The sequence below is a fragment of the Thalassoglobus sp. genome (assembly GCF_048270125.1).
In the GTDB taxonomy this organism is placed as follows: Bacteria; Planctomycetota; Planctomycetia; order Planctomycetales; family Planctomycetaceae; genus Thalassoglobus.
Genome location: NZ_JBLWTN010000001.1, coordinates 1 through 115,343, shown reverse-complemented (window position 1 = coordinate 115,343; position 115,343 = coordinate 1). Strand labels below are relative to the sequence as shown.

The 115,343-nt window shown below is 50.1% G+C and carries 79 protein-coding genes and 1 CRISPR repeat array (1 of these 80 running past the window's edge); of the genes, 42 read left to right on the top strand and 37 right to left on the bottom strand.

Annotated elements, in window-relative coordinates; translation table 11 throughout:
* On the bottom strand, positions 1–956 hold the start of the coding sequence (locus ACN0YR_RS00395) for a DUF1549 domain-containing protein (RefSeq protein WP_417847220.1). Its footprint begins 1,504 nt before the window's first position; the window shows 956 of its 2,460 coding nt (coding positions 1–956); its start codon is at positions 954–956; its stop codon lies beyond the left edge, outside the window.
* A gap of 348 nt (positions 957–1,304) precedes the next feature.
* On the opposite strand from ACN0YR_RS00395, the gene ACN0YR_RS00390 reads away from it, so the two are divergent.
* The gene (locus ACN0YR_RS00390; protein ID WP_417847219.1) at positions 1,305–2,807 is read left to right on the top strand and encodes a hypothetical protein; all 1,503 of its coding nucleotides are present in this window, start codon (positions 1,305–1,307) and stop codon (positions 2,805–2,807) included.
* A gap of 74 nt (positions 2,808–2,881) precedes the next feature.
* On the opposite strand, the gene ACN0YR_RS00385 is transcribed toward ACN0YR_RS00390, so the two are convergent.
* A complete protein-coding gene (locus tag ACN0YR_RS00385) occupies positions 2,882–4,132 on the bottom strand; it encodes an FG-GAP repeat domain-containing protein (protein ID WP_417847218.1) in 1,251 nt (416 codons plus the stop codon).
* A gap of 71 nt (positions 4,133–4,203) precedes the next feature.
* Positions 4,204–4,692: an MEKHLA domain-containing protein gene (locus ACN0YR_RS00380; protein ID WP_417847217.1), complete on the bottom strand. Its 489-nt coding sequence runs from the start codon at positions 4,690–4,692 to the stop codon at positions 4,204–4,206.
* A 208-nt stretch (positions 4,693–4,900) separates the two neighbouring features.
* Here ACN0YR_RS00380 and ACN0YR_RS00375 point away from each other — a divergent pair, with 208 nt between their 5' ends.
* The 7 genes from ACN0YR_RS00375 (at position 4,901) to ACN0YR_RS00345 (ending at position 11,937) form a co-directional block, all read left to right on the top strand.
* Positions 4,901–5,380 carry a DUF1499 domain-containing protein gene (locus ACN0YR_RS00375; protein ID WP_417847216.1) on the top strand — a complete coding sequence of 160 codons (480 nt, stop codon included), beginning with the start codon at positions 4,901–4,903 and terminating at the stop codon, positions 5,378–5,380.
* A 236-nt stretch (positions 5,381–5,616) separates the two neighbouring features.
* Positions 5,617–7,143 carry a phenylalanine--tRNA ligase subunit alpha gene (locus ACN0YR_RS00370; RefSeq protein ID WP_417847215.1) on the top strand — a complete coding sequence of 509 codons (1,527 nt, stop codon included), beginning with the start codon at positions 5,617–5,619 and terminating at the stop codon, positions 7,141–7,143.
* 131 nt (positions 7,144–7,274) lie between these two features.
* Complete coding sequence (locus ACN0YR_RS00365) at positions 7,275–7,853, top strand: hypothetical protein (RefSeq protein WP_417847214.1); 579 nt, start codon at positions 7,275–7,277, stop codon at positions 7,851–7,853.
* A 163-nt stretch (positions 7,854–8,016) separates the two neighbouring features.
* The gene (locus ACN0YR_RS00360; RefSeq protein ID WP_417847213.1) at positions 8,017–8,466 is read left to right on the top strand and encodes a GNAT family N-acetyltransferase; all 450 of its coding nucleotides are present in this window, start codon (positions 8,017–8,019) and stop codon (positions 8,464–8,466) included.
* A 198-nt stretch (positions 8,467–8,664) separates the two neighbouring features.
* Positions 8,665–9,360 carry a hypothetical protein gene (locus ACN0YR_RS00355; protein WP_417847212.1) on the top strand — a complete coding sequence of 232 codons (696 nt, stop codon included), beginning with the start codon at positions 8,665–8,667 and terminating at the stop codon, positions 9,358–9,360.
* A 263-nt stretch (positions 9,361–9,623) separates the two neighbouring features.
* Positions 9,624–11,513, top strand: coding sequence for a tRNA uridine-5-carboxymethylaminomethyl(34) synthesis enzyme MnmG (mnmG, locus tag ACN0YR_RS00350; protein WP_417847211.1), 1,890 nt, complete (start codon positions 9,624–9,626; stop codon positions 11,511–11,513).
* 55 nt (positions 11,514–11,568) lie between these two features.
* Entirely contained in the window at positions 11,569–11,937 is a 369-nt protein-coding gene (locus tag ACN0YR_RS00345; RefSeq protein ID WP_417847210.1) for a cupin domain-containing protein, read from the top strand.
* Positions 11,938–12,268: 331 nt separating this feature from the next.
* Here ACN0YR_RS00345 and uvrB read toward each other — a convergent pair whose 3' ends face one another.
* Complete coding sequence (gene uvrB, locus ACN0YR_RS00340; protein ID WP_417847209.1) at positions 12,269–14,371, bottom strand: excinuclease ABC subunit UvrB; 2,103 nt, start codon at positions 14,369–14,371, stop codon at positions 12,269–12,271.
* A gap of 87 nt (positions 14,372–14,458) precedes the next feature.
* Here uvrB and ACN0YR_RS00335 point away from each other — a divergent pair, with 87 nt between their 5' ends.
* The gene (locus tag ACN0YR_RS00335; protein WP_417847208.1) at positions 14,459–15,529 is read left to right on the top strand and encodes a hypothetical protein; all 1,071 of its coding nucleotides are present in this window, start codon (positions 14,459–14,461) and stop codon (positions 15,527–15,529) included.
* Positions 15,530–15,722: 193 nt separating this feature from the next.
* Here ACN0YR_RS00335 and ACN0YR_RS00330 read toward each other — a convergent pair whose 3' ends face one another.
* Entirely contained in the window at positions 15,723–19,676 is a 3,954-nt protein-coding gene (locus ACN0YR_RS00330) for a PQQ-binding-like beta-propeller repeat protein (protein ID WP_417847207.1), read from the bottom strand.
* Between the two features lie 254 nt (positions 19,677–19,930).
* Here ACN0YR_RS00330 and ACN0YR_RS00325 point away from each other — a divergent pair, with 254 nt between their 5' ends.
* The 8 genes from ACN0YR_RS00325 to ACN0YR_RS00290 all read left to right on the top strand — a co-directional run bounded on the left by ACN0YR_RS00325 (position 19,931) and on the right by ACN0YR_RS00290 (position 30,419).
* The gene (locus ACN0YR_RS00325; protein WP_417847206.1) at positions 19,931–21,163 is read left to right on the top strand and encodes a hypothetical protein; all 1,233 of its coding nucleotides are present in this window, start codon (positions 19,931–19,933) and stop codon (positions 21,161–21,163) included.
* A gap of 56 nt (positions 21,164–21,219) precedes the next feature.
* Positions 21,220–22,575, top strand: coding sequence for an ABC transporter permease (locus tag ACN0YR_RS00320; protein ID WP_417847205.1), 1,356 nt, complete (start codon positions 21,220–21,222; stop codon positions 22,573–22,575).
* Positions 22,576–22,648: 73 nt separating this feature from the next.
* Positions 22,649–23,332, top strand: a complete 684-nt coding sequence (locus ACN0YR_RS00315) for an ABC transporter ATP-binding protein (protein ID WP_417847204.1) — start codon at positions 22,649–22,651, stop codon at positions 23,330–23,332.
* 356 nt (positions 23,333–23,688) lie between these two features.
* Positions 23,689–25,365: a molybdate ABC transporter substrate-binding protein gene (modA, locus tag ACN0YR_RS00310; RefSeq protein ID WP_417847203.1), complete on the top strand. Its 1,677-nt coding sequence runs from the start codon at positions 23,689–23,691 to the stop codon at positions 25,363–25,365.
* On the top strand, positions 25,362–26,285 hold the full coding sequence (locus ACN0YR_RS00305; protein WP_417847202.1) for an ABC transporter permease: 924 nt from the start codon (positions 25,362–25,364) through the stop codon (positions 26,283–26,285). Before modA ends, ACN0YR_RS00305 begins: the two co-directional genes overlap by 4 nt.
* 226 nt (positions 26,286–26,511) lie before the next feature.
* Positions 26,512–27,162: an ATP-binding cassette domain-containing protein gene (locus tag ACN0YR_RS00300; protein WP_417847201.1), complete on the top strand. Its 651-nt coding sequence runs from the start codon at positions 26,512–26,514 to the stop codon at positions 27,160–27,162.
* Between the two features lie 197 nt (positions 27,163–27,359).
* A complete protein-coding gene (locus ACN0YR_RS00295; RefSeq protein WP_417847200.1) occupies positions 27,360–28,283 on the top strand; it encodes a DUF58 domain-containing protein in 924 nt (307 codons plus the stop codon).
* 15 nt (positions 28,284–28,298) lie between these two features.
* Positions 28,299–30,419, top strand: coding sequence for a BatA domain-containing protein (locus ACN0YR_RS00290; protein ID WP_417847199.1), 2,121 nt, complete (start codon positions 28,299–28,301; stop codon positions 30,417–30,419).
* Positions 30,420–30,495: 76 nt separating this feature from the next.
* On the opposite strand, the gene ACN0YR_RS00285 is transcribed toward ACN0YR_RS00290, so the two are convergent.
* From ACN0YR_RS00285 to ACN0YR_RS00275, 3 genes are all read right to left on the bottom strand, one after another.
* On the bottom strand, positions 30,496–32,412 hold the full coding sequence (locus tag ACN0YR_RS00285) for a vWA domain-containing protein (RefSeq protein WP_417847198.1): 1,917 nt from the start codon (positions 32,410–32,412) through the stop codon (positions 30,496–30,498).
* A 239-nt stretch (positions 32,413–32,651) separates the two neighbouring features.
* Entirely contained in the window at positions 32,652–33,416 is a 765-nt protein-coding gene (locus ACN0YR_RS00280; protein ID WP_417847197.1) for an SDR family oxidoreductase, read from the bottom strand.
* Between the two features lie 336 nt (positions 33,417–33,752).
* The gene (locus ACN0YR_RS00275) at positions 33,753–36,335 is read right to left on the bottom strand and encodes an MMPL family transporter (protein WP_417847196.1); all 2,583 of its coding nucleotides are present in this window, start codon (positions 36,333–36,335) and stop codon (positions 33,753–33,755) included.
* A gap of 313 nt (positions 36,336–36,648) precedes the next feature.
* On the opposite strand from ACN0YR_RS00275, the gene ACN0YR_RS00270 reads away from it, so the two are divergent.
* Together ACN0YR_RS00270 and moaA are read left to right on the top strand one after the other, a co-directional pair.
* The gene (locus tag ACN0YR_RS00270; RefSeq protein WP_417847195.1) at positions 36,649–36,978 is read left to right on the top strand and encodes a DUF971 domain-containing protein; all 330 of its coding nucleotides are present in this window, start codon (positions 36,649–36,651) and stop codon (positions 36,976–36,978) included.
* The gene (gene moaA, locus ACN0YR_RS00265; RefSeq protein ID WP_417847194.1) at positions 36,975–37,979 is read left to right on the top strand and encodes a GTP 3',8-cyclase MoaA; all 1,005 of its coding nucleotides are present in this window, start codon (positions 36,975–36,977) and stop codon (positions 37,977–37,979) included. Before ACN0YR_RS00270 ends, moaA begins: the two co-directional genes overlap by 4 nt.
* Before the next feature lie 42 nt (positions 37,980–38,021).
* On the opposite strand, the gene ACN0YR_RS00260 is transcribed toward moaA, so the two are convergent.
* Together ACN0YR_RS00260 and ACN0YR_RS00255 are read right to left on the bottom strand one after the other, a co-directional pair.
* Positions 38,022–38,696, bottom strand: a complete 675-nt coding sequence (locus ACN0YR_RS00260) for a ubiquitin-conjugating enzyme E2 (RefSeq protein WP_417847193.1) — start codon at positions 38,694–38,696, stop codon at positions 38,022–38,024.
* A gap of 194 nt (positions 38,697–38,890) precedes the next feature.
* A complete protein-coding gene (locus ACN0YR_RS00255; RefSeq protein ID WP_417847192.1) occupies positions 38,891–39,850 on the bottom strand; it encodes a TIM barrel protein in 960 nt (319 codons plus the stop codon).
* Positions 39,851–40,144: 294 nt separating this feature from the next.
* Between ACN0YR_RS00255 and ACN0YR_RS00250 the strand changes: the two genes are divergently transcribed.
* Positions 40,145–42,034, top strand: coding sequence for a sulfatase-like hydrolase/transferase (locus ACN0YR_RS00250; protein ID WP_417847191.1), 1,890 nt, complete (start codon positions 40,145–40,147; stop codon positions 42,032–42,034).
* Positions 42,035–42,091: 57 nt separating this feature from the next.
* Here ACN0YR_RS00250 and ACN0YR_RS00245 read toward each other — a convergent pair whose 3' ends face one another.
* Positions 42,092–42,550 (bottom strand): thiol-disulfide oxidoreductase DCC family protein, encoded by a 459-nt coding sequence (locus ACN0YR_RS00245; RefSeq protein WP_417847190.1) that lies wholly within the window; start codon positions 42,548–42,550, stop codon positions 42,092–42,094.
* A 457-nt stretch (positions 42,551–43,007) separates the two neighbouring features.
* Between ACN0YR_RS00245 and ACN0YR_RS00240 the strand changes: the two genes are divergently transcribed.
* The 4 genes from ACN0YR_RS00240 to ACN0YR_RS00225 all read left to right on the top strand — a co-directional run bounded on the left by ACN0YR_RS00240 (position 43,008) and on the right by ACN0YR_RS00225 (position 48,141).
* Positions 43,008–44,057 (top strand): vWA domain-containing protein, encoded by a 1,050-nt coding sequence (locus ACN0YR_RS00240; protein ID WP_417847189.1) that lies wholly within the window; start codon positions 43,008–43,010, stop codon positions 44,055–44,057.
* 78 nt (positions 44,058–44,135) lie between these two features.
* Complete coding sequence (locus ACN0YR_RS00235; RefSeq protein ID WP_417847188.1) at positions 44,136–45,344, top strand: SGNH/GDSL hydrolase family protein; 1,209 nt, start codon at positions 44,136–44,138, stop codon at positions 45,342–45,344.
* Positions 45,345–45,348: 4 nt separating this feature from the next.
* Positions 45,349–46,218, top strand: coding sequence for a hypothetical protein (locus ACN0YR_RS00230; protein WP_417847187.1), 870 nt, complete (start codon positions 45,349–45,351; stop codon positions 46,216–46,218).
* A gap of 75 nt (positions 46,219–46,293) precedes the next feature.
* Complete coding sequence (locus ACN0YR_RS00225; RefSeq protein WP_417847186.1) at positions 46,294–48,141, top strand: hypothetical protein; 1,848 nt, start codon at positions 46,294–46,296, stop codon at positions 48,139–48,141.
* A 39-nt stretch (positions 48,142–48,180) separates the two neighbouring features.
* On the opposite strand, the gene ACN0YR_RS00220 is transcribed toward ACN0YR_RS00225, so the two are convergent.
* Positions 48,181–48,492, bottom strand: a complete 312-nt coding sequence (locus ACN0YR_RS00220; RefSeq protein ID WP_417847185.1) for a hypothetical protein — start codon at positions 48,490–48,492, stop codon at positions 48,181–48,183.
* A gap of 317 nt (positions 48,493–48,809) precedes the next feature.
* Here ACN0YR_RS00220 and ACN0YR_RS00215 point away from each other — a divergent pair, with 317 nt between their 5' ends.
* The 9 genes from ACN0YR_RS00215 (at position 48,810) to ACN0YR_RS00175 (ending at position 65,059) form a co-directional block, all read left to right on the top strand.
* Positions 48,810–49,808 (top strand): AAA family ATPase, encoded by a 999-nt coding sequence (locus tag ACN0YR_RS00215; RefSeq protein WP_417847184.1) that lies wholly within the window; start codon positions 48,810–48,812, stop codon positions 49,806–49,808.
* Positions 49,809–50,090: 282 nt separating this feature from the next.
* The gene (locus ACN0YR_RS00210; RefSeq protein ID WP_417847183.1) at positions 50,091–51,002 is read left to right on the top strand and encodes a DUF58 domain-containing protein; all 912 of its coding nucleotides are present in this window, start codon (positions 50,091–50,093) and stop codon (positions 51,000–51,002) included.
* 86 nt (positions 51,003–51,088) lie between these two features.
* Positions 51,089–53,197, top strand: a complete 2,109-nt coding sequence (locus ACN0YR_RS00205; RefSeq protein ID WP_417847182.1) for a vWA domain-containing protein — start codon at positions 51,089–51,091, stop codon at positions 53,195–53,197.
* Between the two features lie 71 nt (positions 53,198–53,268).
* A complete protein-coding gene (locus ACN0YR_RS00200; protein ID WP_417847181.1) occupies positions 53,269–55,590 on the top strand; it encodes a hypothetical protein in 2,322 nt (773 codons plus the stop codon).
* A gap of 113 nt (positions 55,591–55,703) precedes the next feature.
* Complete coding sequence (locus tag ACN0YR_RS00195; RefSeq protein ID WP_417847180.1) at positions 55,704–58,610, top strand: hypothetical protein; 2,907 nt, start codon at positions 55,704–55,706, stop codon at positions 58,608–58,610.
* A gap of 59 nt (positions 58,611–58,669) precedes the next feature.
* Positions 58,670–59,410, top strand: a complete 741-nt coding sequence (locus ACN0YR_RS00190) for a DUF4159 domain-containing protein (protein ID WP_417847179.1) — start codon at positions 58,670–58,672, stop codon at positions 59,408–59,410.
* Positions 59,394–60,725, top strand: a complete 1,332-nt coding sequence (locus ACN0YR_RS00185; protein WP_417847178.1) for a multiheme c-type cytochrome — start codon at positions 59,394–59,396, stop codon at positions 60,723–60,725. Before ACN0YR_RS00190 ends, ACN0YR_RS00185 begins: the two co-directional genes overlap by 17 nt.
* Entirely contained in the window at positions 60,718–64,041 is a 3,324-nt protein-coding gene (locus tag ACN0YR_RS00180; protein WP_417847177.1) for a HEAT repeat domain-containing protein, read from the top strand. The genes ACN0YR_RS00185 and ACN0YR_RS00180 overlap by 8 nt, the downstream gene beginning before the upstream one ends.
* A gap of 73 nt (positions 64,042–64,114) precedes the next feature.
* Positions 64,115–65,059 carry an SIMPL domain-containing protein gene (locus tag ACN0YR_RS00175; RefSeq protein WP_417847176.1) on the top strand — a complete coding sequence of 315 codons (945 nt, stop codon included), beginning with the start codon at positions 64,115–64,117 and terminating at the stop codon, positions 65,057–65,059.
* Positions 65,060–65,400: 341 nt separating this feature from the next.
* On the opposite strand, the gene ACN0YR_RS00170 is transcribed toward ACN0YR_RS00175, so the two are convergent.
* From ACN0YR_RS00170 to ACN0YR_RS00155, 4 genes are all read right to left on the bottom strand, one after another.
* Entirely contained in the window at positions 65,401–66,525 is a 1,125-nt protein-coding gene (locus tag ACN0YR_RS00170) for an aldose epimerase family protein (RefSeq protein ID WP_417847175.1), read from the bottom strand.
* 334 nt (positions 66,526–66,859) lie between these two features.
* The gene (locus ACN0YR_RS00165) at positions 66,860–67,504 is read right to left on the bottom strand and encodes a hypothetical protein (protein ID WP_417847174.1); all 645 of its coding nucleotides are present in this window, start codon (positions 67,502–67,504) and stop codon (positions 66,860–66,862) included.
* Between the two features lie 60 nt (positions 67,505–67,564).
* Entirely contained in the window at positions 67,565–68,449 is an 885-nt protein-coding gene (locus tag ACN0YR_RS00160; RefSeq protein ID WP_417847173.1) for a hypothetical protein, read from the bottom strand.
* Between the two features lie 562 nt (positions 68,450–69,011).
* Entirely contained in the window at positions 69,012–70,412 is a 1,401-nt protein-coding gene (locus ACN0YR_RS00155) for a trypsin-like peptidase domain-containing protein (protein WP_417847172.1), read from the bottom strand.
* Between the two features lie 281 nt (positions 70,413–70,693).
* Here ACN0YR_RS00155 and ACN0YR_RS00150 point away from each other — a divergent pair, with 281 nt between their 5' ends.
* Positions 70,694–70,972, top strand: coding sequence for a tetratricopeptide repeat protein (locus tag ACN0YR_RS00150; protein ID WP_417847171.1), 279 nt, complete (start codon positions 70,694–70,696; stop codon positions 70,970–70,972).
* 432 nt (positions 70,973–71,404) lie between these two features.
* Here the strand turns inward: ACN0YR_RS00150 and ACN0YR_RS00145 are convergent, their stop codons facing one another.
* The 3 genes from ACN0YR_RS00145 to ACN0YR_RS00135 form a co-directional block, all read right to left on the bottom strand.
* On the bottom strand, positions 71,405–72,436 hold the full coding sequence (locus ACN0YR_RS00145; RefSeq protein WP_417847170.1) for an ATP-binding protein: 1,032 nt from the start codon (positions 72,434–72,436) through the stop codon (positions 71,405–71,407).
* A gap of 204 nt (positions 72,437–72,640) precedes the next feature.
* Entirely contained in the window at positions 72,641–73,096 is a 456-nt protein-coding gene (locus tag ACN0YR_RS00140; RefSeq protein WP_417847169.1) for a glycine cleavage system protein H, read from the bottom strand.
* A gap of 812 nt (positions 73,097–73,908) precedes the next feature.
* Positions 73,909–74,106: a hypothetical protein gene (locus tag ACN0YR_RS00135; protein ID WP_417847168.1), complete on the bottom strand. Its 198-nt coding sequence runs from the start codon at positions 74,104–74,106 to the stop codon at positions 73,909–73,911.
* Positions 74,107–74,320: 214 nt separating this feature from the next.
* On the opposite strand from ACN0YR_RS00135, the gene ACN0YR_RS00130 reads away from it, so the two are divergent.
* Both ACN0YR_RS00130 and ACN0YR_RS00125 read left to right on the top strand, forming a co-directional pair.
* Positions 74,321–75,724: a putative collagen-binding domain-containing protein gene (locus tag ACN0YR_RS00130; protein ID WP_417847167.1), complete on the top strand. Its 1,404-nt coding sequence runs from the start codon at positions 74,321–74,323 to the stop codon at positions 75,722–75,724.
* A 92-nt stretch (positions 75,725–75,816) separates the two neighbouring features.
* A complete protein-coding gene (locus ACN0YR_RS00125; protein WP_417847166.1) occupies positions 75,817–77,268 on the top strand; it encodes a cellulase family glycosylhydrolase in 1,452 nt (483 codons plus the stop codon).
* 51 nt (positions 77,269–77,319) lie between these two features.
* On the opposite strand, the gene ACN0YR_RS00120 is transcribed toward ACN0YR_RS00125, so the two are convergent.
* The 6 genes from ACN0YR_RS00120 to ACN0YR_RS00095 all read right to left on the bottom strand — a co-directional run bounded on the left by ACN0YR_RS00120 (position 77,320) and on the right by ACN0YR_RS00095 (position 87,325).
* Positions 77,320–79,458, bottom strand: a complete 2,139-nt coding sequence (locus tag ACN0YR_RS00120; RefSeq protein WP_417847165.1) for an FAD-dependent oxidoreductase — start codon at positions 79,456–79,458, stop codon at positions 77,320–77,322.
* A 107-nt stretch (positions 79,459–79,565) separates the two neighbouring features.
* Positions 79,566–81,026, bottom strand: coding sequence for a sulfatase-like hydrolase/transferase (locus ACN0YR_RS00115; RefSeq protein WP_417847164.1), 1,461 nt, complete (start codon positions 81,024–81,026; stop codon positions 79,566–79,568).
* A 189-nt stretch (positions 81,027–81,215) separates the two neighbouring features.
* A complete protein-coding gene (locus tag ACN0YR_RS00110; RefSeq protein WP_417847163.1) occupies positions 81,216–82,484 on the bottom strand; it encodes an NPCBM/NEW2 domain-containing protein in 1,269 nt (422 codons plus the stop codon).
* Between the two features lie 242 nt (positions 82,485–82,726).
* The gene (locus ACN0YR_RS00105) at positions 82,727–82,906 is read right to left on the bottom strand and encodes a hypothetical protein (RefSeq protein ID WP_417847162.1); all 180 of its coding nucleotides are present in this window, start codon (positions 82,904–82,906) and stop codon (positions 82,727–82,729) included.
* Positions 82,907–83,015: 109 nt separating this feature from the next.
* Complete coding sequence (locus ACN0YR_RS00100) at positions 83,016–84,443, bottom strand: sulfatase (RefSeq protein WP_417847161.1); 1,428 nt, start codon at positions 84,441–84,443, stop codon at positions 83,016–83,018.
* A 1,106-nt stretch (positions 84,444–85,549) separates the two neighbouring features.
* Positions 85,550–87,325: a sulfatase gene (locus tag ACN0YR_RS00095; protein ID WP_417847160.1), complete on the bottom strand. Its 1,776-nt coding sequence runs from the start codon at positions 87,323–87,325 to the stop codon at positions 85,550–85,552.
* A gap of 268 nt (positions 87,326–87,593) precedes the next feature.
* Between ACN0YR_RS00095 and ACN0YR_RS00090 the strand changes: the two genes are divergently transcribed.
* Positions 87,594–87,806 carry a hypothetical protein gene (locus tag ACN0YR_RS00090; RefSeq protein ID WP_417847159.1) on the top strand — a complete coding sequence of 71 codons (213 nt, stop codon included), beginning with the start codon at positions 87,594–87,596 and terminating at the stop codon, positions 87,804–87,806.
* A 468-nt stretch (positions 87,807–88,274) separates the two neighbouring features.
* Here the strand turns inward: ACN0YR_RS00090 and ACN0YR_RS00085 are convergent, their stop codons facing one another.
* The 3 genes from ACN0YR_RS00085 to ACN0YR_RS00075 form a co-directional block, all read right to left on the bottom strand.
* On the bottom strand, positions 88,275–90,602 hold the full coding sequence (locus tag ACN0YR_RS00085) for a WD40 repeat domain-containing protein (protein ID WP_417847158.1): 2,328 nt from the start codon (positions 90,600–90,602) through the stop codon (positions 88,275–88,277).
* 728 nt (positions 90,603–91,330) lie between these two features.
* Positions 91,331–91,576, bottom strand: a complete 246-nt coding sequence (locus tag ACN0YR_RS00080; RefSeq protein ID WP_417847157.1) for a hypothetical protein — start codon at positions 91,574–91,576, stop codon at positions 91,331–91,333.
* A gap of 146 nt (positions 91,577–91,722) precedes the next feature.
* The gene (locus ACN0YR_RS00075) at positions 91,723–92,256 is read right to left on the bottom strand and encodes an ECF-type sigma factor (protein WP_417847156.1); all 534 of its coding nucleotides are present in this window, start codon (positions 92,254–92,256) and stop codon (positions 91,723–91,725) included.
* 499 nt (positions 92,257–92,755) lie between these two features.
* Here ACN0YR_RS00075 and ACN0YR_RS00070 point away from each other — a divergent pair, with 499 nt between their 5' ends.
* The 3 genes from ACN0YR_RS00070 to ACN0YR_RS00060 all read left to right on the top strand — a co-directional run bounded on the left by ACN0YR_RS00070 (position 92,756) and on the right by ACN0YR_RS00060 (position 97,880).
* The gene (locus ACN0YR_RS00070; protein ID WP_417847155.1) at positions 92,756–95,689 is read left to right on the top strand and encodes a protein kinase domain-containing protein; all 2,934 of its coding nucleotides are present in this window, start codon (positions 92,756–92,758) and stop codon (positions 95,687–95,689) included.
* A 75-nt stretch (positions 95,690–95,764) separates the two neighbouring features.
* Entirely contained in the window at positions 95,765–97,321 is a 1,557-nt protein-coding gene (locus tag ACN0YR_RS00065) for a hypothetical protein (protein WP_417847154.1), read from the top strand.
* Between the two features lie 127 nt (positions 97,322–97,448).
* Positions 97,449–97,880, top strand: a complete 432-nt coding sequence (locus ACN0YR_RS00060) for an NADAR family protein (protein WP_417847153.1) — start codon at positions 97,449–97,451, stop codon at positions 97,878–97,880.
* 196 nt (positions 97,881–98,076) lie between these two features.
* Positions 98,077–100,667: a CRISPR direct-repeat array (repeat unit 37 nt; unit sequence GCTTCAATGAGGCCGCTCTTTTTTAGAGCGGAAGACC).
* Between the two features lie 176 nt (positions 100,668–100,843).
* Here the strand turns inward: ACN0YR_RS00060 and cas2 are convergent.
* The 6 genes from cas2 to cas3u all read right to left on the bottom strand — a co-directional run bounded on the left by cas2 (position 100,844) and on the right by cas3u (position 110,432).
* On the bottom strand, positions 100,844–101,137 hold the full coding sequence (gene cas2, locus ACN0YR_RS00055) for a CRISPR-associated endonuclease Cas2 (RefSeq protein ID WP_417847152.1): 294 nt from the start codon (positions 101,135–101,137) through the stop codon (positions 100,844–100,846).
* Between the two features lie 63 nt (positions 101,138–101,200).
* A complete protein-coding gene (gene cas1 / locus ACN0YR_RS00050; protein WP_417847151.1) occupies positions 101,201–103,009 on the bottom strand; it encodes a CRISPR-associated endonuclease Cas1 in 1,809 nt (602 codons plus the stop codon).
* 327 nt (positions 103,010–103,336) lie between these two features.
* Positions 103,337–105,514 carry a type I-U CRISPR-associated protein Csb2 gene (gene csb2, locus ACN0YR_RS00045; RefSeq protein ID WP_417847150.1) on the bottom strand — a complete coding sequence of 726 codons (2,178 nt, stop codon included), beginning with the start codon at positions 105,512–105,514 and terminating at the stop codon, positions 103,337–103,339.
* The gene (cas7u, locus tag ACN0YR_RS00040; RefSeq protein WP_417847149.1) at positions 105,511–106,707 is read right to left on the bottom strand and encodes a type I-U CRISPR-associated RAMP protein Csb1/Cas7u; all 1,197 of its coding nucleotides are present in this window, start codon (positions 106,705–106,707) and stop codon (positions 105,511–105,513) included. The genes csb2 and cas7u overlap by 4 nt, the downstream gene beginning before the upstream one ends.
* A complete protein-coding gene (cas8c, locus tag ACN0YR_RS00035; protein ID WP_417847148.1) occupies positions 106,700–107,596 on the bottom strand; it encodes a type I-U CRISPR-associated protein Cas8c in 897 nt (298 codons plus the stop codon). Before cas8c ends, cas7u begins: the two co-directional genes overlap by 8 nt.
* Positions 107,589–110,432, bottom strand: a complete 2,844-nt coding sequence (cas3u, locus tag ACN0YR_RS00030; protein WP_417847147.1) for a type I-U CRISPR-associated helicase/endonuclease Cas3 — start codon at positions 110,430–110,432, stop codon at positions 107,589–107,591. Before cas3u ends, cas8c begins: the two co-directional genes overlap by 8 nt.
* A gap of 77 nt (positions 110,433–110,509) precedes the next feature.
* Here cas3u and ACN0YR_RS00025 point away from each other — a divergent pair, with 77 nt between their 5' ends.
* Together ACN0YR_RS00025 and ACN0YR_RS00020 are read left to right on the top strand one after the other, a co-directional pair.
* Entirely contained in the window at positions 110,510–110,716 is a 207-nt protein-coding gene (locus tag ACN0YR_RS00025) for a hypothetical protein (RefSeq protein WP_417847146.1), read from the top strand.
* Positions 110,717–111,952: 1,236 nt separating this feature from the next.
* The gene (locus ACN0YR_RS00020) at positions 111,953–113,398 is read left to right on the top strand and encodes a neutral/alkaline non-lysosomal ceramidase N-terminal domain-containing protein (RefSeq protein ID WP_417847145.1); all 1,446 of its coding nucleotides are present in this window, start codon (positions 111,953–111,955) and stop codon (positions 113,396–113,398) included.
* Here the strand turns inward: ACN0YR_RS00020 and ACN0YR_RS00015 are convergent.
* From ACN0YR_RS00015 to ACN0YR_RS00005, 3 genes are all read right to left on the bottom strand, one after another.
* Positions 113,395–113,733, bottom strand: coding sequence for a hypothetical protein (locus ACN0YR_RS00015; RefSeq protein ID WP_417847144.1), 339 nt, complete (start codon positions 113,731–113,733; stop codon positions 113,395–113,397). The genes ACN0YR_RS00020 and ACN0YR_RS00015 overlap by 4 nt on opposite strands.
* A 73-nt stretch (positions 113,734–113,806) precedes the next feature.
* The gene (locus ACN0YR_RS00010) at positions 113,807–114,055 is read right to left on the bottom strand and encodes a hypothetical protein (protein ID WP_417847143.1); all 249 of its coding nucleotides are present in this window, start codon (positions 114,053–114,055) and stop codon (positions 113,807–113,809) included.
* 175 nt (positions 114,056–114,230) lie between these two features.
* The gene (locus ACN0YR_RS00005) at positions 114,231–115,169 is read right to left on the bottom strand and encodes a hypothetical protein (RefSeq protein WP_417847142.1); all 939 of its coding nucleotides are present in this window, start codon (positions 115,167–115,169) and stop codon (positions 114,231–114,233) included.
* Positions 115,170–115,343: the final 174 nt, after the last annotated feature.

Below are 115,343 nucleotides of genomic sequence, written 5' to 3'. Positions count from 1 at the left end.
GTTATTCGACAGATCGTCACATGCTCCAGATAGCGAACCAGAATGGCTGCCTCGCCGGGAAGAGTGTTAGCCTGAACAAGTCCCGACAAACTGACTTCGGTGAGAGATTCAGCATTCGATTCATACTCCGCTTCGCTCGTCACGCAGCGACGTCGCCCCGAAGCATCAATAGCTGTCACCCGAATTTGCTGAGATTCTCCAGCAAGCAAGGTTTGTTGAGTCGGCTCAATCTCGATTCCAACAATCTGACTGTCGTTGTCAGCTTCGGTTTCAAATTTCCCTCCTTCAGAAATCCATCGTAATAAACGTCGGTCTCGATCACTCTCCGGATCAATTTTCTGCCCACCACCATGTGGAGTCCGTGCCGATCCTTTCAGAAATAACAGGCTCTGCTCAGGGCGAGTCAGTGAAATCCTGCGACCTCGACTCGCCAATGCAATCGCCTGATAGTCGGCATTCGCATCGAATCCGAAAATGCTCAACTGAAACCCATTTTGCCCCTCAGCTTTTCCATGACATCCGCCGGAATTGCAACTTGCTTTCGTCAGGATCGGGATGATTTCGTTCTGAAAAGAAACAGGCCGTGGGGAGGCCAAGCTCTTGATCTCAAGCGGGACTGAATATTTTTGATGCTGATCACTTACCACAAGTTCGCCGCGACCATTCATCACAGGGCGAACCAGCCCGCTTTCACTCACAGTCGCGAGACCTGCCGGGACAATTTCATAACTGACGTTGCGAGTTAAATCATGCGACTTCACTTTTGAGACGATATTGGTCACCAGAACCTGTTGAGAAGCCTCTGGAGTTTCCAACACGATCTGTTCAGGGTGAATCTGCACCTCCGCCGATGCATCTCGTTGCTCAATACTATTGAGCAAGACGACCATGAAGCACAAGAACGATCTCTGGAAAATTGGAGGGATCATTTGCAGGTGAGGCAGGAGGAAGGACACAACATTTCACATTCAACTCATCAGCGAATTCTAATGGATTCATCGGAATGGAATCTACTCATCTTTCAGTAAACAGTAATTTAATGAGCCTTTGTGCTGCTTGACGAATTCAAACGACAAGTCAAAACACCATCCTGGGATGAAGAAGATCTATTTCATCACTGAAAAAAGTACGCATTCTTATCTGAATTCTGGCACGTCGAGTGTCAGAGGCTCCCAACGAAGTGGAAGTCCTCCCGCCACTTCCCGCCTGCTTCAAACAGACCCATATATTGAATATCACTCTCCTCCAACCTCGTTGAGTGACCTGCTTGACGCTGTGGATCTTGCCTGCTTACAAAAGTTGGAATGAATCGTGTTCGAAACATCCTGAAATCGACTTCAACGGTTGAATCAAAGCGGATAACTCCTGCCCTCTTTCGTGGTGGGTTCGTCCTGATTCTGGCGTTGCCGTTGCTTCTGACAGCCTCGCTGACGCCCCGCGGAGTTCCCATCCCCCATGTCTTACAATTTTTGTTCTACCTATTCAGTCTGATTGGACTGATCTTGCTAGCGGGTTACGCGACGTTTGAATTCATTGGCACACGTACAAGCGGCGCGACCGCTCTCATTGCGTTAACGGGAATCTCTCCTGGGGAATGGTGTTTGGCGAACACAGCTGAAGTGTGGCGTACGTTTCTAATGATCTGGGTCGTGCGGCTTCCGTTTCTGGCATGGCTGGTAACGATGGGCAATTTGAACGGGTGGGCTGTGCTACATATGGAGATACTCTATCTGGCACTGTTTGCGTGGCTTTCTTCACTGGGGCTAATTCTTGGATCTGGAAGTGTTGCCAAAGGAATCACTTTTGGTGTGGTCTGGGGCGGCTACATACTCTGGGAAGTCATTTCCAACCTGGGGATCTTATTTCAGGCAATCGCAGCATATAACGGGGCACAACTCATCCCCAGTCTGGATGGTCTTATTCAAGGGCTGATCCACTTGTCAGTTTTCCGCAAAGTTTTAGCTTTAGTCACAGGTGGATTTCGCCCTGACGACCTCGTGCTTCAAACAGCTGTATTGTCGACTTTCACAGGCTATTGTTTGTGGTCATACTCCCGGACGATTTTTTCTGAGATTGGTGCGACAACTCTTGGAATTGATGGTGAAACTGCAGCTGAGTCACCGGTTAAGCAAAAGAGAATGCCAAGGTGCTGGCCCGATGCTCTCGCCTGGCAAGCGTGCTACTACCACCAAAACGGCATGACCACGATCAAAGGTCGAGCCTTCGCGTACGTCCTCTTTATTGCTGCAATTCTGGTGATGAACTACTTCGGACTTTCAGTCATTGAGTATGGATTTTACTTGTGTGCCGGCGCAGGATTGATAATGTCGCCGATCATGGCAGCCAACCTCTCCCTAGCTCATGAAGTGAAGGAGCAAACGCTTCCCTCGCTGTCGATGGCATGTTCAGATCCGATTGAGATCTACAAAGGCTGGCAACGATCTTGGAGACGCACGGCAATTCCAGATCTTCTTTTACTTCCGGGAGTTCTCGCTGCGATCTCCTGGTCATCACCGCTTTTTGGATATTATGTCGCCACCGGAATCATTGGGATCGCCTGCATTGGACCAACTCTCTTCGTTTCCAGCTTTCTGTCAGCATGGAACTGGACGAACATCTTCCGCCTTGCAGGTTCTTTCTTGGTAGTTGGATTCATTGCCGGATTAGGAGCTCTTATCGGCTGGGCGATTAGCTGGTTCCTGCTGCCGATCGTCGCTCTCCCATTGCTGTACGCATTCGGTCAATGGGTTCTTTACCAGCACTTGCCGAAAGTTTTCGATCCGCTTCTTGGGTCACAAAAGTCATAGCACGCCGGACGCCTCTTGTCCGAATCGGTGCGCGTGAAGAAACGGTTCTCTCCAAAAAACTCAGAGGCCCGAAGCTATTCTTCAAGTTCATTCAGAAACACAAACGCGCCCAACTTCGAGGCGGTCAGAACATCGGGTTTGCCATCCTGGTTGAGATCCTTGACCATGATTTGCGTGCCGACCCCGGATTTGTTGTCGATGAGGTGGGGCAGGAAAGTCGGCTTTCCATTGCGAGTCGTCGCTTCAAACCAGTAGACAACCGGAGTTCCCATCGGTTCGACGTCACCTTTCGGACCGTGCGCCCAAACACGTTTGCCGACGATAATGTCTTTGCGTCCATCACCATTGAGATCATGGATTTCCAGAGCATGTGGCTGCGAGAAGGCAACGCCATACTGCTTTTCTTCCTCGCGTGTTCCCATCAACTGATGGTTCAGAAAAATGGTGTCTCCAAGCTTGGTAACTGTTGAAGTGTCGTCACTGGGTGCTTGAATCTGTTCGAACCAAGAGAGGCCCCATTCATGGGCATGGAGGGACGAGACGAGATCGGCATCCCCATCGTTATCGATATCGTCAACAAAAATTTGTGCTCCACCACGTGATCCGGTTAAACTTCCGGGGTGAAAAGCCCAAACTGACCTGAACGGTTCTGACTCAGGTTGCTCGTACCAACCATCGTTCAGGATAATGTCTATCCTGCCGTCTGAGTTGATATCTCCCACTCCCTGCCCGTGGTAAAATTGAGGCCAGTCTTGCTGATGACCAACGCCATAAAACTTCCAGGGCAGTTTCGGATCGCTCTCGTCTGGTGAAATGAATCCCCATTCGTTTTCCCAGTGTGCAAGGAGTTCCGGGCGACCGTCTCCATTTACGTCAACCAATGTCGGAGACTCTCCTTTGACGCGCTCGAAAGCGAAATGTTTCTTCCAAGGTCTATTTGACTTCGCTGGATTTTCGTACCAAAACGCCTGGTGCAAATGGACTCGCCCCAAAACGAGAATGTCCAGCCATCCATCTCCGCTCCAGTCATGCAGGAATGTGAACATACTGTTCGAAGGCGAAGCCTCTGGTGGCAACGGAACCGCTTTGTAGAACTCGTGCGACTCCTTGAAGTCCGGTCCTGCGTACCAAAAAGGACCGCAAACAACATCTACCTCTCCATCGTTGTTGATGTCGCCCGCGTTGATCCCGTCGGCATAGTAGATATTCGTGAGTGTTTGTTTTTTGAACTTCGCAGGGGAAGTCTCCTCAGCATATGCAGGGACGCATGCAGGGACACAATGGAGACTCAGAGCGAGAATGGCTACCGGGAGCTTTAAGGACATGGGGAATTTGCTCCGTTCCGGTGTTGAAAGATCGTGACATGTGAATTTGACATTGCCGCTCAGCGATTGATCTATTCGCCTTCTTCTAACATTCTCCACTCAGAGAATGTCGCAGCTTGCCCCTGATAATTGTTTTTGAAGTCAATCAGATTCCAGACTGTGGCCTTGGCGATGAAGAATCGTTTTCCGGTGCTACTGATACGGATGCCGGAATAGTCATCGACGTAGCCATTATTGGTCGTCCGTTTAAGGAGTTGTTTACGTTCGTCACGATGGACTGGCTCAGCTGTCATACGGGAAGGTGTCGCGCAGAGCGTTTTGATGTCCATTTCCCACAGTTCAAGAGCGGTGGCGTTTCCGTAATTTAAAGTTGGATCAGGCCGTTTATCGTGCGAGACCACGACAAATGGAGCTTCGAAAAGTCGCTGCGCCTGCTGCTCTGCACTTCCTTCGCGGGAGATCAATTCTTCACCTAGATATTTCTGATACGAGTCCAGCATCAATTGAGTATGCTGAATCCAGTTTCGTTTGAGCCAGGGGCGGTCGACGTTGATAGACATGGGGCGTAAAATTGGTTTCGTTTTTTGCGTCACGTTTGTATGGTGTCGCAGTCGTTGATGAATTTGAAATGAGAACCAGTCCGCAAACTTGTGGAATGGACGCTTTTCTCAGTGTTTGGGAGAGCGAATTCAGATTACAGGAACTGGTCTAAATACTTTTGACGACTTTCTTTCATCCCCATGCTGACTTCAAGCGATTGAGCAGGAAATGTTAAAAAAGAATAGGCTACTGCGCCTGACCATCGTTGCCATTATCGCCCCCATTTGCACTCTCGCAGGGTTCAGTTTGATGTCCAAAGCTCCGACGAATCTGGGTGTCCAAGATGGAAAGTTGGCTTCCTGCCCGAATTCTCCGAATTGCGTGAGCACTCAAGAGAAAGACCCGTCTCAGAAAATGGAACCGATCCCTTTTGAAGGAGATGCCGCCAACGCTATCGCCAAGATTAAGGAGGCACTCACCAAGCTTCCTCGCACAAAAATTGTTGAGGAGAAGGAACATTATCTTCGTGCAGAATGTGCAAGCTTGATCTTTCGCTTCGTGGATGACGTCGAGTTTTATGTCGACACGGAGGCTCATTTGATTCACTTTCGCTCCGCTGCTCGCGTTGGCCGATCCGATATGGGTGTCAATCGGGACAGAATGCAGAAAATCCGGGGTGAGGTGACGGGCTCGCTGACCAAAGATTGAAACCGAGGCCCTTTCAATCCTTGACCCGCCGCCGGGCCTGTCCAGCAGCGCAAGTGCGAAGAGGCGAGATTGAACACGAGGCTCGATTTTGTGGCGATCGAGGAGAATCGCCCTCGGGATTGGCTTGGCATACCTGTAGTTTCATCATCGGAATCAGATTGCTACGATTCGCAGCTGAGAAATATGAATTTCCGCGCACTGTCGTCCCAAAACCTTGGCACCCAAACGCATTAAACATGTCTGATCCGATTCAACTTGATGAATTCTCACACTCGGTCTGGGAGAAGCTGGCGTCGATTCCGCAAATCGAGGTCAACGAACTGGCTACGGAATTGAAGACTGACCAGTCCAAAGTCCTTGTCGTGGCACAGGAAGCTGTTGAAGGCGGATTTCTCGTCATTCAAGAAGAAAACTTTGATGAGTTGATTCCAGCTGCTGAAGCCATTCAGCTCATTAATGATGGCCTCGCAGAACGAAAAGCACTGACCTTGCTTACAGATGCCGGTGGAGAAATGGCGACCGGCGACTTCGCCAAAGCTGCCGGGCAAGCGAAGATTGCAGTCAACGACGTTTTCCGCTGGGGAAAGGCGCGCGGCTGGATTGATCGGGACAAACAAGGCGTTCGCATCACCGACGCGGGAAAATCAGCTGCAAATGGAGAACAGGATGCCGACGAGAAAGCACTCCTGAAAGCAGATGGGAAAGCGATTCAGCTCTCACAGGTTGATGAAGCAGATCGCGTGAAACAACTGCTGGGTAAACGTGGCGATCTTGCGAAGATCAAAAGCCGTGTGCGCCGTCTTCTTTCAATGACGGATCAGGGGCGAGAGTTATTCAAGTCGGGAATTTCGGTTAAAAAAGAGAGAAATCTGCTGACGCCAGACGATCTCCGGAGTGGCGACTGGAAAGAGATCACGTTGCGTCCCTATGACGTCACTCTTCCTGCCGAAGAGATTCAACCTGCAAAAGTCCATCCACTCCGAAAAATCATCGAGCAGACTCGTCGAGCCTATCTGGAGATGGGATTCACCGAAGTCGCTTCGCCGATGGTCGAGTCCTCGTTCTGGAACTTTGACGCCCTGTTTCAGCCGCAGGACCATCCGGCTCGTGATATGCAGGACACCTTTTATATGGCCGAGCCTGCAACGACGAACTTGCCAGAGGACGCGGATCTAGTCGATCGTGTTCGTAGAGCACATGAAGATGGTGGTGACACCGGTTCAGAGGGCTGGGGATACAAATGGTCCCCTGAGATCTCCAAGCAAGTCGTACTTCGGACGCATACGACAGCTTCCACGATTCGGGCTCTCACCAAGCATCCAGAACCACCCTTGAAAACGTTTTGCGTGGGCTGGGTCTGTCGTAACGAAACGATGAGTTACAAGCACCTGCCCGTCTTTCATCAAGTCGACGGGATCGTCATCGATGAGAATGCGTCTTTGGCATCACTTTTGGGAACGTTGGAAACGTTCTACAAAAAAATGGGCTTCAAACAGGTGAAGTTCAAGCCCGCTTTCTACCCTTACACCGAACCTAGCGTCGACGTCGTTGTCTACCTCGAAAGCCGTGGCAAGTGGATTGAAATGGGAGGCTCCGGGATCTTCCGCCCTGAAGTCACCGAACCACTCGGCTGCAAGCATCCTGTCATGGCCTGGGGCCTGGGCATGGAACGTCTTGCAATGATCCGCTACGGACTCTCAGATATTCGCGAATTGTATCAGGGACGAATTGAAGCGCTCAGTGAAATGGCGATGCACCAGTAATCGCAATAGTTTTTGAATAGGATGTACACGTCCTGCCTCGTGGCGAGCAATCTATGAAGTCAACAAGGTGAGCTTCGCAAGCACGACCAGCATTAGAAGTTACACTGGAACAAATTTGAGGAGCGATCGGGATGGCGGACGAGCCTATGGATCATAAACCTCCAACTCCCACGGGCTCTGCCTGGCAGGTCACGAAGCTGATTTGCTGCGGTGTTGTCTCCATGAGCGTACTCGCCTGCGTCATAGTTGCAGTCATCAGAAGCACCGGGCTCACTGAAGTGCGAGTCACGGCACTCAGCGAAGAAGACGAACCCCGGGATCACAACATCCCTCTCTTCAAAAAATCCGATGCACTTCCCGATTACGAAATCATTATCATCCTGAACCAAGGAGGCAAAGTCCGCCTGGGAGCCAAACCGAATACTTCAGCTGTCAATGGCTTGACATGGAAGCTCAGCAAGCCAGTTTCACTTGCTGAGATCTCAGGTCTGCAACTGCAGGATCAGGACAAACTGGTTTCAGATGCGATCACAGAAGTTCAGGTTGAGAGCGAGTCGGTGACCAGTGGAAATTACAGATTTGATTTTACAACGAAACGATCCTTTGGAATTGGCATTGTCTCTTTTCTCGAAACGCCTGTGGGAATGGCGATTTGCGGTGCGTTTGCAATCGCTGTCATGTTGATTATCTGTAGTGCATTTCTCATTTAGAGCAATTTGCTCTCCCGTGTGCCCGCGATGAACGCGTTTCATTAATAAGTTACTGTTTGCCACAAGGCAGATCCTGTACACCAATTCGAAAGTTGCTTTAGTGATGGCCAATATTTTGGTCCTTGATTTCGTCCCTTCCTCACTCTCAGTCTGAGTTCCCGCCGTGTCCGACCCAAATTCTTCTTCCAATGCTTCAATTCACTCGGTCATTGTACGAGCGGCGACGAGCAGCGACTTAAACCACATCGACGCGTTCCTGACGGACTTTGTTTCAGCCGGGAGGATTCTGCCACGTACGATTGACGAACTCGAACTCCTGATCCCGACCGGGTTTGTTGCGGAGGTGCAGGATCAAATCGTCGGATTTGTGGCTCTGGAAATCTACTCACGTAAATTGGCAGAGATCCGCTCTTTGTGCGTCCGTCCCATCATGCAGGGACAAGGCGTAGGAAAAGAATTAATTCAGGCCTGCCTTCAACTCGCCAAGGAACGAAACGTCTTTGAAGTCATGGCGATCACATCGACTGACAAATTCTTTCTGAATTGCGGATTCGACTTCACGCTTCCTGGTGAAAAGAAAGCCCTTTTCATGCAAATGCGTGACGAACCTTGATCTGAACGTTCCCAGCCAAGCGATTCAGTGGGGCCATTTCACCTCGAGTTCCCGGGAGGATTCGACCAAAGCTTTCGACAGAGATTGGACGTAAATTTCGACAAAAGGGAGAAACTTGCTATCTTTTCCAGCTTTTGTTAGAGCTAATAAGAGATGCGGGACCAATGTCATCACTCACTTTTAATGAGGACCCTGATTGTGCAACGCCTAATTGTCTTGTCACTTCTCGGAATGTCAGTTCTGACTCAGTCTGCCTGGGCTCAACAGAATCAAGGACCTGCAACTGTAACACCACAACAGCCTCCGACTGTCGAAGGAACAATTTCGGAGATCAAAACGATGGGACGAGGGAAGGTTCTTGTCGTTGCAAATGATGAAGGTGAGACGATTGAAATCCCTCTCACGAATAGAATGCCTATTGACATTAAAGGGACCGGAGATCAAGGGTTCGTTCGAGTCGGAGCTTTTATTGGCGGCAAAGGTGTCCTGACAAACAAAGCGATCTTCATCAGTGAGATTAACGTCCTCCTGCCGGGAAAAGGCCCAAAGCCCCCACGTGGAAAAATTGGCAAAGCACCGCGGCAAGCAGGGGGAAACATGAACACGTTTCAGGTGATGGGGACCATTCAAGCGATGGAGCCGAATCCCGATTACCCAGATTACACAATGCTGGCTCTGGATGTGCCGGGAAAGCCACCAGTCATTAATTTAGAAAAAAACTACACTGTCAAAGTGATGTCAAATGATTTGAGCCTGATCGAAGCCGGCATGCCCGTCCTTCTCGACGGTCGCCTGTTCCGCGGGAAATTTCAGGTCTCAAAGGTCACAATCAACCTCCCTGAACCCTTCAACTCCGAGGAAGTCCTGAAACCGGCGGAACCGAAGGAAGATTAAGACCGACCCGCTGCCGAAAATCAGAATCGTCAACAACGATAGCGGAATCATTGTTATTCACTGATGTTGCTGTCGCTTACATAAGTTTTCTCCGGGAGGATGAGCAATTCGCTCTACCGTGTAGAAGCAGTCAGCGAGAAAATTCTATAGAGAATCATTGGAGGCCTCTCAATGTTTGAGAGGCCGAATTCAGATTTACGGATCCGTTCAGGGTCTGTTCGAAATACATTTATCTTCCGTGCGAAGCGATCAAGCGAAAAAGTATGAGTAAAACTCACTATCAATATGACGTCATCGTCATTGGAGCCGGACACGCCGGGACCGAAGCAGCACTGACAAGTGCACGGATAGGCGCGAAAACCGCACTGTTGACGATGAACTGCGATACGATCGGCCAACTCAGCTGTAACCCTGCCATCGGTGGAGTTGCAAAAGGGCAGATCGTTCGGGAGATCGACGCTCTCGGGGGCGAAATGGGAAAGTTAATTGATGCGACAGGCATTCAATTTCGCATGCTCAACAGCGGGAAAGGCCCTGCCATGTGGTCGCCACGTGCGCAGGCCGACAAGAAGGCGTATCAGTTCCTGATGAAGCTCCGCGTTGAAGAGCAGGAAAATCTGACGATCCGCCAGGAAATGGTCGAATCGCTGATCATCGAGGGGACACCTGTTCCCGAGGGAGCCCCGCAACCCGAGCCGGAAGATTGTCCGCGAATCACCGGAGTCCATGTTCGTGGAGGAGCGGAATATCGAGCACAAGCGGTGATCATCACGACCGGTACGTTTCTTCAAGCAATCATGCATACAGGGGAAGCGAAAACAAAAGGAGGACGCGCAGGCGAAGGTACCACCGGAACGATGTCAGACAGTTTCCGGGAACTTGGTTTTCAACTCGAACGCTTTAAAACGGGCACACCTGCACGCCTTAACGGAAGGACCATCGATTACAGTCAACTGGAAATTCAACCAGGCGACGAAAATCCGCAGCCGTTCTCCTTCATAACTGAAAAGATTGAACAGGAGCAGATCCCCTGCTGGCTGACAGCGACCAATCAGCATGTTCATGATGTGATTAAAGCCAACTTGCATCGCGCCCCGATGTACAGCGGGCAAATCAGCTCAACAGGCCCTCGCTACTGCCCCTCGGTTGAAGACAAAGTCGTTCGCTTCGCTGACAAATCTTCACATCAGATTTTTCTGGAACCAGAAGGGCGCAACACTCTCGAGATTTACTGCAACGGAATTTCAACCAGCCTCCCGCGCGACGTTCAAGACGAGATGGTTCGCTCTATCGCTGGACTCGAGAATGCTGAGATCATGCGATATGGGTACGCGGTCGAATACGACTTTGCTCCGCCAACGCAGTTGTTCGCCACACTGGAAACCAAGCGTGTCGGTGGTCTCTACTTCGCAGGACAAATCAACGGAACGACTGGATACGAAGAGGCTGCTGGCCAGGGGTTGATTGCAGGCGTAAACGCTGTCCTGAAAATTGCCAACAAAGAGCCATTCATTCTCGACCGCTCGCAAGCCTATCTGGGTGTGTTGATAGACGACCTCGTCACCAAAGGGGTTGACGAACCGTATCGCATGTTCACATCACGTGCGGAATACCGTCTGTTGCTTCGTCAAGACAATGCCGATCGTCGACTGACTCCGATTGGCGAACAACTCGGGCTGGCCGATGCTGAACGATGCTCGCAGTTCCATAAGTACGAAGACCAAATTAACACCGCACTGACTCTGCTCGCCAAGCTTCGACATCAAGGGAATAGTCTTGAAGAATGGCTGCGACGACCGGAAATTGAATGGCCTCAACTTTGTGAGTTCTCATCAGAACTCGCGAATATTGAGATGAGCGAGCGAGCCAAACAGCAAGTACAAATCGAAGTCAAATACAGCGGATACGTGAAACGGCAACAACAGGACATCGAGCGGCAGAAAAAATCTCTCTCCCTCAGAATCCCGGTTACTTTCGATTATCGAGCCGTACCACAATTGCGAAACGAGGCGAAAGACAAATTTTCGCGGGTCAAGCCAGCCGACATCGCACAAGCGGGCAGAATTAGTGGAATCACTCCGGCTGACCTTGCCATTTTGACGCTCTATCTTCACGAGCCAAGTCGAATGGGTCAAAAAACAACGGGTGCATAAAAGCGGGATCATCCAAAGGAATTCAAGTTCAGAGACGGTTCGAATGAGTCATTCAGTGACAGACAATTCTGCGACAGACAAAAAATATCAAGTCGTCGATTTCGAAAACCTCGTCGGCGTTCCGTGCCCATGCGGAAGCGCAAAACGAGCGTTCGCGGAGAATGAGCACTCTCCGGGAACAGTGCATGTCACCGAGATCTCAGATGATGCACGTGTTCACTATCACAAGGAACATACAGAAACCTACTACATCCTTGAGTGCGGACCGGATGCCAAGATGCAACTCGACGATGAGCAAGTTCCGATCCGACCCGGAATGTGCATCTTAATTCCTCCCGGGGTTCGTCACCGGGCAATTGGCCAAATGAAAATCATCAATATTGTCGTCCCCAAATTTGATCCAGCAGACGAATATTTCGACTAGAGCATCTTTCGAACTGGTGTACAGAATCTGCCTCGTAGCGAACAGCATTTTTATTGATCAGACGCGTACTTCACGGGCACAAGGTACAGCAAACTGCTCTAAGACCTCACTCACTAGGGCATCTTTCGAATTGGTTTGCAGGATCTGCCTCGTGGCGAACAGCATTTTTACTAGAGGAATGCGTTCTTCACGGGCAAACGGTAGAGCAAACTGCTCTAATCGTGATAAGTCGGACAGCCCCCTCAGAGTCGGGGGGCAAAATCTGTCGCAGGTGAATACGAGGGAACTGGCCCTCCCTTTTCTCGATGAGCCGTTGAGTGCACCGGCTCTCTTACATGTTCTTCTTGCCTCGCGGGACTCGGCCTTTTGAGCTTCGTTTTTTCCCTCTTTTCCCGCGGGATTGCTTCCCCTTGGTTGAAAAGCTTTCCTGATCAGCCGGAACTGTAATTGCTCCGCTGGCGTTATCGAGTTGTTTTTGAAGATCTGCAATTCGATCTCGCAGGTTGGCAGCTCGTTCGAATTCGAGATTCTCAGCTGCCTCGAGCATTTCTTTTTCAAGTTCATTCAGAAATGCCTGGTTGATGTACTGCACTTCCGATTCTGCACCAACAGCGTCCCGTTCGATCTTTCTGGCGGAAATCTCATCTTCAATTCCCCGCCGGATCGCCTTCTGAATCGTCTCCGGCGTGATATTGTGATCCTCGTTATATTTGAGTTGAATCTCTCTTCGACGGTTCGTTTCGTCGATGGCTTGCTGCATGCTCTTTGTCACACGATCTGCATACAGAAAGACCTCGGCGTTGACATTTCGCGCGGAACGTCCAATTGTTTGTATGAGACTCGTCGCACTCCTGAGAAACCCTTCTTTGTCTGCATCCAGAATACAAACAAGCGACACCTCTGGCAGGTCGAGACCTTCTCGTAACAGGTTGACCCCCACGACTGTGTCGAACTTTCCCTCGCGAAGTTCGCGCAGGACTTCGACTCGCTCAATTGCGTCGAGCTCACTATGCAGCCATTCGCAGCGAATGCCCTCTTCTTTTAAGTATGAGACAAGGTCTTCTGACAGGCGCTTCGTGAGAGTCGTCACGAGTGTTCTCTCACCACGAGCGGTTCGCAGGCGGATCTGCTCAATGAGATGCGGGACCTGTCCACGTGCCGATTGAATATGCACAACCGGATCGACCAGACCGGTCGGCCGGATTACTTGTTGCACGATTTCGCTGTCACTTTGTTCAAGTTCCCAGTCGGCAGGAGTAGCTGAGACGAAGACCGTTTGTCCTCGTCGGGAATCCCATTCTTCGAATTTGAGTGGGCGGTTATCGAGTGCCATGGGGAGACGAAATCCGTGCTCGACTAAGGTCCCCTTTCTGGCCTGGTCACCATTAAACATAGCCCGCACTTGAGGGACAGTTTGATGGGACTCATCAACGAATAAAAGGAAGTCGTCGGGGAAGAAGTCATACAATGTGGCAGGTGGTTCGCCTGGCTTTCGATTCGCCAGCGCCCGCGAATAGTTTTCGATTCCGGGACAAAAACCGACTTCCTTGAGCAGTTCCAAATCGTGACGAGTTCGTGCAGAGAGACGTTGAGCCTCCAGAAGTTTGCCTTCTTTCTGGAACTTGGCGAGTTGCTGGGCAAGTTCTTCGTGGATTTCATCAAGTGCTGCATCGATGCGCGACTGTGGCAGCACAAAGTGCTTGGCTGGATAAATGTAGATATCCTTCAGTTTTTTACTGCCGACTCCGCTGATTGGATCGATGATCGAAAGTTGCTCGACCTCGTCCCCCCAAAGTTCGATCCGGTAGGCAAACTCTTCATAGGCTGGCCAAACTTCGATCACATCTCCACGGACGCGGAACTTTCCTCGCTGAAAATCGTAATCGTTTCGGTCATATTGGATGTCGATCAACCTCAGCAAGAAGTCATCCCGGTTGATGGTGTCTCCCACATTCAAGGGGACCATCATGTCGAGATAGTCTTTGGGTGACCCCAGTCCATAAATGCACGAAATACTGGCAATGACGATCACATCTGGACGAGAAACCAACGCGCTGGTCGCCAACAGTCGCAAGCGATCAATTTCGTCATTGATGCTGGAATCTTTTTCAATGTAGATATCTCGCTGTGGAATGTACGCTTCCGGCTGATAGTAGTCGTAATAGCTCACGAAATATGAGACTGCATTATTCGGAAAGAACTCTCGGAATTCTCCATACAGCTGAGCGGCCAGCGTCTTATTGTGAGCGAGAATCAGCGTTGGCTTTTGAACCTGGGCGATGACGTTTGCCATCGTGAACGTCTTTCCGGTCCCGGTTGCCCCGAGAAGAACTTGAGATTTCTTCTCCTCACGGATTCCGCGCACCAGAGATTCAATCGCCTTCGGTTGATCGCCAGCGGGCTCGAAATCAGAAACGAGTTCAAATTGAGGCATGGGAAGAAAGGGCCTTCAAAGCTATGATCACATGAAAACAGAATTTTAGCACATAGAGAACAACTGAACAGGTCTCGGTCGCGATTCATGGGAATAACAGAACGAAATTCAAACGTGAAACAGGACTTGTTGATCATCCTGCTGTTTTTCGTTGCCGTTTTCAGTAACGCGACATTTGTCTGGATGTCGCTGCAATTGATGTTTTTGCTGATCGTTTTCAGAAAAGAAAAGCGAAACATAGAAAGCCTAAAACGGAATTCTCACGCACACTGGATTGTGCCATCCATTCTGTTGGGAACAGGATTCTGGATCGGGCTCTATTCTAAAGATGATTTCATCCACCAGGTCGGCGTGATTTGCTGCCTGACCGGGATTGGCGGGATGCTCGGCTGGTTTCCCGTTCCGCGCGCAACTCCTCTATTCACCAGCGATAATTCCATTGCATCGCTAGTGACCGAAACGCTTCTTCCGGTTCTGTGCGCAGCGATTTTTCTTTTTCGATGCGTCGAGAATGGTGGCTGGAGTGAGCGAGACCTCGCGATTCTTAGCGTCGTGTCGCTCTTCAGTTTGGCGATAAGTGGCCTGCGGTTGATGGGGACTCTATCGCCACAACAGCGGTGTCGACTTTCGAGTCTGACAATTTTGAGTCAGGCAAACATCGTAACAGTATTATTCGGGTGGCAAAGAATTTTTCCGGACCGAAACGGGTCAGCGTCGTCCAATATCATTTCTGCAGAATATCTCTTCCTGACAATCCTCATCGTGGAAACAAGTGCGGTCCTGCTGCTGGTCTGGGGTTGTAAAGATGCACCAGACGATCAGGCAAAAGGCTTCACATCAATTCTTTACCGGAAGTTTCGCGCAGTGATCCCGAATGGTTCCCTGGCTGCGATGACAGGTGTGCTGGTTCTCTCTGGATTCCCATTGTTTCCGGGATCGTGGTGGAGATTCAAGCTTCTAACAGCTCTTATCTTACCGTACGAGCAATCGATGATTACGCAGTTATCTGAACCACACCTTGGATTCGTCGCCCTGGCATTGGGCTACGCAGCCTGCTCGCTCATCGTGGCGATCGGACAGTTACGAATCCTCCCCACTTTGCTTGGGCTCGAGGAAATTCCCAACCACGAACCGTCTTTGAACAGTTCACACGGATGAAAATCCAGCCCAGATCAATGACAACCGAGCATGCGGGGCGAGTCAGTTACACCAGTAAAACAGGTGTTCGTATTATTACAAATGGATAAACGCAAAGTACCCGCCGGAAAATTGCCGACGGGTACGTATGAAGTTTCGCCCGGTAGGTCACCGGGGCTAAATGGGTTACTGAAGACCTGAATGAAACATGCTCTTAATCTCTCAACACTTTCACAGCATTCAGAACAGGTTGACCGGTTTTTGCGACCAGCGAGATGGTGAGTGCGTCATTCACTTTGACGCCTTCAACAACTTTCTTCACAGCTGGAATTCCTTCGCGAGTGACTTGATCGACTGAGACATCCGTCAAAACAGTTTTTCCGTTGAACTGAACATCAAAGCTCGATGCCTTCATTTCTTCGTTCGCGTTCGCAAAGTGAAGTTCGACAGAGAACTCGGCGGGTTTGTCTTCTTTTCCCAACAAAGGCAAGGTGATCTCAGTCAGATTATTTGCCCAAGATGTGTACAACCAAGGCGTTTCGGCACCGACGACATCAACGGTGTCTTCGTTCAGCGCTTCGTAGCCCCCTCCGGTTCCAAACTTCGGAGCCAGGTTCATTTTCACATCGAGCGAAGTTTCCTGATAGGCTTTATAGCGAGGGTACGAGAGCCAGACTGTTCCATGTGCGTCCTTGCGATCCCCGGGAGCACCGAGGTTGAGCGCTAAGTGTTGAACCGGAGTTTGTGCTCCTACTGAGCTGTAAATTGCCCATGGTCGACGAGTTTCACGTGGTTCTAACACGATCGTCGATGCAATGGAGAACAAGCAAACACAACCGGCGCTGGCTTCAGGAATCATCACGAGACCATTCGCAGGAACGGCATTGATCCAACATCCCAAACGGTGACCGGCGAAGTGTCGTACACCGGCGTCCTGTCCGAGATCCATGAACCCAGTGTATCCGGAGCGAAACATAACCATTCCCGAATCGGCGGCTGTCAACATTCCACAGTGATGACCAGTTCTCATCATTGACCACGGAACGTCTTTTCCGGTAATCGGATGTTGACGAGTCATTTGCTCGCCGGTTTGCAGATCGTACATCCAGGGTTCAGCGAGAACTTTGTCACCGATAATAATTGGACGGTTTCTGTAATTCGCATCTTTTGACCAAAGTTTGTACCCGTTGACAGCGGACAAGGCGACGAGACGACGGCGTGAGAATTCACCAGCGACGAATTGTCTCCAGTAGTGACCGTTTGCGTTTGCTCCACCGAGAATGAGTGTCCCATCCTGGTACATCAGCGTCAGCATTCCACCACCGATGCCGATTTCGCTGCAATCAGTGACATCGACAGGTTTCGCCCAAAGAATTTCTCCGGACTTCGAATCAATGGCGACCGCTCGTCGTAAATCAGCTTTCTTTAACCGATCTTCCGCAATTTCTCGCTCTTCTCCTTCGAGACTTTCCAGAGCGGATTTGTCTTGCCGCAGGATTTCAGCACGCTGTTCGCTGGTGATTGTGCTGTCGATGAAGAAGACACGTTCTGGTGCAATTGCAATTGTCCGGTGAGAGATACTTTGACCTTTGTAGTCCCAAAGGTGCTTTCCGGTTTTCAAGTCGATTGCGAAGATGCCATCGGTGGCGTCGTTGACAATCCGTCCTCGACGTCGGTCCAAGGCGTTCTTTGTGCCAAGAATGGTCGCGGTTCCAAAGAGAATGTCCCCTTGGACTGCCACATAGGCCCAACTGTGATCCCCGTCTGCACGAGATTCCGGCAAGCTGTGAATACGAATCACTTTTCCGGTCGCAGCGTCGAGTTCAAAACATTCTTTTCCGACGTAATGGAACAGGCGATCCTCAGTTGCAGCCAGGTTTCCCGGACTGACGTTCTTGTAAACACCAAGGCGAATTCCTTCGGGGTTGTCGTACTCCCACAGGAACAATCCGTTGTACGCGTCGTACGCACTGATGTTGGTTTCGCCCTGCACGAACAATCGGCCACCTGTCGCCAGCGGGCCAACTGCTCCATCGTGACGGTTGACCATTCCGTCGATTCCGGGATCGCCGTACCAAAGGACTCCAAGGCCGCCCTTCACTCGTAAGTCGTCACCGACTGCGGTGTTAGCAGCGTTCCCGTATTGATGCGACCAACTTCCTGCGCCGGGAAGCATCCCGCGAGAAAGTGTCGCCCAGCCGTCGCTCGATTTTTGATCAAGATCTGTCTCTTTGAATTCGCTTGAGACAGAAGCCTTGTCAATCAACGCAACTGCCTGTTCAGCATTCTTCTTTTCTGGTTGACCAATGCAGATGACTCCTCCGACAGGTTTGAGATGTCGGGCGATGAGAGCAAGGTCCGTCGGAGTTTCTCCCGTTTTGACAAATCGATCGCTGACAATCAAATTCGCGAAGTAGTTCGAGTACGGAATGTCTGACGCTTCGAGTTGGTGAACAGTCACGCGGCTTCCATAGTACCCAGCCTTTGCCAGATTTTTGCGTGCGGTCGCCACTTTAGCGGGGTCGGACTCGACGACATAGACTTTCAATTGACTTTGTCGGGCGATCTCATAGGCCAACTTGCCCTCTTCACCGTCGAGCACAAGACAGAACCCGCGCTTGACACCGGTTTTCTCAAGGATGTCTTTGGCGGCTTTTTGATACAGTTCTGACGATTCGAACTCGGCCAGTGCCTGCTGTTCAGGGATTGCTGGAGAAGCAGTGGGTGTGAAGCAGTAGATCTGACCAGTGTCGGTACTGACGACTAACTGACCATCAGAGACTGCCAGCCCACGTGCTTTTCCTTCGACTTTCGCCTGCCAGAGAACGCTCCCATCTGCTTCGGAGTAAGCAGTGACCTGATTTTCTCCACCAAGAAAGACGGCATTCTCGGTTGCCAGGAGAGTTGACTCATCATTTGTTTTCTGCTGCCAGAGAACACCGACGTCTGCAATGTCTTTCAGCTTCTGGTTGATCTCAGCGATCTGTTTGCGAATTGCAGGTTCTTTATCTCCAGCTCCACGTAATTTTCGAGAGAGGCTGTAAACGTCCATTTCATACTTATGACGAACACGACTGTTCTCGGCGTATTTAATTCGATCAAGTTTGGCAACCACGGTCCCGGTAGCGACATAAGCATCTTCCCCTTGAACAACCATCTGTCGACCAGCGAACCAGCCAAACCCGACGTTCCCTTTATCTTGAGTCATTGCTAACAGGTGATGCGGTCCGCCCGTATAGATTTGTCCATCGGACAACAATGCTTTTGTCCCCCCGACTACACCACCTGCGGTCGAACGCCAGCTATGTTCGCGCTTGTGGACAAGCTCACCGGTTTTGCGATCAAAAGCTGCGGGAAGTGATCGCCCTGATGGAACAATGAGAAGATCATCACTCGCCAAAAGATAACCTTGTGGCGAGAGATCGTTTCGCCCCGCGTCGGTGGAACTTAAGTTGTCTTGTCGCCAGATCACGGAGCCATCTTTGGCATCCACGGCATAAAGATAAACATTTTCATGAGGAAAAATTCCTGCTCCGAAGAAGGCGACGCCATCATCAACAAGAACACCAGTACGCACTGGCCAACGTGAAATCATTTCTCCGCGAGCGAGTAACCAGTCTGCTTCCGGACCTGCTCGAAACTGCCATTGCAGCTTCCCATCCTTTTGATCGACACAGTAAACCTGTCCATCATCCGAGCCGAAGTAAACTTTTCCATCCACGACAGAAGGAGCAAGTCGAACGGGACCTCCAGTGAAAAACGACCAGTCTTCGCGTCCGGTTTTCATGTCGAAGCAGTGCAACTGATCGTCAGCTGTCGAACCAAAGAAGAGTTTTCCATCGACAATGACAGGATGAAAAACATCATCGTACTTCACACGATGCCCAAGTACCTTGCCTTCATAAACTCGGCCTTCCCCCCCCAGAAAACTCATTACAGGTGGAGCTGGCGAATTGTATTTCCATGCTGCGTGAAGTGGAAAAGAAATCGTTTCAGTAGTTCCACCAGAGCGAGAAAAGTCTCCCCGGTATGTCGCCCAGTTTTCAGCGAGCGCGATTTCAGGAAGACTCAGTTGAGCGGCAACTCCCAGAAAGAGCAGCAATCGAGCTGTTCGACTGAGAGACAAAGAGCAGAACTTGCGGAAGAGCAACGTGGAGGGTGAATGCATTTCGACTCCGTTGGCTGGTGGTTGAAATCGTCTGGCGGGACCAGGTTTTCTCGGACCGCAAAACATCGCTAACGGAGATGGGAACCACCGATTAACGAGGATGATTTTGCACGACCATTTCTATTCATCTCGTAGAACATGGTTGTATGGCCCTGAAACCATCAATACACTCTACATACTTCCTCGCTGATCGCCTACCATCAGTGAGAGATCCAACTCCCCGATCCACTCCTGCCCTCCTTAGGAAATCAGCCATGCGATTTCGAACGACCCTCGTCGCACTGATCTTAATAGTCTCGGCATCGATTGCGACGGCCTGCTCTGTTCCTGTTTTTCGATATGCTCTTGAGCACTGGCAACCGGACTCGTACGTGGCTTACGTCTTCCATAAGGGCGATCTGTCAAAAGACCAGTCAGCTGCAATCGATTCACTTCGCCCGGTCGGGCTGAATGATCTTCCGGCAGTGAATCTGGTCGTCAAAGTTGTCGACTTGAGCGAGGCTCCCGGCCCAGTGATTCAGGGAGTCCTCGACAAAACTCCCGCAGAAAGTTTTCCGTGGATGGTTGTTCAATCACCTCCCAAAAATGGACCGCCACAAACTGTCTGGGAAGGTGCGTTCGGAAAACAGTCAGCTGCGAAACTCATCAGTTCACCAATACGAGAGACCGTCAACCAACGGTTGCTTAAAGAGGATTCAGTTGTCTGGGTGTTTCTGGAAAGTGGATTGAAAGATGTGGATGAGCCCGCTTTCGAACTACTTAACAAAGAATTAACCCGACTTGAATCAGAACTTAAACTCCCGGAAATCGAAGACGAGGATCTCGGCGATCTCTCGGTCGATCCGGACGCCCTGAAGGTTTCGTTTTCATCAGTCCGCCTCTCACGCGACAACCCTGAAGAACAAGTACTGGTCGAAATGCTGTTGGGGGTTGAGCCAGATTTGCGAGATTTGGAATACATGACTCAACCGATGGTCTTTCCTGTCTTCGGTCGCGGACGGGCACTCTATGCAATCGTGGGAGAAGGAATTGTCCCGGAAGTCATCGAAGAGGCAGCCCAGTTTTTGACAGGAGCTTGCCAATGTACCGTCAAGGCGGAGAACCCCGGCGTCGACTTAATCATGAACCTCGATTGGGACAAGCACGTCGTCCCGACCGAAACACTCGACGAAAGTCTTCCTCCACTAGCAGGCTTCACAGGGTTCGGTCTCTCCGACACCGAAGAGGCGATGGAAGAAGCGAAGTCGAACGGACTTGCAGCTGTCGACTCCCCCCCTGAAGGAGCCTCAGCAGGCATGACATCAACCGAAAAGTTGAATGAAGCCAATGCTCCTGAGAACAAGAGTGAGAGCAACGCTGACGATGCAGCTACCTCAGCGGGAACTGTTTCATCGACGAGCCTGGGAACGAACACCTTGATCGTGTTGGTTCTTCTTGTCATCGCAGTTGCAGTTGGCTCTGCGGTTCTTGCTCCACGTGCGAACTAGCCTTAGCCTCAGTCATTCTTCACGATGAGAGTTCAACTCAATAAAGGACGCCCAGTATGATGACCGTTTGGCGGTTGGCCATCCGTGAAATCCAACATCGGAAGCTCAGCTTTGTGATGGGGGTAATCTCTGTGACAATTGCAGTTGGCTGCCTTGTCGGAGCACAAACACTTCTACGTGCCGATCAGTATCTCACCCGAACCATGCTGCTCGAGAAACAGACTGAGATTGAATCGGCAGTTGCAGAGAAAGAAGAGGCTGTCCAAAAAGCAGGTGCTGAACTTGAAGACGCCATGCGCAAGCACATGAAAGGACTCGGCTTCAACGTTCTGATTCTGCCAAAAGAACAATCCCGGTCGGAGATGCTCTTAAACGGAATGACGGCCACGATGCCTGAGAGTTATGTTGATAAGCTGGCGTCCTCAAAAATCGTCACCGTAAACCATTTACTTCCCAGCGTCAGCCGACGAATTCAATGGCCAGAGCGGGACCGCGAGATCATTCTCATCGGGACACGTGGTGAAGTTCCTATCCTGCATCGTGGACTCAAGAAGCCACTCTTAGAAGAAGTCGCAGAAGGCAAAATCGTATTGGGCTACGAAATTCATCAGGAGCTTGGACTGAAAGTTGGCGATAAAATCACGCTGAAGGAGAAAGAATTTGTCGTTTCTGCTCTTCATCCCGAGCGTGGTTCGACTGATGATGTCACGGTGTGGGTGAACCTGGCGCAAGCTCAGGAAATGCTCGGGATGCAGAACCTCATCAATGCAATTCTCGCCCTCGAATGTGACTGTGCAGGCGACCGTATCTCTGCAATTCGCGAAGAAATCGCAGGCGTATTGCCGGGGACACAAGTCGTCGAAAAATACTCACAAGCACTGGCAAGAGCTGAAGCCCGAGCAAAAGCAAAAGAGTCCGCCGAAACTGCTCTCAAACAAGAGCAGGAATCGGGAGCAGCGATCCTCGAACGTGAAAAAAATTCTCGTAACCAGATTGAACAACAACATGCGGGCTTTGCAGCCGTCATGGTTCCATTAGTGTTAGTCGGTTCCGTGGTGATGATCTTCCTGCTGATGCTAATGAACGCCCGCCAGCGGACTGAAGAGGTTGGGATCTTGCGAGCGATCGGATTTAAGTCAAAACAGATTCTGCTTGTGTTCCTGTCAAAAGCAATGTTAATCGGGTTTATTGGTGGAGCGGTTGGTCTCTGTCTCGGTCTGTGGTTTGGCGGAGAACTGGGAGGAGTTTCAATGTCTTCGCCAGCATGGGGGGAGATCTTTGAGAACAACAGCCTGATGCTCACTGTTCTTTCCGCTCCTGTACTCGCAATTTTCCTCACTGGTTTGGCGAGTTGGATTCCTGCACTGATGGCTGCCCGACAAGACCCTGCAACAGTCTTACAAAGCGGCTAATCCTTTTCAGGGTTCAAGCCTCCTTGTTGACGCGCATTTTCATTACCAAGACCATTCGAGACCTGAATCAATCATGCTTCTTCAACTCCAGAACATCTCGAAAACTTATCAGGACGGCTCTTCAAGTGTCCAGGCCGTCGATGGAGTCTCCATGCAACTTGATGCCGGGGAATTCGTAGCTGTTCAAGGTCCAAGTGGGTGTGGGAAGTCGACACTCTTATTGACAGCCGGTGGGTTATTAAAGCCGTCTTCGGGAACCGTCACGATCGATGGACAAGACCCCTATTCCATGACTGCAGATGAGCGTGCAAGCTTTCGCGCTCGCACAATTGGGTTCGTCTTTCAACAATTCCACCTCGTCCCCTATTTAAGTGTTTACGAAAACATCATTGCTCCCGGAATGGCTGTCGAGACGAAAGCAAACCCGGAACGTGCCCAGCAATTGATAGAACGTTTCGGCCTCACCGATAGACAAAACCATGTCCCTGCGAAACTCAGCAGCGGCGAACGACAGCGAGTCGCGATGGCTCGCTCGCTGTTGAACGAACCGAAACTGATTCTTGCTGACGAACCAACTGGAAATCTGGACCATGAAAATGCAGAGATCCTGTTGCAATTTCTGACAGACTTCGCAAGTGAAGGCGGCGGCGTGTTACTTGTGACTCACGATGACCGAGCAGTCTCCCATGCACAGAAAGCGATTCATCTTCTCGATGGGAAATTGACTTCACCAGCAACAACATTGAACGCAGTTTAATTGAACGCGGACTAACAATAACTGAGCAACGCACTGAAACTTCAATGAATGACGTCGACCTAGAAATTCTCCCGGGCGTATACAAGAATCGCTCTCACAACTTCTACAACGAAGGGGGTTCTCAGTGGTGAAGAATTTCCTCTGTGATTGAGGGACCAAAGTCAGTTGGTCGAGTCAATTTGAAATACGATTCGAAACATGATTCACACACCGGTTGCCCCTCTTGTTGTCGAGGAAAATCGAACATCCTTCTTCCCACCTGAATCTTGACTATCAAAATGATCAATCACCCCTCTCGAACGGAGCCCTTTCGAGCATTTCGTGCCCGGAATGAATCAGTTCGCTCAGGAAATACGTTGAACACCATCAGCCAATATTTGCGAATCCATTCGAATGACTCTCATAACAATACGAATGGCCGAAATGCGAATGGCCGATCCGGACGTGTGAACACTCTCTGGGTCCTTATTCTTGGTGCCGTAGGACTGATTGCGTTGTTGGTTTTGATGTTGAAGCAAGGTCCACCGAAAGCAGACAGTGGAAAACAGCGGTTGGTGATGCATTGTGCCGCTGGATTACGTGTTCCTGTTGAAGAGATCGTCACAGCTTATGAGAAAGAATACGGCATTGTTGTCGAGTTACAATTCGGCGGATCAAACACGCTTCTGAATCAATTTCAGGTGAATCATTTCTCTGAAGCAGACTTGTACCTGGCGGCCGATGATTTCTACACGGACAAAGCAGTTGAACTCAAACTCGCCGCCGAGACCCTCCCTATTGCTCATCAACGTCCCGTTGTCGCCGTTCGTAAAGATTCGAAAAAGGTGATTGAAACGATTGACGATTTACTGCAAGACGATATCTCCATCGCACTTGGAAGTCCCGATCAGGCAGCCATTGGAAAAGCGATTCGCAAACAACTCGAAGCAATTGAAGTTGATGGAACGAACCGGTGGGTTCAGCTTGAAAAACTGGTCACTGAAAAAGGAGTCTTCAAACCAACCGTCAACGAAGTTGCCAACGATGTAAAACTCGGCGCGGTCGATGCCGCACTCGTCTGGGACTCCACAGTGATGATGCCGAAGTACCGGGATGAGCTGAAAGCGATTCCACTTCCTGAACTCGATTCTGACCCGAATTTGATTAGCATCGCAATCCTGAATTCCTCGACTGACCCCACAGCGGCCCTCAAATTCGCTCGCTATTTAACGGCCCGTGACAAAGGGTTGAAGATCTTTGAAAAATATGGCACACGTCCAGTCGAAGGCGATGTCTGGGCTGAGACTCCGGAAATTTCCTTCTTCTGCGGAGCAGTCAATCGCCGGGCTGTTGAAAAACTTCTGGACGAATTCCAAGCACGTGAAGGCATTCGCATCAACACAAAGTACAACGGTTGCGGCATCTTGACCTCAGAAATGAAAACGATTGAGAATCAGTCGACGGAACAAGGCTTTCCAGATGTGTACATGGCCTGCGATCGCTACTACCTCGACAACGTTCGAGATTGGTTCCAGGACGACATCGACGTTTCCGATGTTGAACTTGTCATCGTGGTCCCGAAAGGTAGCAAGAACGTCCGCGTCCTTGCCGACTTGGTCAAGCCGGGAATTCGGGTTGCTCTCGGTCAACCTGAGCAATGCACGATTGGTGCACTGACTCGCAGGATGCTTGAATCGGAAGGCCTGTATCAGAAAATCAAAGAAAAACAGGCCACCGAAGGAGAAGTCGTCGTTGAAAAAATCTCGTCGGCGTTATTGATACCGGACGTGGTCGCAGGCCACGTTGATGCCTCAATCGCTTACATTACCGACGCCCTCCCAAACACGAAAGATGTTGATATTATCCGCGTAGAGACAACTCAGAACGTCGCTGTTCAACCCTTCAGTATTGCCCGATCGAGCGATCACAAATATCTTTCACGTCGACTGTTCAAAAAAATCGCAGAGGCTGAAAAAGACTTTGAGTCTGCCGGATTTCATTTTCGACTGGACAATAGTGGTCAGAAACAACAACCGGAAAGCGACGCGTTATGACCGGCAGCGAGTCGCAAGAGCAACCTTCCCACAATCTTCGAAATAACTCCACTACAACTCCGCCGCGGGATGTTGGGAATGTTGTCCTGTCCAACCGAGTCTTTTACTGTTGCATGGCAATCATTGGCGGTGCCTATGTCATTCTCATTCTCTCCATGCTTCTTGCCGATGCCTGGTTTGTCATAGAAAAAACTGTCGACGCTGCCTCAGCTTCTTCCTCTCCCTGGAAGGCGATGTTTTTTGACAACCCCGTCGTAACGGCTCTTGCGGATCGGAAAATTCAATACTCTATCTGGCTCAGTCTGGTTTCATGTACGCTCTCAGCGATCCTCTCCATCATCGCTGCAGTCCCGATTGGCTACTTACTTTCAAGGCACAATTTCCCGGGGAAGCGTCTCCTCGACGCAATTCTCGATATCCCGATTGTCCTTCCTCCGCTGGTCGTGGGCTTAAGTCTGCTCATTCTGTTCCAGTTCTTCCCCTTCTCTCTCTTGGCGAGAGACGTTGTCTATCAGGTCCCGGCTGTCGTTCTCGCACAATTTTCGGTGGCGTGTGCATTCGCAGTTCGAACAATGAAGTCAACCTTTGACCATATTGACCCACGTTGCGAGCAAGTTGCCGTTGCACTTGGAAGTTCACGTTCTCAAGCGTTTGGCCTGGTTGTTCTCCCAGAGGCAACACATGGAATGATCACAGCTTTCACGTTGGCCTGGGCGCGTTCACTCGGTGAGTTTGGTCCGTTGCTCATTTTTGCTGGAGCGACACGCATGAAAACAGAGGTCCTCTCAACCACCGTCTTCCTGGAAATGAACGTCGGCAATATCGAAGCGGCCGTTGCAGTCTCTCTCATTATGGTCGCCGCCGCCGTAACTGTTCTGGTCATCACAAGAATCTGGGGAACTCGCGAAACACTTCTATAATTGCAAGAGAGCAAATTCAGTATTGGTCGACATGTCCTGTCCACATTGCGAGCCGTCTATAATTTCATGAAATCAAACTTCACCCGCACAGTCAGCATTCATAATCACCCATATATCTCAGGGAAATGGTGTACGCGTTCAGTTTCGTAGAGAGAAGTGATTCATCACATAAACTGAACATGAACAAGCACTGTTCACGGCACTGAAACCACAAACTGTTCTCGCTATGCAAATTTCTCTAGAAAACGTCTGTATCCAATCAGGGCAGTTTCGACTTGAAAATATATCGCTGGTAATTCCTTCAGCCGCATACGCTGTGCTGATGGGAAAAACCGGTTCCGGAAAAACGTCGGTTCTGGAAAGCCTAATCGGTTTGAGAAAGGTTGCTTCAGGCACGATTCGAATTGATGACCGAGATGTGACTCAGCTGAATCCTGCACTACGTGGAATTGGCTATGTCCCGCAGGACGGAGCGCTCTTCTCCAAAATGTCCGTTCAGGACCACCTGGCGTTCGCCCTCCAGATTCGTCGGGCAGGAAAGAAAGAGATTGCGGAGCGCGTTGAAGAACTTTCAACATTGTTGGGAATCACTCATCTTCTGAAACGAACCCCGATCGGTCTGAGCGGCGGAGAAGCTCAGCGAGTCGCACTAGGTCGCGCGCTCTCATTTCGTCCATCAGTTCTCTGCCTGGACGAACCGCTCTCCGCACTCGATAGCGATACCCGACACCAGATGTGCGAGTTACTCGAAACGATCCAAAAACAGACACATGTGACAACCATTCACGTCACACACAATCCAGAAGAAGCAAAGTCGCTCGCAAGCTGCCTCATCAAGCTTCAAGATGGGAAGGCGATTCTCGAAGATGTTTCGTAACTCGAAATCAGTCATTGAATCCTTAAGAAACAGACTGAACAGACGGCGGCGCTCCTGACGGGAGCGGCCTCGCCATAAAACGACGAATTCAAATCAACAGCACCCAACAAAGATACTGGCATTCAGAGTACGGGTTTGCTGTTTCTGTTGTTTTGCATGTATGATCTCATTGTATTTGAACGTACTCGCGAGGTCACATGTCTGAGCCTCTTGCTTATCCGCCGCCGTCGTATATCGATCCGCATTCATTGATGCAGATCAAGTCGTTCGAGTTGCGTGCGAAGTCTGTTGTTGAAGGGTTCTTCACGGGACTTCACCGGAGCCCGTATCACGGATTTTCTGTGGAGTTCACGGAATATCGACAGTACAGTTCCGGTGACGATTTGCGTTACCTCGACTGGAAACTGTTTGCCAGATCGGACCGCTACTACATCAAACGGTTCGAAGACGAAACAAACCTCCGATGCCATATTCTGGTCGACAATAGTCGCTCGATGTCATTTGGCTCGCTTGGCTATACAAAAGAAGACTATGCGAAAACACTCGCTGCCACTCTGGCATATTTTCTGACGACTCAGCGCGATGCCGTCGGTCTGCTTCGTTTTTCTGAAGGTGTCGATGAGTTCATCCCAGCGCGGTATCGAGTTGGGCAACTGCGAAGAATTCTCGTCAGTCTCGAAAACTCAACTGCAGGAACATCATCGGGAATTCTTCCAGCTTTGGAAGAAGCTGCCGAGCGTGTTCGTAAGCGTGGTCTGTTCGTGATCCTCTCTGACTTCTTAACGGACGTCGATGAGCTTCAATCGCGATTGGGGTACTTAAGATCTGGAGGGAACGAAGTCGCTGTCTTCCAATTATTGGACCCTGCGGAAGTGAATTTTGATTTTGATGCCCCTGCTATGTTTCAAGACGCAGAAACAGGTCGAGAGATCTACATTGACCCGAAATCTGCACGTGATCAGTACCAGAAAAAGCTGCATGATCATCTACGAAACGTTGAAGAGATTTGCGAACGGCTGGGAATTCACGTCTCTCGCCTGACGACTGACATGCCATTAGAGAACGCTCTTTTGACTTTTCTGCAAACCCGCCTGCGAGTTACGCAAACTCGGCGTCAATAATTTTCTGGAACAGACATGTCGTTTTTGACACCACTTTATCTGTTAGCTGGCTTGGCGGTCGGACTTCCAGTCCTGTTTCACCTCATTCGAAGAACTCCGAAGGGGCGACAGGTTTTCAGCAGCTTGATGTTCTTGCAACCGTCGCCTCCTCGTGTCACCAAACGAAGTCGGATTGAAGATTGGCTGTTGTTGCTCCTGCGAGCGCTCGCCGTCTGTTTACTTGCGATAGCATTTGCACGCCCGTTTTTGCGCAGTCAAGATTCGCTCGACGGAGACAAAGTACCGGGGCGGCGCATCGTCATGCTTGTCGACACCTCTGCCAGCATGCTTCGGCCCAAATTCTGGGAAACTGCTCTCGAGAATATTGAGGATGTCCTCGACAATCTTAAACAGTCAGACTCATTGAGTCTCCTGAGCTTCAACACCGAAATCACGCAAGAAATCAGCTTTAAGGATTGGCAAGAACTCGCCCCCGATGTCAGAAAGTCCGCAACCTTGGAGCGGGTGAATCAACTCGCTCCGGGATCATTCGGTACCGAACTCGGAACAGCCATGCTCACGGCTGCGGATCTATTGGACGAGTCTGTTGATGATCAAGTGACCGAACAAAAGTTGATCATCATCTCAGATTTTCAAACCGGAAGCCATTGGGAAACGCTCAATGGGTACGAATGGCCGGAAAATGTCAGAGTCGAAATTTTGAATGTCGACAAGAATGAAGCACCGACGAATGCATCCGTCCAATTGATCGCGAATGAATCAACCTCTGATGATTCGGTTCGATTGCGAGTTAACAATACGACTGGAGCGGAGCATGAACAATTTAAGATTGCGTGGCTGGATGAATTCTCTGGCAAATCGGAAAACTCTCAAAGTCTCGATAACTCATTGAGTGTTTATGTTCCGCCCGGACAAAGTAAAGTCATTCGTGCTCCAAAACGCCCATCACAAGTGGTCCCTCAACGACTGGTCATCACTGGTGATCAGCAAGACTTTGACAACACCTGCTATGTTGCGCGTCGCGATCCGTGGGAAGTCAACATCGTCTACCTCGGGGAAGAGAATACAGCAGGCCCGGATTCATTGCGATTCTTTTTAGAACCGGTCTTCCCCAGCACCGCGACACGAAATGTGACAATACAAAACTGGCCGCCTGAGAGTGAGACGCCACCGGTGGATGATCAGAAATTAACGCTGCTGATTATCGGGGGAGCCCCCAACAAGGGACAACTCGCCTGGACACGAAAATGGCTTGCTGATGGAGGGCAGATTTTATTTGTGGCATCAACTCAAGAGCAGTCCGCGGCGCTCTATGACTTGGCCGATACCACAGCAGAGCCGATCGTTGAAGGGGATGTTATTGATTATACGATGTTAAATTCTGTCGACTTCACTCATCCGGTTCTAGCGCCGTTTAATGATCCTCGCTTCGCGGACTTTTCAAAGCTTCGGTTCTGGAAGCATCGTGAGATTGACCTGAAGAATTTCTCCGAACATCAGGTTCTGGCTTCTTTCGAGAACGGCTCGCCAGCGATCTTTGAGCTTAAAGTGGGGAACGGACGACTAGTCGCGTTCGCATCGGGATGGAACCGCAGCGACAGTGATCTCGCTGTCTGGAGTAAGTTCGTCCCCATGATGAACGGCCTTTTGGAATATCTCGGAGACCAACGGAGCTTTCGACCTGTCTATTTCGCAGGAGACAAAATCACCCCGCAAGAATTCGGTTTCATCGAAGAGAAGGTTTTACTGAAGTCGCCATCCGGTGAGATCTCCTCTCTCGGTAACCAAGAGTCTGTTCAATTGAAGCATCCGGGAATCTATTTCATCGGAACTTCAGAAGAGGACCTTACGAATCCTGACGGTGTCCGCTTCGCAGTAAACCTGCCACCAGATGAATCAAAGACTGATCCTCTTTCAATGGACTTACTCAGTTCCGCAGGCGTCCCGATCACAAATATCACGACTCTTACAAACAGTCCGCCTCCCGACAAAGTGACAGAGCGTCAGCTGATGAACCGGGAACTCGAATCAAAACAGCAACTCTGGAAGTGGCTACTTGTCGCTGCAATTTGTGTCCTGTTCTTCGAAACAGCCCTTGCTGGCTGGAAGCAGCGCCAGCCTCAACCTGTCGTATAACGCCTGGCAAGCTTCTCCTCTCCCACAAGACCGTGAAACAATAGAGGAAAAATTTACTGCAGTGAACGTGGTTTAATTAACAGCAGGAATTTCGAAGAGTTGAAATCGCATACGACACCCCAACAATCACGATCAGTGTGACCACTTTCCCAGCATCAAACGAACCAGACAGTCGCCCAGATTGTTCTTGAGATGTTGTTGCAGGTTCGTGATCAATGTAAGAGATTCCGTCAGTCTTACTGTGAATTTTCGCTTCCTCAGCTTGTGGGCGATGAACCATTTGTTCAGCGAGCGAGACAAGATTTAGAAACTCGATTCGATAACCATTTTCGTCTTGTCCGAGAGCAGATTGGGCCCAGTTGCGAACATCATCCCATCCGAGGTGCACAGCAAATTCCGAGTCTCGCAGAATCATTCCAAAGGTTGCCACTGCTGTCGCGAAGCGAAAATCTGCGCTGGCCTTTTCGAATCGACGTGTACTGTTTGCAACTGTGTGTGTGAACTCTTTCCCACGATGTTCGCTGGGGAGTTTATAACGCAATCGCACAGTCAACAGTTCGTCTCCATGCTCTTCAACAGGAATCTGCTTGGGGCGTTGATACCGTAATTCAGGAACCTCAGAATCTGGTCCGGAAACGCCAATGGGAACGACTTCATAAAGCGCGGTCACAGAGTGACCGGCTCCAATCTCTCCGGCATCCTTTTGGTCATCCCGAAAATCACGCGCAGCGAGAGTTCGGTTTTCGTATCCGATCAGGCGATAAGAAGCGACATGAGCAGGGTTAAACTCGACTTGGATTTTGACATCTTTGGCGATGGTCTCCAAAGTGCTCGACATTTGATCGATGAGCACCTTGCGAGCTTCTGAGTAGGAGTCGATATAGGCATAATGCCCGTTTCCATGGTCCGCAAGTTTTTCTGCGATGGCATCTTGATAATTGCCGGTTCCGAAGCCCAACACACTTAGAAAAACTCCCGACTTGGCTTCACGCGAAATCAATTTTACAAGCTCGCTTTCGTTCGTGATGCCAGCATTAAAATCGCCGTCCGAACAGAGTATCACACGGTTGGTGCCATATTTGACAAACTGCTGTCGCGCTACCTGGTAAGCAGTTTGTAGTCCAGCGGATCCATTCGTCGAACCTCCTGCATGAAGTCCGTCGATGGCTTGCGAGATGAGATGTTGTTGGTTAGCTGCAGTGGGTGAAAGGACAGTCTGCACTCCGCTGGCATAGGTCACAATGGCAACTCGATCACGTTCATTGAGTTCTTCCAGCAAGCGATGCAACGAACGTTTCACGAGTGGAAGTTTGTTTTCAGGTCGCATTGATCCGGAAACGTCGACAAGAAAAACAAGATTTGCTGCTTGCCGTTCCGCTTGTTCAACGACTTGTCCTTTCAGCCCGATGCGAACGAGTTGCCGTTGGTGATCCCAGGGGCAGTTCGCCACTTCGGTATTTACTGAAAATGGGCGACCATCTGTCGGGGGCTGATATTCATAAGAAAAATAATTGATTAACTCTTCAATCCGGACAGCGTTTGCTGGTGGCAACTGTCCACTTTCCAGAAACCGGCGAACGTTAGAATACGATGCTGTATCGACATCGACCGAAAAGGTGGAGAGCGGAGTCTGAACGACAGATTGAAATCCAGCCTCTGCAATCTCTGCATACTTCTCACCTGAAGTATCAACAGCAGGACGAGTGACCACTGGTTGCCGTACGACTGACAATTCACTGAGATGTTTCGACTCACTGCGTGGTGCCGGAGTCGGTTCTGTTGACGAATGAGATCGGTTATCAGCGAGGCTCTCTGCAACGTTGGAGCCATCTCCATCTGCATGCCCACTTGCGAATTGATCAACCGCGAAGTCCGTGACGTGGGGTTCCAGAGACTGATTATGGTTGAGTTGCGGGGAATCTGATTCGATCCCACATCCTACAAACAGGAACGGAAGAAGGACAAAAACAGAAGCCTGAATGCGCAGCGACATACCTTCATCTCCCAAACGGGTGATCGAGATCGATTGGTAAATACGACAGAATAGAGACGTAGAAATTCAGCAAGTCCGCAACACAGGCGATCGCCCGGCGCAGATTTTCATACTCCAGCGAAACTCATCATCAGCTCCGTTGGTCTCATTAAGATAGAGAGACTCACTGTCTGAATAATTCCCAGAAATTTGAGACTTTTTCGATTTCAATCGACAACAGTAGAGTGAATCGAAGGTTGTTATCCTCGCCCAACAAGCGGCATCCCGGTTGCCATGACAGTGATTGTGGGGACATTAGCTCCCAAGGGAAGCCCAGCCATGTAAACGATTGCATCGGCGATATGCTGGACATTGATGGTCGGTTCGCTGGCAATGGAACCGTCCGCTTGAGGGACCCCTTGAGACATTCTTTCGGTCATGTCCGTGGCTGCATTACCGATGTCGATTTGTCCACAGGCAATGTCAAACGGCCGACCATCGAGCGCGGTCGATTTCGTTAATCCGGTGATGGCGTGCTTCGTTGCAGTATATGGCGCGGAGAACGGTCTCGGGACGTAAGCAGAGACTGAACCATTATTAATGATTCTCCCCCCGCGAGGACTTTGTTTCTTCATAATCCGAAACGCTTGCTGAGTACACAAAAACGCTCCTGTCAGATTCACATCCACCACGGATTGCCAGTCTTCAAATGACAATTCCTCCATCGGAACGGCGGGAGCACCTTTTCCGGCATTGTTGAATAGAAGATCAAGTCGTCCAAATTCTGATTCAACTCGACCAAATAAATTCCGGACCTCATCAGGCTTGGTGATATCAGCAGTAATTGAAAGTGTACGCGAACTCGCGTCACCAGCGCGGCGTGCGGTCTCCTTCAGTGCCTCTGCACGGCGTCCGACCAAGACAACATGAAATCCGTTCCCGAGTAACCCCAAGGCGGCAGCACGGCCAATCCCTGATCCGGCACCAGTCACTACTGCAACCCGCTTCATTTCGACATTTCCCATTCTATTTCACTTCGATCACCAACATAGACAAGCACGCGAACCTAACTTGTGCAGGGACGAAAAGTCAATTCGCAGAAACATCGGACCAGATCGACTTCGATGATTGAACAGATCATTTTCTGGAGTTTTTCCAGAGGTGGCGCGGCTGTGAAGATCACTCCTGTTGTTTCAGAGACTGCTCGTCGACAGGCAGAACGTGCTGACCGATATCAGGTTTGATCAACTTAATTCATCCATGCAACTCATCCAAGAGCCCCGGAAACGTACCCCGGGAACGTGCCTCGATTTCTGCTTTTCATAGCTGCTTTTCATAGCTGCTTTTCATAGCTGAATTTCTCAGAGTGAACCAGTTGCCTCATGCGGCGCTTCGGGCTGCTGATTTTGGTTTGTTGAATCCTCGATTTGGCGAGCTCCGAGCCATTTTCCGAGAGGGCCGAATTGGCCTCGGTTCACCAAGATCAACCATGCGGGAACCAGAATTGGGCGGATCACGAAGGTGTCAAGAAGGATTCCGAATGCGAGTGCAAATCCGAGCTGGACCATGCCGAGTAAAGATCCAAACATCATGGTGGCAAAGGTTCCGGCCATGATCAGTCCACAGCTTGAAATGATGCTGCCTGTTCGAGTCAGAGCGGAGAGAATCCCGTCCACCGGAGCACGCCGCTTCTGATCTTCAGCGACACGAGACATCAACAAAATATTGTAGTCTTCCCCCATGGCGATGAGGAAAGTGAACAGATAAATCGGAACCTTCCAATCGATTTCGGTGACGTCCGAGGAGCTTTGCAACGAAAAGAAGAGGAACGTCACCCCGAGTGAAACAAAATAGCTGAACACAACAGTCGCAATCAGGTAAGCACAGACCGCAGGTTGCCGCAGCAGTGCGACGAGCATGAGATAAACCGAGATGGCAACAAGAAGGTGAATGAGCATCCTGTCGCGGTCCGTCGACGACTTGAGGTCACGGATCAAAGAGGTCGGTCCGAGTGAAAGAACCTCAGCAGAACTTCGCAGTGGTTCTGGAATGGAGGCTCTGACAAGTTCCTCGATTTCGCTGAGCTTTTGAAGAGAAATTCGCTCAAACGGATCGGTACTCAAGACAAAGTCCAACCGCATGACTTGACCGGCATGTTGCCCCCGAACACTCGTGTACGTCCGGTGAGAGAAAGTCCTGCGGGCGTTGGTTTCGGAGAACGAAGACGAGAGTGAATCGAGATATTCCTTTGCTCGCAATCCTTTCCCGAGAGGGTCCGTCTGGTTACGAACATCGGCGATGTGAAAATTCGCCTGATCCAATTCACCAATCGCCGTATTCAAATGATCGGTCATCTGTTGACTCAACCGTTCGGCGGTCCGAACATCTGACAGATTGTCTCCCTGAAATTGCCGCTCTAAATCTTCAAGATTAAATTGAACAAGGACCACGACCGGACCAGTGATCCCGGTCGGGAAGTGAGCTTGAATTGCTCGGGCCCCGTCGACGCTTGTCACATCGTCAGGAAGATCGGTAATTAATCCATAGCTCAAATCGCCCTGTTTGGAGAAACCGTAGATTGCAAACGGGAGCATGACGAAAATCGTGACGAGAAAAATTCGTCCCGGAAACTTCCTCAAGAAGCCAGCGGCGAAGTTCCAGAATTCATCGAGCCATCTTTGCTCACGAATTTTTTTCCAGACATTGGTCGATGGCAGCCACACGTCCTCTTGCTGGGGACGTTCTTTGCGAATGTCCGGCCAAAACGCCCAGTGTCGTAACAGCAACAGTAAAGCTGGGGCAAATGTGACAGCAAAGCAGACTGCAACCAGCAAACCAATGGCGATGGCGATACCGGCTTGGCGAAATTTTCCAAATTCCGCAAACGTCATCATCCCGATCCCGATGATACTCGTTCCGGCACTGGTCGCTAAAGCGGCGCCGATTTTGCGAATGGAACGGACGATCGCATCCGGATAAGACTGCCCCTCGATCAATTCTTCTTTATAACGTGCGATGAGAAACAGGCAGTAATCGACGCCTGCTCCATACACGACAACGGTGACATAAACTTCCAGCCCGTTAAACAGCCCAATCCACCCTAAATCCGCCAGGTGCGTTAACAGCGCCATGCTGAATTCAACCGCCAAACCGACCGTGATAATCGGGACCATCGCCAGTAGAGGTGCGCGGTAGAGAACGAGTAAAAGAACGACGATCAAAAATCGCGTTGCCATCTTCGTTCGTTCTGCACTCTCCCGTTCTGCTCGAAGCAGGTCACGACCGACCGTTGCCGATCCGCTCACAGCGATCGCCAATCCAACCGGTTTGGAACGCATCAATTCTGAAGAGGTTAATAGCTTCTCAACGCGATCAACCACCAGGCCGTTCTGACGATCCAGAAACTCCGTTTTGAGTTCGAGGACGACAAGCTCTGCACGATTGTCGAGGCTTTTCAAAAAGAAACCGATGCGATTGTCGTTCGGCGTTGTGATTTTACGAACAACACGTTGTGGCTCTGGGATCTTCGTCTCTGTTTGTGCGGAATCGACCGCATCACCGAAGGGTGTTGATTCACGTATTGATTCGAGACGCGGGACGAGCCGTTCGCTTAAGAAGTAGCGATCAGCATTCGAGAGCCCCTCCGGTCGATTCTCACGAAAGAGAACGACAACAATGTTACTTCCAAGTGGGTCACGCTGAACTGAAGTCCCAACATCGGTATTCGAGTCAAATCGCGTTCCATCAGTGGGAGGGAATGCATCTCGAAATAGTTGCTGCGCCCTTCGACTTGGTGAACTTTCCGGAAGAAACGCAAACTCTCCATCTTGCCACACGTCTAACGTCGCTGGAGCGGTCAAGATTGCGGAAAACGCAACGATGAGCCAAGCTCCTATTGTGAAGATTGGCGCGTAAGAGACATATTCTCCGATGCGACGATACATAAATCGAGTGATTTCTTACGACTCATTCCGTAAGATGAGTGTTCAGGGATGACACGACACGTGATGATACAATTCGCGGGTCGTTTTGTCCGCCTCTCACGCAGCTAGGAATTGTGTTAGATTCGACTCCGTCAGACCAGACAATTTCCACTAACACTGCGGACACGATAGACTCCTCATAGAGAACGTAACGGGGGCAGGTCCAAGGGTCAATGACCGGGAAGCGAGCAGCTCTCTGTGATTGATTGATCAACATCCGAACCCGGATAATTCCCCATCCCAATCCATACTATTCATAACAACTGAGAGTATTATGGCGTTAGCGCCTGAAAAAATTCGTGCCCTTCGTGAAGAAGGTGTTTTCGAGATTGTCTGGAACGAAAATCGAACGAGCCGTTATCCGTTCAAGTTCTTAAGATGCGAATGCCCTTGTGCTGCCTGCGTGAATGAATTCACGGGAGAGCGCACGCTCGATCCGGCCACGGTCCCTGAGGACATCGATCCTACTGAAGTCGGTTTCAGTGGGAATTATGCCCTGAAAATCAAATGGTCGGACGGGCACCATACCGGTCTGTATTCCTGGGATCATCTTGAACGATTGGCGAATCATCTTGAGAAAGTGAATACAGGACCAGGTGAATGACTGCGCCAGAATTGCCACTCATCGATGGCTTCGGCCGCTTGCATAACAACTTGCGGATCAGCGTGACTGATCGCTGCAACATTCGTTGTTTTTATTGTATGCCTGCGGACAACGTGCAGTTCATGCATCGGGACAAGTTACTCACCTTCGAAGAGATCGTCCGGTTCGTGCGATTAATGGTTCCGATGGGGATCAACAAGCTTCGCCTGACTGGTGGCGAGCCGCTTGTTCGCAAAAATCTGGCCGACCTTGTGGCGATGCTGTCAGAGATTCCCGGGATCAAAGATATCGGGATCACAACAAATGGAATTCTCCTCGCTGATCAGGCGCAAGATCTCTACAACGCTGGGCTGCGGCGATTGAATGTCAGTTTAGACGCGCTCGATCCTGTAAAGTTTCAGGAAATCACTCGGCGTGAAGGATACGAACAAGTCCTGGAAGGGATCGAAGTTGCCAAGCGGGTCGGCTTCGACCCAATCAAAATCAATGCCGTCTCAATCCGTGGAATCACCGAATCGGAAATTGTCCCGTTCGGAAAATTCGCCCGAGAATCTGGATGCGAGATTCGTTTCATCGAATACATGCCACTCGATGCTGATGCAGCCTGGGAACGTGAAAAAGTTCTCTTCTCCTCTGAGATCATCCAGACACTGTCAAAAGAAGTGATGCCGCTGGTTCCTGTGGGAAATCCCGATCCCCGCGCCCCTTCGACCGACTATCAGTTCGAAGATGGACAAGGCCGAGTCGGCTTTATTCCTTCAGTGAGTCAACCGTTTTGCGAACAGTGCAATCGTTTCCGTTTGACAGCTGACGGCAAAATTCGAAACTGTTTGTTTAGCCTTGAAGAGACAGACATCAAGCATCTCTTGCGAGGGGATGCCCTTGATGACGAGATCGTGACTGCCGTTCGAGAGAGCATTCAAGCGAAGTGGGCTGGACACCACATCAATGCCGCAGACTTCGTGCAGCCGAAACGCCCGATGCATTCCATCGGCGGTTAATTAGCTCAGCTTGAAGTTCGCCTCGGATGCCTCCGTCCACTCTCAGAGCTTCACAAGAAATATTTTCTTACATTTCTTGCATTGCACTTTTCTGCCGTCTGCGCTTCGTCGAACAGAGTATGTTGAGTTGCACTCCGGGCAGGTCAATTTGACAGAATCAGGAATTGGGTCAATGATCGGGACGTTCAGAGACGGAGTCGTTTTCGCCTGTGGTTTTGGAACCGATTCACGAGACTCATCCTCCTCTTGCGGCTGAACAAAGGCGTGCATGTCGATCTCGTCCATTGGAATTTGATCGATATGCTTGTTGACCCACTCCACCGCGTCCTGCTGATTTGCAGAATCGAGATGATACCTCTGAAATGCGAGCATCTCTCCGATACGGATGACGACTGATTGCAGCGAGGTCTCTGTGGTCCAATGCTCTTCAAGATAAATCGACTTGTCGTCGATGTTTGGATGAAACACCGGAGTGAGCATCGAAACTTCGGGCGGCGTGCCGGGATAGTTTTCGGGAAGAGCGATCTCAACGAGATGGTTCTTCTTGATCTTCACCTCTGTTCCCGATTTCACCAAGCTGCTGATACGGTACTCTATTTCGTATCGTTCTGGTGGTGAACCTTGGACCTGAACAATACGGACGCGTGGGTGCAGGCGAGCGTACTCCTCGATCTCCGCGTAATCTGAGGCCAATCGGTCCTGTCGAACTGTGCTCATAGCTTTCCTGTCTCGAATCTTCGCTCCATCGAGTCGCAGAGAAGAACTTGCGACTGAATATACAGGATACGCGAATTGGCAGCACAGACAAACTGCCAACAAGCTTGAATCGTGATGATTCTTCATTCAAGTCGGATTGTGTCGCTCTGTTGACTTCTGGAATCATCAACAGACCCTAATGCATCGAGGCGATTTTATGAGTTCTGTTTCGCGAAGACCGATTTCATCTTCGAGAGGCCAGTTTTCATCACTAATTCCGGGTCTTGTTTCCAATACTCTTTATTGAAGAGTTCCAGCGAAACGGCCCCAGAAAATCCAATCGAAGAGAGTAAACCGAGAATCTGATCCCACGGAGCCACACCATCACCGGGGTAGACACGATTGGAATCATTCATCTCCAGACGCGCTGGAGTGGCAGGATAGTCATTGAAGTGGAAGCAATGAACCGCGTTTCCGCTGAGCAAGCCTAAACCATCAAAGGACGAGCCTCCTCGGAAGATGTGATAGACATCAGGCAGAATACAGGCATCGGGGTGGCCACTCTCCACTGCGACGAATACGGCCTCTCCGAGACGAGATAAATTCTTGGATGGTCCCCAGATTTCGACCTGCGGCGTGACTCCAGTTTCGCGACCGACCTCCAGTATCGCATGATACCGTTCTGCCGCAGCGAACAGGTCCAGGTCAGGGGAGTCTTTGCCGTGCATGCCGACCGGGGGAGCTGCAATGTGTTTTCCACCGATTGCTTCAACGAGATCCATGTCCCGTTTCATTTGCTCGATCCCTTTGGCTCGCTCGGCATTGTCATTCACAATCCAGCGAGCGAAGCCAATCGCACTTTCAACACGCAAGCCGCTGTCGGCAAGCTTCTTCTTCAGATCAGGAAGAGATTTTCCGGATTCCTTGTACGCTTCCAGCTCTCGAATCCACGGCTCGATCCCGTCGTATCCGACTGCTCCAGCCAGTTCAACGATCCGTTCAATGGGGAGCTTCTTTTCGCGAATCGTACTTGTGTTAAGACAATATCGTATTGTCGACTTGTTCTCTTTGACCTCTGCTTGAGCGGAACCAGTCATCACACCAGCTCCGGAAACAATTCCTCCCACCGTTCCTGCCACAGTTGCAGCCAGTGCATCACGTCGATTGAGTTTCATCGGGAATCCTGTCCGGGTCTCTGTTTCGCAAGTACCGTGTCTCGCAAATACCATTCGTCAATTGAAAAAGCTGAAAGCCCCGAGATTGTAACTATCCCATCACCAAATTGCAGCGAGTTCAACGTATCCCAAACCGGCTTTCATTTGCTCATTGAACGAACTCTGTTGAAAATCAGTATCGATTCACGAGCGACACTCCCATCGAAGGCTAGACATGTTTTACGAGACGGTCTTCACCGTGCTATGATTTCATGACTTCTTTTTCCACTTGATGACTCTATCACCATTGTGATCATGAAATATTTCTACGCGTTCGCACTCCTTCTTCCCACAGCTCTTTTCGCCCAGGAAGAGAACACAAAGCCGAACATCCTCTGGATTTCAGCAGAGGACATCAGCGCCCACTTCGGATGCTATGGCGATCCGCATGCGATCACTCCAAATGTGGATCAACTGGCGAAGGAAGGAATGCGTTATACACACGCATTCACGACTGCCGGTGTCTGTGCCCCCTGCCGAAGTGGAATCATCACGGGGATGTATCAGACGACAATCGGAACTCAACACATGCGCTGCGTCGCGAAGTTGCCCGAAATGATTCAACCATTCCCGACCTACTTGCGACAGACCGGATACTATTGTTCAAACAACTCGAAGCAGGACTATCAGTTCAAAGCTCCTTCCGGAACATGGGACGCTTCGAACCGAAAGGCTCACTGGCGAAATCGAGAAGATAAGTCGAAGCCGTTCTTCTCAGTCTTTAACTTTACAGGCTGCCACGAAAGTGGGATCGCGTCGGAAGAGAAATACAGATCGGTAACGAAAGATCTCACACCGGATCAACGACAGAACGCCGACGAGCTGACAACGTTTCCTCCGTATTATCCAGACTCCCCTATCGCGAGAGAAGATTGGAAGCGAAACTATGAACTGATTACCGCCATGGATGCCTGGGCGGGGAATTTGATTCAACAATTAAAAGATGACGGCCTCTACGAGGAGACCATCATCTTTTTCTGGTCCGATCATGGTGTCGGATTACCGCGAGCGAAACGCTGGCTGTACGATTCTGGAACTCATATTCCTTTGGTCGTACGCATTCCAGAAAAGTACCGCACCGGAGATCAAGGCGAGCCGGGCATAGTGGTCGATCAGCTTGTCAGCTCAATCGACTTTGGACCAACGGTTCTCAATCTTGCTGGTGTCAAAATTCCTCAGCACGTTCAGGGAGAACCGTTTCTCGGGAAAGACCTTCCAGCACCGAGGAAATATGTCTTCGGAGCGCGAGACCGAATGGATGAACGCTACGACATCATTCGCATGGTTCGAAATCAACGGTATCAATACATTCGCAATTACGAACCGCTCAAAACGTTTTACCAGTACATGAACACGCCCGAAACCGGGGCGACAATGAAAGTCCTTCGGAAACGGCACGAAGCTGGCGAACTTCGGCCCGCAGCCAACTTTTACTTCTCGCCAACCAAACCTGTCGAAGAACTTTACGACTGCGAAACCGATCCGTACGAACTCAATAATCTTGCTGATCAACCTGAATATGCTGAAATCCTTAAAGAACTTCGTAACGCCCATTTGAATTGGGTGAAGGAAACAAGAGACCTCGGTCTGGTCGCTGAGCCGATTCTTGTCGAACGAGAAAAAGAGATCGGTCACCGTTACGGAATCCTGCGAGGAGAGAAGGCTGAGGCAGCTGCCGATCGACTTGCTGAAACAGCCGTGCTGGCCTCATCTGGTGAAAGTGCGACAAACGATTTAATCGCAGCTCTCGATGACGAAGACTCTGCCGTTCGATACTGGGGCGCGACAGGCTTGGGAAACATCGGAATGCCTGCAATTAAAGCGGATCAAAAACTAAAAGAGATCCTGCTCAACGATGATTCACCAATTGTTCAAATCGCAGCAGCAAGAGCATTATGCGGAATAAGCCAACCTGAGAAGGCGCTGCCGGTTCTTGTCGAACATCTTCGAAACGGAGAGCAATGGGAACGCCTCAACGCTGCTATCGTTCTCGATGAAATCGACGAGCAAGCGATCCCCGTCATCCCAGAAATGCACTTGGCTTTGAAGCCGCGATCTGACCTCTACGCCAACGGGAAGTATGTCGTTCGAGTCATCAACCGTGCGTTGAATCAACTTGAAGCAACCAATCGTCAAGTTCCGTAAACAGCATTTGGATCTGCACTCCACAAGGTGCAGAACAAGCTGCAGAGTCAAACTCTGTTACTCAAGCATTTGCCCCCGATCTTCCGGCGTAGGCATGCGGCACGTCTCTTTTTTCCCGAAAATTCGATAACGCAACTTGGCGACAATTCTGTACCCGAAATCCCGAATCGGTTTCGGGATCACCCAGAGTATTGTTCCTAAGATTGACCATGGGACCGGAAGTTTCCAGAAAATTCTGGTGATCGCTGACGAGCACCGCCAAGTCTTCTCCCCTTCCAGAAAAACAATCGAATTCAGATCGCGTTGATCTTGAGGAAGGAGACGCTGAGCAGTCTCTCCTTGTAAAGGTGCGAATTTTAAGACACGTTCTTTATCATGGTTGAGCAGAAAATTCACAGTCCCGTTGCAAAGACCGCAAACCCCATCAAAAAAGACAATACAAGTCCCTTCCGATTGGGAATCCACTCTCTCTGATCCGTTGAGATCACTGCCACCAGTCTGGATTTCGGTACTCATTTCAACCCTTATCGAGCATTATCAATGCATGCAGTCACTGCGAAGATCGCTTCCAGTACTTCATGAACAGCCCACCACGAGGCTGCCCCTGAAGATCAATATCGGATTCGCTTCAGGCGATTCACGACAACAACTGATCGCCAATCAACAATCCGTCCTGAAGACATTTCAGTAACACTTTCTCGCAGTCTGTCCCCGAAATCATCAGAATGAGATGGAGACCACACCCGAATAACCGTTATTATCGAAACACCTTCACTGGTGGATCTCTCAACTAATCGACAAATTACATTTTGCAACATGGTTTGTAACAGGTTATCGTGATTCACTAGGGGGAACAGACACCATTTGCCGATTTTAATATCGCGAGCACTACAGTTTGCACGCTAGTTTGCAAGTTGAATTCGGTTTTCGGAATTGTTGCAGCGAATCTGACCAGGGTGAATGTTCGAAAGTCATGAACGAACCGAAAGAGTCAACTTCGATCTCTTCTCAGAAGCTTCTGGAGCCAACAACTTCAGTGGCTGCATCGGCGATTCTACATCTCACACTGATCGCTACCCTGGCATTTGTGGCACTCCCGACACAAAACAAAGATTCGGTCAACACGATTGCTTCAAATTTCTCTCCGATCTCGACGGAAATTGATCCAATCCAGATCGAACAAGAAACATTCAACAACGACACCAGCAGTTCGTCCGGAGCGTCTCAGGCTCTGGATAAGAAATTTCTCTCGAACGTGACAAACGCCCCCATTGATGCGACTCCAGACGTCACTCAGGCAACGACGCTCGATCTGGCGAACATCGGTCAGGCAGCAGGGAACATGTCTGAGAATATCTCGTCGATGCTGAAAAGCTCTGAGGCGAACAGGGGCGGCCAAGGCGATGGGGGAGAAGGTTCAGGCCAGGGAAACGGAGACTTCTTCGGGCTGAATCTGAATGGCACCAGTGTCGTCTTTGTCGTGGATGCCTCGAGCAGCATGAATCATCCATTCTCAGAGCCGTACAAGACACGATTTGGCAGAGTGAAAGTGGAATTAGTTCGTACCATTGGACGTATGACTGAATCCGAAAAGTTCTTCATGATCTTCTTTCACGACATCGCGGTTCCGATGCCAGCACATCGGTTGGTCAGTGCCACGCCGGCGAATCAAAAAACGTATCTCACCTGGATGGCCCCTGGACAGGCTATTGGAAGTACGGAACCAGAAGCCGCATTGCACATGGCACTTAAGTTGCGTCCAGAAGTGATCTACTTCCTGACCGATGGACGGTTCCACTTCAGCGTTGTCAAAAGCGTTACAAAAGCGAATCGGGATCGCATTACGATTAACACGATCTGCTTCGGTGATGCTGAAGGCGAAAAGATGCTGAAACAACTCGCTGCCAGCAATGGCGGTGTCTACAAATATGTTCCTGATACGGTGACAGAACCTGACTCGGAATCGCAACCGTCGAAGATCTCGAAGCGGGCAGAACCTGATGTGATCGAAATTCCGAAGTGATGCGGTTTGCAATTGCGTGAACGATTCGAGAAGATTTCCAGTATCCCGCATTTTTTCATCTCATCACGCCGTCTCTTTATGCTGCATTTGAAACCGTTACTCCCCCTTGGTCGCGTCGTCCTCATTCTGTTCGCAATCGCCTCTTCCGGTAATTCTGAAGAGCGGGCTCTTCCTGCGAATGTTGTGCAACGTAGCGACTTCAACAACTCTCGAATCAGTTTTGAACGTGATCAAGTTGGACATGTCGCTTTTATTGGCGGATCGATCACCGAGATGAATGGGTATCGACCGATGGTGATGGAATACCTGATCCAGCGATTTCCTGATACAAAGTTCACCTTCACGGATGCCGGGATTTCGTCCACCTGTTCAACGGCCGGAGCATTTCGTTTACGGAATGACGTTCTGGTGCATGGAAAGGTCGATCTTCTTTTTATCGAATTCGCAGTCAACGACGATCAGGATGCAGCTCATTCTCTCGAACAAGCTCGTCGGGGAATGGAAGGCTTAATCCGCCACACACTTCAGCATTCCCCCATGGCTGAGATTGTTGTCACTTATTTTGTGAATCCGGAGATGCTGGAGAAACTTCAACGAGGCGAAACACCTGTTTCGATTCAAGCTCATGAATCTGTCGCTGAACATTACGGGGCGACGACAATCCACCTCGCTCAAGAAGTTGCAGACCGGATCGCCGAGAAAAAACTGACCTGGAAACAATATGGGGGTGTCCACCCTGCCCCATCTGGGAACGCCATCCCAACCAGCATGATCGCAAAGACACTTGAATCCGCCTGGGCAAATGAACTTCCAGCAAATGCGAAGCAGACAGCTGAAAAACTTCCAGAACCCCTCGATCCGCAAAGTTACACCAGTGGTGATTATGTCCCACGAAAAGATCTAAAGCTCGGGCCGGGGTGGAACATTCAAATCCCTGACTGGAAAACGATTGAAGGTTCCGTTCGTGGCCGTCATCAAAATCGTGAACTCATCACTTGCACAGTTCCGGGAAGCGAGCTGTCGTTTTCATTCACTGGAAGTGCCGTGGGCATCGAATGTGTTGCTGGCCCCGATGCAGGAACTCTGGAGTACAAAATCGACTCTGGTGATTGGCAGGAACTCAACCTTTCGCATCATTACAGCAAGGGGCTGCACTATCCTCGGACAGTCCTCTTTGATGATCAACTGGAAAATGTGAAACACTCGATCACCATTCGACTTTCTTCAAAAGAGTCGGATTATGGATTGAAGCCGGCTGTTCGCATTCTGAATTTTGTGGCCAACTGATTCCATGAAGACGGTCACTCTGCTTTTTGAAAAGCTTTCTGCCGCATCGTTGGGATGCTATGGCAGTGGTTTCCCCACGCCAGGGATTGACGAGTTCGCAACGACGTCAGACCTCTTTACGAGTTGTTTCGCTGATCGATCTTGCGAACAGCTCGATAAATGGATGAATTCAACAAACTTGACGCGGATCAATACTCTCGATGAATGGGAGAACTTGGACTTCGAACACCTGATCCTGAATAACGAAAGCCAATTTCAAGGGCTTCAGTTCGGTGGTGAAATTCAACCAGCTGAAGCAGATGGCATTGTTGCAAAGGTACTAGAAGCGTTGGTTTCTTGCGATTCGCCACCAGCAGTCGTTTTGACTGCAATTCAGGGGGGGAACTACCAGAACATGCAACCTGAAAACGAAACAACATCAGGCGAAACGTCTTCGGACGACACGAGCGCAAACGAGCCACCCACAAAAAAATCCTCAGCAGACGGCTACACTGTTGGCGAGATCGATGCACATGTGCCTCTCATCGTGAAATTACCGCAACAAGAGTTTTCCCGTCGGCGAATGGAATTGACCACCACTTCAAAACTCCCCGATCTCATTTCCAGTCTTCTTGAATCGCCTGAGCACTATTCAAGCTGGAGAGACCAACTCGTAACTGGTCAGATCCGATATACTTCGGAGCATGAACGGGCCGTTCGAACCGAACGCTGGTTGCTGATTCAATCACGTGAGGACAAGGCAGACGACCCTGATTCCATGTTTTTGTTCCGAAAACCCGAAGATGTGTGGGAAATACTGAATGTCGTTGACCAATACCCGCAGGTCATCGATAATTACATTGAGACTGGTCAACTCACATATCCCGAAGACTGACAATCAAGACTCTCCATTCACGTCTAAATCGGTCAACACTAAAAGCAAACATCTGCTATGCATCCCGTTCTGAAAATGAGTGATCGAATCAGCTGCCTCCCGGTCGTTCACGGCAGTGGGGACTTTGCGATTCAAGTCCGCGAAACGATGCTTGGAGAAGCGTTCGATTGTCTCGCGGTTCCGCTCCCGGAATCGTTTCAACACGACGTAGAACAGGGAGTCGCACACTTACCGAATATAACCATTGTCGTTCAGGACGAATCAACAGGCTTCAGTACTGAGTGGAGTCCAGAGGGGAACGATCAGGATGAGAAAAAAGCGAGCTATGTCCCGGTTGATCCATGCCAACCTGTCATTGCTGCCATTCGTCTCGCGATGCAGGAGCATCTCCCGCGTTTCTTTATTGACCTGGAAGTCGAATCTTTCGAAGTCCAAACCGATCTCTTCCCAGATCCTTACGCCTTAAAACGAGTCAAGCCCGAACAGTATGCGGCTGCCGTCCTGCCATTTTTGTCTCGACCGAAATCGCAACAACACCAGCAGCGTATCCAATGGATGGCTCGGCGACTTCGCGAACTCGAAACCCAGTTCAAGTCGGTTCTTTTTGTTTGCTCAATCATCGATTGGCCCTGGATTCGAGAAGCCTATCTCGCCAACGAACCGCTAGACCTCAAGCATGAACCGGTTTACGAAACCGATCTTTATCAGGTCGAACCGCAGACACTCATTTTTTTACTGGAAGAGCTCCCTTTCGTCACCAGTCTTTACGAAGAATCACGTTATTCTCTCGACGATGATGAAAATCTCTCCGTTGATGGCATTAAAGAATTAATTCTGACCGCTCGCGAAAAGTATAAGTCCGAACACCAGAAACGTGGACGAACCATTACTCCACATCTGATGCGGACCTACTTGAAGTACGTACGAAATTTAAGTCTTGTCGAACGTAGAATGACGCCCGATTTGTACACGCTCATCATCGCAGCGAAGCAGATGATGGGCGACTTGTTTGCAGTCTCTCTGGCAGAAGTGGCACGCGAATACCAGTTTGCCGAAAATTTGCCGTACGGCAAATTCAAAATGTCGATTGATCGTGGGCAACTTCCGGGCGGCGAGATTGCTGATATGAAATGTCGTCTCCCCGGACCTCCGACGAGTTGGCGCTCGTGTGATCTCAACACCAAGCCTCCCGAGATCGACAAACAAAAATGGGCGATGCGCTGGAATCCTTTCAACCACTGCAGTTGGCCTCCTGAAGATGTTGCCATCGAGCGATTTCGCACACACGTGAAAGATAAAGCACTTTCCATAATGGGCAACGATCTTGCCAGGGTGGAGAAGTTCACATCAAGCATTAAAGATGGCCTCGATATTCGAGAGACACTGCGAAACTGGCACACCGGAGAACTCTATGTCAAAGAGAACCCTCCCAGCCGCGGCAGCCTCGATTGCGTTTTAATGTTCTTCGACTCCCCCGCCGATCCTCGCGATTATCCGTTCCGGGTGACTTGGCATGCGGAACATCAAGACGAATCGACACTCGCATTCTTTGGCTCTCCCTTTGAAGACAATTTTGTCGGACCGGGTATTGCAATGTCGACATATGGCGGAGCGATGTTCCTGTTTCCTCCGCGCCCCGTTCCGGATGTCTGGAAAGATCGGCGTTTTGACGTCGTTGACACTCTTGAAGAGCGTCTGTTGATTGCGGCATGCCATCATTCCAAAGAGCGGCACATTGCCGTCCTCGCGAATGCTGCGCCCGGCGTTGCCTGGAGACGTCTTGCTAAGCGGTATGGAAAGAAACTTGTTCACGTTCCGCTCAACGGCTTCAGTGGAGAAACTGTTCAACAACTTCGGATGTTCCACATTTTGAACGGTCACGAAGTTCGCAGCTACGCGGACCATTTTATTCGAAAAGCGTGAGCACTCCCCTTCTTTGCAATGAAAAGCTCGATCGCACAATTACAAAATTGTCAGTAGAAAATTTCGTATCTGCTGCTGCGTTCCAGAGTCGATTCTTCCCCGGAACTTCAGGTGTACGCGACCTTTTGAGTCAGAGTTTCCAGTCACTCTCAACTTCCCTGTATAGTCGAGGTCCTGCTTGACGAACGTTTCGATTTGAGATCTCGCGCGCGAGCTGATTCCATACGAATCAACAAGAGTGGAACCTTCAATGACGAGACGAATTGCGGATTTTGGTCGTATCGCTGCTAAGACGAACCATCCAGCGAGGCCGAGAAAAACAATTCCCATCAGAACTTGCGTGTCACTCATCTCAGGAGTTTGTCTGAAAGTACGAAGCTGTCCAGAGTGAATTTACCTGATTCGACAAGTTATCGATATCGAACATGTCAGTTGAAACCAGAGTCTGACAGTTCAATACAAAGAAAACGAATTCGACACCGCACGAGCTCGTCGTAATTTCTGCCACTCTATTGAATTTTCTTCTCTCCGGTCCGTAACATCACTTTTGTAAGAGATCGACGGCTCATCAATTTCCTTTCATACTCAAAGTTTTCAAAAACCTTTGAACGAATCCTTTCTCTCGCACGTATTCACTGATAGGGCACATCTTCAACAGGTGATCACACATGAGTCTTGCTTCAACGGATATCGCGAAAGAGGAAATCCAGGCGTTCGCTACACGGGTCAAAGAGATCCGCGACCGACTCCACGAAACCGTTGTAGGTCAGGACGAAACGATAGACTTGCTGCTGACCTGTGCTTTAACAGGCTCGCATGCTTTGCTCGTCGGTGTTCCGGGGCTTGCCAAAACTCTGATGGTGAAAGCACTGGCAGCTGCGTTTCATTGGAAATTCTCGCGGATTCAATTTACTCCCGACTTGATGCCGTCGGATATTACTGGCTACGAACTTCTTGGTAAGTCTTCTGAAGATGGTTCGCCACAGCTGACTTTCCGCCCCGGGCCGGTCTTTTCCAATCTTGTGTTGGCCGACGAAATCAATCGCGCAGCTCCGAAAACTCAGTCAGCTTTGTTAGAAGCAATGGCTGAGCGACATGTCACCGTCGGAGGACAGACGCATCATCTTGAAGAGCCATTTGTTGTCGTGGCAACTCAAAACCCGATCGAACAAGAAGGAACCTATCCTCTTCCCGAAGCTCAACTCGATCGATTCATGATGGAGATTCGCATCGGCTATCCTAAACCGGAGCAGGAAAAAGAAATTGTCATGAAGACCTCAGGTGCGACCCCCGCACTACCCGCGGCAGCTTTTGATCGAGAAACGTTTCTCCAACTGAGGAATCTTGTCTGGTCCGTTCCGATACCTGAAAACGTTGCTGAGTTCGCCGTTCAACTTTGCGGTGCAACTCGGCCGGATGAACCGACAGCCAAGCAGTTTGCCAAAGACTATGTCGCCTGGGGAGCGGGACCACGCGGAGCACAAAGCCTCGTCACAGCCGCTAAGGCGGGGGCACTCCTAAAAGGCCGCACAGCTCCCACGGTAGCAGATATCCGCGATGTTGCTGTTCCAGTATTACGTCACCGTGTTGTTGTGAATCACCGCGCAATTGGAGACGGCGTGACGACCGAAACTGTGATTAAGAATCTCCTCAAAGAACTTGGGTGACAATCAAAGAGAGCCCCGATGACAACGCCAACGAACACAACCTGATTGACAACCGTTTGAGAACAGAAGGAAAACCACCCCGAAAACTTAAGGAACGATCACCATTCCCAATGTTTGAGAGAACAAATTCAGGTTTCAGGATCGGCTCTGAATCAACTCCAAGGTTGGTCTCTATGCTCTGCATCGTGGCAAGCAGTCGGTGAAGTCATGAAAGTGAATTCCACGAGCACAAAAGCATTAGAAATGCACTCAACGAAAATCAGACTGGGCAAAAGAGTTTCCATGGCAGCTGCAACAGATTCCAAATTTCTGGATTTACAAGCCTTAGCGGCGCTGGAGCAGCTACGTTTTACGACTCGTCACCGCATCGAAGGAGCCTACAGCGGGCGGCACGCTTCCCGTCAAAAAGGGGGATCGGGCGAGTTTGTCGACTATCGAGAATACAGTCCCGGAGAAGACCTTCGTCGCCTCGATTGGAAGGTGTATGCACGCACCGGGAAATCGTATGTCCGCTTGTTTCAGGACGAAACAAATCTGCTTTGCACGCTGGCGATCGATGCCAGTTCCTCGATGCTGTTCGGGGCGAAGAGTTCATCAAACCGAACAGGATCAAAGCTGGAATATGCCCAGTATCTCGCAACCGGGTTTTCGCATGTGATCTCACACGGACAGGATCAGGTTGGGCTCGCAGTTCTTGGCGATCAGCTAATTGAGTCCATCCCCTGCGGTGGAACAGTGACTCACATCAGGCATTGTCAGTCTACAATCGAGCAGATTGAAACATCTCCAACTCTGCAACTTGCGCCAGGTTTGCGACAACTCTTCGAACGAACCTCTTCGCGCGGAGTTCTTGCTTTAATGTCCGATTTCTTGATCGATGATCTCGACGATGTCTTTGCTGCCATTCGATTATTTCGCCACCGGCAATTTGAAGTCATCCTTCTACATCTGGTACATCCTGATGAAGAGCAACTCCCTGAAGGAAGCTCTTATCGCTTCGAAGGCCTCGAGGGTGAGGGACGAATTGACTGCTCGCCTGCGCACATTCGGGACGAATATGCCAGACAATTTTCGAATCACCTCTCGATGGTCCGATCTTACGCTTTGTCAGCGGGCTGTGACTATCGGCTTGTTTCAACTTCTCAATCCTATTTAAGTATCCTTAGTAGCTTTCTGGTTGAAAGGAGCGGATAAGGTGACAGCTCAAACTCGTCGTGGAGATTCCACTCCGCATCTCAAGCACAAGCTCATCATTATTTCAATCTCCTCACTTTGAACTTATGTTTACACATCCCTGGGCAATTTTTATTGGAATCTTTGCAGCTGGTTTGCCAGTGCTGATTCACTGGTTGACGCGCCCTCGACCTGTGCGTCTGCCGGTCTCGACATTAAGATTTATTCGCGGCGCAGTTCAACAGCGTCGAGCGAAATACCGGCTCCGTGACATTCTCGTTCTACTATTGAGAACAGCTGCAATTCTATTGCTGGCTTTTGCAATTGCCCGTCCATTGATGAATCAGAAGGTCGTCGCAGCCACCGACGAATCGCCTGCGAATATCGTTCGAGTTGTTCTTCTCGATTGCAGCCAAAGCATGGCAGCTCGCAGTGGAGGAATCGCCCACTTCGAACGGGCACGACCACTTGCGCTGGATTCGGTCAAGTTTCAGAACTCCATGAAGGCCAACCTGTTACTCGCAGCTGCCAGTCCTTCTCCAGTCTTTGCAGGCCCGACAACCAACCTACGTGCTCTCCGAGAGGCCTTACAAAAATCAACCGTCCGGCCAGAGCAACTTCGCGTCCAACCCGCACTCAATCTCGCCGGTGAAATGCTGTCTCAGTCAGGAGCAGGGGCCAAAATCGAGTTGATCATTTACTCTGATTTCCAGAGAGCCAACTGGACTTCCGCGGACTTCTCGGTTCTTCCTCAAGAGTGTGACATTCAACTCAATACCGTAACCAGTGATAAAGATGTCCCCAATCTTGCCATCTTGAACGTTTCTCCCGGTGGACGTGTTCAAACGGGTCAAGAAACACAATTCACCGTCGAGGTCGCAAACCATTCCAATACTCCGCGTCACACACGAGTTGAACTTTCTCTGGGGAGTGTTGTGATTCCGTTTGAAGGTCATGTCCCGGCCCGTGCGAAGTCGACTTTGGGCGGTCGGGTTCCAACTCCAGGAAGTGGCTGGCAAATTGGAGAAGCGAAAATTGTCGGTCAAAACGATGCCTTGCCGAACGACGACATCCGGGCCATTGCGACAGAGGTCCATCCTCAACCACGTGTTTCTTACCTGACACGGGAAGAACGAAACAAAGTTGCATCCTCCGCATATTTTCTGGAACGTTCCGTCGAAGCGACCGGAGTCGCATCGACGTTACAGAGTTCAAACTGGGTCGACGCCGCTGATCCTGACGTGGACCTCTTGCGCTCATCCGATGTCGTCCTGCTTGTCCGTCCCGGAAGATTATCACGGCAAACGATTGCCGTACTGGCAGCTATGGTTCAACGGGGCGTAAGTCTTCTCTATGTTGCTTCCGATCCACTTGACGCCTCTAACTTGAAGGATCTTGCAGATGCGTTGGGGTCGACAGCACGAATGCCTGTGGAGTTTGCTCCATTATCCAGCGATCGGAGTGGTAGTCGAAGGTTTCTCACCGATGTGGACCGACGACATTCCCCCTTCTCAGCCTTTGGTGACGAACTCGCAGCCGCCCTGAAGTCACTGCAGTTCGAAGGTGGATTAATTTCACGTCCACTTCCCGATGGTCTGAAGGAAGATATCCGAGGAACGTTGAGTGATCAGTCAGCGTTCTTGACGATCACATCGACAGGAAGAGGAAAGCTTGCAGTGCTCAATGTTGATCTGGAACGTTCCAATCTGGCCCGGACGCCAATTCTTGTACCGCTCATCGGCGAGTTAATTTCGGAAGAACTGGCAAGCGGTCAACAGATCAAACAGACATTTTCTTGCGGTGAGCCGTTCACACTCACACTCTCTGTCGGTGAGGAACGAATCGAAGACTTACAACTTATCGGCCCCGATGGGAGTGAAATTTCCGATCCAGAGATACGCGGAAAATTGAACGCTACACCAACTGGCATCGCCTGGGAAGTTCCTAAAGCGGGCCCCCCCGGTGTGTATCAGGTTCTCTTAGAAAAGAAAACTGTCGCTGCCATCGCCACATCGATTCCGGCGGTTGAATCAGACTTGCGAATGATTCCGGGAAACGTTTTCAAAGAGCGTCTCTCCGGCGGACGGCAATTGACATATCAAGCAGGCTCATCATTAACAAACGAGGAACAAGACACCTTCTGGGTCTGGCTCGCTGCTGGTTCACTATTTTGCATGATGGGAGAACTTTTCACACTAAAAATTTTCCGGACATAGCATCGAAGCGATTTTCTATTCAACTATAAACCTTTCGTATTCTTATTTTTAATCCTGAACTCCTATTCCAAATGTCTCTTTCCTTTGAACCGCTGCTCGCACCTGTTGCCTGGGTCACTCTGGCAATTATGTCGATCGGGTTATGGAGCTGGTACGTCTGGAAAAGACCAAGCACTTGTCCGCTTCCAATCTGGAGCATTATCTCTTTTCTGGGCGCACTCGGGATCATTTTAGTCCTCACAGTTTTGCTCAATCCAATCTGGCTGGAAGCGCTCCCGCCTCCTGCAGGGAAACCACTGCTCACAATACTGGTTGATCAATCGGAGAGTATGTTGACTGTCGATGGCGATGGGAATTCCACTCGTTTCAGCGACGCAAATCGGCTGGTGGAAACTGTCGCGGGAAAACTGAAATCGACATTTGACATCCGTATTCAGCGATTCGCCGATGAGGTTCGCCCAACGACAGTCGAAGAACTCGAAGGTTTCACTCCTTCCGGTTCACGGACGAATCTATCCGCGCCAATCCTCGATTCTTTGGTGAGTGACCGACCGCAAGGGCAAGCGATCCTACTTATTAGCGATGGAGTTCACAACGCATCGGGCGATTCCAATCAGGTGTTGGAAGCGGCCAGTCTGTCACGATCATGGGATGCGCCGATTTACGCAACAACAATCGGAGGACAAACAACAGTCCGAGACATCGAAGTTCATGTTCCACGATCACAAGAGTTGGTGTTCGTCGGGCAATCAGTTCCGATTACTGTAGAGATCGACCAGCATGGACTCATCGGTGATCGTGTCACGGTCGTTCTCGAATCGGATGGTGAAGTCATCTCGAACCGAGAAGTGAGGATTGAACCACGAACGACGACTCCGGTTTCATTCCTGATCACTCCTGAAGAGGTCGGGTTATTTCAGTATCAAGTTAAAGTCAAATCTCTACCGGGTGAAGCAACCACTGCGAACAACTCGACGACATTTCAGGTTCGGGTTGTTGATGAACCGGTAAAAGCTCTCGTGCTGGAAGGGAAACCGTATTGGGATGCGAAGTTCCTGTTGCGCATGTTGACTGATGATCCATCGCTGGAACTCGATTGCTTAGTCAGGATTACATCAGACCGGTCATTGTGGCGTCGACTTGAACTCAAAGAAGATGAAGATTCCCCCCCACCCAACGAGAAAACCGCAACAACTGAACAGGCCGGGCAAGCTGAGCAAAAAAACTCTCCGACGAATAGAGTCTTCGAAAGAACCGAGACGACTGAACTCGTCACTGATGAAAAATCGATTCTATTGAATTTAGAGAAGCTGCGAGATTATCAGATACTGTTCTTGGGACGCGAAGCGGAAACTTACCTTTCGGACGAAGCGATCGAAAATATTCGCACCTGGCTTTCTGAAGATGGCGGGTCACTGGTCTGCTACCGTGGTTCCCCCGTCGCAGAACCAAATCGACAGCTTTCGCGGCTTCTCCCGTTGCGGTGGGGGCGTCGTGCTGGTCAGGATGAGTCTCGATTTCGTGTGCAAGTGACCGAGCGAGGGGACGATTTGAGTTGGCTGCGACTAGGCGGCGGAGACACCCTTTCGAAACTCCCCTCTCTTTCGACCACCAGTACTACAGAATCGATCAAACCGTTGGCTGTCGTTCTCGGTCGCGGAGACCAGTCGACAACGACACCAGTCCTCACTTACCAACCGTACGGAACTGGAAAAGTCGTCGTCATCGAAGGTGCAGGTATGTGGCGATGGGCCTTCTTATCCCCGGAGTACCAGGAGCACGACCCTGTGTACGGGACTCTTTGGCAAAGTCTGATTCGCTGGGTTCTGTCCAGTGGCGGCCTTCTCCCCGGCGAGAAGGTCTCCTTACAAATGGATCGTGTCACCTACACCGAAGGAGAAGCGGTCTCAGCTGTTGTTCTGAAACGAGAGGATGGCGACTCCACTCCCTTACCGAATGTGGAACTAAGAAACGAAAACGGAGAGCTCTTACAATCTGCGTTGCCAATTCCAGTTGGAAGTGAACCGGGCGTGTACCAGGTCTTTTTGGGGAAGCCTGAATCCGGGCATTATGAGCTGACACTGACAGGTGATTCCGAGAGCCTTCCCGGAACAAGAAAGGTCTCATTCGATGTCCGCCCCGATATGCGAGAAAAACTTGAAACAGCTGCCAGACCTGACTTAATGAGTCGCATTGCAGAGTTGAGTGACGGAATGGTTGTTAAAGCAGACGACCTCGGCGATCTCGGAGAGAAATTCAAACAGCATTTACAGGAAAGTCGTCCTGTTCAGTATCGACGGGTCAGTGCCTGGGATCGGTGGTGGGTTCTGTGTGGAATTTTGGTAATATGGAGTTGCAGTTGGGCACTCAGAAGGTCGAGCGGACTCGTTTAAAATAGATTCAATTCTCGTCATCGCCCGCTTTTTTGAGAGGGGGGAGACCGACGAGAGCCTAGGTAGAGATGTAGTTTGGGCAACAATTTGATCCACAAAAAGATGAGTGGACGATGAACAACGATACGCCGAAAGAAGAAACGGCAAAACCGAAGCCTGCTCGCAAACCGCAACGACGGCCCGGACCGAGCGTGCGTGTTTCGACTCCATCGCTGCGACGAACACTCGATCGCGTCCAGCAGCGAATGAAACTCATCGGGAATTCCTCCGGCTTGATTTGGGGAATCTTTGGATTTTTCGTCGTCTTGCTATCGTGGATGTGGATCGATGTCATCTTGGACTTGCCACCATTTCTTCGCATTCTGGCTTGGATCACATCTTTCTGTGTGATGTTCACTTTAATAGTGAAAACGTTCCTGCAAACGCGGCGTCGTTCGAGTCATGCTTTCGTTGCAACACGATTGGATCAGGTTGCAAATACGGGGGGAGAAATTCTGACGGGGCTCGATCTGTGGGTGTCTGGTCGCCAGAAAAAAGTTGTTGACACCGTCAGCGCCGGTCTCGCGGAGTTAGCTGTCCAACAAGCGAGTCGAAAAGCGCTTCGGGTCTCGGAAGAAGAAGCCGTCCCTGCAAAACCGCTGTTGCAATCAGCATTGAGCATGTTGGGGCTGTTTCTTTTCGTCCTCATTCTGGTCGTTCTTCTGCCACGAATGGCAAAAACAGAACTGGTCCGTTTTGTGCTGCCTTATGGAGATCAACCAGCTTGGTCGCAGTATCAGTTTATTGTCACTCCAGAAGCGACCGAAGTCATCTACAGCGAAACCCTGGACCTCACTGCTGAAGTTTACGGACCAGGTGTCGACTCGGTCGAACTGGTCCTGATTCCTCCCTTGAAAGAGCGATCGAGATCAGTAGAAGAAGCGCAGCCGATTGATGTCCTCCCAATGTTTCCTGATCACGAAGGGATTTGGCATGCATCGATCGCGAACGTCACTGACCCGTTTGACTATTTCTTGCGAGTACGCCGTGCGCGTAGCCGTTCATATCAGGTGGAAGTCAAAACGGTTCCGCAAATTCGCAACATCGAAGTCGAGATCACCCCACCGATTTACACAGGGTTAGGCCCATCGCGTGGAAAGATGCCGCCCGATGGGATTTTAGGTCTTCCAAAGACGCAAGTCCAAGTGACGGTCACCAGCAATCGACCGCTCTCTGGTGGTGCATTGAATCTGATTTACGATCAAGAAGAAACGGTTGCCATGACGGCGCTGGAAGACCCCAGACAAGTCACCGGGACATTTCGACTTGCACGGGCGGGTGCTCTAAAAATTAAGGTGACAGACGAGGAAGGACAGGACTCTCTGGAAAACGATCACTATCTAATTCAGATTCTCGAAGATCAACATCCGCTCGTTCGACTCATTCAGCCGCAAGCTGTTTCATTTGCATCACCCACCGTCATGCTCCCAGTAATTATTTCAGCCGAAGATGATTACGGGCTTCAAAAATGTGAACTCTTTCGGAGCCTCAACGATTCACGGTTCCTCCCAACCTCAATTCCGCTCCCTGAAGGAGTCCCGCGTCGAGCTCAGGTCCAAAACATGTTGCCGTTCGCATCTTATGGATTGCAACCGGGAGATGTTGTCAAACTCTTTGCCAGAATCGAAGACAACGATCCCAATGGAATGGAACCGGGAGTTGGAAAAGGGACCGAATCTTCAATCGTGACAATTCGCATCGTTGCAGAGCAGGACCTCAATCGCATGCAGCAGCAACGAGCAGGGATGCAAATGCTGATGAACAAATACCAGCAGGCGGGCCGACGGTTAGAGAATCTGTCTGAGCAAATTCGTGAACTGACTGAGAAACTCAACGATCTCCCAGAGGATTCGCCACTTGCGGACGAACTGAGAGACCAGCTCAAACAACTCGGCGAGGAGATGAAAAAAGAAGCGGAGATGATGGAGAAGCTCAGTGAACAAAACCTGCCGTTTGATGTCGACCAGAAGCTGTCTCCACAACTTCAAGAGATGGCAGAGATGCTACGGAAGCTGGGTGAAGAAGCCGAGAAAGCTGCGGAAAATGAGAATCTCACGAAAGAGGAGATGCAGGAACTTCTCAAGAAGCAGGGGGAAATTCTTCAAAACGAACAGCAAAAACACGACGAAGAACGTATGAAGCCTCTTGAAATGCTGAACCAGGTGCAGCCGCTGAAGCAAGACGAGAAAGCGTTTCAGCAAATTGTGCAGCGCCAGCGGCAACTCGCCGAACGACTCTCCGCGTTGAAAAATTACGAAGGCCATGATGACCCCGCCAAAAAGGCACGTTTACGGGAACTTGAAGAAGAGCAGCGAGGTTTACGGAACAAACTCTCCGACTTGCTGGATAAAATCGAAGAACACGCAGAGGCACTGGATGATGATGAGCGGTTGGATAACTTGAGAGAGACTGCGCGTGATTTTGTCCAACAAGTGCGAGACTCTGGAGCGACAGAATCCATGGTCGATGCGGAAGACGGGATGGGTCAGTTTTCAGGATCAAAGGGGCATGAAAAAGCAGAAGATGCGGCTGAGAAATTGGAGAAATTTCTTTCGAAGTCACAACAAATGGGAAACGAGGCGGGTGACGCTCTGCCTGGCTTCCATCCCGGTTTAGGAAAATCACTGCAAAATACGTTGGAGCAACTCACTCAAGGCATGGGGAAAAACCAAGGCCGCGAAGGTGGTCAAGGTGGATCAGGAGGAGAGAGTTCTGCGATGGATACGCTCGACAATGTCGGCATGTACGGCGGGAATCCGTTGATGGATCCGACTGAGTCCCGATCCGGAATGTCTGATTCCAACAACCCGACGGCCACAGTCCCGGGGATGATGTCCAAAGAAAATGGAGATGATGGTTCCGGATTTGAAACGTCTCAATCCAGTCCCGCTTATGGCGGAGCGGAATGGGGCGTACCGCTCAGGTATCAACGACAAGCGGGACGTTATTTACAAAAACTGGCAGAGGAACTCGAAGAGTGAGACAGGACTTCTCTCCCGCTCACTTCGTCGCGTTTCAATACTTTCCAAGGAGAAAGATAATGACAACTCGAGTACTCACACTCCTGCTCTTCTGCAATTTCATGTGCGTTCCTGCGTTCGCGGATGATTCTGAAACACCATCAAAAGAGAAAGCGATCGCTCTTCCAGGGAAAGACGCTCCAGTCGTTCCAGATCCACTTCAATCAGGGGGCGAGGCACAAAGTACGGTTCAAGTGGCGAATTTGATTTATGCCGGCGTGAAAAGCAGCCAATGTTTTTCAGACCACTTCCTCTCGTCAGCCGAGCGAGATTCCACAATCTCGACCAGTCGTCGATTTCACGCCGTGAAACTTGCTTCAGATGAAGTTTTCAATTTCCCACTTGTCATCATGACCGGAGAAGGCGCGTTCAATCTCACAGATGCCGAACGCGAAAATCTTCGCCAATATCTCTCTCGGGGAGGATTCCTTTTAGCCTCTGCTGGCTGCTCATCAAAAGAGTGGAACCGTTCCTTCCGACGGGAAATATCAAACCTGTTTGAGAAGAGCCCAATTCAAACCGTCGGCATGGATCACATGATCTTCAATACCGTTTACAAAATTGATCATCTTCAGGCCAAACATGGAACGCCAAAACCTCTCGAAGGCATTTCGCTCAACGGACGACTGGCTGTGATCTACTCTGAAGATGGACTCAACGATACTTCACACGCACAAGGCTGTTGCTGTTGTGGAGGAAACGAAATCACCAACGCGATCCAAGTGAACGTCAACATCCTTGCGTATGCCCTCCTTTTCTAAACGGTTTCTGTTCCTTTCAACGATGCTTCTGCTGTGTGGATGTCCACAAGCCGGGGACGACGATGAAGGTGTGCATACTGAACCTGCCGAAAAAAGATTCAAGCTGGTTGCGAGTGGAGACACACAAGGATGGATCATGCCGTGTGGGTGCACATCCAATCAATCCGGGGGACTGTTAAGACGAGGGAGCTACCTTGAAAATCTGCGGAAACAGAATGACGTGATCTTCGTCGATGTCGGAGGGGCAGCTGATGGAACCGCTCCGTACCAGCTAGAAAAATTCCGGTCGGTTTTGAAGGGCGAGCGACTGATGGGGATTCATGCACATAACCTGGGTGCTGCTGAAATCAACTTCGGAAAGGAGACCTTGGATTCACTTTCCGAGTCACTACAAGTCCCATTTGTGTCAGCCAATGTCCTTGATTTCCAAGGAGAATTAATTTTCCCGGCTTATCGCTTGTATCAAGGTAATGAAGGGACTGTCTTAGTCACAGGAGTCGTTTCGCCACGGTACTCAGGTCTAAAACTCATGGTCAGTGACCCCGCAGATGCGATCTTCAAGATGCTGGAAACGGTCAGCGAAAAGTATGACTGGCTCATCGTGTTGGCGTATCTCAACGAAGGAGAACTGCGCGGGTTAGCGACCACGCTGCCAGAAGCACACGCCATTATCGGCGGACCAACTCAGCAATCACTCTCTCCCCAAATGATTGGCCCCGTCTTAGTCACCTCAGCAACTAACAAAGGGAAATTCCTGGCGGAACTCGACTTCCAGTCAGGAGTGAAACGGTCCCTGACTGCAAAAGTTGTCGAGATGTCACCAGATTTCGCAGATGAATCCTTACAAGAAAAAAACCTGAAAGTCTTCAGGGAAATCCTTGCGCAAAAAGACTTCCATGCCAGCGAGAGTGGTCTGCTATCAAATGAACGCTGGCCAATCACTCACTCCGACCAGGTTGCTGGAACTCAAGCATGCCGGGAATGCCACACTGAAACCTGTGACCATTGGGATCAAACAGGACATGCACATGCATGGGAACGGCTTGTCGCAGAAGGGGCACACGTCGATTCATACTGCCAGCAATGTCACACAACGGGCTATGGTTGGGAGGGCGGTTTTGTTTCTGCAAAGCTTTCGGCAGAGCGAGTCAACGTTGGCTGCGAAAGTTGCCATGGCCCATCCAGAGAACATTCACAGAACTCCAGTCGACCTACGACCTTCGATGCACAGGCCCAATGTTTACGATGCCATGACCCTGAAAACAGTCCCAAGTTTCAGTACGAATCTTACTGGGAGAAAATTGCTCATGAGTAGTCAACGAATCCCAATATTGCTGGCTGTCACGATGGGTTTCCTACTGGTGTTCTCGACTGTGCATCAGGTACTCGGTCAGGATCTCAACGAGCGTCTGGAGAAAGATCTCGCAGGAAAAGTCGACGAAATCACAAGCGAAGAGCATCTCGTCACCTGGCTTCCAACAGTGACAGCTGCCAAGGAGAAGACCCGGATTCATCGAGCCCCAATTCTTGTCATTGGCGGAGCTGACTGGTGTGAGCCGTGTCATCTCTTGAAAAAGGAACTGGCAGCCCCCTCAGTTCAATCAGAGTTGGAGCGGTGGGTTCCCGTCTATCTGGACGTGGAACAAGAGGAGCAGGCTGCTCGTGAATTGAACATGAGTTCAATTCCAGCACTCAGATTGCTCACTCCCGATGGCCGAGTTGTGGCCTCTTTGCACGGTGTGATTCCTGCGGAGGAACTCGCCAGCTGGCTCTCAGATCATTACGACTCAGCTGCGCAAACCTATTTAGGAGACTTAACTCAGCGAGGAACACCAAGTGCAATTGCAGTTGTGCGTATCGTCCGTGAGTTCGGGAAACGGGATGCGGCTCTTCGAGAAGCTGCCATCACGAGACTTGTCCCATTTCCGGAGATTGCAGCGGCACATGTGGTCGCCAAGCTGAGAGATGGAACACTTTCGGAACGACTCTCTTCACTTGAGTTGCTCTCCGCCTGGAAGGCGCCTGTCGATCAAATCGATCCTTGGATCCCAGAGTCCGTGAATGAAAGTCGGTTGGCGAAACTCAACACCTGGTTGGAAGACCAAAGCAGCGGAGCGAATCAAGCAAACGATGGTCTGACACCTGTCGAAATTGTTGAAGCGGAGCGTCTGCTGCGACTGATGGTGACTGTTGATGCGGCAGCTGCAGCTTCGATGCGAGAGCAACTTTCCCGCATGGGGAATGGTGTGCTCCCGTTTCTGAAAGAAGCCCTTCTCTCAACAGATGATCCCGTCGACACAGAAAGACTCACAGCAGCACGTTATCGATTGGCAGCCACCGGAGAGCGGGTACTCACATGGCCGGGTGGTTTGGAGCGGATGGCTTCATCAGACTTTGATGAAAAGATTCAAGCTGTTGATGAGTTCGCCAAAATGGCAACACATGAAGACGAAGAGCTCTTGCTTGCGCTTTTTGCAGACTCGTCTCCGTTAGTTCGTGAAGTTGCAATTCGTACGCTTCAGCGTGTGAGCGGGAAAAGCGCGAACGGTGCGCTTGCGAAACTCCTGCAAGACCCCGATCCGAATGTCCGTGCTGCTGTGCTGAAACAGCTGGCTGAAGAGCCAAGCTCAGCACTGGTCACTAAAATCGCAGAATATGTCGCAGAAGAAACCGATCCAGATTTAATCGTGCATGCCATCCGGTTCCTGCGAGAGATCAACAATCGCTCCGCGGTCGAAGCTTTGACTCCATTGTTTCACCATGTCAGTTGGAGAGTCCGTGCGGATGCGGTCGATGCGGTGACACGGCTCGTTCAGAAAAGTGAAGTCAGGAAACAAGTCGATGTCTTAACGATTCAAGATGCGTTCCGTGAACGGCTTCGAGATGAGGATGGATTCGTCGTCAGCCGGGCTGTTGCCGGGCTTAACATACTAAGCACCAATGAGGCATTGGACGAATTAATCGAAACCGTTCATCGGCACCCGGACCTGGCAGCTGAAGTGATCAACATGCTTGTCCGGAATTCAGCTTATCGATATCGATTGCAAATGCACCTCAAAGATTTTTGCACTCACGAAGATCCGGTTGTGCGGTCCGCAGCCATCTCAGGACTAATTTTCCATCTTGAATCGGGAGCCGAAGGGGAAGCCTTTTCGGCTTTGGAAGACGAGGAGCAGGCAGTACGAATTTCGGCACTTGAAGCACTTTTTCGCTTCACACTGCAAGATATTCAATTGAAGTTGAACTCGACAACAAACCTTGAAAGTCACAATCTGGGGAGTCACAGTGAACCGCAAACGAGCGGATTCATTGCGAATGCCTTGAGATTGTTAAACGGCTCGAAGTCAAAAAAAGAAACTTCAGAGAAAGACTCTGTTGCTGCCGATCAAAGTGGTTCCGCTCAGGACGAAGAACTTCTGCGGATTCGAAACGACAAGGCATTAGAAGAATGGATCTACAATCTCTCAGTCCCTGTGCATGAGTTACTCAATTCTAACAGTCCACACGAGCGCTTGGCTGCCGCTCGATTTCTCGCTCTTCTTGGCGATGAAGATGCGATGAAAATTCTCCTGAAGTTTGCGGAACAAAGACATTATGCGGAGCAAATTTCAAATCTCTTCCCGGGGCTGTTGTGGGCAGAAAAAGAGTCCCTGACGAATGAACTTCTGAAAGTGGCAACATCTCAAGATGAAATTATCGTAATCGCCACACAATTAGCTCAAGGGGTCGATCTGCGAGCAACTCAATTGCTCTGGAACTTACTCGAAACTCCCACCGCCGACGGGCATTTGGTTAATTCAATGCACCTGATTTTTCTCAACGAATACTTTTCTGCGAGTAAGTACAATCTCAACGAAGCCTCAGCTTCAGAACTGAAAGTCTTTCACGATGCGATGAAGAAAATCGTATCTGAAGGCTCAAAGTGGCAACAACTTGCCGCTCTTCAACTCGAAGTCGCCGCCGATCCGAAAATGGCTGCGACCTTGGCTGAAACGATCTTTGATGATAATGAGCAGTCAACCGAATTGCGGCAGCAAGCACTGAAAGTGTTACTCTGGTCTGAAGGAAGGAACGCTGCCCGGAAGCGATCGTACAGTTTACTGGAATCCGAAGAGGAATTGTTTGCTGAGACGGCTCTCGCTTATCTGGCACTCGAAAAAGATGGAGTTGCCTCCCTGAGTGGTGGGGTTGTGATCTACTCCTACAATACCGATGACGATGACTATTCTTATGAGGAGCCAAAACCAATCGTCCCGGAAGCTCCTGAGGAACTTAGTCTCGAACAATTAGAAAAGTTCACAGAGAGTTCGAACCCGCAGGTCTTGGCACAAGTCGGATACTTCCAGACACTACTGGGTGAAACAGCTTATTTACCCGCGCTCATCGCCGTCTGGGAAGGGAACACACAAGATGAAAGATATCGCCGATTACTGTATCGCGCATTAGCTCGCGTGAACGATCCTCAATATTTCTCAATTCTCGAACAGATCTACACTCAGATTCAAAGTCAGGAATATTCCGAACCAAGCATTAAAGAGTTCTATTGGACAATCCGGATTATGACCGGTCCTGAAGTCTTGCAACTTAGAAAAGAGATTCGTGATACACACGGAGCTGAAACTCTGCAGTAAAGCATCGACACTAAGACATCGACATTGAAAAGAAGCTCACGCTGAGATCATCGATTTCCACAAGGCCAATCACATGAAACCACTTTCACTGATACTCTGTCTGCTTGGTAGTTTTGCCTATCTTACTTCTCCCTGCTCGGCTCAAATCGGTGAACCCGACACGTCGGGTACGATCACTGGAACCGGGAAGGCGACTCTCAAAGTCAGGCCGGAACGGATGCGACTCTCTATCGACTTGTCCAGCCGTGGCTCGGAAATCGACAAGGCTGTCAAAGCACTTCAAGATCGAATTGAAGCTGCCAAAATTCAGATCAAGGCCTTGGGAGCAATAGAAGAAACTCTCCACAACACATCACCAAAGATTGACACTCAGAAATCGTTGCAGCATGAGCAAATGCGGGCACAACTCGCGGAAAGCCTGGGTCGAGCCGGTAGATCGGACGATGAAAAGGGCGTTGACACGCTGATCATTGTGAGCTCGAGGCTGTCAGCGGAATGGGATTTGTCTGGTCTCTCTGATCAAGATCTGCTTGTGAAATCGTTCACGATTCAAAAGCAAGTCCGCGATGCGAATCTCGCCAAGGATGATGACAAATCACAACTCTCTCCAGAAGAACAGGAACTGCTGGAGGAGGCTCAGATGTTTGGACGCTATTCATCAGGCGGTGAAGACGAGGATGGCCCTGAGTTCTTCTTCTACAGCACCGTCAAAAAAGAAGACTACGAAAACGCACTCAAAAGCGCCGTCTCTCGCGCCAAGAAGCAGGCGAGTCTGCTCGCGACGTCGGCAGGGGTAAAATTAGGAGTAATTCAGGAACTCCGATTGGGAGGAGAGTTCGATCTAGGATTTGAATACTCAGGAGGGTACGGCTACGGAGCGGTATCGAGCTTTCAGGGATTGCAAGCGTTTCAAGCAGAACAGGAAGTTGATCGGGAAACACCTCTCGCTTACGGAACTGAAGCGGGTGAGCTGACCATTTCCATTGAAGTGACTGCTGGCTACAACATCGAAGAGTAGAGAGACGAATTGTTACGGCGACCAAACAAAGAGCTCTCGGAATCAATTCGATTTCGAGAGCTCTTAATCTTTCGACTCTGTTTAGAGCATCTTTCGAATTGGTTTGCAGGTTCTGCCTCGTGGCGAACAGCATTTTTACTAGAACTGATCCTGAAACTTGAAATTGTTCTCTCAAACGTTGAGAACAGCGGCTATTCCAGAGGTTTTCGGACTGGTTCTAGAAAAATGCGTTCTTCACGGGCAAACGGTAGAGCAAACTGCTCTAGAGCTGGTCCTGAAACTTGAAATTGCTCTCTCAAACGTTGAGGAAAGCGACGATTCCAGAGGTTTTCGGACTGGTTCTATTCAGCGGAGAATGAATAGACGCACTCGTGTGTGTACTCTTCCCACGGTTCCAGGACGATGCCTGGGAACGTCGGTTGATTGATAGAATCAGGGTAAAACTGTGTTTCCAGGCAGATCGCACTCCGGTGGGGATAAGTTTTTCCCAGCTTGCCAGTTTGTCCTTTCAGGAAATTCCCCGAGTAGAACTGGACTCCCGGCTGATCCGTTTTGACAGTCAGAACACGACCACTCGCTGGGTCTTTCAGCTTCGCAGCGAGTCGCAAGCTGTCAGCCTTACCATCTATCACAAAGTTGTGGTCATAGCCAATTGTTGGGCCATCATCTAATTTATCAATGCGCTCACCAATGACGTGTGGGGTTAAGAAATCTAACGGAGTTCCGGTGACACTTTCGATTGCTCCGGTCGGGATCAAGGTCTCATCAACTGGGGTGTATTGACGACAGAACAACGCCAGTTCATGGTTAAGAACAGTCGGGCTCCCTGCACCTGCGAGGTTGAAATAAGAATGGTTCGTCAGATTGACGGGAGTCGATTGATCGGTGATTGCTGAGTACCGGATCTGTAAATCGTTCGTCGCCTTGTGCAGCAGGAGTTCAACTTTGCAAGAAAGCGTTCCCGGATACCCTTCTTCACCATGCGGCGAAACATACCGCAAATGCACACCCTGCCCCTCTCCGTTTTCAAATGGCCGAGCCTTCCAAACAACCTTATCTAAGCTCCGCTCAACACCGCCGTGCAAATGGTTCGGTTCGTTGTTAATCGCCAACTTGTAATCCCGACCATTGAGATGGAACTTTCCCTTGGCGATCCGGTTTGCCACACGACCTGTTGTACAACCAAAGTATTGATTCTCTTCGGACTCGTACCCAGCCACATCATCGAAGCCAAGAACAACATCGGCGAAGTTTCCATTTTTGTCCGGGACATCGATCCGTACCACAGTCGCACCACGCGTCATGATGTCGACTTTCATTCCGTTCTGGTTTTCCAGCGTATACCGCTCTACCGGTGTCCCATCTTTAGTTTTTCCAAAAGGTTGAGCGATCGGGACAGCTGAAAAAGAAACGGATGTTATTAGAAACGTCGCAATCACCGCTGCGTAGAATGGAAATTTCCTCATGAATCTCATCTCCGAATCAAATGGACCTTGTTCGTTCAAACAGACTGATGAGCTCTACCAGAGTCGTTTTCGAATCGATCTGAGCGACCTGCTTCGTGGAGTTTCGCAATTCCTAGAGCAGCTTGCTCTACCGCTTGCCCGTGAAGAACGCATTTCTCTAGGAAAAATGCTGTTCGCCACGAGGCAGAACCTGCAAACCAATTCGAAAGATGCTCTAGCAGGAGAATGACTTCACGAACACGACAAACATTGAAGATGCGATAAGAAAACCTGAACAAGGGAGCGCCATTCATTGATTGCCCGCAGACTGCAGGCGAGTTGTCCGCTCTCTAATTCAACTCTCGTTTGAGCTCAGCATTGATTCTGAGGTTCCATTCGCGTCGAGACAAGCGACTTCGTCGGAAATTGGCTGCGCTGTGCGATATCGCTGAAAAAGATTTGCCAGAAGTTTAAGAATGAAACGCCCAATATTTCCGGTAAAGAACGCTTCGTTTAGAAACAAAAATGCGACCAGAAACATGCCGAATGCTCCCCAGGTCCATCGAATTCTCAAATCGCCGGGTTCAGCAAGGCGTCTGAGAAGATCGTCGTACCACTGCCCCTGAAACGATTCTGCCGATCGAGAAATCGATGGAATGCGAGCGTCGTAGTTTAAAGTCTTTTCGACTTGAATCTGGACGCTGCCTTGAGCTGCGAGTGAGAACTCTTTTTTAGCCAGACGGGAGACAAAATCTGGATCCTTAACAATCGCATCTGCCACCCGATTCAGATGATGAACTTCCTGATCGGCTTGTGAGATCGATCCCTGGATCTCATGGGACTGTTTTTGGAGATCCGATAATTCCACCAAGCGAGGCGCAAGTGTGATCAGCGCGTAAAGGGAACTGGCTGAGAGGAGTGTGATCCAAAATGCCATTGAGATCGCAATCGACTCAATCGGATGAAGAGTCCGGTCAGCAGATTGTAATTCGACCTTCATCTACGCCCTCATCAAGATGCAGACATTGCGAAAACATCTGCCTGAGATAGCTGACCAGAATTACTGGCCGGCCAGGGCAGGTTTTAGTGCTGATGCGTCCGACTGACTCGAATCAACGAGGTTACGATTCTTTTCCAATGAGGTCTCTAGGTTGATGTAGTCCTTGACCAACTTCACTCGCAGGTTGTGGACATCGGAAAGGACGAGATTTCGTTCGTCTTCGAGTTTCCGAAGTGTCTCGACAAGCCCGTCAAGAACTTGTTGACTGGCTCCCATTGGGGCATCTGCATCTCCATTAAGTTCAGCCAAACGCTGATCCATGATGACCTGAGACGCAGCCAATTGTTTCGTCATCAGACCTTCTTGTTCTTGCTGCATCCGGAATTTCGAACCGATCAGAATGAGTTGTGCTTCGAGATCAGCAACTGTAGCTAGCCAGTTTGAAGGAAGAGTATCCCTGACGTGGTACTTGCCCTGTGGCCACGATTGAGACTCTCCGGGATAGGCAGGTCGTAGAAGTCGACCAGCTGCACGGTCAGCATCGAGTTGATCGAGCTCAAATTCTCCGATGTAAGTACTTGAATCTCCGTTTTCTGCGAAAGCGTAAATGCGGGGTGGCTTTGCAGGGTCAAAACTTCGACCTAACCCAGAACTCCTGCCGACTCCGATTTGAATCCCGTTTTCGCCAGCGAGTGGAACAGACTGTGGTGCATCCCAGACTTCTCCCCAGGCGAATGTCTTCTGCTGATATTCGCCTTCGAGATTGGCGACCTTCGTGCGGATTTTATCGAGTTGGTCAGTGCTGGTGGCCAACTTCTCTTGACGCTGCTCGACTTCCGCCTGCCATTTGCTGCGGATATCCAGAGACATTGTCGTCAGGAGAATCGCAGCAGGAGCAAGGACAACAACAATCAGTCCAAGTGCGATCTTACCGGAAATGTGCATGAGTTTGCCTTTGCTTCACTCAATTCAGACGACTTTAAAATCACTCGCAAGCCTGCCGATTTCGTACTCAATTGCTGAAAGTACGATCTCCTTCAGATCTTGCCAGAGCTCATGGGATTCATTCGAGACTGAATCATACTCGCCTCCTCACTCGTTGAGGAGACAAATTCAGGTTTCGAATCAGTTCTCAATTGCTTTAGAGCAGTTTGCCCTACCGTATGCCCGTGAAAACGCATTTCTCTAGGAAAAATGCTGTTCGCCACGAGGCAGAACCTGCAAACCAATTCGAAAGATGCTCTAGTGTCACAAATAGAGAACCTTCAGTCCCGATCAGATTGATTCAATTTGATCCATTTCCCTTGTTGAAAACAGATTGAATCATTCGCTTTCTTGATCGGCGTCTGCGGCAGCGAGACCACAATGATCCCGGGAAATGTCAGACAATACCGGTTCTCACGTTTGAGGCACCCTCTAGCAAAGTATCGCTGAATTCTGGCCACGGTCAAGAAATGCTGCCGAAATCTTTCAATTCCGACAGCAGTTTATGTCGTTACGACTGCGATTATCGTTGAGAAACAAGCAATGGGAAGTGACCGAAGAGTGTTTCCCCGTTGCGAACGATGTAAAACTTCAGAGGTCCGATTGTTTTCAGCTGTGGGTGATTGAGCACATATTCGATGTTTTCATCGTTGGTTGTTTCCCAAATGTGCAGCCCGACGAGGATATCGCCTTTTCGAATCCCCTTCGTGTAGGCAGGCCCATTGACACGAACATCTGAGACTTGCAGACCTCCGTGATAAGGCTGTCCAGCGAGTGAAACTTCACTTGGAAGTTTCGACAGCTTCAATCCCAACAGATTCCAAGACTTTTCGATCACGTTTTTCGAAGTGACCTGCTTCTGTGCCACTGTTCGACTTGGGACCGTCTGACGCCCAGCGACAGCTCTCGACGCTGAAACTGATGTCACAACCAGATCCAGAGTCTTTTCTTCATCAGCCCGTTTGACAAGAAGCTCAACTTTCTCACCCGGCTTCTTTCCGAAGAGCGAGCGTTCCAAGTCAGCAGCATCGACCACATCAACAGTACCAGACTTGATGATGATGTCGCCGTCCTCCAGACCGGCATCGGCTCCAGGAGAGTTGGCAATTGTCGACTGAACAACAAGTTTACGGTCACGACCGTTCTTATAATCAATGGCTCGGATGCCGTGGTATGTCTGATGATGACGTTCGATGTTGATCAAGCGAGCCACAATCTTTCGTGCATCATCAATAGGAATCGCAAACCCAATTCGTTGAGCCCCAGCTCGAATTGCAACATTGATCCCGATGACTTCACCATCTGCATTCAGAAGAGGTCCGCCACTGTTACCTGGGTTAATTGCAGCGTCAATCTGAATCAGATTTTCGTAAGACTGTTCTTCGTTGACTTCAACATCACGAGACTGATGGCTAATGATACCTTGAGTGACTGTTGACTCGTATCCGTAAGCATTCCCAATGGCAATAACATCTTCACCGAGCATCAGATCTGAAGAAGAGCCCATTTTCGCAACGGTGAGCGGCTTGACGGGGTCCACCTTGATGATCGCCAGATCCTGACGCGAGTCGTACGCCAACACACGGCCGTCATATTCAGTGCCGTCGTAGGTCGTAATCCTCAAACGTTCGACATCTTGCACAACATGATAGTTGGTGACAAGATACCCGCGTTCATCGATGACGATGCCCGTACCCATCCCATTGATTTTCGAAGACTTCCCCGCAGAGAAGACGACGTCCAGGGATTTCTGGCGTTTTTCGGTATGTATGTTCACACTCGATTTCAATGCCTCTGCAACAATGCGAGTCCGCATCGTATCTCGCAAAGAGTGAAATTCACTCTCTTCTGCACGAAGATTTGTTGCGAGTGCGACAATGATGAGTGTCAAACATGTTCCAGCTTGACGTAAACTATTCGTCATCTGCGGACCTGTTTCAGGTGAAGCCGAGTCCATAGTTGGCGAGATCCTTCCTCTTGACCGGAGTTCATTCCGTTGATCTCCCACAAGCTCCAACATCGGAAGTGAGCCAACACCCCCTTGAAATCACTGGGAGATCAACTCATAACTTGCCTAACCGACAACTGTCAGTTTGGGTAAACTGAAACACGTGGTTCATTCCCAGCCCGAGATTTCATTAGATTTTCATATTCACAATTCAAGATCGATTGAGAGAGATGTCACGAAGAGAAAAAATTCACTCCATGTTGCAAGAATCGCCGGAAGATATTTTCCTCAACTACGCGTACGCTATGGAATTGCTTAAAGAGGACGAAATCGAACTGGCCCAAAAAGCTTTTGCTAAAGTTCGAGAACTCAACCCGGACTACGTTCCAGCTTATTTCCAGGAGGCACAGATGCTGTCGCAGGATGATCGCATCGAAGAAGCCCGATCCCTACTGGAATCGGGGATCAAAGTCGCCCGGAAAACGGGTGACGATCATGCATTGGGAGAGATGACCGAGTACATGGAAAATTTGTAATTTGCCTCTCGCGCTCGATCATTCCGATTAGATAAACTGGAGAAAAACCAATTCGGGCTCGAACGTTCCGCTGGCTGCGCATGGAAGAGACTGTTTACTCTTCCGAGCTTTGAATCTCACGCTGTAAATGCGAATGCTGCCCCGCTGTTGTCCGAGTCAAGAATCTTTGAGACGCACAATGTTGTTGTCGTTGACCTGAATGATTGCCAACTTGAGTTTGACGATTGATTAACGGACTTCTAGAAACTCGCAAAGTTGAGAGACAGCTTCTTGTCTGTAGAGCAGTTTGCTATACCGTCTGGCCGTGAAGAACGCATTTCTCTAGGGAAAATTCTGTTCGCCACGAGGCAGAACCTGCAAACCAATTCGAAAGTGCTCTAAAGAAGTGAGCTGGTGAGTCGAGTTCGCAGAGATTGAAACTGAGAGAAGGCTTCAGACTTCCAACGCATCCAAATCGTCCATGAGATTGTCGAGAGCATCTTTCGGGCGATTTGCATGATTCACTTGACGTTTGGGGAGACCAATTTCCATCCCCACTGCATCTCGACCATCTTTGACGAGTTCTGCATCCCGCTCGGCGACCGCTGTTTCAAGTGCGTCACCGGTTCCGCCTCCGAAAAGTTTGCTCAAATCGATCTTCAATCCGGCAACCTCACCGTCAGCTCCTGCGATGGCAGGCGTTTTATGTTGAGGGAAGATAATCGCATTTTCGGGACAAACACGACTGCAAGCTGGGCATCCCTTCTTACAATTGTCTTGAGCCTCAACGAGAATCCGGTCAATCGAATCGACACCGTAGACTCCAAATAAACAGAAATCGATGCACTCCATGCAGTTTGTACACCGGCTATAGTCGATCACCGGATACCAACGCCGCTTCGGAGCCGCTTCTTCTTGCGGAGAGGGAAGAACGACTTGCTCACCGTTGGTCGGTTGTGGGGCAAGATAGCGTTTTAACTGGTCTGCATTCGGCTCACCGGTAATCCATGAGAGTAGATCAACAGTCTCTTTCGCGTCTTCCTCAACGATCCGATCAATTTCTTCTAAATAAGGCTCGGCGTCAGAGTGAACGCGCAAGTCGATACAATAGATATGGCGGTCAGGAACATCGAGGGCCCCAATTGCATCGGGGTGAAGTTCTTCTGGTTTCTCATCGTCGTCGTCATCTTCTTCCTCCGAAGTAATGAGACTGATTCCTTCATGGCCTCTTACATTTTGCCGGTCGAGAATCCAACGAGCGCCGCGCGGATATAACCAAGACAGAAATACCAGGTCCCCCGGAACCGATTTGAGAAACAGCATGCCTGTGTGATCAGCTGACATATCATACAGATGCGGCACCAGCGAGACTTCAACATTCCCTTTGAGAAGAAGTTTCATCGCAATCTCCTCTTCGAGATTACGGTGCTTCGGGTTCTTGCTTTGCCCCTGCGAGATGACAACAGTCAGTTTTTTGGCAGACATAGATCTTATTCAAGTCGAAATGAGCTGCGGAATGAAAGTGTTTGCGGCGGGTCAACCATCCCATTCTATTGGCAGACCTGAAACGACACGTCGCAACAGGAAATTGCAGGATGAAGACCAGGTTGATTGAACTAATAGTTTACCCGCAGAGGACCACGACTCTCAAGGCTGTCCTGTTTCGACGTCTGTTGAGCGAAGCTTCTGCTATCCCTCGTTGACTTGTCCTTTAATGACTCGTTGCGTTTCGTCCCATTTGGTATCCAAATAGTCAACGTACTCCTGTGGAGTCATGAATTTCATCTCGGTTTCGAATTGATACAGCCATCCGCTCCCATATCCATCAGTGTTGATCGCAGAGGGATCGTCGAGCAAATGCTCGTTGAATTCAAGAATTTTTCCGCCGCCGGGCGGATACAGCGACGAGACAGCTTTCGAGCTTTCGACCTCTCCGATTTCTTGCTTTGGCTTTACAACTGTGTAAGGGTCTACTGTCCATTCGAGAAAATAGACATCCTGCAAGAGTCGGACAGAGTACGCAGTCAACCCAATCTGAAATCCTCCCGGGCCTTCCTGTGCCCACATATGGTTTTCACAATACGCTCGATCGGTTGGTATTCGGGCTTCGTAGCTGCCCATCATAAAGATGAGGTTCTCGGACATGAATGTCTTTTCCTGTAAGATAAAATCACCGTACGTGCAAACAGTAGAAAAACTGACACCACAAGATGCAAGCAGCACGCGACAGTGAAGGTTCTTTATGAACTTCTCTAGCTGACGCTGCCCCGTGTGAGCAAGCCTGATGACCATCGCAGGCGTGGAGGTGGGCCTACAAAAATGACACTACACGATGAAAACATCTTCTCAAAATTATTTCTCTCCCAGATCAGCCCGAAATTCGCGAGAGCATGATCTATGCTTTTCGTACCTGCGAAGGCCATTTTATCACTTCATAGAACGCTCGCCACGAGACGGAACGAAAGGGCCAGGTTTAGAACCAGTCCGGAAACTTGTAAAAAGGTCAGTTTCCTCGGTCTTTAAGAGATAAACTTCAAGTTTCAGGATCTGTTCTAGATTTTCTCTAGAATGGTGTCTCGACTTCTCCCCCCTGCCTTGTCCAGGCTCCTCGATGCACACTGACATCGATCGAATCACTAGAGCATCTTTCGAATTGGTTTGCAGGTTCTGCCTCGTGGCGAACAGCATTTTTACTGGAGAAATACGTTCTTCACGGGCACACGGTAGAGCAAACTGCTCTAATGAAGTGTACGCTGCCTTCCATGAACAGAGACTGAGCAGCTCCAGTGTGACAACTTCGTGCAGCGGTCAGCTTGGTTGATTCGCTGACTGCATCAGAAATATCACTGTTTGGTGTCAGAAAACCGTTCATGACGGGACAAAATGGGCCGCCCCCCTCTCATCCAAAAGATCAAACGACCCGCCGGTAATCGTAAAGGGTCCAGTTGCTGCGACCTCTATATCATCGAGGGACGTTCAGGACTCCCCGTCAAGCCTTCCAAGAGTCGTGGCTGTTTTACGGCGAGTGCAAGACAACGATGGGAGTCAACTTCTGGCAGATCTGCAATTTGAGAAACATCCCCGTTTGCAAACCCCTCTTCGAAAGCGATGATTGCACCTGGAGTCAATTTTCCCGGGACGAAAGCCTGAAGCATCGTGAAGCCCTTAACCTGAATGCCATCGAGAGTGCTGCTTCAACTGCCCTCTACAAATGCCTCGTGATCTGACTGGTAAGCAATTTCGGATCGAGGGCAAACAGTTCGGCCACTGGCGTCTACGATCCCGAGGGGCGACCTTTCAGGAAGAACGTGTTATCGTGAAATAGTGAATCTCGCGCGAGGACGCCCATCAGTCTCAAAGAGCCAGCTCATGATACCCAACAGATTGCTGCTTGCATCGTTTGTCGTTACCACGTTGATCACCAACATTGCTGCTGCCGAAGAAAGCTTGCAGCCCTGGAAAGAGAATGAGTGGTACTGGAGCTACCACGGAAAACCTGTGCTACTGCTCGGCGGCAGTGATGATGACAACTTGTTTCAGTGGCCCAGGGAGAAGCTTTTGCCGCAACTTGACCGGCTGGAGGCTGCTGGAGGCAATGTTATTCGCAACACAATGAGCGATCGGAAGGATGGAGACTTCGAGTTGTACCCCTTCAAGCAACTCGACAATGGGAAGTACGACTTGAATCAATGGAACGACGAATATTGGGAGCGGTTCGAACAGATGCTCAACGAGACGGCGAAACGCAACATCGTTGTACAAATCGAAATCTGGGACCGCTTTGATTTCTACGATCAGAAAGGTCACCAACGCTGGCATATTCATCCGTACAACCCACGCAACAACGTGAACTACTCGTATGAAGAATCCGGATTTGCAAAACAGTATCCGGACCACCCAGGCGCTAACAAGCAGCCTTTCTTCTTTACCACTCCCAAACAGCGCAACAACTTGGTTGTGTTAAAATTTCAGCAGCGATTCGTGAACAAGTTACTGGATCATTCGCTGAAGTATGGGCATGTGCTGTATTGCATGGACAACGAAACCAATGGTGAAGAGGAATGGAGCCGCTACTGGGCTCAGTTTGTCAAACAGCGAGCGTCTAAAGAGGGCAAAGCTGTCTACGTGACCGAGATGTGGGATGACTGGAATCTCGCAGCAGAGCGTCACAAGCGAACCTTTGATCACCCTGAGCTGTATGACTTCGTTGATGTCTCGCAGAACAATCACAACAAAGGCCAGAAGCATTGGGACAATTTCTTGCATGTGCGAAAATATCTGGCAGGTCAGCCGCGCCCGATGAACACGACAAAGACCTACGGAGCGACCGGCAACAAGTTCGGCCATAACGATCAAGACGCGGTCGAGCGATTCTGGCGACACCTTTTGGCTGGGGCAGCTTCCGTGCGTTTTCACCGACCGGATTCCGGTCTTGGGCTGAACGACAAAGCGGTTGCGTGCATCAAAGCGGCCCGCAAACTGGAAGCTTTGATTCCGCTGTGGTCAGTCGAACCTGCCTCCGAGTTGCTTTCTGAACGAGACTCAAATGAAGCGTATGTTGCAGCTGACAAAAAAGGAGCGTATGCAGTGTATTTTCCAAGTGGAGGCAAAGTAAAATTGGACCTGACGGGGACGAAAGGGAAGTTGATTGTCCACTGGATTAACATTGACACCGGCGAATTCGGCACACAGGGAAAAATCACTGGCGGAGGGAAGGTAAATCTTGCCTCACCCAGTTCCGACAACTGGGTCGCCGCAATCGTTTCCCCATGAGCGGCTCTATTTTTACCGTTGGTTGAGTCATGTCTACCACTCGTTGAGTGCGGCTATACAACCCAATTCTTTATATCGTTTCGGAGCTGATTATGTCGTCAAAAATTTATCTTCTCTCCGGCCTGATTCTCTGTGTCGTGTCGAGTTCTGTTTCGGCGGAAGTCAAAATAACACCGATTTCATTACACTCGAAGAACCAACATTACTTCCAGTGGCGCGGCAAGCCCACAATTCTGGTGACGTCGGGTGAACACTACGGTGCATTGCTGAATCAAGACTTTGACTACGTTAAATACTTTGATGAACTGCAGTCTCATGGTTTGAATCACACACGAGTTTTCGCAGGAACATATCGTGAAAATAATAGTGCATTCGGGATTACCGAAAACGTACTCGCACCTGAACCGGGACGCTACCTCAGTCCGTGGGCCAGAAGCAGTGAGCCGGGTTACGCTGCGGGTGGACATAAATTCGATCTAAAAAGATGGGATCCCGCATGGTTCACCCGAGTGAAAAACTTATTGCAGCAGGCGAGTGACCGTGGCATTGTGGTCGAACTCACACTGTTTTGCCCGATGTACAACGATCAGCTGTGGGAGATCTGTCCGATGAACGCCGGCAACAATGTTAACGGCATCGGCGCAGTGCCACGAGAAGAAGCCTTCACCCTGAAACACAAGGAACTGCTGGACATTCAGGTTGCGACGACACGAAAGATTGTGCAGGAACTTAAAGAGTTCGACAACCTGTACTACGAAGTCTGCAATGAACCTTACTTCGGTGGCGTTAGTATGGAATGGCAGCATCGCATCGTCGACGAAATCGTGGATGCGGAAAAGGATTTCCCTCAACGACATCTGATTTCAATGAATATTGCCAACGGTCGTAGCAAAGTTGAGAACCCGCATCCGTCCGTTTCGATTTTCAATTTCCACTACTGCGTGCCGCCTGATACCGTTGCGATGAACTATGGTCTGAACAAAGTCATTGGTGAAAACGAAACTGGTTTTCGAGGTTCAGCAGACGTGCTATACCGTACGGAAGCATGGGATTTCCTGCTGGCGGGCGGAGCGTTGTACAACAATCTTGATTACTCCTTTACAGTGAAACATCCTGCTGGCACATTTCGCGACTACAAGTCTCCAGGTGGCGGCAGCATTGAACTGAGGCAACAATTGGGAATTCTGAAACAATTCCTGGACAGCTTTGATTTCGTCCGTATGCAGCCGAACGCATCTTTTGTTCACTCTGTTGAACCGCAACTCACAACATACACACTTGCTGAAGCGAACAAAGTGTACGCCAGCTACTTTCACGTTCCGCTTCCGACTAAGCCCAAAAATCTGCAATCAATTCTGAAGGAAGACATCGAAGCTTTGGCGACGATTGATCTGCCCGCAGGCAATTGGAAAGCAGAATGGCTGGACACGAAAACTGGAAAAATCAGTAAGCGCGACTTGCTTCAGCACGCCGGTGGTAAAAGAGAAGTCAAGTCACCGAAGTTCTCCAACGATATTGCGCTACGGCTGACAAGGCAGGACTGACCGCCTCTTGTTATTAGACGCACTCCGCATTGGATTCTATCACACTAATCACTACTGCGGTTGCAGCAAGAGTTGCACACCGTCTACGACAACGAAGCCATCAGTGTTTTTGTTGGACACCGTCAAAGTCATGAAATCGTTGATGCGAAAATTTCCCAGAAACGAACCGACCGCACTCCCTTCACGCTGGTTGACAGTCATTTCTTTCGTCTCTTCGCCGATCGAAATGGTCACCGGAGTCTTTGTCGATCGATTGGCAGATGCGACGTAAAGCAGGTGAACTTTGTATGTGCCGGGTTTCGGGACATTAATTTTGAAGGTTGCCGTTTTTTCACCTTTGCCGGTATTGCCATCGTGCAGGTAAGACAAGCCGTAGACCGGAGACAAAGCACCCGACGTCCACGCTCCTGTAGTGCGTGCGTCCTTGTCATCAGCCACAAGACCGGGGAGAGTCTTCGCAGTTTTTCCGAGAGATTTTTCAGTCCAGGTCAAATATTGACCATCGTCTTCTAATTTGACCTTTAGCTTTGCGTAGTCAACATCCTGTACGGCAATCTCTTCGGTGATCGCCATGGCGGCCGCGGTTCCAGCACTCTGGCCAAGAATCATGAACACCGGTTCCATGCGAATCGACCCATAAGCAACGTGTGACGAAGAAAGGCAGACCGGAACTAACAGGTTCTCACATTCATTCTTCTTTGGAACGATGGAACGAAACGAAACGGGATACGGCTTCTTAAATCCATGACCAAATCCACCTTCGTTACGCACGGTCTGGACTCCGTTTTCTTCTACGACCACTCGTTGACAAAAGTGAGAATCCATTGGATACGAAGCCAGACCAACAGAATCTTCGACGACTCTCCGCGATTCGCAATCCGCCTGTGTGACAACATATTCAGAGACCATGCGACGTCCTTCACGCACATACAGTTGATGTGGCCAGAAACCTGTTTCCTGAAACTCCTGCGGATCAAGTCCCCAGGCACTCACTCTCGCACGCAGTTCTTCCGGAACCTGAGTATCGTTTGCCAGGAAGTACATGAGCCCTTGCTGATAGTTGACGTGGTCTTGAAAAATACGTTCGCGGAGTTCGTACAATTCGCGAAACGGGACGGGAAGACCACGACGCGGTGGCGGGAGTTCTGTGATCGAACCAGCCTTGTATGTGCCATCAGGCCAGCGATAATTTCCGCCGACATAATCGGAAGAGAAACTGCCGGCGTTGTTACTGTCTCCTTTTCGCATTTGAATCGGCCCATCGGTAAGAGGGGCGGTCGTGTAATCTAGACGCCACTCGACACGCTCATCCAGGTTGAGAAAGCGGGCCAACAGTGCGTATCGACCTGAGTTATATTCTTGCGGTTTCGGGAACGTGATTCTGTCAGCACCGCGTGAAAGTTGAACTCGGAAATTATAGGCCTGAACTTTGAAGTCTCCTTCGCCCGGTTTTCCAGGAGTCTCAACAGCGATTTCCGGCAGCAATCCTGACTTGGGATCATCCGGAATGACGTAAGGACTCAGCGGCAGTCGGCAGAACTGATAGACATCCTTCCAGGAGACCGTTTGCCACTGCCCGCCCAAAGACTCATCATAAGCTGCGGCAGGCTCTCGCCCCACACGGTAGGAAACATTCGCTGCAGCCAACAAATCGCCTTCATAAGTGCTGTCCACAAACATGGTCGCCTGGACGGTTTCTCCTGTTTCCATAGTGACGGACACCAGTCGATTTTGTTTCATCTCAACGGAACTCAACGCCCGCGAAAGAAGAACTTTGACACCTGCCTCTTCTAACATTGTCCGATACAACGCTTCAGCAGCAGACGGACGATAGTCTCGAGCTTTACCGAGACGATTGTAGAATTCCAGTGCCAATCCGCCGATCGAATCCTTTCTTCCGAGGTCCGTCGCGGTCAACCCGCCTGAGGTCATTCCGCCAACGTGTCGATTGAAAGAGAGCAGAACTGCCCGCTTCCCTTCGCGAGCAGCCTGAATCGCAGCCGTCACTCCGGCCGGTGTCCCTCCATACACGGCAACATCGCACTCGATCAATTTCGGTTGTCCAGGCTTCACTTGTTCGTAGTAATGTGGACCATCAGCGGCGTTGACTGGAGTGGTCGCAACCATATGCAAAGCGGTACTCGCGAGTACTGCCAATACCCACGCAGCTTGTTTTCGATGACTCATCATTTTGTTTTTCATTCAGTCCGAAAAGAGACTTTGTGCCTTATTCTCTGCCACTCACACATACAGACGTGCGGTAGCGGTGACGTTATCGTTCGTAATGTAGGATAGGATTAATAATCGCGAAAGGGGCCACGTGGTTCGGCAGCTTCCATTTCTTGAAGCCAGCTTGTGTATCGATCTTTAACCATTGCGAGGATTTCAGGACGCATCTTCGACAGATCATTCTTCTCGGCGATGTCAGCTTGCAGATCATACAGCCCGGTGCGTTTTCCCATCTGAACCCATTTCCATTTGCCAACGCGAGCACCGATGAGATCACGTCGTTTCCAGAACATTTCTTTTCGCGGTGAAGACGATTCGCCACGAAGTGTTGGCCACCAATCGTAACCATCGAGGACCACATTCGCAGGTAATTCCGCCCCCGTTGCCGTCGCGAAGCTTGGCAACAGTTCGAGACTCGTTAGAAATTCGTCGTTCACGACACCCGCTTTGACCTTGCCACCGGGCCAACGCACAATGCAGGGAACGCGAATGCCACCTTCCCAGGTTTGCCCTTTGTGCCCTCTTAGTGGCGAGTTATCTGCTCCGCCGCTACCTCCGTTGTCAGAGAAGAACACCACAATCGTGTCATTGAGAATTCCCTTTTCTTCCAGCGTATCGAGCATCTCACCGATTGCAGCGTCCATGCAGGTGACCGCAGCCCGATAGTCGCGGCGTCGAGCATCTGGGGTGACGACTGTTGCCGGAGACGCATAGCGATGCTTATCCGTTACGCGAGTTTCCACCTCGACCGGTGGATACATCTCTTTGAATTTTTCAGGTGCTTGCACCGACGAACGGATCGTTGGGTCAAGTGACGACGAGTTGTGCGGCGCGTTGAAAGGAACGTACAGGAAGAACGGTTCCTGACCTGCATGTTCTTCCAGAAACCGCAGGGCCTCACGTTGGAATAAATAGGTGCAATAAGTTCCTTTATCTTCTTCGGTTGGTGACAGGTTCCGCATCATGCTGGGCACGCTGTATCGTTCGTGAGTGAAGTAGTCGATGCCAGTGTTAACGAAACCATAGAAGTCATCGAATCCTCGTGAAGTCGGTAACATTCGCTGAAGTGCACCGAGATCCCACTTTCCATAAATACCGCTCTTGTAACCAACTGATTTCAACACAGCCGGGATGATCACTTCGCGCTCGTCCATGCCGCCAATTCGCTCAAATGTTACGGCGTATTCCTCAGGCGTATAGCTGTGACCGTAGTCTGGTGCCTCGTTGCGAATCATGTCGTATATGCCATTTCGCTGTGGATACCTTCCGGTCAATAAACTGGCTCGTGATGGCGTACATGCTGGCCAGGCAACATAAAAATTTGTCAGCCGAGTCCCTTCCCTTGCAAGACGGTCAAGTGAGGGTGTGATTATTCCGTTTCCGAGCAATCCCAGGTCGTTGTATCCCTGATCATCCGAGACAATCAGCAGGATGTTCGGACGATCAGCTGCCTGAGTTCCACCTGTGCAGAACACTGAGATGAATAAGATCAGCAAGGATGTTGAAATGAGGCGAGTCTTACTTGCCATTTTTTTATCTCCAGAGAATCGAGAGTTTGTCGTCGTGCTTGCGGTGCTGATTATCAAGTGTGTTGACCGTTAGATGGCACTTAGTGCTGTCCAGGTTTGCTGTACGACGAGATCAGTCAACGAAACGAGAGACATTCTCGTGGGTACGAAAGTTACAAGAATTTCGATCATTGATCTTTGGTCAAGTCTCTACTTGGTGTGCAGTGTTGGTTTTCCCCAAACCGCCAGGTTGTGACTCGGGTCTGATCCTTCACCAGCAATTGTTTTCAGACTCAAACTTAAGGCGTCCGACTGCGGGAGCGGGACGCTCAAGAGGACTGCAGGGTCACCAACGCGAACGAACGGTGTGCGTACAAGTTCCTCTCCATTCGCTTCGATAACGAAACTGACTGCTCCATTCTCCCCGGCAGTTGGGTGCAAACCGACGACACAAGTGAAGTGCTCAAACAGACTACCTGACGACAGAGTAAACTCGAGTGCGAAAGGAGTCCCCATACCATATCCGGTTTCGAAATCGGTGTCACCAATTTTCAATGGATGAAGTTGTCGCTTGGAATCCATCGATTGGTTGACCAGAAACGGACTGACGTAATAAGGATGCGGAATCATGCTGCCCTGAAATTCTGGGATCCATTCGACAAGCGATTGCGTCTCAAATTGAAACTTCTGATCATCAACTCGACCGGTCGCCAGGCAAATCGCGGTGTAGATGACATCAGCCGTGTGACGCCCGTTAGCGACTGCGGCTTCGGCGCGATGCTGATCGGCTTTGATTCCATCCCCGTGCATCACATCTTGAACGATTGGAACAATATGGGCTGCTGCATTTCTACGAAGCAGCTTCTGATGTTCATAGATTCTCAGAGCTGCTTCCTCCTGCGTCCGCCCCAATAACCGTGGCGTATAGTCGACGTCCTGCAGCTGGTAGTTACCGGAATCCATGATTCCACCTGCTCCAAACAAGTAGTTAAAACGTGCCTTGTCTTTTGGAGGTGGCAGTAGTGTCTTTAGCTGCAGTTCGGTTACGGGACTACTATGAGCTGATGGACATCCCGGGTCTTCGTTCCAATGACAGAGAACGCCCAGGAACTTCATCGCTTCGTCGTTTCTCCCAGCCTGCAGGTTCTTGGCAATCTGATCGAGATACCATTGAATCGCAGTCACACTCTGTTTCGGAGGGTTGACATCATGCAACGACAAGCGGACTCCAGGAACCAGACAATAGGGATCAAGTTCGGGAGCTTTCCCACCGGCATGCTTGTCTTGCAGTGATGTATACTCACTGCAAAGTCGATCCAGATTCTCGTTTCCAATGTATTCTTTTTGCCAGTCAGGAAGCCGGGCGACAGCCCAGAGGCGAATCAGGCGATGACCTTTCCCCCAGGCCCAGAGAGTTTGCGAGCTGGTAAGAAGAAAACCGAGGGATAACAGGATGATGACTATTCGTTGGATTCTCATTTTGAAATCGCTCTACAGTGTTGTGTTACCACGTCTCACATCAGCCTCAGGTCGACACGACAAACTCATTGATGAAATCGCAGTTTAGAATGGGAACAAGTGGTGAGTCTCCACTTGGCCAGAGCAGTTTGCTCTACCGTTTGCCCGTGAAGAACGCATTTCTCTAGTGAAAATGCTGATCGCCACGAGGCAGTACCTGCAAACCAATTCGAAAGATGCTCTAGCTCGGTGACACGAACCGACTAAATCACGTGGCTGATGATACCGCCCATGAAGTGCCACTCAAACTGATCCAGCAAATGAATTGAATCTCCGTAACTTGCGGTTAATACGGTCGCAGCCAGAACGTGTTCGACATCAATTGAAAGGTTCGCTGGTTCTTCAAGCTTGAGGGCCAGATCAAACAAGACTTCTGACAGCACCGCATCCACAGTCACCTGGCCTGATGGTGGACCGCTTGTATTCTGTGCAGGGACCTCACTTGAACCTGTTGGAAGACGTGAAATGTGGTTGTTGCCTGCAGAGCCCGCTTCACATCTTGGCGTCTAGCTTTTCTGTCGATTGAATCTCTCCGTCGCGTCCCATCAGCCTGTGGAGATTTTCAGACAAGTTTTTAATTGAGCCTTTGTGCCCCTTCACGACATTCACATTTTCATCAGGATCACTGTCATGATGATACAGCATCTGTGAAGTTCGGTTTCCATTTTTGTCGGTATATTCAGTGAACCGAAATTCGTCCGTGCGAATCGTGTCGCCGTTTTTAAAGCGTCCAACGGCTGCCGATTTCCATGTGGCGTCTTGGTCCTTCATGAGCGCAACAAGGCTGCTGCCTTGCAAGTGTTGCGGTAACGGCAAACCTGTCAGTTCGCAGAGTGTCGGATACAGATCAATGGACTCGACGAGATTCGACCTGCGTTGAGAGCCTTCGATGCCCGGAGCTTTCACTATCAACGGAATCTGCATGGATGTTTCATAGCAAGAATGCTTACACCACAATGTATGTTCGCCGAGGTTCCAGCCATGATCGCCCCACAAAACAACAATGGTGTTGTCGGACAATCCCAGACGTTCGAGCTCGCTCAAGAGTTTTCCAATCTGGGCGTCCGTGTAGCTGACACAAGCGTAATAGCCGTGAATCAGGTTGCGAGCAGTTTCATCTGATACCGGCCCCTTTGGTGGGATTCCGGCATAGGCGCGCAACTCACCCGAAGTATGAATCGATTCCTTCGGTGCATCCTTTGGAACCTGGTAGTTAACGGGAAGCTGAATTGTCTCGTGGTCGTATAAATCCCAGTATTTTTTAGGCGCGATGAAAGGCAGATGTGGCTTGAGAAATCCAACAGCCAGCAAAAACGGCTCTTTTTTCGCTTTCAGCCTTTTGAGATCAACAATCGCACGTTCAGCAATGAGCCCATCAGCGTAGGCATTGTCTTCCACGTCTGCCGATTCCCAAGCTGGACCTCGTTTGCGGCTTCCCTGTTTCTGACGTTTCTCATGAAGTTCATGATTTTCCGGTCGCTGGTACCACGGAACGCCCTTCGGCCTCCAAACGGGTTCGGTCCATCCCTCCGCATTGTCTTTCACATTATGGAATACCTTCCCGAGTGAAACGGTGTTGTAGCCGTTCATCTTAAAGTGTGTGTTGAATGTCGTAATCCCCGGAGCATCCTGTTCTGCAATCGTCAAGTAGCTGATAAATCGTTTCCGTGCAGGTCGAATGCCGGTCAGCAGACTCGCGCGCGATGCGCCGCACGTCGGCACCATGCAGTATGCGCGCTCGAACAAAATTCCGGATTTCGCCAGTCGGTCGATGTTGGGCGAGTGAATATGTTGCTTGCCATAGCACCCGAGTTCGGGACGCAGATCATCGACAGCAATAAACAACACATTCGGGCGATCAGCAGCGTAAGTCGAAGTCGCTACCAGTAATACAAGCACAGCAAACATTTTTTGGATCATCGCGAGCAGCCTTTCAGTTGTCCCTTGTTCTCGACTCAAGTGGTTCTGCCTTCAAGAAGAGTCGTCAAAGAGGATAGCCTGTAGAGAAGTTGTTCGACACCAGCATCAAGCAATTCTTCATGATAACTAAAGTAGCATTGACCGATTTCAGGCCGACAGCTTCTCACTTTCCCGCACGCTTGTAAACGACAGGCCTCACTGTCCTGTGGGTATTTGCGAGAGTGTCATGATTGGAAGTTTGTGACCATTCTTAAGTTCTTCCATTGAACAGAAGCAGTCAGAAAGCAGACGCCGAAGGCCTGCTTAGTCCGCACTTGAACACAAAGATAATCAACATCTTTTTGAAGCAATTTGCAGCGGCGATTTCCAAGGACGAACATGCAGTGATGATCTGGGATGGAGGGGCTTCCACACTGCGAAAGCGTTGGAACTTCCTGAGAATGTCACGCTTGTCAGGCTGCCTTCCTACAGTCCCGAACTCAATCCGATCGAAAACTTATAGCACTAGAGCAGTTTGCTCTACCGTGTGCCCGTGAAGAACGCAGTTCTCCAGTAAAAATACTGTTCGCCACGAGGCAGAACCTGCAAACCAATTCGAAAGATGCACTATTTGAAGAGTCATTACTGGAGCAATCGAGCGTATCAGGACTACGAAGCAATTGAAGATGCGGCAATGCAAGCCTGGCGTGAGGCGGTTCTGAATGAAGACCTCATGAAAACCCTTTGCGCCGCACCCTACACAAAAAGCGCTAATTCAGATTGAAATCCGTATGAACTCTGCCTTGTCCATTGCGGGCACGATGACTTCAGGCCAGATTAATTATAGACCGACAACAGAAACAGAACTTTCCCCACGGCATCCTCCGGACATCTCTATGCTTATCGTGCCTGCAGAGGTCACCTTCATGAGTCCATAAACTGCACACCACGAAGCAGATGGAGAGTAATCTTTAACTGACCGAACCAAGTAATTCTCTCCTTGCTGCTCACCTCCAGTATGGATTGCCGATCACGCAATTTAAACGGTGATTTAATCGAACAAAGAATCTTGAGAGCCCGTTGTTACGAATCGGATATCGTGCCGCAGCTTCTCACTGCTTTTTTATTCAATCTGATGATCGTCCTTTGTGTGTCTGAACGTTACGAAGACCTGCCTCGAGTTCCGCTAAACGCCGCTTGAGAAACTGATGAGAGATCTCGCGAGCTTTGGCTTGGTCGGCAGCGTCGTAGTCCCAAAATTCCTGAATGATTGCTTCGCACTCGGGATAGTGAGTCCCATCGTCGCCGACTCGTTTGCGAGTCTCCGCAAGCGACTGTTTGAGATCGAGTACGAGTTCCGCGTTTTGGGGATCGTGGTAGATGTTCTGAGTCTCGTGCGGATCATTCACCAGATCGTACAGTTCCCAGCCAGGTGGAGTTTGGTAACCGCCGTCGTAATTACAGCCGTAATAGTAGATGAGCTTATGACTCTTCGTACGAATCCCGACATGTGCCGGGTTGTCATGGTGAACCATGTGCATCCAATATCGGTAATAAGCTTCCTGCTTCCAGTCTCTCGCTTCTTTTCCTGTCTCCAGAAGTGACTTGAACGAACGTCCCTGAACGGATTTCGGGATTTCAGCAGCAGCGAAATCAAGCATTGTCGGCGCGTAATCAACGTTTTCGATAATCGTATCGAATCGTTGCCCCGCTTTGACGGTCTTCGGATATCGGACCAGAAATGGCATTCGTTGCGACTCTTCGTACATCCAACGCTTGTCCTGGTAATCATGCTCGCCCAGCATAAATCCCTGGTCAGCGGTATAGATGATCACGGTATTGTCGATCTGCCCCGTCTTTTCAAGATATTCGAACAACCGACCGAGATTGTCATCAATGCCCTTCACACACCGCAGGTATTTTTTCAAGTAGGCATTGTAAGTGAGTCGCGTGTTCTCCTCGTCACTGAAGTTCCCCGGATGATAGTTGGCGGGAAACTCAGCAGGGTACATGCTGGGCAGGTCACGCAGGTAGGACCGCCTTGGATTTCTTGAACCAATCGACGTTCCGATGTGAGGAATCAGTTCATCATCCGCACCACGCGTCGCGATCGATCCAAAGTTTTTATGCCGAGTCCAGAGCGTCTCTGGTTCCGGGATCTCGACGTCCGCCAGGTACGATTCGTATCTCGCTGCATTGTCAAAGTAATCATGCGGCGCCTTGTAATGATGCATCAGAAAAAACGGCTTGTTCTGATCACGGCCTGTCTTGAGCCAGTCCAGAGTCAAATCGGTAATGGCATCAGTCACATGTTTGTCTTCAAACTGAATTGTGTTCTTTCCCCAAGGCTTGTCGCCACGGATACGAAATTCGGGATTGTGATATTCACCCTGTCCGGGAAGCACGCAGTAGTAGTCGAAATCAGCCGGTTCAACTTTCAGGTGCCACTTTCCAATCATTGCCGTTTGGTATCCAGCCTTCCGCATCTGAATGGGAAGCATCTGATCGCCGGGCTCAACTTTCCCACTGAGGTCGAACGCTCCGTTAACGTGGTTGTACTGACCGGTCAGCACGCAGGCTCTTGAGGGCGAGCAGATTGAATTTGTGCAGAAGGCATTCGTGAACAGAGCCCCTTCTTTCGCCAAGCGATCAATGTTCGGAGTAGGAGCGATTTCCGCAAGTCGACTTCCGTAGGCAGAAATCCCATGCGCTGCATGGTCGTCCGACATGATCAGAATGATGTTTGGACGTTGAGGTTGATCGGCTTGAAGTTGAGGCGTATCAATGAGTTGTGGAATGGTGGCAATGGTGAGCAAAAATGCCAGTGTAGTTATTCTGTGTAGTAAATGATGTGTGAATGATCGGCGGCAACCGACCTGCGAGGCTGCAAGGAATTGGAACATGGCGTCTTTCTATCAATCGAAGAGTGTGCAGCGCGATTCGCGAATTCGTGCTTCACCACTCATTAGGAGTGCGCAATAAACACCAGGGGACCACGGGCGGCAACCTGAATTACGGCCCCTTAGCGGCAAGGAACCGAAAACGGTTCCGTACGCATTCTCACTTCTTTTCCTCAAAAGTTCAATTCTCAGCGGCAACTGGGACAACCTCGAAAGGTATTTAATAATCTAGGCAAGGAATGGAAAACAGCGGCGTCAGCATCATGGTTCTGTGTGGCACTGGAAGCAGTCGGATACGTGGTACTACACGGAACCAGGCCCCCGGAAACGAGTCGCTCTCTTCGATGAAGGCGGAGAGCGGATTCGTGTGAAAGAGAACAAAGAAGTTGCACGGCTAGCTCTTGCTCGGATCAAACTGGTGGACGAACTCAATCCACGTGCAACGGCAACCAGTCAAAAGTGGACTGTGGCCCGTGTCATATAACGAATGGTCATCGAAGCGGCTGATGATTTTGTCGATCAACCGTCGCTCGACTTCACCCTTGCGACGGTTCCCGCTGCTCTGCACAATTTCCAAGACCGACTCGTAGGCCGCGGCCAGTTGTTTCGGTTTTCCAGAACTTCGTGATACTGTTTAACCAGTGGTTCCAACTGACCTTTCAGCTTCTTGATCTTAACCTCCACCACCCCGATTTCGGCGTCGGCTCTTAGAGTTTCCAACAGGACTACGACAGTTGTTGAAACCCGTCTGTCGACCCGTCCAATTCCAATACCTGGAGCATCTTCAGGTTTGGCTTGCAGTGTATCCGCAGGTGTGAATGGAATACAAACACTTTTTGGGCCTGAACACATCAGCCAACTCGCCAAAACATAGAGCATTTCAGAATCAGCTCGGATCGATATTTCTTCACAAAGCTGCAACTTGTCGGTGGGCCGCAATGAGCGAGTTCAACTATTTCATTGCCTTTGGCAAAGTTGCTTTTGAAAGGCTGTTGGTTTTCGGCTCACAACGAACGATCCAAATTCGATCATTCACTATGACTGCGGCATGCTTCCCGTCGCTTGCAAGGTCGAAATGATTGAAGTTGAGATCTCTTACTCCGACCAAAGATGCTGTTTTTATGGTCCTGAAATTTGAATCGATCATGGAAATGCGAGCGTCTTCATCCCTGTCAACTTCTTCATTAATTTTAAGCTGTGGCGTCGAAGAATATTGATTCAGGCCATCAACTTCAAAAGAGATTGGAACGGCATCGGTGAGTTTGCCGTTACGGTAATGACAGACCCGGTACGTTCCTGCCTCCGCGATAACTGCCCAGTCAAACGGCTTTGAAAACCATTGAAAATGAGGGCGGCTTGAACTTCTCTTCCACGGGTCTACCTTCAAGATTGTTTTTGCCTTAATTGTCCCATCCTGGATTAAAAACTCTTTAATAACACCTTGATCTGAGCCTGAGAATATGGACCTTCCGTCCTTGGAAAAGGACAATTTGTCACTGTTACCCCCCATCTCTCTACTCTGTCGAGACGCGACAACTTCAAGTCGACCATTATCCAGAGCGACAACCCACGTTGATTCGTCAGCTCGAATGACGAGTCGATTTGAAGCTGCCGTGGGACCACTTGTCGGCAAAAATAAGAATTCTGAGATTCTATCGAACTCGTCATCGGCGTCTTCTTTGAGGATCTCTGAGACGGAATGGGATTGGATCAGGACTGGATCTTTTTTGGTGATGTCCCAGATTGAAATGTAGTCTTCAGAGATCGTCGCCAGGCGTGTGGAATCGCTTGAGAAGCAGTGATCCCCTACCGAGAACCGATGAAGTGAGAACGCGTTCTCCGCATAGGAAACGAAATCAAGAACATCACCATCAGCTGCATCGAACAACCAGACCTGACGATCCCTCCTATCGGGCCAAGTCCCTGCAAAGAGCCAGCGATCGTCTGGAGAGAACTCGACATTGCTAATTTTGGCGCGATCGAATTTAAGAATATGGACAACCGAGTCTGGCTCATGTCCTTCGCGAATTTCGAGATCGACATCCTTAATGCTTAAAGAGGAGAGTGATTTTGCCCCCGGTGCAGAATTCCGACCTGCCATTGCATCAGTACGATGGGACATGACCTGTTCAATGTCCGAAATCTTGATGATGGCAATTCCATCTGGGTCATCGCTGTTCTTGACATGAAGAGCGATTTGTTTTCCATCGCCAGAAAGTGCAAATTGCGTTTCATCCAACAGGGCCAGTCTGGGAATTTGCATTGAATCAGCAAAGAACGTGAATTGATCATCAACAACTCTGAGCAGTAAAGCACCTCGATCGCGAGGGAATGCGAGCAACTTGCCGCTCGCGTCACTTCGCACCACCGTCCCATATTCGTATCTGGTTGTTGCTGGCGCGGGGAAAGTGTACGTGCCCAGGTATTCCGCAGTTTTCGAATCGTAATAGTCGATTTCGGTTGACTGCCAATCTTTGGTTCGAGAGAGCAGGCAGAACCACGCATCGTTATTGGCATAGAAGCTGGTGATCGGATAACTGCTCTGCAATCGTTCTGGCGATATTTGCGAGATTGATTTGGTTCGATTCCCCCCTTCGACGGTTACAAGCATAAAGGCATTCTCATCTCGAAAAGCGGCTCGATTTGAAGAAACCCCGGCGATTCCTTCGTCCACAGATTTCAACTCGGAACGACTTGCAAGTGCAGTCTCCCGTCCACCTTCGTCGATCATAAAAACAGTATCATCGGGGCTACCCGACCGAGTGTTGTGGATATAAAGTCGACGACCATTTTCTTGTTTAAAGGCTCTGGACGTTGCCCAGAAAACAGGACTAGAAGCGCGTTCTCGTTTTCCATTCTTCAACTCATGATCGCTCGAATAGATGGACTTGTCTGAATGACTGTAAAAGTAAAGTCGAGACTCTGAAGCAGCGATCAGTTCAAGAGTCTCACCTCGACTCTTGCTGGGATATTGATGATATGCGTACCCCGAAGGGAGTTGCTTAACAACCATGCGTCCCACATCTGCTTGACTGCCAAACTCCATAGAGGCATCTTCTGAAAATGAGTACTTGTTGAAGCGTTCAATGGTTCGACGACCGTTGAGAAGGAACAGGTGGTTTCCGCTCTTGGAGAATTCGATTGAATCGGAGGACAAAGGTTTCGAATTTGAATAGACCTGTTGAATTGGCAGATACTTCAATGGGACATTTTCCCGATCCTGGGCAAACGAAATCGCGACCCAAAAAATAACGATGAAAACAGTGATTGCTCGGCACATGTCACTTCTCCTGAAGCGTGGGGAATCACGATATGGTTGAGAGGATTGGTTCACGTCCCAATGTCGTGAACTTCTAAAGTTTGAGATCTCACACTGGTTGAAGATCGCGTTGTAATGTTGAAGCACTCAAGCTTTGTGGCACGCGTGCTTCATGGCCCTTGACGATTCCCTTCACTATAACTGGCGAAAACTGCCTCCGAATAGTGCAGCGGAATTCGAGATTTTCTTTTATTTATAGTCCGACCTGTTTCGAGCCACGACCTTCAGCGACAGACTGAACTTTCATCGTTGAGCGGCATGTCGTGAGCCCGATTTTTCCTCTCAAGGAGCTTGATTGAGACCGAACTAAGGTGGGGCTGCCACAGTCAGAACTTGCTCACGCATATCAATTGATATTGAGTCAAAATTACGGCTGAAAGCAAATGACTTCTTTACGTTTGTCGCCGGCATTAGAGCAGTTTGCTCTACCGTGTGCCTGTGAAGAACGCAGTTCTCTAGTAAAAATGCTGTTCGCCACGAGGCAGATCCTGCAAACCAATTCGAAAGATACTCTAAACGCTTTGGCAAGATAATTAAATAAGAGCTCGCAGTTTCTCTCTCAAGTAACGGACGTGGAATAGTCCATCCGAAAAGATGATTCCCCTGCTTTCGCTTGTTCCCCCAACTCAACATAAAGGTTGATCTGGTCTCCCCCAAGCTTGCTGGCGTTGGGGGAGGAATCAGTCTGTCTATGCCCGTATAAAGCTGATGCCACTCAGCATTCTCGTGAAGTCATACCGGTTCCGATCAACGAGGTATTTACCGCGACCGGAGACCCATCGTGTCGTGCGAAATCCCTCAGCAGCAAGTGTCCAGGAATATCGATGAGCCCCCGCAATGAATTCGCGTGCAAGTTGAGGTTGAGAGCGTGCGAGGTTGAAGGTGGCTCCATCTGCATTCAATGTTGTACAAAAATATGGGCGAGGCCAAGTCATAAAGTGTGTGACGAAATTAAAAAATTCAAATTCTTAAAGTGATCACGTTCTTTGTATGACTGACTTTCGATTCAGACGATACTTCATGGGGCTCTGAATGAGACTCTCATAGCCATCCGCTCTCTGAGAGAAATTCAAAACGGTACCTATTCAGATTCGGTAGATCGTAACTCACGGGCAAGCCAAGCCTTGGCGTATCTCCAATCGCTGTTGACTGTCGTGAGAGAAACCTTCAAATATTCGGCGATCTCCTCTCCCGTCATTCCGCCGAATACTTTTTGTTCAACGACTTCAGCCAGACGCGGATTCTCTCTGGCAAGAGACTCCAGTGCATCTTCCAATTCAATAATGTCTATCCTGGCAGTCCCGGCGATAATCGCGGGGGAGACTCCACGATTTTGCTGCTGTGACCCACCTCGCTTTTGGGCCTTCCGTCGCCTTGCGTAGTCAACGAGTAGCCTCCGAATAATGTTGGCACCAGCAGCCATCGCCTGGCAACGATCTGCGAAGTCCACGTTTCGCTGTTCCAGCAATCGCATAACCGCATCGTTGACGAGAAGTGTCGGCTGTAATGAGTGCCCCGGAGATTCCTTTTTCAAAGCGCGTTCAGCGATCACGTGCAATTGCTCGTACATCGACTGCTGAATCTCCTGATTGCTCTTCTCCGTCTTTTTAGTCATGGCATTTTTTGGCGACGAGTGCTGGTGATTATTTAATTCGCATATCTCAACAATCAGCAGAGATTTTTTTGAATATAAAATATGCGTTCTGTCTTGTGAACATGTGTAGTGTTCCGCACGAAAAGCACGCTCCACGGACACAAGCAGCAAGACAATGTTCCAGGCGCAACACCACGATCTGCCGTGTATTGTTCAACGATTTCACTTTGTCGCTCCAGGTGTTCTGGAATTCCAAAATTTCTTGGCGCGAGAGATTTCTCAACCAGCGACGACAGCCCAAATGAATGTGCTCGAAGTTTGATCCAATCATTCTGCTCATTCTCAAGAATAATTTCCAGTTTCGACCGCACTAAGCAAGTCCACTTCTCGCCAAAGCTTCTGGAGTTGCAGGATTGTTTCTTCGACCTACGAAGAAAACTCCAAGTTCTAGGGAACTGTTTATATACATTCTGGAGAACAGGAAGATCGCCGCCTTCTTGTTCGAATTTGGAGTCCCCAAATGATTCAACAAAGAACATTCTCGATAAAAAGTGTCAATTGGACGGAAAATCAGATAAAAAACGTTGTCGGAGTTTTACCAATCGGGTTAGCGGGGAGATCAGAGTTGGGCGGCGACAGCAATGAAACACACGATAAACGGCGGGTACTTATTCGGGAGTGGTTTGCGAAACTAGTCGAGCTTTCTGGTGAGGAACAAGCAGCATGTTTGGACGAGCTACGTGAACTAGATGAAAGTGTCGCAGCTGAGGTTCAAGCGTTAGTTGAGCGGGATCGCGACAATGCACAATTCTTGGAAGGAAGCCCTCAAATTGATCTGGGCGCGGATGAGACTCACGTCTGGCGGATTCCCCCGGAGATACCGGGGTACACGTCTATCCAGCATATCTCCGAGGGTGGACAGGCTGTTGTTTTTCAGGGACGACAGGAATCGACGAACCAACTTGTCGCAATCAAAGTGTTGAAAGATGGTTTTCTCGGTGGCAGTTCAGCTCGTGAACGGCACCTGGAAGAGATTAGATCTCTCACCAGAATTCAACATCCAAACATCGTTTCCGTGGTTGATTGTGGATCCACTGAAGACGGTCGCGAATACTACATCACGAGATTTATTTCAGGCCAAAATCTCGACGAATACATCCTCGCTGAAAACCTGACAATTGAGCAACGAGTCAGCCTGTGTGCGAAGATTGCCAGAGCACTGGACGCAGCTCACCATTCAGGAATTGCTCATCGAGATCTCAAGCCCTCAAACATTCGTATCGACAGGCATGGTGAGCCACACATTCTCGATTTCGGGCTGGCGAAGGGGATCGAAGCAGGCACAATCGTCAACGGAGATTTGAAGACCGAGTCTGGAAGCTTTGTAGGGAGCGTGAACTGGGCGAGTCCTGAACAGATCGATAAAAGATTCGGAAAGATCAGTTTGCGAACGGATATTTACCAGTTGGGTGTCGTGTTCTTTCAGGTCTTTGCTGGATGCAAATTTCCATACGACGTCTCTGGTGAATTCCTGGAGTCATTCCAAAGCATTCTTCAAGCGAATCCGAAATCCATTCCAGGTGCTGAAAACGACATCAAACTTGCACGGGTCAATAAAGTGATCCGAAAAGCGTTAAGAAAAAAACAAGAGGAACGTTTCACATCTGCCGGAGCATTTGCCAGAACACTTGAAAAAGCGATTGTAATTTCGGATCAGAAGGCTGATGGAAAAAAAGAACGCCCTGCGATTGTCTCCTGGATCTTCCTGGTGGGATTTCTGCTTGTTGGATTATTCGTTGCCGCTTTAGTCATTCAATGGCTATATCCAGCTCAGTTTGACCAAGCGGTTGCGCGAATTCAAAAAACGCTTTCTTCGAAAAGTTCAGAGCATTTAGCGAAAGGAGAACCACAGATTGAACCTGAGACAACTGCAGTTGCCGCAGAGATCGAACACCCTCCATTTATGGTCGATTGGGAAACTCCGATTACTCCCGACATGTCGAACAACACACCTCCGGTGGTGACTGAGAATTCAAGAAAATTCGCGAGCGTCCCGACACCATTAGAGCCTGTTCAAATCAGCATGAGTGACGTGAAGCTCCCTGAAGGTCAGACAGGGTCGACTCAGGCGACCTTCGAGGTCCAACTTTCAAGAGCCAGTGCTGAGAAAGTACATGTTGACTACGCGACATCGGATGAGACAGCTCACAGTTCCTCAAGCGAATCCAGAGACTACAAATCGATCAGTCGGCAATCACTGACTTTCGAGCCAGGAGAAACTTCAAAGAAAATTGTGATCGACGTTCTAGGCGATTCAGAGTGGGAACGTGAAGAAACGTTCGCAGTCAAACTGTCGAATCCGAAGAACGCTGAAATCTCCAAAGGAAAAGCAGTCTGCACAATCCAAAATGATGACGTCTTCGTCAGCGAGCACGGTGAGCTCGATTTTCGAAAATTCGACGGCCTGAGGCTGAAACCGTGGGACTTTAAGGGAAATTTCGGTGTCAGTATCAACCAGGGGATTCCAAGTCTCCGGATTGTCGGAGCAGGTGGGCAAGATCACAGTGCGATCAATCGGTCGATCAAACTCGGGGGCGAATTCTTTATTGAAGCTCAATTGTGGGACAATCGCAACAGCGAAGCAGAATTCATTCTCCAGTCATCAACAACAGCCGAGTCGCTCCGGTTCTCATTAAAAACGATCGCCTACCACGACTGGGGGGCTGTGGGAAATTCCGGCGAGATCCAAGACCTCGCCCCTGGTTCAGTCTTTGCCAAGAAGAGTGTTTGGCTGCGAGTTGAACAGATTCCTGGAGAGGGAGTCTATGTCTTCGCGAATGGAGACCGAAGTCAAATGCATCGAATCGCAGTGGATATGGAGACTCCTTTTGATTCGCTGGAGATTCGATTTCCGAATGAGAAATGTGTCAAGCAGATCCAGAACCTGCGTTGGGGGCCTATTGAGACAACCCCGCTCGTAGAGACGAAGCCCTTTGGTGATTCCAGTCGACAGACTTCCAGTGGAGAAATTCCACAGGGCTGGGTAGCCATCGGAACGTCGCGAGAGGGGCAACCACGCCGATTTATTTCAGAAGACTTGCAGATCGGTGAAGACTTTAATGTTTCGTTTACTCTTGATGTCAAACGTATAGGCTCATTCGCCCTCAATTTCGTTGGCGACAAGGGAAGTGTCACCCTGCCTGTCTACATTTCAATTGAAGGCTATGAAGCCAAAGTCTCTCTCGGCGGAGCAACGAAATCATTTCAATACGAATTTGGAGCCATCGACGTCCGTATTGTGCGAACCGGTGACCGAATCCAATTAGAGTTTGGTGGTCCACAAAATGTCATTGCCATTGAACCTCACGGGCTGAAAAATTTCTCTCGCTTGGAACTCGACCTCATCAAGACAGATGGTGCCATCACCTTCCAGAAACCAATTTTGGTGAGATGAACGAACTCGTTCTCGCTTCAGAATCTCTTACTGCAACTGCGCATCTACCTCAGTTTTCCGTTAGGAGTCATTCTTATGAACACCCGTCAAATTTTCAGCCCACAACTTTCCCTGAAACTGATCTTTGTAACCGCCTGTTCCCTTTTGAGTACCTCTGTGTATTCCGATGATCTGCACTTCTACGAAGGGACGTTCTCACATGCAGACCTTGGAGTCATGAACGTCAAAATGTCGCTCGATAAGTCACTTGACGATCAACAAGAGTGCAGCGGAGAGTTGACGTTCCTGACACTTCGTAAAGGAGATCAGTCCAAAATCATCAACCTCACGCAGAAGGTCCAGCTGACCATTCTGGATGACAAATGGGTTTTACAATTTGGCAAGATGACCTCTTCATCAGTTGACGCCGCTGCCCAACCATACCCATCGCAGACAAAGTTGTCGTTGACACAACAGGGAAGTCAGTTAAGAGGGATGTACGGGAAAATGAGAATCCAGTTTCAATCAATCGAAGTTGATTCTCCGGACGATGAGTCGTTCGTGTGGACGAGTGTTGACAACTCACAGTCCTGGCAATTTTTAAGGGAAATTGAGGAGATCATGGCGTTTCACCTCGCTGGTGAACGAGTCATCTCTCCGAAGTACAATGAAGGTGCTCAGAACAGCAACTTACAGGTTGCTGCCACGTATGCACTGGCAAATTCGAAACTTAGCTCTGAAGTGGAGAAGCGATACCTGGCACTTGATGCAACAGGAGTCCACCCGCGTGTCAAGATGCTCTACGACGATCACGTGTTTCAAGCACAACATTTAGCTCGAAGCTGGAAAGCTGTCGCTGATGCGATGATCAATCAATTACCGCGAGAAGTCATTGAACAACGGATCGTTGAAGCGAATTCGCTTGTGACGACGAAAGCAAGTGGACGTGCTGGAGTCTACAGGGCTCTTCTGAATGCGTTGCTGCCGTCAGGGTCAAACTTGGGCTCGCTTCCACCATCCGAAGAAGCAACTCCTGATGAATCACTGGTCAAAGATCCTAAATCGCTCGCCTACTTCCGCGATTACCAAAAATTGGCATTCGGCCCCGACAACAAAATCGCAGTACAGTTCACAGATCTCTGGATGGCAGGCCAAGACATGTTGAATTCGCGGAACCTTGATGATGTGAGCCCCTCTGCTGCTCAACTGCAAAAAGCCAATGATTTCCGCGCCGAAATCATCAAGTCTCTCGAAGAGCACCCGTGGGACTCTGAGGGCGTTCATCCCTGGGTTGTAATGTATGTGAATTATGCCATCGGATTAATGAAAAGACGGCATGAGATTGCTGAACGAATCATTGAGGCACGTTACCAATTTGCAGCCAATCCTACGGACGCCAATATTCAACGACATAATCAGATTTCAGACGAAATGGGTGTTACCGATGGGGAAGCTCATGCTGTGGGTGGTTTTATTGGCACGTGTATTGAAATGCTCGAACATGGAATGGTTCTGGGACCATATGACAAAATCATGGAGGCTGCCAAAGCTCCTAACTACGTCGATGAACGACTTCCGCAGGCTCAGGCTGACTTTCGTATCGAAGAATTTGTTCAGCCAGTGACGATTAAAAAGCCTCGCCGTTCGAGATGATCGATTGACTGACTGTTCAGTGAAAGATGAGCGAATCTTGGTTTGATCCGGGGATCGCATCCCGTAGACCCCAGATTCAATTTCATGAAAGCAAGACTTCTTGCGGACACACTTGAAGGCCATTCCTATGGAGATCTGGTTTCATTCTAAGAGCGACACATATTCATGGCTATCAAATTTTTCTGAAGACGGATTCACGCTCGACGGCGAATTTTGGCCAAGTGTCGAGCATTTCTACCAAGCACAGAAGTATGTTGGAACCGAGCACTCAGAGCAGATTCGGAATGCTGAGTCCCCCCTCAAAGCCAGGAAAGCGGGAAAAAACCGCTCATTGGTTCCGCGGCCTGATTGGGATGAAGTCAAAATCGTTGTGATGCGAAGTGCATTGGAGGCAAAGTTTTTGCAAAACCAGCGATTGAACCGAAAGTTGCTGGAAACGAAAGATCATGAACTTGTCCACGAGTCGAAATCCGACTCCTTCTGGGGAAGGTCACGTGAAGGGACCGGTCAGAACTACCTTGGTGAACTCCTCATGCAGGTCCGCGAAGAGCTTGCCTGAATTGAACTGAAAACCGAGCAATAAACTTACCTGCCGATGTCTACAGGTAGGTCGAAATCGCAGAGTAGCTGATGCAGTCTCGTGACTTGAAGTATGATCTCACTTGCATAGATAGTGATTGAATTACGGTCCTCATCGCTACAGTTCCCGTTGTGCCCATTCGAGTTTCCGTTGGCACTACCGTTTTCGGTACTCAGCTTCAATGGGGCCGCTCTTTTTTAGAGCGGAAGACAAGAAGGTGAAGCGAATACACAGAAGCCATCGCTAAGCTTCAATGGGGCCGCTCTTTTTTAGAGCGGAAGACGACTCCGATCTATTCGCAGGCGATCGAACTTGACGAGCTTCAATGGGGCCGCTCTTTTTTAGAGCGGAAGACTCAGTGCGATTGAGGCTCACGCTGTCGAGACGGGGAATGCTTCAATGGGGCCGCTCTTTTTTAGAGCGGAAGACGAGTTGATGCGGTTGCGAGCAGTGTGACATTTCGCAAGCTTCAATGGGGCCGCTCTTTTTTAGAGCGGAAGACGGCAACGTCGGCTGATCTGCGCGAGGAATGTGAGGATTGCTTCAATGGGGCCGCTCTTTTTTAGAGCGGAAGACCCTCGAACGAAGGCGTAGCGTAGAGCTTGTTGTCATGCTTCAATGAGGCCGCTCTTTTTTAGAGCGGAAGACGACGGAGCAGACAGAAACCCAAATCACAATGTATAAAGCTTCAATGAGGCCGCTCTTTTTTAGAGCGGAAGACGGGGATCTGTTGACGATGAATTCGTTTGCTCTGGACACGCTTCAATGAGGCCGCTCTTTTTTAGAGCGGAAGACCATCGGCAAAGCGTATGGACACTCAGGGCAGGACGTCGCTTCAATGAGGCCGCTCTTTTTTAGAGCGGAAGACTCATCTCAGAAACGTGCATCTCAGCGACTCCAAAGGCTTCAATGAGGCCGCTCTTTTTTAGAGCGGAAGACGGGCGTTACCTATTTCAACCACCTCAACCTGCACCGCTTCAATGAGGCCGCTCTTTTTTAGAGCGGAAGACGTCCGACTGAAGGTTCTCGCACGGAATACGGAAATAGCTTCAATGAGGCCGCTCTTTTTTAGAGCGGAAGACCTGAGCTGAGAGCCGATTCTCAGCTAGGTTGACAATGAGCTTCAATGAGGCCGCTCTTTTTTAGAGCGGAAGACCGAGAGCCATCGATCGGCTCGCCATGTGCAGCCGGTCCCCTTCAATGAGGCCGCTCTTTTTTAGAGCGGAAGACCGAGTTAACCCTCTGAGGTTTTCTATGATTTTCATATCCACTTCAATGAGGCCGCTCTTTTTTAGAGCGGAAGACCCATGAATCTCCCAAGGTTGAAGCAGGAGAGGAGAGCTTCAATGAGGCCGCTCTTTTTTAGAGCGGAAGACCAAACCTCCTCCAGTGAGAGCCCCTCTCAGGTATCTCGCTTCAATGAGGCCGCTCTTTTTTAGAGCGGAAGACCAGCCATCAGCAATAAACGAGGCCCACGGATCAACGCCGCTTCAATGAGGCCGCTCTTTTTTAGAGCGGAAGACCCTCCATGCCCCATGGATCATTGGCGATCTCATCACGCAGGCTTCAATGAGGCCGCTCTTTTTTAGAGCGGAAGACCGTTGCTCTCAGGACGGCAGGAACGCAACTGATTCTGCTTCAATGAGGCCGCTCTTTTTTAGAGCGGAAGACCCTTTCTCTACTGAGATCTGCCGATCTCCCTTCAGGCTTCAATGAGGCCGCTCTTTTTTAGAGCGGAAGACCGAGATTGGACCCCCTAGCGAGTGAGTTTCGATGTCCGCCGCTTCAATGAGGCCGCTCTTTTTTAGAGCGGAAGACCCGGCTCAAGGTCTGTTACTGCCCTGGAACCTTCCGGCTTCAATGAGGCCGCTCTTTTTTAGAGCGGAAGACCATATCTTCGGTGATCGGCTGTAGATTCGCATTATCCGCTTCAATGAGGCCGCTCTTTTTTAGAGCGGAAGACCAAGAGGTTGGTGACCGGTCAGCGTGAAAGAAAAGCGTCCTTCAATGAGGCCGCTCTTTTTTAGAGCGGAAGACCCGGAGTCTCGGCGTTGTCCTCAACCATAAATGTGACCTTCAATGAGGCCGCTCTTTTTTAGAGCGGAAGACCAAGACGCTCAAGTTGCAGGGCGTGACAATCTCGGATTCTTCAATGAGGCCGCTCTTTTTTAGAGCGGAAGACCCAATCCTCTCTTCGCTCAAGTTCACAGTGAACTCGCTTCAATGAGGCCGCTCTTTTTTAGAGCGGAAGACCCGCAGCACTGAGAGGTAAACAAAGACGCAGAAACTTGCTTCAATGAGGCCGCTCTTTTTTAGAGCGGAAGACCGCATGAGACGACACGCCAATGCCGTCTCATGCTGGGTCGCTTCAATGAGGCCGCTCTTTTTTAGAGCGGAAGACCGTCCGTAGAGCTTGTTATCGCCCGAGGTCTTAATCCAGCTTCAATGAGGCCGCTCTTTTTTAGAGCGGAAGACCGCGGATGATCGACGACGGGATGGTCACTGCTGATTCGCTTCAATGAGGCCGCTCTTTTTTAGAGCGGAAGACCCGAGCGTGATTCGGACGGGAGTGTGGTTTCCGAGACCGCTTCAATGAGGCCGCTCTTTTTTAGAGCGGAAGACCAAGTCAGCGTCATCCGCAACGACAAAGGGGAAGTCCTTCAATGAGGCCGCTCTTTTTTAGAGCGGAAGACCAAAATGTGCAAAATCCATTTAATATAATCTACGAACCTTCAATGAGGCCGCTCTTTTTTAGAGCGGAAGACCCGCCCGCGTTCAAAGTCGCTAAACGGAAACGAGTTGCAACGTCGATTTCGCGGGGTCGGTAAAAACGGGGTTCTAAAGGCATCTTATCGTGGGCTAAAGTTTCTTACTGGTTGCCAAAGAACGACTTATGGCTGCGAGGGGTGAGAGGTGTTTTCAGGCCACCGGAGCCCTCGAGCCTAAAGAATTGTAGCAGATCTCTCATGCGGAGTAACTATCGGATCGCCCCAAAATTCAACACAACTGTCTCCCCGACCTTCAATCGGACCGAGGTCGACAATCATTACTCGGTCCTCATCATGGTTGAGCAGCGGCCAGAGTAATTCTTTCAGCGAGTGTAATTCTGTGTCGGTCAGTTCGGCCCGAAAGACAGAGTATTGAAGGGCATCGCCATAGCCACGCATGATCGGATAAATTTTCCGATATCGCTTCGGACAACTGATGTCATAAGCAACAAGGTAGACGCTTCTCATGGCTGCGGACTCGTTGAAATGTCGGAGAATTCAAATCCGTTACAGAACGTGAGGTTTTGGAGACTACCGGGTGACGAAGCTAGGGTACTCAGGAATTTCCCCCAGGAGGAATCGGGCTAGCAGTCGAGCTTGAACTTCGAGGATGCGGCGATAGCAGATTTTGTAGCCAAAAATCGGATGAGTGATTTCTGTTTCCATGCGTCGCTCGTAAGCTGCGATGACGCTCTTGCGACCAGCGGGCGTCATCGCGACCGCTCCGGCTCGTTGAATGAACGAGTCAGCGTTGACTTCTCCATTGTTGAAAACCATGAGGGCTGCCGAGTCAGCGAGAAGCGGTCGGAATTCTTCAGCCAGGTCCAGTGCTAACGACGGCCGACCGTATCGCGGTGTATGAAACACGCCGAGCATCGGATCGAACCCGACTGCTTGCAACACGACAGTCAATTCTTTCGTTAACAAGCTGTATAGAAACGAAAGGACCGCGTTTACTGGATCGCGCGGAGGTCGGCGGTTGCGCCCGTTGACCGCCAACGCTGGGTGATTGGGGAACAGTTGAAAGAAATCAGCGAAGTATTCTTTGGCTGCCATTCCTTCCAGGCCAAGTAACGATTCTTTTGATGTCACCCGTAAGGCTCGTTGATGGTAGTCGGTTAACTTTGCGAGGACCGGAGACTTTTTGTCATGAATATGGCGACGCAAAAGAGTGCGGCAGTTTTTGATTTTGCCTGCGATCAGCTGTTGAGCAACTCTCAGCGAACGCTCATCATCTTGAGCTGCTGAGTATTGTTGAATTCGCAGTTCGATATTCTTGTGAATAAACCCAGCCGTGATACTGTGAAACCAGCCTCCATAGGAGAAGTGGCAGATCGGAATTCCACGCCTGGACAACTCGCTGACGGCTTGTGCTGAGAGCATGACGCTGCCGAACAGGCAGACTTGTGAAACATCGAGCATGCGCACGCTTGCGAGTTGCTCTTTCTTGACCTTGATGGTCAATCGCTCAGCCGATTTCCCTATGAAGGCTCCCTGCTCGGAAACGTATAACGGGAGTGAGTTGTTTTTGGTAGGCAAGAGTCGACGCGGTGGATCAGTGGGACTTGGTAGGCGTGATGGAAGATGTGGTTTCTCTGTATCACCTTGGTCCACAAGTGGTTCCAGTTGCAGCAAGTTCGTTTCGTCGGGCAAGCAAATTCCAACCAAAGAACAGCGCGGGCATTTCGGGCTGTCGTCCAGCGGAGGCGGTATGATTCCGGCGTCGGCAGTCGCACGGAAGTCGAGCACCAACTGACGTGTTCGAGTGACGAGTTCCTCATCGAATGGAATCACCACTCGCCGTTTCGAAGCGATGAAGTACAAGACTCCTTCGTCACATTGATAACCGTTGTCTCGCAAAACGAGACCTTGAGCACATAGCTGGACGCGCTCGGGTTCGTAGGCCCCTTCGGGGACATCCGGAACCTTGCCGCGTTTATAATCGACGGGAGTTGCAACATCCCCTTCGAGTTCAACGAGGTCGAGCTTGGTGATCAGTCCTTCCTTATCGGATGAAAGCGTGATCGAGCGGGCATGGATTTGCTCCGCAGCGTCTGCCGTCACTTCCTTTTTCTTCGACGGTGCTTGAACTTGCTTACGGTCGGGTTTATCGACTACGCGATGCCCGAAGCTACCTTGCTTCGTTTCCAGATTGTCAGCCCATTCCCCCTGCACCCATTCAAGATAACCTAACCGTGGGCAGTAGGTGAATTCGTTCAGCATTCTCACCGGCAGTAGAGCATCGTCAGGGATTTTGTCGGAAGTCTGAAGAGTGGAAACAGATGTCGTCGGAGAAGAACTCGACGACATCGACGCGCGTGCATCAGGCCCTTGAATCATCGTTGATCCTTTTTCGCGGTCGGATTTCAACCGTTTCGCGAAGTTGACTGGCTTAGTCACACTTTAGAGAGGAAGGAAGATTGATTCTGCCCGCGGGGATCGCTGCGGCAATTGACAATTGTCAATGCCGCATGACAAAACGTCTTGTTAACGACCGAGCGAAACTGAACTTCACTTCGTCATAAGAAAGGAAAGCCAACCGTGGGTCACGGAACCCCGGCGTGATCCAGTGGCAAACCGTCCGCAACCATAAAATGAATCATCCGTGTGTGATAGGAAGTCCATTAGAGTCAATCTAGAGTAACACCGTTATTAACCGTTTGCAAATTATTTCTTAAGATCTTCTGCGGCAAATAGTCCACCACCAAGATACCTTGTTCTCCCAAGAATTAATGGACCGACAATTGCCTGTTGAAACGTCAGTTCCAGTTTCCCAGCTAGTGGTTTGCCTGGCGCTGAAGTGTATTCGAGCACTTTGACCCGTGGGCGCGGAAGGCCTCGTTGTTCACACTCTGTAATGATATTATTGGCCAGAACTTCGTCTGGAATTGATTTCTTCGCGTGACGATTTACTGTATAGGGCGTTAGAGATCGCCAAACCCGCGAAGGCTGAAAGAGCGGATCTACCGTGGAGTCAATATAAGTGGATGACAGCGTCAATAATCCGCTCCTTCCGGCTCGCAAACTGACGAACTGTGCGACCGCAGTTTCCAATTCCAGAAACTGGTCTGTGAAATTTTGATGAATTCGTCGGTCCATTAGGCCTGGATCGATGATCAGCAGTCGCTCTTGTACAGGATCGAAGATGAACGCAAGGTGTGGTTCGTTCTCTGATTTGGCAGGTTGACCGTTCGATTGGTGTCCCGAAAAGTACGAGTTCAAGCTCTTCATCCCAGTTACCTGTCCGCATCGAGACATCACAGCACGTCGGAATGCTCTGCAGAGCTGAATTGGGGTAAAATTGGTCGAGAGTCCTGAATCAATCGAAAAGCAAATCGCACGATTAGGCTCCGATATTGGGCGAAATAGTCCCAAGCCTACGAATCTGCCATTACCAACAATGATTGGTCCGGAAACCGGGCGATCAAACTCAATGGTGGAGTGCCAGAGACCATGTTTGCTGAATCGAGTTCCCTCAGTGAATGGCTCTACGCGAATTCCTCGTTGATCGAATGGCTCACGCTGCAATCGGACAGAGTGCAGCGATGCAGGAATGCCAGCGTGCCGTAGCGCCTGCGTCAGTGCGAACGATGCCCGCTTATGTTCCGAGTACTTTTCAGTACCTGTTTTCTTTTCACGATCATCGCTCTTGATTCGTTGAGGATCGATCCGTCGCCGTGCCGCATCAGGCAAGGCCAAGGGCGTGACTGATCGCCAGATCCGAGAGGGTTTGGCAACTCCATAGAAGCCGAGTTGAGACTGATCATGAGAGGAGGTCAGAATGATCGGTTTACCAAGTACTGGATGATCTATCCGCAGTCCGGAAACTGCCCAAGATATGTCGTCGGCACGCAAAGGGCACTCGCTTGGTACTTCGACAAATAACCGGCGAATTTGCATGTCCGCCTGCATATGCCCGATCGAAGGTAGAGGAATGATTCGAACACGCTCTGATGTTGGACCGGAGTTCACCCCACTCGGTTTACGACCGATCAGAACGCGGTCGATCTCGGCCAAACGATCCTGCATCGCCTTCTTCATCTTCCTTGCAGCGGCATCGCGGACGTGTTTGATCAGTGACGCGGCACGCTCCAATGGCCAAGGCAGAAATCCTGCATCGTCTGATTCACGGAGTTCGAATACAAAACGCGACGTGGTTCCTTCGTAACAGACTTTCTTCCATTTTGGCTTGGGACGCTGCCGAAACGTCTGCCCTTTGCCATCGGCTGTTCTGGCGAATTGATGGGCTCCTGCGAGATAACGCTGCTGCAGGCTCATGAGCGATCCGGAAGTTGGGCAATCGACGCCTCCCGTTCCCGTGGATGGATATCGAACTATGCCTGCATAGGAATTCAAGTGATCTCGCAGTTCGTCCTCAGACAAGATTTCCGCCCACGCCCAAGCCATGTCGACGCATCGTCCTAATTGATAAATTCTGTCAACCAGTGGCAAAAGTTTCTTTGCAGACTCAGTGGCCCGGTTGTCTTCGAGTTTCCAAGCAAAAAGAAATGGAACTGCAGAATCGAAGATAAGCGGAGCCATTTCTTTCTTCACGCGAATTTCGCCAATTCTTCGATAGTCACCTTGTTTCGAATCAAGGTCATTGTTCGGTACATAATTCACATGCGGTTTCTGGGACGTTGTATACGGTGTCGCAATGATCGGATAGCTCTTCTGACTTTCGAGCCATTTGAGCGCCTCGACTGTTCGTTCGTTTAGTGGACCGCTGATGCCCGCTCCCGCAACGAGGGCTTGGAACAACCTCGCCGGTGAAGGAGTTCCACCCGAACCGTGATACCAGCCTTCGTGAAGGCGGACGGAAATTAACAGGGAGTCGCTCATCATTCGGTCTCCCCATCTTCCTCAGTACTCTTACCCAACAGATCTTTCGCAGCCTTCAGATCGAATTCATGCTCTCGGCCGAGTTTCAACTCGTCCCAAGCCTTCTTGAAAGGCTTGGAGTGTTCACTCGCATATTCTCCAGCAACTTTCCGCGCGTCGTCCGAAACGAGGTCAATCGGCGCATTCTTGCCTCGCCTCGGAACGATCGACCACTGGTCCGCATCATCGGCATACCGCAGATGGCATCCTTCCCGCAGGAATAACTCAATATCAGTCGTACCGGAAAGAATGGAGAGGGCGAGCAAATACTTTCTAAGCGAATCACTGTGCTCACCGCCGTTCAACCCCCGCAGTGCCACGAGATTGATCGTGACATCCCGCTGAATCGGCCCGCGAGCGACAATACCGCCTAAGACGCGACGACCATCCTTGTACTTTACAGCAGGGGCATCCTTGAATCCCTTCTCGGAGAGCTTCTTTCCTTTTGGAAGAGCTTTCTCCAGACCTGATTTCTGATCGTCGTCGAGTGCCTTCCAGATCGAATTGAATTGGGCTGCCGTGTGGAGTTCATCGACGTCCCACGCCCGAATGATCGAGCGGACTAGCCGCGGGCGTTTCTCTCCAGAACCGCCGCGCGAATCCCAGCAACCGAACAACAAGGAAGTGGGAGCGATTGTGCACAGTAATGAGGCATCGCCTGTCTTCCGCATTGTCGCAAATGCTTCAGCAACTTTTGGGAGTAACGTCGGTGACGACTGCACTACTGCATCGGCCGCACGATGGGCCAGGTCAAACAGTGACCGCTTCTCTTTCCAGGGATTTTCGCATTTGTCAACCTTCGGCTTTGCCTTTTTGCACTCAGCGCATTCACCGCAGCCTTCTTTGCGGAGTATAATGTCAATCTGAGGCACCAGGTCTGCCAACTCGCTGCCGGATTTAAAAATTGGTTCGAGTCGATTGGCTTGCGAACCAACGCTGTCGATGAGCGCCACTCGTGTCCCATCCGCTAGTTGATCAACGTTGTAGCCAATGTCGGCGTACGTTGGCGGATAGACAATCTGCGGCTCGTCCTCGTCCCCTTCGACGGCTCGAAGGCGCTGCTTCAAGTGCAGCGCGACCGGTCCTTTAGGATCGGTCGCCCAGGAATCGAGCAGTTCTGCAGTGAGTTTGGCAGATGAAACTTTTGATTCAGTCATTGGGGAGTTCCTCGTAAACATTGGTGATGCAGCGTGCCTGTCCTTCTTTACCTGGCCAACCAAGGTCCATTCGAAAGACTCGCTGTGAAAACGCCAGAGCAGGTGCTCCCAGCGACGCACGCAAAAAAATTGGACGAAACAGATTAGATTCCGTTGTTACTTCCAAAACGCCGTAACGATATTTCAGCTTTGAGATGAATTCCGGTCTCGCATGCGTTAAACCGATGGCAGCCAGGATCTCAACGAGCGGATAGCCAACAGTCATGAAACGTGTAGGCGCATGCTTGTTGATTGAGAATCCGATATCGAGAGGGATGTAGTCACGTCGCCAATCGAGTCGAAAGCTACTGCTCTGCTCCGCCGAGAGATTCAATGGGTTAGAAACTGCGTCGTCAATTCTGTTTCGAACCAAATCCAGCCCATCTCGCGCCAGAGCGGCTCCGGGGTATCCGCCAGAACCTGCCCAGAATTTCACGTTGTCTCGAGATGTGATGCTGCGACCATCCCCCCAATAGTCGAGGACAATCTTCGCACCTGTTTTATCGTCGAATAATATTACGGGGAGAGTCGCGGGACTTTCTTGAATGGGATACGGGAACGGTGCTTCTTCAGGTAACAGCGTCGTCGGAACGTTCCATTTGTCTGTGGTCAGTTCACAATATTTGGGTGAGCAAGAACAGACTTTCACCTGCGCGAGAAATCTCAGAGCGACTTCAAAAGGGTTCTCCTCCCCATCTGCCCGCAGTCGAAACCGCACATCAGATTCGTCGGTCCAGTCGAAGCCCCCTTCGGCATTGCCGAGTAGAATCTCTGCTGCCTCCAAAAATCCTAAGCAGGCAAAAACTTGACCAGGGTTCAGTAGATCGACTGGGATCGATGCTTCAGACATCGGGTTCCTCCTCTGCTAAGTTGTCCTTCTCAGTTGGATTGGACTGGGATTCATCCAGCAGTCGCGATGCACGTTGGTCGGAGGCTCGAAGCAGTGATTCCCACCACGCCAACCCCCACGGTCCCCAGCGGCGCTGTAGACGCGCGAACCGCAAAGCGACATCTCTAGCACGGTCTTCTAAAGCGGACGGCGGTAGATCTTCACATCCCGATGTGCGAATCACAGGCCGAGCGAAGCCATGATGAGCCGCAACTAAATGCACAGCAAGATCTTGCAAATCGGGACTGAGCGACTGGAATTCAGAATCACGCTCCAGGTACGGCAGGGACCCAAATTCATGGCGGTAGCCATTGAGAAAGCGTGGCTTTACGGGACCACAGGTCTTTGCAAATGGTCTTCCCTCTTTTGGTGCAGAAAACGCGTCCTGCCAGAGTTGGGATTGCTTGCCTTCGTCGTGTAAGCGCGCGGCAACCATGAGCATTCGCGCATACTCTGCTGGCAATTCGTGCAGGGCAGCGAGCCGCTCGGCCTCGCGCACTGCCCATTTCTGATGTGCTGCCAATGCCTGAGTGGTCTTGGTGATCGCTCGAGCATCTTCTGAGGTAGTCGTGACTCTTTGCTTTTGGACAAGCAGCCAGGACTGCGGTTCTCCAAGTTCGGAGACACGCGAGACGAACCGGTAACAAGTTAGCCAGTTCGGGTCGTCAGGTCGACTTTTGTCGTCGGTCATTCGCACTCGGAATTCCGTTATATTCCAATTTTCATTGTCGCCCGTTAGGGAATGCTCAAACTTGGTGGTATCGTCAAGCAAACCACTTTCGCTCAAGCCGCCGAATCGAGCGTCGATAACAAGCGTATTGTTTGTGATCACACGCTGAAACTCATCTTTCTGCCGTTTAACCCGCTTCGAGTCACTCCCGTCGAATGTAAGATCTTTTAGCGACACGAAACGCTCAACCGAGAGTGCTCGACCAAGGATCATGGCAACGATTGAATCGTGCTTCAGTTGCCCCGAAAGATCACCGTCTTCGCTTGCAGGTTGATTGCCACTTAACTTCTTCAAGAGGACCTTTGCTCGTTTGATCATCCAATCGAAAACGCACCGCGATTCAGTTTCGAGCGTCTCGCTCAGATGAGGCGGAGCCTGTTCGAAGAATTCGGCAGCGTCAGCCAGTTGTCTCTTCTTTGTTGCTGAAGAATTCTGGCAGACAGGTAGATGTCTGCGCCAGATGACGGTCGTTTGTGGCTCGTCGTCCACCCAGCCGCGCAGCCAAGGGGCGACAACCGGACGCCCGGTATGTTTTTCTAGTGAAGTCATCGACCAGGCGTCGACGATGGGCCGGGTCAGTGCGGGGCGCAAGGGGGAGGGAGAAGTAGCTGCAGTGATCATGTCGCTCAGGTGATCGACACTCTCTGCTTTGATTTTTAGTTCACGAATGGCTCCCGGACTGGCATCATAGACATTGTGTTGATTCGGGAGGCTACATAGCGGAGCTCGAAAAGTTTGGATTTGCTGCAGTGCCCTCACTACCTTCTCTTGCTCCGCCTTCTTGCGTCGGTTATCCGGTTTCTGGAACAGCTTTAGAGTTTTGTTATTCATCAGGGGGCTGTGAGGGATGACAACTACACTCGCATCGCCGTCTCCTCGCCTATTGACACGACCGAGCCGCTGCACCATGCGTTCCCAAGAGACAAGGTCGCACACCATGTGGTCTGCATCGAGATCAACGCCGACTTCTCCAGCACTCGTAGCGAATAAAAACGTGGGTTTTTCTGGTGCGTTCGTATTGCTGGCTAGAAATCCGTGAGACTCAAGCCACTCTGCTACCCGCTCACGCTCATGCACTCGTCGAGCTCCCACGAACAACTCGGTAACGATTTCAACGGGATCGCTCCCTTTTTTCTTATCCCCTGTTGCTATTTTCTCAAGAGTCTCCTTCGCCACTTCAGCAACATCTCGGCTGTTGCTGAAGACCATGATGCGGCCTGTCATGGTTCCCTGTCCAGAGAGCCCCCACGCTTCTTCTGCAAGCAATCCTGCCAATGATTTCGATCCATCAGATTCACGAAACGACAATCGCTTGGTTGCTTCTAATCTTTTTTTGGCGACTGGGTGTATTAGATCAGCGTCAGTCAGCCTCCATATCTTTCCGGCACTACTCCGACCCGTAGCAGAGAGCGACAGGAGTTTAAGATTTGGAACCAATCCAGCCAAACTGCGATTTGGACCAAAGCTGCTCTCGTCCATGACCAGTGTTTGCAACATCATTTCGAATGGCGGAACCAGATGCGCCTCGTCTAATACGAAAAGAGTGTCAGCTCCGAGCAATCCTGCATGATAAGGGCGCATCCCTCGGGAGACACCGTAGCCTTCGAATAGCAACCGCGAACCGATCATGTCGACAGTACCAACAATGATTGCTGGTGCAGCGGGGTCTTCCAACCATTCACGATTGTCAACGTATTTCCCTCGTAGTGTGGAAATCGGCAGACTTTGCTCGATCCTCAAGCCGAGTTGTGATTTTACATTCGGCAAGCTGTCCACCCAAGTCCGCAGTCTCTTTGCTTCATGAGTTGCCTGATCAACGACAGCCTGACGATCCACTATGTAAACCAAACGTCGAGGCAAGGAGGCTTTTTGCGAACGTGCCACCAACCAAGCCGCCATTACGCTGGTTTTTCCTAGTCCCGTGGGAATATCGAGTGAGGTCCGATTGCCAATCCCATCGAGGAGGTTTTTGATGAGATCACACTGCCAAGGAAACGGCGACTCATTGCCCCTTAGTCCTAGTGCCTGCCTTAGCTCATTACCAAATTTTCTATCCGACCCGAACATTTTCGACCTTTCAGTTATTTCAATATGCTGGGCAGTGATTTCTTCTTGCGGAGGGCAACGAGTTTCCAGAGAAGGGTTTGTTCGTCATCGACCCCGGTTGTGAGTTTCGCGGCAGCGAGGAATTCTTCTCGGTAAAACGGTTCTCGCTGTCGGTTTTAGGAGTCCTTGCCCGAGAGGGAGTCTGGCTGTTTTCCAAGTTTAAGGTCGAGGCTCGCGCACAGATTGTCACATGGGCGAGGCTGCGGGTTGCGTCTGTGGGAGCAAGCTGGTTGCTCAACGGGTAATCCGGCGCCTTGCTGTTGCGCAGTGTTGCTACGGGCGGTCTTCTGGCTGACGCCGAATTCTTCAGGGAATTCTTTCAAGATCCAAGCTGCACACGTTTTAATTAAGCTATTTAGCGATAGCCACGGTTGCAGGTGATTAGTTGCGCTTACCAATTTTGGCCCTCTTTACATCATTTCAATCCCATTAGGATAACCGCAGTTCATTTTTCAATCAACCATCCTTTTCAAGATGTAATTGATCGACTTTAATGTTAGCGGGCCAAGGGGAGCAGGTGGGACACTGCATGTCCGACCTGACGTTAGAATTCTCAAAACTCGATGATCGAAGCTTGAACCGATTCAGCTTTCCCGTATTGGAATCGTCACTCTGGTTTCAAAACGCTCGCACAAAAGCCACTCATCTTGTCGTTCGTGATCTTCTTCGCCTCAGACGCGAAACCTCCTTCAGTCGCCATTGCCTGTAAGCATTTTCAGGGCACAAGAACTGGGCAGAGACTGGTATGGCTCTCCGAAATCGTCTCGAGTCAGTGTGGCGAGGAAATCTTACCTGAAGGCTAAGGGCGCCGAGAACGCGAGCAGGGTGGCCCGTCAATTCTCCACCCACAAAAAGCCTGATGCGGATGCTCTGGTCTCTGATTAGATTGCAGAGCAATGCCGACTTCCGAAAAAGGAGCACCAAGTCGGGTTCGTTTTACACGATTTCGATCCTCACTCAAATCATCTACGTGACAGCATACTCGACGTGAGTAGGATCGGTATCAAGAGGGCTAACGATTCGCTCAATGAGGTGAAATTGATTAACACACTCTTAGATCACTCTGAGGTACCTTTGCGATCTCGAACAATACTTTTGTGTGACTGTACTGCCGACAGCGAATCGCCTCGGGAAAGTCTCAAGCAAAGAGTCGTTCGCTGAGTTCACATCTCCAACAAACGCCGCAATCAGACAGCACTGAAGATGACTGAAAAGCAAAGCATCATTGTCAAAGTCGTTGAGGAGTCGAGCGAATCTTCGGTTGGTTCAAGAATTTACGCCGACTCACGACCGGCTGGGAATTCTACATACACCTGCACCAAACGTTCTGGCCCCCGGGGAGAAGTTCACCATCCTCAAAGAGTTTCAGGACTGATTCTAAACAATTTGTTCGTTCTTGGGAACGTAACTCGCTTGTACTAAATACTGCAGTGTCAACTATGATGAGAGCGAATTCGTTCTCTCATATTGTGGAAAGACTGATGCTGAATCATTTTATTGACTTGAAATTTCCGAGAGCACTTTTCGTCATCTTAGTGCTTGTGAGCAATGCTGCGGCTGCGGATAAGGGAGTTTTTAGTGCTGGGGCAGCAAAGGTGGATATCACACCCGCACTCGGTGTTTCACTCGACGGCCCGATCAGTAAGAACGGTGTCGTTTCTGGAGTAAACGATCCATTACATGCGCGGGCACTGGTTCTCGATGACGGACAGATTCGATTGGCAATCGTTGTCTGCGATACATGCATGATTAGTCGTGATGTCGTCGACGCAGCCAAGCGACAAATCGTGGACAACTCAGCGATCGCTATCGAACGGATTCTGATTGCGGGCACACACACTCATGCAACTCCTCGACTGACCCATGTTGGCACCACTCCTCTTGATGACCATTACCACTCACTCGTTTCGAAGCGAATCGCTGAGGCTGTTGAAACAGCGGAGAAAAACCTAGCACCCGCCAGTATTGGGTACGGCTCATTCAGCCGTCCTGATCTGATTGCCTGTCGGCGATTCTTGTGTGAACCCGGGAGTGTTGAACCTAATCCATTTGGAGAAACTGGTGAAAGAATTAAATCTGTTGCAGGAAAAAGCACTGCGGTTATAGAACCGGCTGGACCTGTTGACCCACAATTCTCAATCCTTTCGATTCGACATACCGACGGACACCCCCTGGCAATCTTGGGAAATTTCAGTGTCCACTACTGCGGAGGCTACCGACGTGGCATCGTGAGCGCTGATTACTTTGGGCAGTATGCACAAGCGCTCGAAACTGAGCTCGACAAGGAGACTGAGCATCCACCGTTTATCGGAATCATGTCGAATGGCACTAGCGGGAATACCGGAGCCATTCGCACCGATGGACGAAAATACAAACCCTATGAATGGCTGACTCTGGCAGGTCGGATGCTGGCGCAAGTGACGATTTCCAGCCTTAAGAAGATCGACCATCGTACAGATGTTGATTTGGAGATGCAGCAGAGAGATCTCAGCCTGAGTGTTCGTCGACCTGATCAGGCACGTATCGACTGGGCCAAAGACCTATTGAACAATCTCGATCAACCACAACCACACCGTTGGTCGAAAGTCTATGCTCAAGAAGCAATCCACCTCAGTCAGTACCCACCGACGATGCCGATGATGCTGCAAGCCATTCGGATCGGAGACATTGGCATAGCCGCGGCTCCTTGCGAAGTGTTTGCCGAGTCCGGATTGAAGATCAAGGAACAGAGTCCCCTCAAACAGACTTTTACAATCGAACTGGCCAACGGATATGGTGGTTATTTGCCTCCAGCCGAACAGCATGCACTTGGTGGCTACGAAACATGGCCTGCCCGTTCCAGCTTTCTGGAAGTGGAAGCAGAAGCCAAGATCAGACAGGGTCTGCTGGAACTATTGACACACGTTGCTCAGGATGCAAAGCCTTAAAGACGATTGCACGGCATCGTGATTCGCTTTTCCAGAACCCTGGTTCCGGGAGACACCCATTCGTTTTCGAAGACATTCCAAAGCAATGGCGCATGAAAACCTGCGTACGAATTCGAAAAAATATCTCCAGCGATCCAAACAGTAAAGTGTAAAGTTTTCAATACCAACGCCCCCAAAGAAAATAAATCACGAACGTGCCCCTCTTGAAAGAACTCGGTGTACTCTCTGGGAAACGCCTGGATGCAGATGGCATCTGAATAGGGCAGTGTCATCACGAACAGAGCCACCTCCGTCAATTCACCATTCAGCAGGACATCGGCAAAGCCAAAGTCCACCTGAGCTTCCCTTGGTGGATGGGACAGTGGAAGAAAGACCTCCTTGTTCTGTTGTCGGAGTCTCTGCACCGCATCAGCAACACGCATCAGCAACAATTGTCAGACCACCGTCGTAGCCATGCTCATCACGAAGTCGCTCAAAAATCCGATGAACCATATCCCGTTGTTTGCGATGAGGCTTCTTGCGTCGATGACTCGGCGGTTCGGTGAACGTCAGGATTTTTCCCAACGTCTCCCAGTGAATCTCATACCTACGACACGCTGCACGCTCGCTGATCTCGCCGTTGAGCACAAGACGGCGGATCTCCACCCACTTCTGCATCTCCGTGAACACCCGTCCCTCGCTGCCTGAGATTCAAACGATTGGTCAAAGACCAACAGTCTGAACACCTGACAACAAGTGATCATCTGGTCGCTACACTTTTACCCCGAAAAACATCCCTTCAACAATCGCTACATTTTCTGACTGGTGTCTACATGCTGCCGACTTGACTCTCTCACCGCTCGGCTCGTTTTGCAGCTTCGTGTAGCATAGCGACTTTGGGATTGATATCCCTTAGAACGTCGGTCCATTGCGTTCGGTGGTTCTCCAGTGGGTCAAGGAAGCCGTTTTCGTTGCGGGGGGCGTCGCCGCGTTCGGCTTCGTCCCATTGCTCCATGTAGCCGCAGTGGTGCCAGCCGATGTAGTACGGTGTTGACATCATGCCGCGAAGCATCTCTTCGTACAGACGCGCGACGTCTTCGAGCGACTTTGCCCCGGTGCGGAACCCCTTCACGCCCCACTCCTGTTGCTTCGGTCCCGCGAGACCGAAGCAACCGTCTCCATTGAAGATCGGTTTCCCGGTGGCTTCGTAGATCATGTCGCACAGCTTTCTGTCCTTTTCCCACGGGCCATATGCCTGCACACAGACGACATCAACGTGCTTCTTGATTGCTGGCAGCATGAAGTCGTAGTGCCACATCACCATGTTCTTGTCGCCAAGAATCAGATGGTTGGGGTCTTGTTTGCGAATGAGCCTCGCGTGCAACGAGTACCATTGTTCTGCAATGATTGGCATGAACGTCAGCATGTCTTTCTTCGCAGAGGCGACGTCAGTCGCGTTTGACCAATCCGTTTGTCGTGCCATCTCCGTCCACGAAATCCCGTATGTCGGGCTGACCGGCAGGCCCCAGACTTTGGCGGCCGCTTCCGCATTTGGATAACGCTGCTTCAAGTGCTCCAGCCACCGCCATTTCCCCGGTGACGATTCGCCCAGTGGCAGGATGGCATTGATCCATGGGTAGATCATTGTCGTATCATTCTGTTCCGCCTGCTCACCACGACCCATCACCCAACTGGGCACATCGGTGTAGAGATAGCCAATTGAGTTCCTTTGACCTTTGTGCAGCTCAGTGACTTCATGAACTCTCGCTGCCACATGATTCTCGAAATCCACTGAGAACACATCTGGTCTGGGCCCGCGACCACGCCGTTCCTGCCACCCAACGCCGTTAACCGTATTTCTGGATTTGAAAGAAGTCTTGATGCGAATTGGGGTTATGATGATTCTTTGGTTCTCAAGCTAAAGATCATCAACCTCAACCCGAAAGGAATCGGGGATGTCGCATCA

What these genes read in the sequence shown, in the direction of transcription:
- ACN0YR_RS00325 (WP_417847206.1), top strand. Translation starts at nt 19,931, where the DNA reads ATGCGATTTCGAACGACCCTCGTCGCACTGATCTTAATAGTCTCGGCA.
- ACN0YR_RS00215 (WP_417847184.1), top strand. Translation starts at nt 48,810, where the DNA reads ATGAGTCTTGCTTCAACGGATATCGCGAAAGAGGAAATCCAGGCGTTC.
- ACN0YR_RS00315 (WP_417847204.1), top strand. Translation starts at nt 22,649, where the DNA reads ATGCTTCTTCAACTCCAGAACATCTCGAAAACTTATCAGGACGGCTCT.
- ACN0YR_RS00295 (WP_417847200.1), top strand. Translation starts at nt 27,360, where the DNA reads ATGTCTGAGCCTCTTGCTTATCCGCCGCCGTCGTATATCGATCCGCAT.
- ACN0YR_RS00085 (WP_417847158.1), bottom strand. Translation starts at nt 90,602, where the DNA reads ATGTGCCGAGCAATCACTGTTTTCATCGTTATTTTTTGGGTCGCGATT.
- ACN0YR_RS00390 (WP_417847219.1), top strand. Translation starts at nt 1,305, where the DNA reads ATGAATCGTGTTCGAAACATCCTGAAATCGACTTCAACGGTTGAATCA.
- ACN0YR_RS00210 (WP_417847183.1), top strand. Translation starts at nt 50,091, where the DNA reads ATGGCAGCTGCAACAGATTCCAAATTTCTGGATTTACAAGCCTTAGCG.
- mnmG (WP_417847211.1), top strand. Translation starts at nt 9,624, where the DNA reads ATGAGTAAAACTCACTATCAATATGACGTCATCGTCATTGGAGCCGGA.
- ACN0YR_RS00195 (WP_417847180.1), top strand. Translation starts at nt 55,704, where the DNA reads ATGAACAACGATACGCCGAAAGAAGAAACGGCAAAACCGAAGCCTGCT.
- ACN0YR_RS00275 (WP_417847196.1), bottom strand. Translation starts at nt 36,335, where the DNA reads ATGTATCGTCGCATCGGAGAATATGTCTCTTACGCGCCAATCTTCACA.
- ACN0YR_RS00320 (WP_417847205.1), top strand. Translation starts at nt 21,220, where the DNA reads ATGATGACCGTTTGGCGGTTGGCCATCCGTGAAATCCAACATCGGAAG.
- ACN0YR_RS00010 (WP_417847143.1), bottom strand. Translation starts at nt 114,055, where the DNA reads ATGCAGAAGTGGGTGGAGATCCGCCGTCTTGTGCTCAACGGCGAGATC.
- ACN0YR_RS00150 (WP_417847171.1), top strand. Translation starts at nt 70,694, where the DNA reads ATGTTGCAAGAATCGCCGGAAGATATTTTCCTCAACTACGCGTACGCT.
- ACN0YR_RS00330 (WP_417847207.1), bottom strand. Translation starts at nt 19,676, where the DNA reads ATGCATTCACCCTCCACGTTGCTCTTCCGCAAGTTCTGCTCTTTGTCT.
- ACN0YR_RS00255 (WP_417847192.1), bottom strand. Translation starts at nt 39,850, where the DNA reads ATGAAACTCAATCGACGTGATGCACTGGCTGCAACTGTGGCAGGAACG.
- ACN0YR_RS00285 (WP_417847198.1), bottom strand. Translation starts at nt 32,412, where the DNA reads ATGTCGCTGCGCATTCAGGCTTCTGTTTTTGTCCTTCTTCCGTTCCTG.
- ACN0YR_RS00180 (WP_417847177.1), top strand. Translation starts at nt 60,718, where the DNA reads ATGAGTAGTCAACGAATCCCAATATTGCTGGCTGTCACGATGGGTTTC.
- ACN0YR_RS00375 (WP_417847216.1), top strand. Translation starts at nt 4,901, where the DNA reads ATGTTAAAAAAGAATAGGCTACTGCGCCTGACCATCGTTGCCATTATC.
- ACN0YR_RS00070 (WP_417847155.1), top strand. Translation starts at nt 92,756, where the DNA reads ATGATTCAACAAAGAACATTCTCGATAAAAAGTGTCAATTGGACGGAA.
- uvrB (WP_417847209.1), bottom strand. Translation starts at nt 14,371, where the DNA reads ATGCCTCAATTTGAACTCGTTTCTGATTTCGAGCCCGCTGGCGATCAA.
- ACN0YR_RS00225 (WP_417847186.1), top strand. Translation starts at nt 46,294, where the DNA reads ATGAGTGATCGAATCAGCTGCCTCCCGGTCGTTCACGGCAGTGGGGAC.
- ACN0YR_RS00280 (WP_417847197.1), bottom strand. Translation starts at nt 33,416, where the DNA reads ATGGGAAATGTCGAAATGAAGCGGGTTGCAGTAGTGACTGGTGCCGGA.
- ACN0YR_RS00220 (WP_417847185.1), bottom strand. Translation starts at nt 48,492, where the DNA reads ATGAGTGACACGCAAGTTCTGATGGGAATTGTTTTTCTCGGCCTCGCT.
- ACN0YR_RS00235 (WP_417847188.1), top strand. Translation starts at nt 44,136, where the DNA reads ATGCTGCATTTGAAACCGTTACTCCCCCTTGGTCGCGTCGTCCTCATT.
- ACN0YR_RS00300 (WP_417847201.1), top strand. Translation starts at nt 26,512, where the DNA reads ATGCAAATTTCTCTAGAAAACGTCTGTATCCAATCAGGGCAGTTTCGA.
- csb2 (WP_417847150.1), bottom strand. Translation starts at nt 105,514, where the DNA reads ATGATGAGCGACTCCCTGTTAATTTCCGTCCGCCTTCACGAAGGCTGG.
- ACN0YR_RS00060 (WP_417847153.1), top strand. Translation starts at nt 97,449, where the DNA reads ATGGAGATCTGGTTTCATTCTAAGAGCGACACATATTCATGGCTATCA.
- ACN0YR_RS00270 (WP_417847195.1), top strand. Translation starts at nt 36,649, where the DNA reads ATGGCGTTAGCGCCTGAAAAAATTCGTGCCCTTCGTGAAGAAGGTGTT.
- moaA (WP_417847194.1), top strand. Translation starts at nt 36,975, where the DNA reads ATGACTGCGCCAGAATTGCCACTCATCGATGGCTTCGGCCGCTTGCAT.
- ACN0YR_RS00110 (WP_417847163.1), bottom strand. Translation starts at nt 82,484, where the DNA reads ATGAGAATCCAACGAATAGTCATCATCCTGTTATCCCTCGGTTTTCTT.
- ACN0YR_RS00075 (WP_417847156.1), bottom strand. Translation starts at nt 92,256, where the DNA reads ATGACTAAAAAGACGGAGAAGAGCAATCAGGAGATTCAGCAGTCGATG.
- ACN0YR_RS00170 (WP_417847175.1), bottom strand. Translation starts at nt 66,525, where the DNA reads ATGAGGAAATTTCCATTCTACGCAGCGGTGATTGCGACGTTTCTAATA.
- ACN0YR_RS00120 (WP_417847165.1), bottom strand. Translation starts at nt 79,458, where the DNA reads ATGATGAGTCATCGAAAACAAGCTGCGTGGGTATTGGCAGTACTCGCG.
- ACN0YR_RS00185 (WP_417847178.1), top strand. Translation starts at nt 59,394, where the DNA reads ATGCCCTCCTTTTCTAAACGGTTTCTGTTCCTTTCAACGATGCTTCTG.
- cas7u (WP_417847149.1), bottom strand. Translation starts at nt 106,707, where the DNA reads ATGACTGAATCAAAAGTTTCATCTGCCAAACTCACTGCAGAACTGCTC.
- ACN0YR_RS00200 (WP_417847181.1), top strand. Translation starts at nt 53,269, where the DNA reads ATGTCTCTTTCCTTTGAACCGCTGCTCGCACCTGTTGCCTGGGTCACT.
- ACN0YR_RS00115 (WP_417847164.1), bottom strand. Translation starts at nt 81,026, where the DNA reads ATGGCAAGTAAGACTCGCCTCATTTCAACATCCTTGCTGATCTTATTC.
- ACN0YR_RS00380 (WP_417847217.1), bottom strand. Translation starts at nt 4,692, where the DNA reads ATGTCTATCAACGTCGACCGCCCCTGGCTCAAACGAAACTGGATTCAG.
- ACN0YR_RS00190 (WP_417847179.1), top strand. Translation starts at nt 58,670, where the DNA reads ATGACAACTCGAGTACTCACACTCCTGCTCTTCTGCAATTTCATGTGC.
- ACN0YR_RS00175 (WP_417847176.1), top strand. Translation starts at nt 64,115, where the DNA reads ATGAAACCACTTTCACTGATACTCTGTCTGCTTGGTAGTTTTGCCTAT.
- ACN0YR_RS00365 (WP_417847214.1), top strand. Translation starts at nt 7,275, where the DNA reads ATGGCGGACGAGCCTATGGATCATAAACCTCCAACTCCCACGGGCTCT.
- ACN0YR_RS00240 (WP_417847189.1), top strand. Translation starts at nt 43,008, where the DNA reads ATGAACGAACCGAAAGAGTCAACTTCGATCTCTTCTCAGAAGCTTCTG.
- ACN0YR_RS00260 (WP_417847193.1), bottom strand. Translation starts at nt 38,696, where the DNA reads ATGAGCACAGTTCGACAGGACCGATTGGCCTCAGATTACGCGGAGATC.
- ACN0YR_RS00230 (WP_417847187.1), top strand. Translation starts at nt 45,349, where the DNA reads ATGAAGACGGTCACTCTGCTTTTTGAAAAGCTTTCTGCCGCATCGTTG.
- ACN0YR_RS00145 (WP_417847170.1), bottom strand. Translation starts at nt 72,436, where the DNA reads ATGTCTGCCAAAAAACTGACTGTTGTCATCTCGCAGGGGCAAAGCAAG.
- ACN0YR_RS00095 (WP_417847160.1), bottom strand. Translation starts at nt 87,325, where the DNA reads ATGTTCCAATTCCTTGCAGCCTCGCAGGTCGGTTGCCGCCGATCATTC.
- ACN0YR_RS00385 (WP_417847218.1), bottom strand. Translation starts at nt 4,132, where the DNA reads ATGTCCTTAAAGCTCCCGGTAGCCATTCTCGCTCTGAGTCTCCATTGT.
- ACN0YR_RS00245 (WP_417847190.1), bottom strand. Translation starts at nt 42,550, where the DNA reads ATGAGTACCGAAATCCAGACTGGTGGCAGTGATCTCAACGGATCAGAG.
- ACN0YR_RS00080 (WP_417847157.1), bottom strand. Translation starts at nt 91,576, where the DNA reads ATGACTTGGCCTCGCCCATATTTTTGTACAACATTGAATGCAGATGGA.
- ACN0YR_RS00155 (WP_417847172.1), bottom strand. Translation starts at nt 70,412, where the DNA reads ATGACGAATAGTTTACGTCAAGCTGGAACATGTTTGACACTCATCATT.
- ACN0YR_RS00020 (WP_417847145.1), top strand. Translation starts at nt 111,953, where the DNA reads ATGCTGAATCATTTTATTGACTTGAAATTTCCGAGAGCACTTTTCGTC.
- ACN0YR_RS00305 (WP_417847202.1), top strand. Translation starts at nt 25,362, where the DNA reads ATGACCGGCAGCGAGTCGCAAGAGCAACCTTCCCACAATCTTCGAAAT.
- cas3u (WP_417847147.1), bottom strand. Translation starts at nt 110,432, where the DNA reads ATGTTCGGGTCGGATAGAAAATTTGGTAATGAGCTAAGGCAGGCACTA.
- ACN0YR_RS00135 (WP_417847168.1), bottom strand. Translation starts at nt 74,106, where the DNA reads ATGCTTCAGGCTTTCGTCCCGGGAAAATTGACTCCAGGTGCAATCATC.
- ACN0YR_RS00125 (WP_417847166.1), top strand. Translation starts at nt 75,817, where the DNA reads ATGTCGTCAAAAATTTATCTTCTCTCCGGCCTGATTCTCTGTGTCGTG.
- ACN0YR_RS00140 (WP_417847169.1), bottom strand. Translation starts at nt 73,096, where the DNA reads ATGTCCGAGAACCTCATCTTTATGATGGGCAGCTACGAAGCCCGAATA.
- ACN0YR_RS00100 (WP_417847161.1), bottom strand. Translation starts at nt 84,443, where the DNA reads ATGATCCAAAAAATGTTTGCTGTGCTTGTATTACTGGTAGCGACTTCG.
- ACN0YR_RS00370 (WP_417847215.1), top strand. Translation starts at nt 5,617, where the DNA reads ATGTCTGATCCGATTCAACTTGATGAATTCTCACACTCGGTCTGGGAG.
- ACN0YR_RS00290 (WP_417847199.1), top strand. Translation starts at nt 28,299, where the DNA reads ATGTCGTTTTTGACACCACTTTATCTGTTAGCTGGCTTGGCGGTCGGA.
- cas8c (WP_417847148.1), bottom strand. Translation starts at nt 107,596, where the DNA reads ATGTCTGAAGCATCGATCCCAGTCGATCTACTGAACCCTGGTCAAGTT.
- ACN0YR_RS00165 (WP_417847174.1), bottom strand. Translation starts at nt 67,504, where the DNA reads ATGAAGGTCGAATTACAATCTGCTGACCGGACTCTTCATCCGATTGAG.
- ACN0YR_RS00160 (WP_417847173.1), bottom strand. Translation starts at nt 68,449, where the DNA reads ATGCACATTTCCGGTAAGATCGCACTTGGACTGATTGTTGTTGTCCTT.
- ACN0YR_RS00250 (WP_417847191.1), top strand. Translation starts at nt 40,145, where the DNA reads ATGAAATATTTCTACGCGTTCGCACTCCTTCTTCCCACAGCTCTTTTC.
- ACN0YR_RS00065 (WP_417847154.1), top strand. Translation starts at nt 95,765, where the DNA reads ATGAACACCCGTCAAATTTTCAGCCCACAACTTTCCCTGAAACTGATC.
- ACN0YR_RS00335 (WP_417847208.1), top strand. Translation starts at nt 14,459, where the DNA reads ATGGGAATAACAGAACGAAATTCAAACGTGAAACAGGACTTGTTGATC.
- cas2 (WP_417847152.1), bottom strand. Translation starts at nt 101,137, where the DNA reads ATGAGAAGCGTCTACCTTGTTGCTTATGACATCAGTTGTCCGAAGCGA.
- ACN0YR_RS00130 (WP_417847167.1), top strand. Translation starts at nt 74,321, where the DNA reads ATGATACCCAACAGATTGCTGCTTGCATCGTTTGTCGTTACCACGTTG.
- cas1 (WP_417847151.1), bottom strand. Translation starts at nt 103,009, where the DNA reads ATGATTCAAGGGCCTGATGCACGCGCGTCGATGTCGTCGAGTTCTTCT.
- ACN0YR_RS00205 (WP_417847182.1), top strand. Translation starts at nt 51,089, where the DNA reads ATGTTTACACATCCCTGGGCAATTTTTATTGGAATCTTTGCAGCTGGT.